Source organism: Agrobacterium sp. 16-2014-1-2a (genome assembly GCF_053522705.1).
Map to the genome: position 1 here is coordinate 452660 of NZ_JBNWBX010000002.1, position 111667 is coordinate 564326.

The 111667-nt window shown below is 59.0% G+C and carries 106 protein-coding genes, 2 other RNA genes and 1 pseudogene (2 of these 109 cut by a window edge); 65 read left to right on the forward strand and 44 right to left on the reverse strand.

Features of this window, described 5'->3' with window-relative positions; genetic code table 11:
• The 6 genes from ACQZ45_RS10990 to ACQZ45_RS11015 form a co-directional block, all read right to left on the reverse strand.
• Nucleotides 1–292 carry the 5' end (the start) of a glycoside hydrolase family 25 protein gene (locus ACQZ45_RS10990; RefSeq protein ID WP_035251825.1) on the reverse strand. Its footprint begins 488 nt before the window's first position, so only the first 292 of its 780 coding nucleotides appear in the window; it begins with the start codon at nucleotides 290–292; its stop codon lies off the left edge, out of view.
• Nucleotides 293–557: 265 nt separating this feature from the next.
• On the reverse strand, nucleotides 558–1274 hold the full coding sequence (locus ACQZ45_RS10995; RefSeq protein WP_003513272.1) for a class I SAM-dependent methyltransferase: 717 nt from the start codon (nucleotides 1272–1274) through the stop codon (nucleotides 558–560).
• The gene (locus tag ACQZ45_RS11000; protein ID WP_113291186.1) at nucleotides 1271–2521 is read right to left on the reverse strand and encodes a BtaA family protein; all 1251 of its coding nucleotides are present in this window, start codon (nucleotides 2519–2521) and stop codon (nucleotides 1271–1273) included. Before ACQZ45_RS11000 ends, ACQZ45_RS10995 begins: the two co-directional genes overlap by 4 nt.
• A 293-nt stretch (nucleotides 2522–2814) precedes the next feature.
• Nucleotides 2815–3894, reverse strand: a complete 1080-nt coding sequence (locus ACQZ45_RS11005) for a lytic transglycosylase domain-containing protein (RefSeq protein WP_003513268.1) — start codon at nucleotides 3892–3894, stop codon at nucleotides 2815–2817.
• Between the two features lie 125 nt (nucleotides 3895–4019).
• Nucleotides 4020–4655 (reverse strand): LysE family translocator, encoded by a 636-nt coding sequence (locus ACQZ45_RS11010; protein WP_113291185.1) that lies wholly within the window; start codon nucleotides 4653–4655, stop codon nucleotides 4020–4022.
• A 51-nt stretch (nucleotides 4656–4706) separates the two neighbouring features.
• Complete coding sequence (locus ACQZ45_RS11015; RefSeq protein WP_113291184.1) at nucleotides 4707–5918, reverse strand: pyrophosphate--fructose-6-phosphate 1-phosphotransferase; 1212 nt, start codon at nucleotides 5916–5918, stop codon at nucleotides 4707–4709.
• Between the two features lie 318 nt (nucleotides 5919–6236).
• Between ACQZ45_RS11015 and ACQZ45_RS11020 the strand changes: the two genes are divergently transcribed.
• The 6 genes from ACQZ45_RS11020 (at nucleotide 6237) to rnpB (ending at nucleotide 11633) form a co-directional block, all read left to right on the forward strand.
• Entirely contained in the window at nucleotides 6237–6977 is a 741-nt protein-coding gene (locus ACQZ45_RS11020) for a J domain-containing protein (RefSeq protein WP_013636520.1), read from the forward strand.
• Nucleotides 6974–7753, forward strand: a complete 780-nt coding sequence (locus tag ACQZ45_RS11025; protein ID WP_113291183.1) for an N-acetylmuramoyl-L-alanine amidase — start codon at nucleotides 6974–6976, stop codon at nucleotides 7751–7753. The genes ACQZ45_RS11020 and ACQZ45_RS11025 overlap by 4 nt, the downstream gene beginning before the upstream one ends.
• Nucleotides 7754–8000: 247 nt before the next feature.
• Nucleotides 8001–8540 carry a lytic transglycosylase domain-containing protein gene (locus ACQZ45_RS11030; protein ID WP_003513258.1) on the forward strand — a complete coding sequence of 180 codons (540 nt, stop codon included), beginning with the start codon at nucleotides 8001–8003 and terminating at the stop codon, nucleotides 8538–8540.
• Nucleotides 8541–8726: 186 nt separating this feature from the next.
• Entirely contained in the window at nucleotides 8727–9914 is a 1188-nt protein-coding gene (locus ACQZ45_RS11035; protein WP_113291182.1) for an FAD-dependent oxidoreductase, read from the forward strand.
• A 66-nt stretch (nucleotides 9915–9980) separates the two neighbouring features.
• Nucleotides 9981–11171, forward strand: coding sequence for an NAD(P)/FAD-dependent oxidoreductase (locus ACQZ45_RS11040; protein ID WP_113291181.1), 1191 nt, complete (start codon nucleotides 9981–9983; stop codon nucleotides 11169–11171).
• A gap of 56 nt (nucleotides 11172–11227) precedes the next feature.
• An RNA gene (gene rnpB / locus ACQZ45_RS11045) (RNase P RNA component class A) lies at nucleotides 11228–11633 on the forward strand.
• Nucleotides 11634–11659: 26 nt separating this feature from the next.
• Here the strand turns inward: rnpB and ACQZ45_RS11050 are convergent.
• Genes ACQZ45_RS11050 through ACQZ45_RS11060 form a run of 3 tightly spaced genes read right to left on the reverse strand, consistent with a single transcriptional unit; the run spans nucleotide 11660 to nucleotide 13826 of the window.
• Complete coding sequence (locus tag ACQZ45_RS11050) at nucleotides 11660–12817, reverse strand: glutathionylspermidine synthase family protein (protein WP_113291180.1); 1158 nt, start codon at nucleotides 12815–12817, stop codon at nucleotides 11660–11662.
• A gap of 1 nt (nucleotide 12818) precedes the next feature.
• The gene (locus tag ACQZ45_RS11055; protein ID WP_003513247.1) at nucleotides 12819–13415 is read right to left on the reverse strand and encodes a DUF1190 domain-containing protein; all 597 of its coding nucleotides are present in this window, start codon (nucleotides 13413–13415) and stop codon (nucleotides 12819–12821) included.
• 9 nt (nucleotides 13416–13424) lie between these two features.
• A complete protein-coding gene (locus ACQZ45_RS11060) occupies nucleotides 13425–13826 on the reverse strand; it encodes a DUF350 domain-containing protein (protein WP_003513245.1) in 402 nt (133 codons plus the stop codon).
• Nucleotides 13827–14447: 621 nt separating this feature from the next.
• Between ACQZ45_RS11060 and mraZ the strand changes: the two genes are divergently transcribed.
• The 13 genes from mraZ to ACQZ45_RS11125 all read left to right on the forward strand — a co-directional run bounded on the left by mraZ (nucleotide 14448) and on the right by ACQZ45_RS11125 (nucleotide 29438).
• Nucleotides 14448–14888 (forward strand): division/cell wall cluster transcriptional repressor MraZ, encoded by a 441-nt coding sequence (mraZ, locus tag ACQZ45_RS11065; RefSeq protein WP_003513235.1) that lies wholly within the window; start codon nucleotides 14448–14450, stop codon nucleotides 14886–14888.
• A gap of 14 nt (nucleotides 14889–14902) precedes the next feature.
• Nucleotides 14903–15928: a 16S rRNA (cytosine(1402)-N(4))-methyltransferase RsmH gene (rsmH, locus tag ACQZ45_RS11070; RefSeq protein ID WP_113291179.1), complete on the forward strand. Its 1026-nt coding sequence runs from the start codon at nucleotides 14903–14905 to the stop codon at nucleotides 15926–15928.
• Nucleotide 15929: 1 nt separating this feature from the next.
• Nucleotides 15930–16490 (forward strand): cell division protein FtsL, encoded by a 561-nt coding sequence (ftsL, locus tag ACQZ45_RS11075; RefSeq protein ID WP_019565277.1) that lies wholly within the window; start codon nucleotides 15930–15932, stop codon nucleotides 16488–16490.
• Nucleotides 16490–18232, forward strand: coding sequence for a peptidoglycan D,D-transpeptidase FtsI family protein (locus ACQZ45_RS11080; protein WP_003513230.1), 1743 nt, complete (start codon nucleotides 16490–16492; stop codon nucleotides 18230–18232). The genes ftsL and ACQZ45_RS11080 overlap by 1 nt, the downstream gene beginning before the upstream one ends.
• A gap of 59 nt (nucleotides 18233–18291) precedes the next feature.
• Entirely contained in the window at nucleotides 18292–19752 is a 1461-nt protein-coding gene (locus tag ACQZ45_RS11085; protein ID WP_013636513.1) for a UDP-N-acetylmuramoyl-L-alanyl-D-glutamate--2,6-diaminopimelate ligase, read from the forward strand.
• Nucleotides 19749–21182, forward strand: a complete 1434-nt coding sequence (locus tag ACQZ45_RS11090; protein ID WP_113291178.1) for a UDP-N-acetylmuramoylalanyl-D-glutamyl-2,6-diaminopimelate--D-alanyl-D-alanine ligase — start codon at nucleotides 19749–19751, stop codon at nucleotides 21180–21182. Before ACQZ45_RS11085 ends, ACQZ45_RS11090 begins: the two co-directional genes overlap by 4 nt.
• Nucleotides 21183–21205: 23 nt before the next feature.
• Nucleotides 21206–22306, forward strand: coding sequence for a phospho-N-acetylmuramoyl-pentapeptide-transferase (gene mraY, locus ACQZ45_RS11095; RefSeq protein ID WP_003513226.1), 1101 nt, complete (start codon nucleotides 21206–21208; stop codon nucleotides 22304–22306).
• 3 nt (nucleotides 22307–22309) lie between these two features.
• Entirely contained in the window at nucleotides 22310–23719 is a 1410-nt protein-coding gene (murD, locus tag ACQZ45_RS11100) for a UDP-N-acetylmuramoyl-L-alanine--D-glutamate ligase (RefSeq protein ID WP_003513225.1), read from the forward strand.
• Nucleotides 23720–23723: 4 nt separating this feature from the next.
• The gene (gene ftsW / locus ACQZ45_RS11105) at nucleotides 23724–24878 is read left to right on the forward strand and encodes a putative lipid II flippase FtsW (protein WP_003513223.1); all 1155 of its coding nucleotides are present in this window, start codon (nucleotides 23724–23726) and stop codon (nucleotides 24876–24878) included.
• A 6-nt stretch (nucleotides 24879–24884) separates the two neighbouring features.
• Entirely contained in the window at nucleotides 24885–26021 is a 1137-nt protein-coding gene (gene murG / locus ACQZ45_RS11110; protein WP_013636510.1) for an undecaprenyldiphospho-muramoylpentapeptide beta-N-acetylglucosaminyltransferase, read from the forward strand.
• Nucleotides 26018–27433: a UDP-N-acetylmuramate--L-alanine ligase gene (gene murC / locus ACQZ45_RS11115; protein WP_003513215.1), complete on the forward strand. Its 1416-nt coding sequence runs from the start codon at nucleotides 26018–26020 to the stop codon at nucleotides 27431–27433. Before murG ends, murC begins: the two co-directional genes overlap by 4 nt.
• Complete coding sequence (murB, locus tag ACQZ45_RS11120; protein WP_003513214.1) at nucleotides 27430–28395, forward strand: UDP-N-acetylmuramate dehydrogenase; 966 nt, start codon at nucleotides 27430–27432, stop codon at nucleotides 28393–28395. The genes murC and murB overlap by 4 nt, the downstream gene beginning before the upstream one ends.
• 200 nt (nucleotides 28396–28595) lie before the next feature.
• Nucleotides 28596–29438: a GGDEF domain-containing protein gene (locus ACQZ45_RS11125; RefSeq protein ID WP_448742245.1), complete on the forward strand. Its 843-nt coding sequence runs from the start codon at nucleotides 28596–28598 to the stop codon at nucleotides 29436–29438.
• A gap of 69 nt (nucleotides 29439–29507) precedes the next feature.
• Here the strand turns inward: ACQZ45_RS11125 and ACQZ45_RS11130 are convergent, their stop codons facing one another.
• Entirely contained in the window at nucleotides 29508–30812 is a 1305-nt protein-coding gene (locus ACQZ45_RS11130; protein ID WP_112154101.1) for an MFS transporter, read from the reverse strand.
• Between the two features lie 542 nt (nucleotides 30813–31354).
• Here ACQZ45_RS11130 and ACQZ45_RS11135 point away from each other — a divergent pair.
• The 7 genes from ACQZ45_RS11135 to recN all read left to right on the forward strand — a co-directional run bounded on the left by ACQZ45_RS11135 (nucleotide 31355) and on the right by recN (nucleotide 40386).
• The gene (locus ACQZ45_RS11135; protein ID WP_003513211.1) at nucleotides 31355–32281 is read left to right on the forward strand and encodes a D-alanine--D-alanine ligase; all 927 of its coding nucleotides are present in this window, start codon (nucleotides 31355–31357) and stop codon (nucleotides 32279–32281) included.
• Complete coding sequence (locus ACQZ45_RS11140; RefSeq protein WP_003513210.1) at nucleotides 32269–33201, forward strand: cell division protein FtsQ/DivIB; 933 nt, start codon at nucleotides 32269–32271, stop codon at nucleotides 33199–33201. The genes ACQZ45_RS11135 and ACQZ45_RS11140 overlap by 13 nt, the downstream gene beginning before the upstream one ends.
• The gene (ftsA, locus tag ACQZ45_RS11145) at nucleotides 33198–34529 is read left to right on the forward strand and encodes a cell division protein FtsA (protein ID WP_003513208.1); all 1332 of its coding nucleotides are present in this window, start codon (nucleotides 33198–33200) and stop codon (nucleotides 34527–34529) included. The genes ACQZ45_RS11140 and ftsA overlap by 4 nt, the downstream gene beginning before the upstream one ends.
• Before the next feature lie 92 nt (nucleotides 34530–34621).
• On the forward strand, nucleotides 34622–36367 hold the full coding sequence (gene ftsZ, locus ACQZ45_RS11150) for a cell division protein FtsZ (protein ID WP_003513206.1): 1746 nt from the start codon (nucleotides 34622–34624) through the stop codon (nucleotides 36365–36367).
• 271 nt (nucleotides 36368–36638) lie between these two features.
• Nucleotides 36639–37595, forward strand: a complete 957-nt coding sequence (gene lpxC / locus ACQZ45_RS11155) for a UDP-3-O-acyl-N-acetylglucosamine deacetylase (protein ID WP_003513204.1) — start codon at nucleotides 36639–36641, stop codon at nucleotides 37593–37595.
• Nucleotides 37596–37830: 235 nt separating this feature from the next.
• A complete protein-coding gene (locus ACQZ45_RS11160) occupies nucleotides 37831–38697 on the forward strand; it encodes an outer membrane protein assembly factor BamD (RefSeq protein ID WP_003513201.1) in 867 nt (288 codons plus the stop codon).
• Between the two features lie 15 nt (nucleotides 38698–38712).
• On the forward strand, nucleotides 38713–40386 hold the full coding sequence (gene recN / locus ACQZ45_RS11165; RefSeq protein ID WP_003513199.1) for a DNA repair protein RecN: 1674 nt from the start codon (nucleotides 38713–38715) through the stop codon (nucleotides 40384–40386).
• Here recN and ACQZ45_RS11170 read toward each other — a convergent pair.
• Nucleotides 40383–40997 (reverse strand): LysE family translocator, encoded by a 615-nt coding sequence (locus tag ACQZ45_RS11170; protein WP_003513197.1) that lies wholly within the window; start codon nucleotides 40995–40997, stop codon nucleotides 40383–40385. The two genes, recN and ACQZ45_RS11170, sit on opposite strands and share 4 nt — an antisense overlap.
• A 130-nt stretch (nucleotides 40998–41127) precedes the next feature.
• Here ACQZ45_RS11170 and ligA point away from each other — a divergent pair, with 130 nt between their 5' ends.
• Nucleotides 41128–43302 carry an NAD-dependent DNA ligase LigA gene (gene ligA / locus ACQZ45_RS11175; RefSeq protein WP_003513196.1) on the forward strand — a complete coding sequence of 725 codons (2175 nt, stop codon included), beginning with the start codon at nucleotides 41128–41130 and terminating at the stop codon, nucleotides 43300–43302.
• Nucleotides 43303–43366: 64 nt separating this feature from the next.
• Nucleotides 43367–44260 carry an aminoglycoside phosphotransferase family protein gene (locus ACQZ45_RS11180; RefSeq protein WP_111800998.1) on the forward strand — a complete coding sequence of 298 codons (894 nt, stop codon included), beginning with the start codon at nucleotides 43367–43369 and terminating at the stop codon, nucleotides 44258–44260.
• A gap of 4 nt (nucleotides 44261–44264) precedes the next feature.
• Here ACQZ45_RS11180 and ACQZ45_RS11185 read toward each other — a convergent pair whose 3' ends face one another.
• Both ACQZ45_RS11185 and ACQZ45_RS11190 read right to left on the reverse strand, forming a co-directional pair.
• Nucleotides 44265–44789 carry a GNAT family N-acetyltransferase gene (locus ACQZ45_RS11185; protein ID WP_113291175.1) on the reverse strand — a complete coding sequence of 175 codons (525 nt, stop codon included), beginning with the start codon at nucleotides 44787–44789 and terminating at the stop codon, nucleotides 44265–44267.
• A 193-nt stretch (nucleotides 44790–44982) separates the two neighbouring features.
• Nucleotides 44983–45915 (reverse strand): DMT family transporter, encoded by a 933-nt coding sequence (locus ACQZ45_RS11190; protein WP_162736129.1) that lies wholly within the window; start codon nucleotides 45913–45915, stop codon nucleotides 44983–44985.
• A gap of 197 nt (nucleotides 45916–46112) precedes the next feature.
• On the opposite strand from ACQZ45_RS11190, the gene gcvA reads away from it, so the two are divergent.
• The 3 genes from gcvA to ACQZ45_RS11205 are packed head-to-tail and all read left to right on the forward strand — an operon-like array spanning nucleotide 46113 to nucleotide 48205.
• Nucleotides 46113–47015, forward strand: a complete 903-nt coding sequence (gene gcvA, locus ACQZ45_RS11195) for a transcriptional regulator GcvA (RefSeq protein WP_003513188.1) — start codon at nucleotides 46113–46115, stop codon at nucleotides 47013–47015.
• A 43-nt stretch (nucleotides 47016–47058) separates the two neighbouring features.
• Entirely contained in the window at nucleotides 47059–47667 is a 609-nt protein-coding gene (locus ACQZ45_RS11200; protein WP_013636498.1) for a 3'-5' exonuclease, read from the forward strand.
• Between the two features lie 46 nt (nucleotides 47668–47713).
• Nucleotides 47714–48205 (forward strand): CreA family protein, encoded by a 492-nt coding sequence (locus ACQZ45_RS11205; protein WP_003513184.1) that lies wholly within the window; start codon nucleotides 47714–47716, stop codon nucleotides 48203–48205.
• A 213-nt stretch (nucleotides 48206–48418) separates the two neighbouring features.
• Here the strand turns inward: ACQZ45_RS11205 and ACQZ45_RS11210 are convergent, their stop codons facing one another.
• The gene (locus tag ACQZ45_RS11210; protein WP_003513183.1) at nucleotides 48419–48886 is read right to left on the reverse strand and encodes a chemotaxis protein CheW; all 468 of its coding nucleotides are present in this window, start codon (nucleotides 48884–48886) and stop codon (nucleotides 48419–48421) included.
• Between the two features lie 85 nt (nucleotides 48887–48971).
• On the opposite strand from ACQZ45_RS11210, the gene ACQZ45_RS11215 reads away from it, so the two are divergent.
• From ACQZ45_RS11215 to ACQZ45_RS11225, 3 genes are all read left to right on the forward strand, one after another.
• Nucleotides 48972–49268, forward strand: a complete 297-nt coding sequence (locus tag ACQZ45_RS11215) for a hypothetical protein (protein ID WP_236742452.1) — start codon at nucleotides 48972–48974, stop codon at nucleotides 49266–49268.
• A 143-nt stretch (nucleotides 49269–49411) separates the two neighbouring features.
• Nucleotides 49412–50011 (forward strand): cytochrome oxidase assembly protein Sco, encoded by a 600-nt coding sequence (gene sco, locus ACQZ45_RS11220; protein WP_003513179.1) that lies wholly within the window; start codon nucleotides 49412–49414, stop codon nucleotides 50009–50011.
• Between the two features lie 95 nt (nucleotides 50012–50106).
• Nucleotides 50107–50985 carry a 50S ribosomal protein L11 methyltransferase gene (locus ACQZ45_RS11225; RefSeq protein WP_025594029.1) on the forward strand — a complete coding sequence of 293 codons (879 nt, stop codon included), beginning with the start codon at nucleotides 50107–50109 and terminating at the stop codon, nucleotides 50983–50985.
• A gap of 150 nt (nucleotides 50986–51135) precedes the next feature.
• Here ACQZ45_RS11225 and ACQZ45_RS11230 read toward each other — a convergent pair whose 3' ends face one another.
• The gene (locus ACQZ45_RS11230) at nucleotides 51136–51309 is read right to left on the reverse strand and encodes a hypothetical protein (protein ID WP_003513176.1); all 174 of its coding nucleotides are present in this window, start codon (nucleotides 51307–51309) and stop codon (nucleotides 51136–51138) included.
• A gap of 338 nt (nucleotides 51310–51647) precedes the next feature.
• Here ACQZ45_RS11230 and ACQZ45_RS11235 point away from each other — a divergent pair, with 338 nt between their 5' ends.
• On the forward strand, nucleotides 51648–53489 hold the full coding sequence (locus tag ACQZ45_RS11235; RefSeq protein ID WP_448742246.1) for an aminopeptidase P family protein: 1842 nt from the start codon (nucleotides 51648–51650) through the stop codon (nucleotides 53487–53489).
• Here ACQZ45_RS11235 and ACQZ45_RS11240 read toward each other — a convergent pair.
• Nucleotides 53486–53800 (reverse strand): AzlD family protein, encoded by a 315-nt coding sequence (locus ACQZ45_RS11240; protein WP_025594027.1) that lies wholly within the window; start codon nucleotides 53798–53800, stop codon nucleotides 53486–53488. The two genes, ACQZ45_RS11235 and ACQZ45_RS11240, sit on opposite strands and share 4 nt — an antisense overlap.
• Nucleotides 53797–54516, reverse strand: a complete 720-nt coding sequence (locus ACQZ45_RS11245) for an AzlC family ABC transporter permease (RefSeq protein ID WP_025594025.1) — start codon at nucleotides 54514–54516, stop codon at nucleotides 53797–53799. The genes ACQZ45_RS11240 and ACQZ45_RS11245 overlap by 4 nt, the downstream gene beginning before the upstream one ends.
• Nucleotides 54517–54697: 181 nt before the next feature.
• Between ACQZ45_RS11245 and ACQZ45_RS11250 the strand changes: the two genes are divergently transcribed.
• Complete coding sequence (locus ACQZ45_RS11250) at nucleotides 54698–54934, forward strand: DUF2164 domain-containing protein (RefSeq protein ID WP_025594024.1); 237 nt, start codon at nucleotides 54698–54700, stop codon at nucleotides 54932–54934.
• A gap of 7 nt (nucleotides 54935–54941) precedes the next feature.
• Here the strand turns inward: ACQZ45_RS11250 and pncA are convergent, their stop codons facing one another.
• A complete protein-coding gene (gene pncA, locus ACQZ45_RS11255; protein WP_013636493.1) occupies nucleotides 54942–55568 on the reverse strand; it encodes a bifunctional nicotinamidase/pyrazinamidase in 627 nt (208 codons plus the stop codon).
• 455 nt (nucleotides 55569–56023) lie between these two features.
• Here pncA and ACQZ45_RS11260 point away from each other — a divergent pair, with 455 nt between their 5' ends.
• Complete coding sequence (locus ACQZ45_RS11260; protein WP_003513165.1) at nucleotides 56024–57310, forward strand: DUF2778 domain-containing protein; 1287 nt, start codon at nucleotides 56024–56026, stop codon at nucleotides 57308–57310.
• Between the two features lie 52 nt (nucleotides 57311–57362).
• Here ACQZ45_RS11260 and ACQZ45_RS11265 read toward each other — a convergent pair whose 3' ends face one another.
• From ACQZ45_RS11265 to choX, 4 genes are all read right to left on the reverse strand, one after another.
• Nucleotides 57363–57788 (reverse strand): DMT family transporter, encoded by a 426-nt coding sequence (locus ACQZ45_RS11265; RefSeq protein WP_003513163.1) that lies wholly within the window; start codon nucleotides 57786–57788, stop codon nucleotides 57363–57365.
• Complete coding sequence (locus ACQZ45_RS11270; RefSeq protein ID WP_003513161.1) at nucleotides 57785–58267, reverse strand: DMT family transporter; 483 nt, start codon at nucleotides 58265–58267, stop codon at nucleotides 57785–57787. Before ACQZ45_RS11270 ends, ACQZ45_RS11265 begins: the two co-directional genes overlap by 4 nt.
• Before the next feature lie 110 nt (nucleotides 58268–58377).
• Nucleotides 58378–59208 carry an alpha/beta fold hydrolase gene (locus tag ACQZ45_RS11275; protein ID WP_038491582.1) on the reverse strand — a complete coding sequence of 277 codons (831 nt, stop codon included), beginning with the start codon at nucleotides 59206–59208 and terminating at the stop codon, nucleotides 58378–58380.
• A complete protein-coding gene (choX, locus tag ACQZ45_RS11280) occupies nucleotides 59205–60143 on the reverse strand; it encodes a choline ABC transporter substrate-binding protein (protein WP_162736128.1) in 939 nt (312 codons plus the stop codon). Before choX ends, ACQZ45_RS11275 begins: the two co-directional genes overlap by 4 nt.
• A 101-nt stretch (nucleotides 60144–60244) precedes the next feature.
• Between choX and betI the strand changes: the two genes are divergently transcribed.
• Nucleotides 60245–60841: a choline-binding transcriptional repressor BetI gene (betI, locus tag ACQZ45_RS11285; RefSeq protein WP_003513156.1), complete on the forward strand. Its 597-nt coding sequence runs from the start codon at nucleotides 60245–60247 to the stop codon at nucleotides 60839–60841.
• A gap of 163 nt (nucleotides 60842–61004) precedes the next feature.
• On the opposite strand, the gene ACQZ45_RS11290 is transcribed toward betI, so the two are convergent.
• From ACQZ45_RS11290 to ACQZ45_RS11300, 3 genes are all read right to left on the reverse strand, one after another.
• A complete protein-coding gene (locus ACQZ45_RS11290; protein ID WP_111790712.1) occupies nucleotides 61005–61817 on the reverse strand; it encodes a glycosyltransferase family 25 protein in 813 nt (270 codons plus the stop codon).
• Between the two features lie 103 nt (nucleotides 61818–61920).
• Complete coding sequence (locus ACQZ45_RS11295; protein WP_025594016.1) at nucleotides 61921–64395, reverse strand: ATP-dependent helicase; 2475 nt, start codon at nucleotides 64393–64395, stop codon at nucleotides 61921–61923.
• 101 nt (nucleotides 64396–64496) lie between these two features.
• Nucleotides 64497–64907: a carboxymuconolactone decarboxylase family protein gene (locus ACQZ45_RS11300; RefSeq protein WP_112682107.1), complete on the reverse strand. Its 411-nt coding sequence runs from the start codon at nucleotides 64905–64907 to the stop codon at nucleotides 64497–64499.
• A gap of 225 nt (nucleotides 64908–65132) precedes the next feature.
• Here ACQZ45_RS11300 and ACQZ45_RS11305 point away from each other — a divergent pair, with 225 nt between their 5' ends.
• A complete protein-coding gene (locus tag ACQZ45_RS11305) occupies nucleotides 65133–66299 on the forward strand; it encodes an efflux RND transporter periplasmic adaptor subunit (RefSeq protein WP_112153275.1) in 1167 nt (388 codons plus the stop codon).
• Nucleotides 66296–69445, forward strand: a complete 3150-nt coding sequence (locus ACQZ45_RS11310; RefSeq protein WP_003513144.1) for an efflux RND transporter permease subunit — start codon at nucleotides 66296–66298, stop codon at nucleotides 69443–69445. The genes ACQZ45_RS11305 and ACQZ45_RS11310 overlap by 4 nt, the downstream gene beginning before the upstream one ends.
• Nucleotides 69446–69499: 54 nt before the next feature.
• Here the strand turns inward: ACQZ45_RS11310 and ACQZ45_RS11315 are convergent, their stop codons facing one another.
• Nucleotides 69500–70402, reverse strand: coding sequence for a hypothetical protein (locus tag ACQZ45_RS11315; RefSeq protein WP_162736127.1), 903 nt, complete (start codon nucleotides 70400–70402; stop codon nucleotides 69500–69502).
• Nucleotides 70403–70697: 295 nt separating this feature from the next.
• Here ACQZ45_RS11315 and ACQZ45_RS11320 point away from each other — a divergent pair, with 295 nt between their 5' ends.
• Together ACQZ45_RS11320 and ACQZ45_RS11325 are read left to right on the forward strand one after the other, a co-directional pair.
• Nucleotides 70698–72110 carry an FAD-linked oxidase C-terminal domain-containing protein gene (locus tag ACQZ45_RS11320; protein ID WP_113291170.1) on the forward strand — a complete coding sequence of 471 codons (1413 nt, stop codon included), beginning with the start codon at nucleotides 70698–70700 and terminating at the stop codon, nucleotides 72108–72110.
• 91 nt (nucleotides 72111–72201) lie between these two features.
• The gene (locus ACQZ45_RS11325; protein ID WP_113291169.1) at nucleotides 72202–75903 is read left to right on the forward strand and encodes an AsmA family protein; all 3702 of its coding nucleotides are present in this window, start codon (nucleotides 72202–72204) and stop codon (nucleotides 75901–75903) included.
• Nucleotides 75904–76022: 119 nt separating this feature from the next.
• Here ACQZ45_RS11325 and ACQZ45_RS11330 read toward each other — a convergent pair whose 3' ends face one another.
• The 5 genes from ACQZ45_RS11330 to ssrA form a co-directional block, all read right to left on the reverse strand.
• Entirely contained in the window at nucleotides 76023–76352 is a 330-nt protein-coding gene (locus ACQZ45_RS11330; RefSeq protein ID WP_113291168.1) for a hypothetical protein, read from the reverse strand.
• Nucleotides 76353–76588: 236 nt separating this feature from the next.
• Complete coding sequence (locus ACQZ45_RS11335) at nucleotides 76589–76798, reverse strand: ribbon-helix-helix domain-containing protein (RefSeq protein ID WP_013636481.1); 210 nt, start codon at nucleotides 76796–76798, stop codon at nucleotides 76589–76591.
• 116 nt (nucleotides 76799–76914) lie between these two features.
• Nucleotides 76915–77118 (reverse strand): DUF4169 family protein, encoded by a 204-nt coding sequence (locus ACQZ45_RS11340; protein WP_113291167.1) that lies wholly within the window; start codon nucleotides 77116–77118, stop codon nucleotides 76915–76917.
• 44 nt (nucleotides 77119–77162) lie between these two features.
• Entirely contained in the window at nucleotides 77163–77675 is a 513-nt protein-coding gene (locus ACQZ45_RS11345; protein WP_448742247.1) for an SspB family protein, read from the reverse strand.
• Nucleotides 77676–77904: 229 nt separating this feature from the next.
• Nucleotides 77905–78277: a transfer-messenger RNA gene (gene ssrA, locus ACQZ45_RS11350) on the reverse strand.
• Nucleotides 78278–78418: 141 nt separating this feature from the next.
• On the opposite strand from ssrA, the gene ACQZ45_RS11355 reads away from it, so the two are divergent.
• From ACQZ45_RS11355 to ACQZ45_RS11385, 7 genes and pseudogenes are all read left to right on the forward strand, one after another.
• The gene (locus tag ACQZ45_RS11355) at nucleotides 78419–78727 is read left to right on the forward strand and encodes a DUF2853 family protein (RefSeq protein WP_003513125.1); all 309 of its coding nucleotides are present in this window, start codon (nucleotides 78419–78421) and stop codon (nucleotides 78725–78727) included.
• 93 nt (nucleotides 78728–78820) lie between these two features.
• Nucleotides 78821–79615, forward strand: a complete 795-nt coding sequence (locus tag ACQZ45_RS11360; protein ID WP_013636479.1) for a thymidylate synthase — start codon at nucleotides 78821–78823, stop codon at nucleotides 79613–79615.
• On the forward strand, nucleotides 79612–80139 hold the full coding sequence (locus ACQZ45_RS11365; protein WP_019565314.1) for a dihydrofolate reductase: 528 nt from the start codon (nucleotides 79612–79614) through the stop codon (nucleotides 80137–80139). The genes ACQZ45_RS11360 and ACQZ45_RS11365 overlap by 4 nt, the downstream gene beginning before the upstream one ends.
• Nucleotides 80140–80282: 143 nt before the next feature.
• The gene (gene hflK, locus ACQZ45_RS11370; RefSeq protein WP_003513120.1) at nucleotides 80283–81404 is read left to right on the forward strand and encodes an FtsH protease activity modulator HflK; all 1122 of its coding nucleotides are present in this window, start codon (nucleotides 80283–80285) and stop codon (nucleotides 81402–81404) included.
• A gap of 1 nt (nucleotide 81405) precedes the next feature.
• Nucleotides 81406–82329 carry a protease modulator HflC gene (hflC, locus tag ACQZ45_RS11375; protein ID WP_003513118.1) on the forward strand — a complete coding sequence of 308 codons (924 nt, stop codon included), beginning with the start codon at nucleotides 81406–81408 and terminating at the stop codon, nucleotides 82327–82329.
• 261 nt (nucleotides 82330–82590) lie between these two features.
• The gene (locus tag ACQZ45_RS11380) at nucleotides 82591–84135 is read left to right on the forward strand and encodes a Do family serine endopeptidase (protein ID WP_003513113.1); all 1545 of its coding nucleotides are present in this window, start codon (nucleotides 82591–82593) and stop codon (nucleotides 84133–84135) included.
• An 89-nt stretch (nucleotides 84136–84224) separates the two neighbouring features.
• Nucleotides 84225–84966 (forward strand): annotated as a pseudogene (locus ACQZ45_RS11385) (SDR family oxidoreductase).
• A 24-nt stretch (nucleotides 84967–84990) separates the two neighbouring features.
• On the opposite strand, the gene ACQZ45_RS11390 reads toward ACQZ45_RS11385, so the two are convergent.
• Both ACQZ45_RS11390 and serB read right to left on the reverse strand, forming a co-directional pair.
• Complete coding sequence (locus ACQZ45_RS11390; protein WP_003513109.1) at nucleotides 84991–85563, reverse strand: GNAT family N-acetyltransferase; 573 nt, start codon at nucleotides 85561–85563, stop codon at nucleotides 84991–84993.
• Nucleotides 85560–86450 (reverse strand): phosphoserine phosphatase SerB, encoded by an 891-nt coding sequence (gene serB, locus ACQZ45_RS11395; protein ID WP_003513107.1) that lies wholly within the window; start codon nucleotides 86448–86450, stop codon nucleotides 85560–85562. The genes ACQZ45_RS11390 and serB overlap by 4 nt, the downstream gene beginning before the upstream one ends.
• Here serB and miaA point away from each other — a divergent pair.
• The gene (miaA, locus tag ACQZ45_RS11400; protein ID WP_113291166.1) at nucleotides 86449–87345 is read left to right on the forward strand and encodes a tRNA (adenosine(37)-N6)-dimethylallyltransferase MiaA; all 897 of its coding nucleotides are present in this window, start codon (nucleotides 86449–86451) and stop codon (nucleotides 87343–87345) included. The genes serB and miaA overlap by 2 nt on opposite strands.
• A gap of 9 nt (nucleotides 87346–87354) precedes the next feature.
• On the opposite strand, the gene ACQZ45_RS11405 is transcribed toward miaA, so the two are convergent.
• On the reverse strand, nucleotides 87355–89361 hold the full coding sequence (locus ACQZ45_RS11405) for an ATP-binding protein (protein WP_080580898.1): 2007 nt from the start codon (nucleotides 89359–89361) through the stop codon (nucleotides 87355–87357).
• A 381-nt stretch (nucleotides 89362–89742) separates the two neighbouring features.
• On the opposite strand from ACQZ45_RS11405, the gene ACQZ45_RS11410 reads away from it, so the two are divergent.
• From ACQZ45_RS11410 to ACQZ45_RS11425, 4 genes are all read left to right on the forward strand, one after another.
• Nucleotides 89743–91536 (forward strand): acetolactate synthase 3 large subunit, encoded by a 1794-nt coding sequence (locus ACQZ45_RS11410; protein WP_113291164.1) that lies wholly within the window; start codon nucleotides 89743–89745, stop codon nucleotides 91534–91536.
• A gap of 19 nt (nucleotides 91537–91555) precedes the next feature.
• Nucleotides 91556–92128, forward strand: coding sequence for an acetolactate synthase small subunit (gene ilvN, locus ACQZ45_RS11415; RefSeq protein ID WP_003513099.1), 573 nt, complete (start codon nucleotides 91556–91558; stop codon nucleotides 92126–92128).
• Nucleotides 92129–92261: 133 nt separating this feature from the next.
• The gene (locus ACQZ45_RS11420) at nucleotides 92262–92630 is read left to right on the forward strand and encodes an ArsR/SmtB family transcription factor (RefSeq protein WP_003513097.1); all 369 of its coding nucleotides are present in this window, start codon (nucleotides 92262–92264) and stop codon (nucleotides 92628–92630) included.
• Nucleotides 92623–93153 carry an SRPBCC family protein gene (locus tag ACQZ45_RS11425; RefSeq protein WP_065659217.1) on the forward strand — a complete coding sequence of 177 codons (531 nt, stop codon included), beginning with the start codon at nucleotides 92623–92625 and terminating at the stop codon, nucleotides 93151–93153. The genes ACQZ45_RS11420 and ACQZ45_RS11425 overlap by 8 nt, the downstream gene beginning before the upstream one ends.
• A gap of 154 nt (nucleotides 93154–93307) precedes the next feature.
• On the opposite strand, the gene ACQZ45_RS11430 is transcribed toward ACQZ45_RS11425, so the two are convergent.
• Nucleotides 93308–94153: an aldo/keto reductase gene (locus tag ACQZ45_RS11430; RefSeq protein ID WP_113291163.1), complete on the reverse strand. Its 846-nt coding sequence runs from the start codon at nucleotides 94151–94153 to the stop codon at nucleotides 93308–93310.
• A gap of 162 nt (nucleotides 94154–94315) precedes the next feature.
• On the opposite strand from ACQZ45_RS11430, the gene ACQZ45_RS11435 reads away from it, so the two are divergent.
• Nucleotides 94316–94909 (forward strand): LysE family translocator, encoded by a 594-nt coding sequence (locus ACQZ45_RS11435; RefSeq protein ID WP_113291162.1) that lies wholly within the window; start codon nucleotides 94316–94318, stop codon nucleotides 94907–94909.
• A gap of 59 nt (nucleotides 94910–94968) precedes the next feature.
• On the opposite strand, the gene ACQZ45_RS11440 is transcribed toward ACQZ45_RS11435, so the two are convergent.
• The 3 genes from ACQZ45_RS11440 to ACQZ45_RS11450 are packed head-to-tail and all read right to left on the reverse strand — an operon-like array spanning nucleotide 94969 to nucleotide 96675.
• Entirely contained in the window at nucleotides 94969–95757 is a 789-nt protein-coding gene (locus ACQZ45_RS11440; protein WP_003513088.1) for an anti-sigma factor family protein, read from the reverse strand.
• The gene (locus tag ACQZ45_RS11445) at nucleotides 95754–96311 is read right to left on the reverse strand and encodes an RNA polymerase sigma factor (protein ID WP_162686695.1); all 558 of its coding nucleotides are present in this window, start codon (nucleotides 96309–96311) and stop codon (nucleotides 95754–95756) included. The genes ACQZ45_RS11440 and ACQZ45_RS11445 overlap by 4 nt, the downstream gene beginning before the upstream one ends.
• The gene (locus ACQZ45_RS11450) at nucleotides 96295–96675 is read right to left on the reverse strand and encodes a COG4315 family predicted lipoprotein (protein ID WP_113291218.1); all 381 of its coding nucleotides are present in this window, start codon (nucleotides 96673–96675) and stop codon (nucleotides 96295–96297) included. Before ACQZ45_RS11450 ends, ACQZ45_RS11445 begins: the two co-directional genes overlap by 17 nt.
• Nucleotides 96676–96808: 133 nt before the next feature.
• Between ACQZ45_RS11450 and ACQZ45_RS11455 the strand changes: the two genes are divergently transcribed.
• Both ACQZ45_RS11455 and ACQZ45_RS11460 read left to right on the forward strand, forming a co-directional pair.
• Complete coding sequence (locus ACQZ45_RS11455) at nucleotides 96809–97168, forward strand: ArsR/SmtB family transcription factor (protein ID WP_013636466.1); 360 nt, start codon at nucleotides 96809–96811, stop codon at nucleotides 97166–97168.
• Nucleotides 97165–97647, forward strand: coding sequence for an SRPBCC family protein (locus ACQZ45_RS11460; RefSeq protein WP_013636465.1), 483 nt, complete (start codon nucleotides 97165–97167; stop codon nucleotides 97645–97647). The genes ACQZ45_RS11455 and ACQZ45_RS11460 overlap by 4 nt, the downstream gene beginning before the upstream one ends.
• A gap of 6 nt (nucleotides 97648–97653) precedes the next feature.
• Here the strand turns inward: ACQZ45_RS11460 and ACQZ45_RS11465 are convergent, their stop codons facing one another.
• Entirely contained in the window at nucleotides 97654–98136 is a 483-nt protein-coding gene (locus ACQZ45_RS11465; RefSeq protein WP_003513079.1) for a DUF2269 family protein, read from the reverse strand.
• Nucleotides 98136–99422 carry an SDR family oxidoreductase gene (locus ACQZ45_RS11470; RefSeq protein ID WP_013636464.1) on the reverse strand — a complete coding sequence of 429 codons (1287 nt, stop codon included), beginning with the start codon at nucleotides 99420–99422 and terminating at the stop codon, nucleotides 98136–98138. Before ACQZ45_RS11470 ends, ACQZ45_RS11465 begins: the two co-directional genes overlap by 1 nt.
• 124 nt (nucleotides 99423–99546) lie before the next feature.
• Between ACQZ45_RS11470 and ACQZ45_RS11475 the strand changes: the two genes are divergently transcribed.
• Entirely contained in the window at nucleotides 99547–100674 is a 1128-nt protein-coding gene (locus ACQZ45_RS11475; protein WP_003513075.1) for an ATP-dependent DNA helicase, read from the forward strand.
• Between the two features lie 107 nt (nucleotides 100675–100781).
• On the opposite strand, the gene ACQZ45_RS11480 is transcribed toward ACQZ45_RS11475, so the two are convergent.
• Entirely contained in the window at nucleotides 100782–101477 is a 696-nt protein-coding gene (locus tag ACQZ45_RS11480; RefSeq protein WP_013636463.1) for a MerR family transcriptional regulator, read from the reverse strand.
• A gap of 233 nt (nucleotides 101478–101710) precedes the next feature.
• Between ACQZ45_RS11480 and ACQZ45_RS11485 the strand changes: the two genes are divergently transcribed.
• Both ACQZ45_RS11485 and ACQZ45_RS11490 read left to right on the forward strand, forming a co-directional pair.
• Entirely contained in the window at nucleotides 101711–102466 is a 756-nt protein-coding gene (locus ACQZ45_RS11485) for a pyridoxine 5'-phosphate synthase (RefSeq protein WP_003513071.1), read from the forward strand.
• 71 nt (nucleotides 102467–102537) lie between these two features.
• Nucleotides 102538–103803 (forward strand): NAD(P)/FAD-dependent oxidoreductase, encoded by a 1266-nt coding sequence (locus ACQZ45_RS11490; RefSeq protein WP_003513069.1) that lies wholly within the window; start codon nucleotides 102538–102540, stop codon nucleotides 103801–103803.
• Nucleotides 103804–103949: 146 nt separating this feature from the next.
• On the opposite strand, the gene ACQZ45_RS11495 is transcribed toward ACQZ45_RS11490, so the two are convergent.
• Nucleotides 103950–104996: an NAD(P)-dependent alcohol dehydrogenase gene (locus ACQZ45_RS11495; RefSeq protein WP_003513067.1), complete on the reverse strand. Its 1047-nt coding sequence runs from the start codon at nucleotides 104994–104996 to the stop codon at nucleotides 103950–103952.
• Nucleotides 104997–105183: 187 nt separating this feature from the next.
• Here ACQZ45_RS11495 and ACQZ45_RS11500 point away from each other — a divergent pair, with 187 nt between their 5' ends.
• The 3 genes from ACQZ45_RS11500 (at nucleotide 105184) to ilvC (ending at nucleotide 107962) form a co-directional block, all read left to right on the forward strand.
• The gene (locus tag ACQZ45_RS11500; protein WP_003513064.1) at nucleotides 105184–106092 is read left to right on the forward strand and encodes an AraC family transcriptional regulator; all 909 of its coding nucleotides are present in this window, start codon (nucleotides 105184–105186) and stop codon (nucleotides 106090–106092) included.
• A gap of 152 nt (nucleotides 106093–106244) precedes the next feature.
• Nucleotides 106245–106898 (forward strand): TetR/AcrR family transcriptional regulator, encoded by a 654-nt coding sequence (locus ACQZ45_RS11505; protein ID WP_003513063.1) that lies wholly within the window; start codon nucleotides 106245–106247, stop codon nucleotides 106896–106898.
• 44 nt (nucleotides 106899–106942) lie between these two features.
• Complete coding sequence (ilvC, locus tag ACQZ45_RS11510) at nucleotides 106943–107962, forward strand: ketol-acid reductoisomerase (protein ID WP_003507583.1); 1020 nt, start codon at nucleotides 106943–106945, stop codon at nucleotides 107960–107962.
• A gap of 73 nt (nucleotides 107963–108035) precedes the next feature.
• Here ilvC and ACQZ45_RS11515 read toward each other — a convergent pair whose 3' ends face one another.
• Complete coding sequence (locus ACQZ45_RS11515) at nucleotides 108036–109067, reverse strand: endonuclease/exonuclease/phosphatase family protein (protein WP_003513062.1); 1032 nt, start codon at nucleotides 109065–109067, stop codon at nucleotides 108036–108038.
• Between the two features lie 108 nt (nucleotides 109068–109175).
• Complete coding sequence (locus ACQZ45_RS11520; protein ID WP_003513061.1) at nucleotides 109176–109628, reverse strand: RbsD/FucU family protein; 453 nt, start codon at nucleotides 109626–109628, stop codon at nucleotides 109176–109178.
• 265 nt (nucleotides 109629–109893) lie between these two features.
• Between ACQZ45_RS11520 and ACQZ45_RS11525 the strand changes: the two genes are divergently transcribed.
• Nucleotides 109894–111138, forward strand: a complete 1245-nt coding sequence (locus ACQZ45_RS11525; RefSeq protein WP_113291160.1) for an aminotransferase-like domain-containing protein — start codon at nucleotides 109894–109896, stop codon at nucleotides 111136–111138.
• 305 nt (nucleotides 111139–111443) lie between these two features.
• Nucleotides 111444–111667 carry the start of an ABC transporter substrate-binding protein gene (locus ACQZ45_RS11530; protein WP_003513059.1) on the forward strand. Its footprint extends 760 nt past the window's final position, so only the first 224 of its 984 coding nucleotides appear in the window; its start codon is at nucleotides 111444–111446; the stop codon falls past the right edge of the window.

Consider the following 111667-nt stretch of genomic DNA (forward strand, 5'->3'; position numbering starts at 1 on the left):
AATGGTCGCTGAATTTCGGATCGATGCGGTCTGAGCCTTCGGTGGCCTTGATGAAGACGAAGGAAACGCCGGATTTGCGAACGGTCCGCCAGTCGACGTCGCCATTCCATTTGGACACGTCGATGCCATGCACCTCGTGGCGATGCGGGTTGTTCGTGCCAAAATCCTGTGGGTCGGTATCGGAGAATTTCGGCTTGGAAACAGAAGCCGTTTCAAGCAGGTCATAGCTCGTGGACGTACAACCGCCGATCAACAACATAGCCGACAAAAGTGCCGATAGACGCAGCCGCATTGGAACCCTGATGAATTATTGTTGCCCATCCACGGCCGCAAAATGGCGCGCCGCATCTCCCGATTTACCCATAACATGGTAAACAAGCCGTTATGGCAAGAGGCAGTGGCCTTTTTTCGGCTCGCAAGTCGCTGGATTCCAAGAGATTTGCGGTCTTTCAGGCGAGCGAAATGCCTGAGCACCTCACTGGCGTATACTTGTAGGACCGTCGGCTGGCAGCGTCTCGCCCGCATTTGCAGAGGCGAGGCGCCGTAACCCTTGAAGATCAGGCGTCTGTCAGAATGCGGCTGACTTTTGGCTGCACTTCGGCGACCGGAAGCGTGATGACGGCCCGCCAGGCGTAACCCCGGGCAATCTCCTCGAATTCGAGATTACCGTCAAAACGGCCTGCCATGTTGGCCAGAACGTAACGGAGATTGGCGCGGGGCGCGACGTGGAAGCGGGTGAGCCATGCCTGCAAAAGTGCGCGGAACCACTTGGGCAATTGTTCCTGCTGGCCGAAATCGACGATGTGCAGCGAGCCGCCGGGCTTGAGAGCTGTCAGCGCCTGTTCGATCGCCTTTTCCCAGTCCGGTATCATCGAAAGCGCATAGGGGATCATGACTCGGTCGAAACCGTCCGGCTGACCGAATTCTGCGGCGCGGAAAGCGGTGGCGTCGGCCACGCGCAGAACGGGGCGTTCCGTCTTTCCGGTAAAATTCTCGGATGCGGTCAGCAGCATTTCGGCGGAGATATCGAGACCGAACAGTCTTGCTTCCGGAAACTTGCGGCTGGCCAGCAGCAGGTTGCGGCCGGTACCGCAGCCGACTTCAAGCAGCGTGCCACCCTTGGGCACGTCGAGGCCGGAAATGGTCCTGTCGCGGCCCAGAAGGTAATATTTGCGGGTAATATCGTAGATATGCCGCTGGTGGCGATACATGCGGTCCATCAGGCTCGCATGAGCCTCATCCGCAAGGCCGACATTCTCGCCGATGGTTTTCATGCCAGAGCCCTCTGATAGATATGGAAGCCGCCATAGATGGCCGAACGGTCCATGGCGTTGAGCTCATTGGAGCGTTCCACGAGATAGATCCACTGGTTGCGGATATCGGACGAGAGACGGCCTTCGATCACGCTCTTTTCGGCAGCGGTGCGGAAGATGACGCGGGCGCCGGGAGCGGCGGTGCGGCTGATCTGCGACCACAATTCGTTGAGCTGCACGTCCGTCATCCAGTCCTGCGCATCGAGCAGAATGTAGCGATCGACGCCGTTTGCCGGTTTTTTGGAAAGCAGCTCGGTATAGGTGGCGTGGTGCACGGCAACGCGGGCAGTGTTGTCGCGGATCGTCTCGTAATATTCCCGCTTGAGATAAGCGGGCAGGGCACCCTCATGCGGCTCGGGATAACGGCGCGCGAAGGCCTGCCAGGCGAAATAATTGTCGCTGAGCGGAAAGTTGCAGGCAAGCTTTTCAAGTCGCTCCTTGAGGACGGAGGCGACCGTGCCGTCGCTGGAAAGGCTTGCCAGCTCGTCATATTGGCGGGGCGGAATGCCAAGGCCGAACAGCGAACTTTTTCGCTTCGTGAGCCAGCGCACCACCGGCTTGTCGAACAGCGGTGCTACCTTGCTGTCGAAGAACCGACGCTGTTCATCCAGCGTGCGGCTATTGGCCATTTCGGTCAGCTTGACGCCGTGCAGGCGCGCCATAAGGTGGCCGGCGCCGATGAAACGGCCGAGCAGACCGGTGCGGTATATGTTCCTGTCGAATACCGAGATGCGGCGACGGCCGGACAGGGTGCGTTTCGACCAGTAGGCCTTGGTCGTGTCGTCGAGATGGTCGGCGATGAATCGGTCGTAGCCGTGACTATTGCTGCGCGTATTGGCGCGGCCGAACTGGCGAACCACATCCTGATGGGCCGGGAGATGGCGGAAGGCGGCAAGCTTCAGTTTGTTGAGGGCGATGTGATGCGGGTTAAGATCCACCACATCGATGCTGGCAGGGTTGCGGGAGAGGTAGGCCAGCATGTTGCAGCCACCCGAGCCGATGGTGACGATGCGGTGGCCTTCAGCAAGCTCCATCGCTTCCATATCGATTTCCGGGTCTTCCCAGATTTGCGGATAAACCAGACCGGAAAAGAGAACCCCGAAGAACCGTTCGGAAAAACCGCTTTTCGAGAGCGCCTTGTGCTGGAGCAATGCGGACTTCAGTTTCGTATTCTTGCTGAAGCCGGTCTTGGGTGCCGCACTCGTCATATGTTCACCTCTCAATAGATTGAGAGGCGTCTACAGTCACGACGCTACAGTTTGATGACAGGGGTTGTGGGCCGACGTAACGAATCGAAAAGGCGGTGTGAAACCAACTCAGGTCTCAAGCTTAGATTTGGATGCGACGTCATCCTCGGGCTTGTACAGAGGATCCAACCACATATCGTAAAATCAAAAGCTTGCAGATCCCAGGGACAAGCCCGAGGAGACGAAAGTGACGTGCTCGACGTTTTTAAGAAAAGCTGCTTTGCTGCATTGCAGTCCCGGCGCTGCTCAAAGGCTTACTTTCGCAGAACGTGCAGCATGCCCTTGCGCTTGGCGTCGTAATAATAACCGCGTGCATAAAGCCTGACAGCATTGTCCCGGTTGTTGTCGGCAACAAGCCAGGCGCCGCTCAGATATTTGACGGCATATTTGAGGTTGGTTTCGGCGTCGAACAGGCCAGAGGCGGGGCCATCAAAGCCCATGGAGCGGGCCGTGGCGTGCTTGATCTGCATCAGGCCGAAGTGGCCGCCATTATAGGCGCCGGGATTGTATCTGCTTTCACGCTGCACCACGCGATGCACCAGATCTTCAGGCACATTATACATGACAGCGTATTTCGAAATAAGCCCGCTCAGCTTTTCACGTCCGGCCGGCGCGGATTTGTACGGCGCCGTCATCGTTTCGTTCTGCCGGATAGCGGCAAGGGCGGCGTTGGTCGGACCGGCCGCATAGGCCAGAACCGTGCTGTCCGGCTTCGGCAGGGGAATGACTTTCCGTTCCGCGGTCAGTTCGGTACCGATCGACGGCGTTCCGGGCGGCGGCGGTGCGGGCGGGAAGCTGCCCTTGACGGCAACCACCTGCGGCAGGTCGGCGGCAGAGTTGTGGGCCGCCGGTTTCGCGGCGGCACTTGCGGTTTCGATCGCTGCGGCTGCCGGCGTTGCGGCGTGCGGTGCAAGAGCCGCAGCCGTCGTCGGCGCGGCTGTCGTTACTGTTGCCTGCGCGACCTCTGTCTGTTGTTGCTGCGGCTGCATCTGGGTTGGGCTTGCCACTGCCGCTGCAATTTCGGCTGCCGGCGGCAGCGCCACGCGGCCACCCTTGACGGCGGCGACGGTTGGAAGCGATTCGGGCTGGGAAGAGGCTGCCACTTCAGTGGCATGTGCTGCCGGTGCGGCGGTATCAGCCGGGGTACCGGCCGTTTCCGACTGTGCGGAGGCTTGTGCCGGTGCGGTCTGGTTGACTGCGGCTATTTTCGGGCCGTTCGGCCCTTCCTTTGCGGCATATTCGACGCTGGTGCATCCGGCCAAAGCCAGTGCAAGGCCCACCGTGGAAGACAGAAGAAGTGCGCTTCTTCCGCGGAATTTTGCCGAATTTCGCATGTTGCCGCCTTCGTTATGCCTGTCTGTCGATACCCCCGCGTCGAGCGAAGCAGGCAGTGTCCCATCGAGCCTTCATTAACCTATTGTAAGGATAGCGGCAAGCCGGGACGTGGCATCGCGGTTTTTCAGGCGGCGATGCGGCGGTATCCGGCGCTGACGGCACGGCCAGAAATGAAGTGAGTGCGGTATTTCGGCCGGATTTTTTTGTTGCCGGACATGCGGCGCACCAGTGCCAGCGTAGAGCCGGCGAAGAGTGCCTGCGCTGCCAGAATGCCAAGTGCCAGCAACAGGATTGCGGCCTGCGCTACGGCCAGCGTTTCGACCGCATTGCCGGAGGTGGAAACGAATTGCGGCAACAGTGCCAGGAAGAACATGAAATAGCGCGGACGCAACGCTGCAATGGCGTAGCAATCACGCAAAATGCCGCTGGATGATTTGCCGGGCAGATTGTCATTGTCTGCATTGGCTGCCTGGGCGGCGGGGGTGGCAAAGGTCCATAACAGGAAAAGAATCAGCCAGCCGATACCAGTCCACTGAACGATTTCCACAAAGGCATGCGGCAGATAGGCAAGGCCAGCCGCTGGAATCGCGGATATCGTCATGGCTGTGACGATGCCAAGCGAGCCGCCAGTGACGGAGGCAAACACCGTTTTTCTGCCGCGGATAGCAGCATAGGAGGCGACAGAGAATACAAGGGGAGAGGGAAGTGCGAACACAACGGCACATGCTGCACAAAAAACCAGCCACGCCTGTCCAGACATTCTCTTCCTCCTTGCCCTCCCTGTCGCCGCTTTCTCCAGCCTATCGTAAAATTAGGCCGCTGTGAACGGTTGACCGACGTGTTCCATCACTTCGGTAAACCATTTTGCAGACAGGTCGAAATGCTTTCCGCCCTTGATACGCGGAAACTCGATGGTCCGCAATTTACCCTTTTGGTCTTCGTCGTGGCCGGTGACGCCCGAGACCTTGTTCAGCGCGCTTTCGACAGCAAGATCGACCATGCCCTGGATGAGGCGCAGATCGTCGCCATTGGCGGGAGCGGAGCGGGCGAAGTAACCGGATTTCTGGACCATGGAGCGTTCGGCGCCGATGAGGCCGGCGAATTGCTTCTGGAACCAGCCGCCGACATTGATGGTGTCGATCTTCACATGGCCGAAGGCATCGCGCTTGACGGCTTCACCGGCGGCTTCGCGTTCGGCAACGATGGAATCGAGCCCCGCACCTTCGGAAACGAACAACGTGACGTAGCCGTGTTTGTCCATGATCGCCTTCAGCCGTTCGGCTTCCGCTTCGATGTCAAACGCCATTTCCGGCAGGTAGATGCCGTCTATGTTCTTCATCTGCGTGTTCATCATCAGTCCTTCGACATATTCATTGCCGGTGGTCTTCTGGATGTAGGCGCGGGCGGTCGCAGCCGTCAGCCAGCCGCAATGGCGGCCCATGACTTCGTGGATGACAAAGGTCTTCGGCGCAGCACTCTGCTCGTTGCTGACATTGTCGAAGAAGGAAGCGCCCACTTCGGCCGCGGTCCATGCGCCGAGCGACTGCCTGATCGGAACCACGTCGTTATCCACGGTCTTCGGCAGCCCGACGACGGTCAGATCGTACCCATTGGCGCCGAGATAGGCGGCAAGGTCGGCGGCCGTCGTGTTGGTGTCGTCGCCGCCGATGGTGTGGAGAATGGTGATGCCGTCGGCAGCCAGCCGTTCGGCGGCAACGCGCAGCGGATTTTCACCCTCTTTCACCAGCCCGCGCTTGGCACAATCGGCAGCGTTGGTGAGCTTTACGCGGCTGTTGCCGATCGGCGATCCGCCATAACGGTGCAGCAGATGCGCCTTTTCGCGCATGTCCTTGTTGATCTCGATCCGGTCGCCCAGAAGCACGCCCTGATAGCCGGAACGATAGGCCACAATGTCAATATCAGGCGCGACGTCGCTATAACGCTCGATCAGGCCGCCAACGGCTGAAGAGAGACAGGGAGCAAGGCCACCCGCGGTCAGCATTGCGACTTTCTGTTTGGCCATTGTGGCTCTCCTTTGCTTGGATAGAAAGATATGTCTGGCAAATGGATGCGACAGCCACGTGTAGGTGTAAAGTGAATTTATCACGAAAAATGCCGATTTCTCGCGGCTTTTCAGCAGCTTGGGCAAAGAAGCCGAATATAATCGTTTCAATCGCCTCCAACCTTGCACCAGGCTTCGCCGTCTGTGGAAAACCGTTGCTCTCCCGTTTGCCGCCCCCTTGCTCCTGAAGAAAAACTGTCGCAAAAATGAATAAAAGTTAATGCCGCAGCGGCGCCGCGCATATTGCATTCACGGCGATATGCCGTCATGCTTGGCGTCATGATGTTCGATTTCGCCTGTTTGCATATTTCATCCCTGTGGGAACGGCTGCTCGGCGCGATCGGTGACGCGGCAGGCAGCACGCTCGGTCGCGTGGTAGAGGCGATCCGCACCCTTTTCGAGGGAGATCCGGAGACCCGCCGCAAGGTTTCTTTTTCCGTGGCCATTATCGCGCTGTCGGCAAAGATGGCAAAGGCCGATGGTGTCGTGAACGATGCCGAAGTGCGCGCCTTCCGGCAGATTTTCGATTTTCCTGAAGAAGAAGCCAGAAACGTTGCCCGCCTTTATAATCTCGCACGCCAGGACGTTGCGGGATACGAGGCCTATGCCGAGCGTCTTGCCGGTCTTTGCGGCTCCGGCCATGACAATTGCGAGATGCTGGAAAGCGTCATCGATGGCCTGTTCCACATCGCCAAGGCAGACGGCTTGATCCACGAGCGGGAACTGGCGTTTCTCGGCCGTATCGCGGAAATCTTCCATATTACCGAAGATCATTTCGAAACGATCATGGCACGGCACGTTCATATGGATGGGCGCGATCCCTATCGCGTGCTTGGCGTTTCGCCCTCGGACGACTTTCTGGATATTCGCAAGCGTTACCGTTCGCTGGTTGCCGAGCACCATCCGGACAAGCTCATCGCGCGCGGTGTGCCGATGGAATTGCACGCTGCCGCGAATGAGCGTATGGCGGCTCTCAATGCCGCCTATGAGGCCATCGAGAAAGAACGCCGCGTCGCATGAGTGAATTTCTGCCGGATTTCAACCCGGATTTCGGGGGCGCAACCATTGCGCCTTCTCCCAACCATGGCGAAAGACAGGGCGTGGCAGGCCCGGATATCATTCTCCTGCACTATACCGGCATGACGACAGCCGATGGCGCCCTTTCGTGGCTCTGCAATCCCGAAAGCCAGGTCTCCAGCCACTATTTCGTTTTTGAAGACGGGCGTGTCATGCAGCTTGTTGCGGAAACTCGCCGCGCCTGGCATGCGGGCAAAAGCAGCTGGGCGGGGGAGGCGGACATCAATTCCCGCTCTATCGGGATTGAAATCGCCAATCAGGGCCATCCGGGCGGCCTGCCGGAATTTCCGGAAAAACAGGTGGCTGCCGTCATCGAATTGTGTCGCGATTGCGGCCAGCGGTGGTCTATCGCCCCTGAAAGGGTGCTTGCGCATTCCGATGTGGCGCCGATCCGCAAGGTTGATCCGGGTGAAAAATTCCCATGGGACATCCTGTCGCGGCACGGTGTCGGTCATTGGGTGGAGCCTGCGCCGATCCGCGGCGGACGTTTTTTTCAGCGCGGCGATCACGGCCAGCCGGTGGAAGCGCTCCAGTCCATGCTATCCATTTACGGATATGGCGTTGAAATAACAGGCGCATATTGCGAAAAAACAGAAGGTGCCGTGGCCGCCTTTCAGCGGCATTTCCGCCCGGCGCTGGTGGATGGTATCGCGGATTTTTCCACGATCGACACGCTGCATCGGCTGATTGCCAGCCTTCCGAAATTTGCGGCCGTTTGAACGCCGTTTCTGGAAAAGCCTTCCCCGTTTCCCGGTCGCGCAAGTCGATTTTTTTGTTGTGCCACAGTTAATCCGCATTGAGGAAGTCTAAGAGCCGCTGTGGACGCGGTGCTGTTCTTCAGGGGAGCTTGCCGTCAATATCAATCAAGGAGACTGGACGGTAGAAGGTCGTAATCGACTTTCCGCGCGCTGGACGTTTTTATCGTTTCATTGTTCCGGTTATCCGATCTGGAGACTATTTCAACAGATGAACAGAGTTTTTGTTGCTGTCGCAGCGGGCGTTGCTATGCTCGTTTCGCAGGCGGGGATTGCTTTTGCCAAAGACGAGGACGTCAAGACCAAAACCGTGACGCTGGGGACCTTCTTCCGTACGCCCGGTTATCCCGTTCCCGAAAAGAGCCTGCCTTCGTCGCTCAAGAACGACTATTCCGATCTGATCGTCAAATATGCCAAGCGTTACGGCGTCCCCACCAATCTGGCCCATGCCGTCGTTTCTGTAGAAAGCAAGTTCAACCCTAGGGCTCGCGGCAGCGCGGGCGAGGTCGGGCTGATGCAGATCAAGCCGGCAACGGCGCGCATGATGGGCTTTCGCGGCACGACCAAGGCTCTCTTCGACCCCGAGACCAATATTCGCTGGGGCATGCAATATCTGGCAACCGCCCACCAGCTTGGCGGCGGTGAGGTTTGCAGCACGATCCTGCGTTACAATGCCGGCCACGGCGCCACCCGCATGAACCCGGTGTCCAAGCGTTATTGCGGCAAGGTCCAGGCGCTTCTGGCCAGCTGAGGTCTTTTGCTGAAGCGTGTCGTGATGTTTCAGATTGTCGATAAGCTTTAAGTTCTTGTTTTATCGCATCTCGTTATTGCAAAACCGCTGCACGCTCTTGCGCGGCATGTTTCGGACGTCACGAAAATCGATTCCGGTTTATGCGTGCATGCTGTAGTCAGGAGCAAACCTGATGCGGAGCATGACATGCCGGATTTCAAATATATCGTGGTCGGTGCCGGAATGATGGGTGCGGCGGCAGCGAGACACCTTTCGGCGCAAACGGATGGCGTGGCGCTGATCGGGCCGGATGAACCCGCCGATCGCAAGACCCATAACGGTGTGTTTTCAAGTCACTATGACGAGGCGCGCATCACCCGTGGTTTCGATGGCGATCCCGTCTGGGCGGAGCTGGCGCAACGCTCCATCCGGCGCTATGCCGAGATCGAAGCAAAAAGCGGCATCCGTTTCTTCACCGAAGCGGGCTGCCTGTTTACGGGAAAGAGCAAGGGGCTTGCCGGAGACTACGTTTCGCGAGCCTTGGTCTCGACTGTCCGTCTTGGTCTTGGCGTGGAAACGATTGGCAGCGATGCGCTGGCTGGCCGGTTCCCGATGTTTTCCCTGCCGTCGGATCACGACGGTTACTTCGAGGCGCAGAATGCCGGCCACGTCAATCCGCGTGCGCTTGTGAGGGCGCAGTCCACTATTGCTACTGCGCAGGGCGCGCGACTGATCCGCGAGACGGCGGTGCATGTTCACGATACCTCCCAAGGTGTGGAAGTTTGCACCAGGGAAGGGGCCGTACACACGGCCGAAAAGGTCATAGTGGCCGCTGGCGGTTTCACCAACATGGCTGATCTTCTGCCTTCCCCGGTCGATATGGCGGCAACGGGCCGCACCATCGTGTTTTTCGAACTCGACGAAGCAAGGCAGGCCCTCTTCGGCTCTATGCCCTCGACCATCGTGCTGGCGGAGACCGAGGACGATATCGTCTATATTCTACCGCCTGTGCGTTACCCCGACGGCAAGGTCTATCTGAAGATCGGCGGTGAGAGCGAAAAGGGCAGGCTGGAAACGCTGGCCGAAGCAGTCGGTTGGTTCCATTCCGACGGCACGCCGGGCGAAGTGGAATTCCTGACGAAGCGGGCGCTATCGCTCATGCCGGAACTTGCGGGCTGCCCCGTGACCTCTGGTTCCTGCGTCGCATCCATTACCCGTAGCGGTTATCCATATATCGGCTATACGCAATCTTCCAATATCGCGGTTCTGACCGGTGGCAATTTCGTTTCCGCCAAGTCTTCCGATGAAATCGGGCGGCTAGGCGCGGTGCTGCTTCTGGATGGCCAGCTGACCGAGAGTGATTTTGCCGCCGAAATGTCGCCCGTTTTTATCTGACATTCAGCAGCGAAGCGGCTACAAAATCGCGGCTGTATTAGAGCGGGTTGAGGCGAAGAGGGCGGCATGTCGGGACATTTCAAATATATCGTTGTCGGTCGTGGCATGATGGGTGCTGCCGCCGCCCGCCATCTGGCGGAAAACACCGAAGGTGTGGCCCTGATCGGCCCCGGTGAACCTGCCGACATCAAGTCACATCCGGGTGTTTTCGCCAGCCATTATGATGAGGCGCGCATTACCCGCACCATTGATGGTGATGCGGACTGGGCACTGCTCGCCAACCGCTCGATCGCGCGCTACACCGACATCGCAGCAAGGAGCGGCGTGGAATTTTACGCTCCCGTCGGCTGTCTGATGGTTGGGCCTGAACGCGGTTGCGACAATCCCTTTGTCGACAACGTCTGTGAGGCAGCGGCGCGTCTGCGGGTTTCCACGGAAATGCTTGACGACGCAGGTCTGAAAAGCGGCTTTCCCTATTTCTCCTTCGAGCCGGGCTGCGAGGGCGTGTTCGAAAAGGACAATGCCGGTTACGTCAATCCGCGCGCGCTGGTGAAGGCGCAGAGCGTTCTGGCAGACAAAGCCGGCGTTACGCTCATAGACGATATAGTCGTCTCGACGCGGGAAGAGGCTGGCCGTGCACGCGTCGAGACGGCCTCGGGTTCGGTTTATACGGCAGACCGGGTGCTGGTCGCTGCGGGTGGCTTCTCGATCACGAAGGATTTGTTGCCGCAGCCCGTCGCTCTCAATGTCTATGCGCGCACCGTCGCCTTCTTCGAGGTAGAGGAGGCGGAGCTGGGACAATATGCGGGCATGCCGTCGTTGATTTACGAGCCGCGCGACACGACGAAACATATCTATCTCCTGCCGCCCGTCCGTTATCCCGATGGCAGGTTCTATCTGAAAATCGGCGGCGATCCCGATGATAAGAAGCTAGATAGCGATCCCGAAATCCGTGCATGGTTCCGTTCCGGCGGGCGCGAAAGCGTTCGCGACCATCTCTCCGCCATCGTCGGGACCTTGGTGCCATCCATCGACCGGTCGCGCATTTCCACGGCCGCCTGCGTGGTGTCCAAAACGCCGGGCGGTTATCCGGCCATCGGCTTTACTACGTCACCGCGCATTGCGGTTCTGACTGGCGGCAACGGTACGGCGGCCAAGAGTTCCGACGAGATCGGGCGGTTAGGCGCCCTGTTGCTGCGGGATGGAAAAATTGGCAACGACGACTATGCAACGGATTTCAAGCCTGCATTTCTTTGATCTTCCGTTACGCTTTTCGGTGGCTTTCGCCAAAGAACATGGGTATTGACGCCATGCCAGTTGGCTGGGCAGCCGCGCTTTACCAATGTCGAAAGACGGTAAGGTGAGGAAAGTCCGGGCTCCACGGAAATACGGTGCCGGATAACGTCCGGCGGGGGCGACCCCAGGGAAAGTGCCACAGAGAGCAAACCGCCATGCCTGGCATGGTAAGGGTGAAAGGGTGGGGTAAGAGCCCACCGCGCCGCTGGTGACAGTGGTGGCAAGGTAAACCCCACCGGGAGCAAGACCGAATAGGGATGACACGGGGCGCGGGCGAAAGCCTTCGTCTACAGCCGGTTTCCGGGCCCGTCATCCGGGTGGGTTGCGAGAGGCGGCATGCAAATGCCGTCCCAGATGAATGGCTGCCACGTTCCGGGTCAAACCGGGGCCATACAGAACCCGGCTTACAGGCCAACTGGCGATTTTCCTGCCGCTTTTTTCGGTGGCGATCAGCCCTCGATGATATGGGGAACGTAGCGGGAGAGATTTGCGGTGATAGGTGACGCGTCCTCGCGAATCCCGAGCCCGCAGGGCCGATCGGCGACGATCCAGCTTCCTAACACGGCGTATCCGAAATCGCTCTTGAACAATGGTGCGTATGCCTGAAAAACATACCCCTCTTGGCCATAATTGCCGGGGGCCGATAAAATTTCGCGTCGGTTTCGGTAAAGGCTGACATTTTCGCCTTCACGCGAGAGAAGCGGCTTCACCACGTAATCCCGTAATTCATATATTTCAGGATCATCTGGGAAGAAACTCGGGAGCAGATTCGGGTGATTGGGATGCTGCTGCCAGAGCAAAGGCAGCAGGCCTTTGTTCGACAGCACGGCTTTCCAGGCCGGCTCGATGAAAATATCGCCTTGTGCAGGCAGATGCGTGGCAAAGGATTCTCGTAACATGTATTCCCAGGGATAAAGCTTGAAGCAGCGTTCGATGACGCGACTTTGAAGGTCAGCATAACGCCCGCACGCATCGATGCCGATGTCTCTGATATCGAGGAATTGGGCACGGTGGCCCGCCTGAATGGCGCAGTCCATGAGATAAATCGTCGTGCCGCAATCCTCGGCGTTGTCGCTCACCGCCGCGAAATGGAAAATCCTGTCTCGCGAGAATTGACCGAAGGCCTCAATCAAAGCTTCCTGAACCGAGTTGAACTGGTCGGTTTGCGGCGGGAGCGTTCCAAGGGCGACCTGATCGGTCAGCCAGTTATATTGGAAATATCCCGTTTCGAATACGGAAGTGGGCGTGTCGGCGTTGTATTCCAGCAGCTTTGCAGGGCCATGCCCGTCATAGGCAAGATCGAAGCGGCCATACAGGTGGCGGTCGCACCGCCGCCAAGAATTTCGAATGACATCATGGTGATCGCGGGGGATGGCAAGACGGGTTAAAGCCTCCTCACTGTGTACGATGTCGGCGACGAGATCCATGCACATGTCGTGCAGGATCTGGCTCGGTTCTTCGATGTCGCGCTCGATTTCAGCCAGTCCAAAGCAATAGGCTGCATCGTCCACCCAGTAAGGCTCGCCATGCATTTCATGGAAGGAGAAACCGACAGCATTGGCTTTCTCGCGCCAATCCGGGCGCGGCGGGACTGTGATGCGGCGCATGTCAGCTTCCTGAAAAGGAGTGGCCGCCGAATCCACCACGGCCCTTGACGTTCGTTTTGGCGTTGGACGTCTTCACGTCATTCGCTAGCGCGCCTCCTCCTGACGTGATTCCCCCGCCGCCTTGGTCCTGTTCACTGGCCGTCACATCCGGTATGACGAGGTCGCCGTTGCGTTTTCGATAGGCCGACATCGCACCGTTGGAACCCGACTCGCTGTTTTTCTGCCTGCGGCGATAGTTGCTGTAGTCTGCAAAGTTTTCGATGGACCGAGGCATAACAAAACCGGCGGGTGAGGGTGTGAAGACACCTATGCCGGTGGGGTTAGTGGAATTGAGATTTTGTTTCAGCTCAAAGCAGTTTCCCGCGCCGTATTCCATTTCACATGCGACCATATTGAGAAATTTAGGTGCAGTGGCGAGGTGATGTTGGCCGGCGTCTTCGGATGCCGCTTGGCAAGCCTTGGGATAGACACCGGAGGCAACGCATTTTTCAACTGAGGTATAAAGAACCTCTTCCTCCGATGAAAAAGCCATAAAAAGGCCTATTGCGGCAATCGTACCGAGGGCGAGACGCGGATGTTCTGTCACGTCCAAATACATGTCTGTTCCTCAATAGGCCATGCAGGCTGCGTTTAAAATCCCGATGACCACAGCGATGCCGCCGCTCCAGAGCCCGGCCGCAACGTTATCCTCGGTGATTTTCAGGTGCAGGTCGGTCATGGAGAGTTTGGCGATGTAGAATGCGAGAACCTGTACCAGCAGGCCGATCACTGCCCAGACGATATAGTCGGGGAGGCTGACGGAATTAGCCGCCGCCGAGGCGAGCGGCAGGCTGAAGCCGATCAGTGCCCCCAAAAAAGCGACGACGGCGGCAAAGTTGCCGGCCTTGATCAACTCCCCCTCGCGGTGGGGAGTAAGGCGGGTGTAAATAGCGGAAAAGGTTGCCAGGCAGAGCAGGCCGATCAGAAAATAACTTAAGAAGGCAGGTAAGCCTGCCACGTAATTCGGCATTATTGTCTCACAATGAAAAACACAACTTCAGAAATCAAAATCAATTGAAAGTTTAAAAAGTCAAGCGTCGCGGCGTTGTTGTTTGTTGAGAGTGACGGTTCTGGCTGAGCGCAACATGCGCATTGCTTCTGCGTCAAATCGAACCTCTGCAACTGGTCTATCGCTAAATCACACAGATAGCCGTAACGCCAACCAAGCTGGCATTCCCACGGCAGCATCAGAGCGCCTTTTGCGATTTAAGTGGCGCGTGTTCGGCGAGGGTCGCCAAGTGTCTGTTTCGCAAACAAAAAAATGGCATATCGACCCAAGTTTTATTTGTTCCCGCTGGCACATGAGTTCGCGCAGTAAACCATTCGTTAAACTTAACGGCTTATGAATTTCCGATGCGGAGTCGGTATCGTGCCGGCTTCTCCCATTGACGCCCATAGTGTCCCATGGTATCCCAAATGCACACCACACTGGGTCGTGTTTTTGACCCGCAATCGCTGAAACGAGTGAGGAGCCTGCAACGGGCTGCTGCAGGGCATGTCGCCCTGACGCTTGGCGATGTGTCGTGCGTACCGGTGTTGTCTGTGGGGCGGATGATTCGCTTTGCGGAATGCGGTTTTGGCGAGTTGAGTAATGGACCGCTTTTTATCGAACGTAACGAACAGGATCGACGCCAAGGGGCGCGTTTCGGTTCCGTCTCCGTTTCGTTCGGTGCTGGCACAGCGTGGGATTCAGGAGCTTTATTGTCTTCAGGATTTCGCGTTTCCGGCAATCAGTGTCGGCGGTCCGGATTTGCTGGAGCGCTACGAGCGGCAGATCGCGTCCATGGATGCCTTCTCGCCGGAGGCGAACGCAATGTCGCTGCTGGTACACGGCGGCGGCGTTTTCATGAAGCTCGATCAGGAAGGTCGGTTGATGGTGACGGATTTCGTCCGGGAATTTACCGGCATATCCACCGATGTCACCTTCGTTGGACGAGCGGATCATTTTCAGCTTTGGCAACCGCAGGCGTTTTTGGCGGCGCAGGCGGCAGCAAGAGCGGGGCGCGGTTTTTCGGCTGCACGCCCCGCATAGGACGGGGACACGGAATGGCGGCGAATTCTGGCGGGCGATCTTCTGATGCCGGTGAGGGACCTCAGCGTCACATCCCGGTCCTGCTTCGCGAAGTGATCGCTGCGCTCGAACCCGCATCCGGCAAGATCATCCTCGACGGCACTTTCGGCGCCGGTGGCTACACCCAGGCAATTCTCGATCAAGGTGCCAATGTCATCGCGCTTGACCGCGATCCTAACGCGATTGCCGGCGGCCAGGCCATGGTTGCTGCAAATGGCGGCAGGCTTACCCTCATTCAATCGCAATTTTCCGATCTTGCAAGGCACGCGCCGGAAGGCGGTCTTGACGGCGTGGTTCTCGATATCGGCGTTTCCTCCATGCAGATAGACGAGGCCGAGCGCGGTTTTTCCTTCCAGAAGAACGGTCCTCTCGACATGCGCATGTCCAGCTCCGGCGTTTCGGCGGCGGATGTCGTCAATCGCGCCAAGGTCGGCGATCTCATCCGCATCTTCGGTTTTCTCGGCGAGGAAAAGCAGCCGGGCCGCATCGCCCGCGCCATTGAAAAGAGGAGGGCGGAAGATCCCTTCCGCACCACGCGTGATCTGGCGGGCCTCATTGAAATCGTTACGCCGCGCAAGGCTAAAGACAAGATCCATCCCGCAACACGGGTGTTTCAGGCGCTGCGCGTTTTCGTCAATGACGAACTCGGAGAATTGGCGCAGGCCCTGTTTGCTGCCGAGCGGGCCTTGAAGCCCGGCGGCCGGCTGGTTGTCGTCACGTTCCATTCGCTCGAAGACCGCATCGTCAAGAAATTCTTCTCCGAACGTTCCGGAAAGGCGGCGGGTTCCCGCCATCTGCCGATGGTGGAGGACAAGCCCGCCATTTTCGAAAATATCGGCAAGCCGATGGTCGCTGCAAGCGACGAGGAGGCGGAGATCAATCCGCGGGCCCGTTCGGCCAAGCTGCGCGCCGGCCTGCGCACGGCGGCACCTGCCCGGGCGGCAGATTTTTCGATTTTCGAACTTCCCGATCTCGCCAGCCTTGAAAAGATGGGAGGCTGATATGCTGCGCACATTCGATGTCGTGTTGATGGGGGTCATGGTCGCTGCGGCGGTGGTGACCTATTCGATCAAGCACAAAACCGATCTCAAGCTGGAACAGGTCCGCAAGCTCGAGACCGAAATCAAGCTCGAAAAAGACACGATCGATCTTTTGCGGGCCGACTGGGCATTGCTGACGCAGCCGAACCGCCTTCATCGTCTCGTGAATGCCTATCAGGACGAGCTTGGCCTTTCGCCGACGCTGCCGACACAATTGGCGCAGCCGCGCGAATTGCCGATGCTGCGCTCGCAATTGCCGCAGCCGCCCGAGCCGGAAGGCATGAGCGTTGCGGATGTCATCGCCGCTGCCGTCAACGGCTCCAAGCCGGGCGCTACGCTTGGCGGAACTGCCAAGAAAAAATCACCGCCCGCCGGCCAGATTGCCGCCAATGGCGCTCCTGTTCCAACACCGCGGGCGCGTGTTTCCCGTCCCACGGCGGCTCCGGCTCCTGCCGTCGCCGCTGTCGCAGGCGATGAAGATGGCGAAATGGATGAAACCATAACTGGATCGGTGGACCGCTGATGTCTTTTCTCTCCCGCGTCATGGTTCTGAAGAGCAAGGCTCACTTTTCCGCCAGCACCACCGGCATTCACACTGACCATGCTGCTTTCGAGGGCGCTCGCAAGAAGAGGGCGGCCCAGGCGAAAAGCCGCGTCGGTCTCATCATTTTCGGCTTCATCGCCTTTTACGGCGTCGTGGGCGGCCGTCTGGTGCAATATGGCCTTGCCGAGCAGGAAACGGTTTCGAGCATTGCCCCTGCCGACCGGCTGATGGCGTCACGTCCCGATCTTCTTGATCGTAACGGCGAGGTTCTGGCGACTGATATCCGCACCGTGTCGCTGTTTGCGGAGCCGCACCGCATCGTCGATATCGACGAAGCCATCGAGAAGCTGCGCACTGTATTGCCAGATCTCGACCAGCGCGGCACCTATCAGAAGCTTTCCTCCAATTCGCGCTTTCAGTGGCTGCGCCGTCAGTTGACGCCGAAGCAGCAGAGCCAGATCCTGGCGCTCGGCATTCCCGGTGTCGGTTTCCGCCCGGAAAAACGCCGCTTCTACCCTGGCGGGCCAACAGCTGCCCATGTTGTCGGTCACGTCAATATCGACAATCGCGGTGTTGCCGGAATGGAACGTTACGTTGACAGCCAGGGACTGGCCGATCTGACGGCGCTCGGCATGACCAGCGATCAGCCGCTGGAGCCGGTGAAGCTTTCCATCGATCTACGCGTCCAGTCCATCGTGCGTGAAGTCGTGACCTCGGCCATTACCAAGTTCCAGGCGATCGGCGCGGGGGCTGTGGTTCTGGATGTGCATACCGGCGAAGTGCTCGCTATGGCCTCCGTGCCGGATTATGATCCGAACAACCCGGCAGAAGGTGCCAAAGAAGGATGGCTCAACCGCATGTCGAACGGCACGTTCGAAATGGGCTCCACCTTTAAATCCTTCACCATTGCCATGGGTCTCGATTCGGGTCGCGTCCGCCTGGGCGATATGTTCGACGCGCGTTATCCGATCCGCATCGGTGGCTTCACCATCAAGGACTTCCACGGCAAGGGCCGCATGCTCTCGGTGCCGGAAATTTTCCAGTATTCGTCGAACATCGGTACGGCAAAAATCGCCGACACCGTGGGGACCGAAGGACACAAGGAATTCTTGACGCGGCTTGGCCTTCTGACGCGCATGCAGACCGAACTGCCTGAAGTGGCGCTGCCTTCGCAGCCCCGCGAATGGAAGAAGATCAACTCGATCACCATTTCATTCGGCCACGGCGTTTCAACAACGCCGTTGCAGACAGCAGTTGCCGGTGCCGCGCTCGTCAATGGTGGGAAGTTGATCGAGCCGACATTCCTGCCGCGCACGCGCGAACAGGCGGATCAGGTCGCAAAACAGGTGCTGAAGCCCGGCGCCAGCAAGGATATGCGCTTCCTTTTCGAATGGAACGGTGTCAACGGTTCTGGCCGTAATGCGCGCGTCGACGGTTTCAATGTCGGCGGCAAGACCGGTACGGCTGACAAGGTCGTCAATGGCCGTTATGTGCATGACAAGAACTTCAATGCCTTCCTTTCGGCCTTCCCGATGGACGACCCGCAATATGTGGTGCTCTCCTTCATCGACGAACCGAAGACGGACAAGGGCAACGGCGCGGCACTTGCAGGCACCTCGGCTGCGCCGATGGTGCACGATATCATCAGCCGCACAGCGGCAGTGCTGGGCGTGAAGCCGAAGTTCGGCAAGGATGGCTCGGCCTTGCTCGTGTCTTATTGATTGTTAGAGCTTATGGTGTTCCGGCGAATCGCGCCGGGGGGACAAGACGGACACAGTCGATGAATTTGCGAGATATATCCGGGACGGCGTTTCCGGAATTGAATGAATTGCTCCTGTCTGAGATAGGGGCAATCGAAATCGGGGGAATTACCGCAGACAGCCGCAAGGCTGCGCCCGGCAGCCTGTTCGTGGCGGTTGCGGGAACCAAGGCGGATGGCGCGGCCTATGTGAAGGACGCGGTCGCCAAGGGTGCGGTCGCCGTCGTTTCCGGGCATGCGGTGGATGCCGATGTGCCGGTCCTCGCTGTCACTGACCCGCGCCTCTACCTTTCGCTCGCCGCTTCCCGTTTTTATGGAAAACAGCCGGAAACCATGGTCGCCGTTACCGGCACCGCGGGAAAGACCTCCGTTGCCTCCTTCGTGCGGCAAATCTGGGCTTTCGCTGGCCATGCCGCCGCCCAGATCGGCACGACGGGTGTCATCGCTCCCGGCCGCGAAGATTATGGCGCGCTTACCACACCGGATCCGGTGACGCTGCATGCGCTTCTCGCCGAGCTTGCTGCCGAAGGTGTGACCCATGCAGCCATGGAAGCTTCGAGCCACGGCCTCGACCAGCGTCGCCTTGACGGCGTGAAGCTCGCTGCGGCCGGTTTCACCAATCTCGGCCGTGATCACATGGATTATCACCCGACCATCGAGGACTACATGGCCGCGAAGATGCGGCTGTTCGACACGCTGATGGAAAAGGGCGCGCCAGCCGTCATTTTTGCCGACGATCCTTGGTCGGATAAGGCCATTCGCGCCGCCGCGGATGCAGGCCTCAATGTGCGCACCGTTGGCCGGAAGGGCGATTATCTAACGCTGAAGCGTGTAGAGCATTTCCGTCACAAGCAGCTGATCGAAGTGCACCATGACGGCGTGATCCACGAGGTCGACATTCCGCTGGCCGGCGATTTTCAGGTAGCCAATGCTCTCGTCGCCGCCGGTCTTGCCATGTCCACCGGCGTTTCCGCCGCAACGGCCATGAAGGCGCTTGAAAAGCTGATCGGTGCCGCCGGTCGCCTGGAACTTGTGGGCCAGACGAAGAACGGCGCGCTTGCCTATGTGGATTATGCCCACAAGCCGGATGCGCTTGAAAATGTTCTGACCTCGGTCAGGCCCTTCACCTCCGGCCGCATCATCACCGTCTTCGGCTGCGGCGGCGACCGTGACAAGGGCAAGCGCCCGATCATGGGCGAAGTGGCGACACGTCTTTCCGACATCGTCATCGTTACCGACGACAATCCGCGCTCGGAAGACGCTGCAACGATCCGTTCCGAAGTCATGGCGGCTGCGCCGGGTGCGTTGGAAATTGGCGACAGGGCAGAGGCGATCCGTCATGCGGTGTCGCTGCTTTCGAACGGCGATACGCTGATCGTCGCGGGCAAGGGGCATGAAGAGGGGCAGATCGTCGGTTCCGTGACGCTGCCGTTTTCCGATCATGAACAGGTGCGTACCGCGCTGGAAGGATTGAAGATTTGAATTGGTTATGGACAGTCGCCGACATGATCGCCATCACGGCAGGGCGTCCCGTCGGGAACCTGCCGACCGGTATCACCGGCATTTCCATCGACAGCCGGACTGTGAAGGCTGGTGAAGCATTTTTCGCCATCAAGGGCGATAGGGTCGACGGCCATGACTATACGAGTTTTGCTGTCGCCAATGGTGCGGGCCTGCTGGTCGTCGCCGAAGGCAAGCTGCCGGCCCTCGGCCGCCTGACCGTGCCCATGATCGTCGTGGAGGATGTCCTCGCGGCGCTTGGCAAGCTCGCCATTGCGGCGCGTGAAAGGACCACGGCGCGGATCATCGCGGTGACCGGTTCTGTAGGCAAGACGACGACGAAGGAAATGTTGCGGCAGGCTCTGGCGCCTTCGGGCCGGGTTCATGCGGCGGTGGCGTCCTTCAACAATCACTGGGGTGTGCCGCTGACGTTGGCGCGCATGCCCGCCGATACTGAATTCGGCGTTTTCGAAATCGGTATGAACCACTCCGGCGAAATCCGTCCGCTGGTCAAGATGGTACGTCCGCATGTCGCGATCCTTACCACCATCGCGCCAGCTCATTTGGGCAATTTCAAGAACATAGAAGAGATCGCGAGCGCCAAGGCGGAGATATTCGAAGGGTTGGAGGAGGGCGGCTTCGTCATCCTCAACCGTGACAACGCCCAGTTCGAGCAACTTGAAGAAGCGGCGCAGGACCAGGGTATCGAGCATATCCTGACCTTCGGGCAGCATGCCAAGGCCGATTTCCGGCTGGCCGATTTCGAAAGCACGTCCACGGGCTCGACCATCTGGGCGATCCTGAACGGCGAAACGAGCGAATTGCACCTGAACATTCCCGGCAGGCATATTGCCGACAACGCCATGGCGGTGCTTGGCGCTGTTGCCGTCACCGGCGCCAATCTCGACCGCGCTTTCGAGGTGCTCGGAACGCTCGAGGCAGTCAAGGGGCGCGGACAGCGCCATCGCCTGACGATTGAAAGTGGCTCCTTCCTGCTGATCGATGAGAGCTACAACGCCAACCCCGCCTCCATGCGGGCGGCGATTGCCGTGCTTGCGGAAACAGAAACGCAGGGTTATGGCCGTCGCGTTGCCGTTCTCGGCGACATGCTGGAGATGGGCGAATTCTCAGCCCAGCTGCACGAGGAACTGGCCGGACCGCTGCTGGCCGGTGGTATCGAACATGTCTGGCTGGCGGGGGAGGCGATGGCCGCCCTTCGCGATGCGCTTCCGGACAGTGTAACTGTCATCTGGTTCCCGACGACAGCTGAACTTGCCGATTTTGCCCTGCAATGGGTGCAACCGGGCGATGCGCTGATGGTAAAATCGTCACTTGGGCTGGGTTTCGGCAAGATTGTCGCGGCACTGCTTGACAAGTATCCGGCATTCCCCGAGACGGAACGCCAAGTCTGAAATAGCCTTTTGAAAGGGCAATTATGCTGATCTGGCTCGTCGAACTGTCGGATAAAATTCAAGTCTTCAACCTCTTCCGGTACATCACCTTCCGGGCGGGTGCGGCGATGTTCACCTCTGCGTTGATCGTCTTCCTTTTCGGACCGGCGATCATCAATTCGCTGCGCGTGCGCCAGGGCAAGGGCCAGCCAATCCGTGCCGACGGGCCGCAGACGCATTTCAAGAAGGCTGGCACGCCGACCATGGGCGGGCTGATGATCCTTGCCGGTATTCTCGGCGGTTCGCTCCTCTGGGGTGACCTGTCGAACGTCTACGTCGTCGCCGTTCTGATGGTGACGCTCGGCTTCGGGGCTATCGGCTTTTATGACGACTATCTCAAGGTGACGAAGCAGAGCGACAAGGGCTTTTCCGGCAAAGCCCGTCTCGGCATCGAATTCCTGATTGCCGCGATTGCCGTGTTCTTCATGATGAAGGTGGCGCTTGCTTCCGCACCGCATGGCGGCACGCTCGGAAGCTCCATCGCCTTTCCGTTCTTCAAGGAACTCGTGATCAATCTCGGCTATTTCTTCGTGCTGTTCGGTGCTTTCGTGATTGTCGGCGCCGGCAATGCGGTTAACCTGACCGACGGTCTCGATGGTCTCGCCATCGTGCCTGTCATGATTGCAGCCGCCACCTTCGGCGTGATTGCTTATCTCGCCGGTAACGCGGTTTTCGCCAATTACCTGCAGATCAACTTCGTGCCCGGAACGGGTGAGCTCGCTGTCATCGTCGGCGCGGTGGTCGGGGCTGGTCTCGGCTTCCTGTGGTTCAACGCGCCGCCCGCCGCCATCTTCATGGGTGACACGGGTTCGCTGGCGCTCGGCGGCCTCATCGGCTCCATCGCTGTCGCCACCAAGCACGAGATCGTCATGGTCATCGTCGGCGGCCTGTTCGTGATGGAAACGCTCTCGGTCATCATCCAGGTTTTCTGGTTCAAGCGCACCGGCAGGCGCGTTTTCCTGATGGCGCCCATCCACCATCATTTCGAGAAAAAAGGCTGGACGGAAAGCCAAGTGGTCATCCGTTTCTGGATCATTTCCGTCGGTCTGGCGCTGCTCGGCCTCGCTACGCTGAAGCTGAGGTGAGCGATGATCCCGGTCTCGTCGTTCAGAGGTAAGAAGGTCGCGCTTTTCGGGCTTGGCGGTTCGGGCCTCGTCACGGCCCGGGCACTGGTTGCCGGCGGCGCGGATGTCGTTGCTTTCGACGATAATCCCGACAGCGTCGCCAAGGCTGAGGCCGAAGGGATAACGACGGCTGATCTTCGAACGATAGACTGGCATTCCTTTTCGTCTTTCGTGCTCGCACCCGGCGTGCCGCTGACGCATCCGAAGCCGCACTGGTCGGTCGATCTTGCCCGGGCGGCGGGCGTCGAGATTATCGGCGATATCGAGCTTTTCATTCGCGAGCGCCGGGCACATGCGCCGGATTGCCCCTTCATCGCCATCACCGGCACGAACGGCAAATCCACGACGACCGCACTGATTGCCCATATCCTCAAGGCTTCGGGCCGCGATACACAACTCGGCGGCAATATCGGCACTGCCGTGCTGAGCCTCGATCCGCCGAAAGCGCAACGTTTCTATGTCGTTGAATGCTCGTCCTACCAGATCGATCTGGCGCCGACGATCAATCCGACGGCCGGTATTCTGCTCAATCTGACGCCCGACCATCTCGACCGGCACGGCACCATGCAGCATTATGCCGATGTCAAGGAACGGCTTGTGGCCGGCAGTGGCACGGCAATTGTCGGCGTTGATGACAGCTATTCCACGCTGATCGCCGACCGCATCGAGCGTGCCGGCGTGAAGGTGGAGCGCATTTCCAAGCGCAATGTCGTTTCCGAAGGTCTTTATGCCGAAGGCAGCCGCATCCTGCGGGCGCATGGGGGCAAGTCCTCGCTGCTGGTCGATCTCGACGGCATCCAGACGCTTCGCGGCAGCCACAATGCCCAGAATGCAGCGGCTGCAATTGCCGCATGCCTTGCCGTCGGCGTTTCCGAAGAGGACGTTCGCGCAGGTCTCAAGTCCTTCCCCGGCCTAAAACATCGCATGCAGCCGGTCGGTCGGCGCGGCAATGTCACTTTCGTCAATGACAGCAAGGCAACCAATGCCGATGCAGCAGCACCGGCCTTGTCGAGCTATGAGCGCATCTATTGGATCGCGGGCGGTCTGCCAAAGGCCGGCGGCATTGCCAGCCTTGCGCCCCTGTTTCCGCGCATCGCCAAGGCCTATCTGATCGGCGAGGCGGCGGCGGAATTTGCAGCGACGCTCGGCGAAGCCGTGCCTTACGAAATATCCGGCACGCTGGACAAGGCGGTGCAGCATGCGGCGGCGGATGCGGAAAAAGATGCGACGGCCGGCAATATCGTGATGTTATCCCCGGCTTGCGCAAGCTTCGACCAATATAAGAACTTTGAAATCAGAGGTGATTCGTTCGTCGCGCAGGTTGCGGCGCTCGATGGCATGACGATGCTCGTTCACTCTGGAAAAGGGGGCTGAGGCCATGGTAAGCCGAGTTGATCGCGGTCCGGTCGCGGAATGGTTCTGGACCATCGACCGTTTCTTTCTGGCTGCGTTCATCGCGCTGATGGGCATCGGCCTGATGCTGTCATTTGCGGCATCGCCGGCGGTCGCCGAACGCATCGGTCTCAACAGCTTCTTCTTCGTGGAACGTCAGGCGATGTTCATGGTGCCTTCGCTGGCAATCATGATCGGTCTTTCCTTCCTGTCGCCGCGTCAGGTCCGGCGCGTGGCGGTGATGATGCTGATCGCGTCGCTGCTGATGATGATTTTCGCGCTGTTCTTCGGTATCGAGGTCAAGGGCGCACGACGCTGGATTTCCATCGGCAGCTTCTCGATCCAGCCATCGGAATTCATGAAGCCCGCCTTCGTCATTGTCTGCGCCTGGCTGTTTGCCGAACGCGCGCGTCACCCCGAAATTCCCGGCAACCTCTTCGCTATCATCACCTTCGGTATCGTGGCGGCACTTCTGATCGCCCAGCCCGACTTTGGCCAGACCATCCTGACATCGGTGGTGTGGGGCGGCATGTTCTTCATGGCCGGTGTTCCGTGGTTCTGGATCATCGTGCTCGGCGGCCTCGGCGTTCTCGGCATCGTCTCCGCCTATCTGCTCCTGCCGCACGTCGCCGGCCGTATCGACCGTTTCTGGACCGGTGAGGGTGATACCTTCCAGGTGGATACGGCGCGCGAGGCGATCATTCGTGGCGACTGGTTCGGTCGCGGCCCGGGTGAGGGCATCGTCAAGCGTATCATTCCCGACAGCCATACCGACTTCATCTTCTCGGTGGCGGCGGAAGAATTCGGCATTGTTTTCTGCATGTTCCTTGTGGCGATCTTCGCCTTCATCGTGTTGCGCGGCCTCTCGCACGCCTTCAGGGAAAAAGACGATTTCTGCCGCTTTGCCGTGGCCGGTCTGGTCCTGCAGATCGGCATGCAGTCGATGATCAATATCGGCGTTAATCTGGAGCTGATGCCCGCCAAGGGCATGACGCTGCCGCTCATTTCCTATGGTGGTTCGTCGATGATGGCGATCTGCGTCACGGCAGGCTTCCTTCTGGCGCTGACACGCCACAGGCCGGAAAAGAGGGCGCAGGAGCGCAGCTTCTTCCGCGTCGGTTCCGGCGTTCCTGCGGAGTAAATGATCATGAGCAAGGGTATTGTTCTGCTCGCCGCCGGGGGTACCGGCGGCCATGTCTTTCCAGCCGAGGCCTTGGCGCACACGCTGAAAGCGCGCGGTTATCAGGTGCATCTGGTCACCGACAGCCGTGCCGAGCGTTATGCGGGAAAGTTTCCGGCGGAAGAAATTCACGTCGTTCCATCCGCCACCATTGGTTCGAAAAACCCGATTTCCGTGGCGCGTTCGCTGTGGAAGCTGTGGACAGGGCTGCGTTCAGCGCGCCGGCTGATCACGAAGCTGAAGCCGGTTGCGGTCGTCGGCTTTGGCGGTTATCCCACCGTGCCGCCGCTGCTTGCCTCGACCGGGCTTGGCGTGCCATCGATCATTCACGAGCAGAATGCGGTGATGGGTCGAGCCAACAAGGCGCTGGCGGCCCGTGTGAAGGCGATTGCCGGCGGTTTTCTGCCGCCCGCCAACGGCCAATATTCCGACAAGACGGTTGCGACCGGCAATCCCGTGCGCCCGGCGGTGCTGGCGGCGTCAGAGATACCCTATACGCCTTCACAGACCGGCGAGACGTTCCAGCTCGTGGTTTTCGGCGGCAGCCAGGGAGCGCAGTTCTTTTCCAGCGCGGTTCCCGCGGCGATCTGCCTGTTGAAGGACGAGCAGCGCAAGCGCATCGTCGTGACCCAGCAGGCGCGCCCCGAAGACAAGGACAGTGTGATCTCCTCGTATCAGAAGCTGGGCGTGAAGGCGGATGTCTCGCCTTTCTTCGGCGATATGGCCTCGCGCATCGGTGAGGCCGATCTGGTCATCAGCCGTTCGGGTGCGTCGACGGTATCGGAGCTTTCGGTCATCGGCCGACCCTCGATCCTTGTGCCTTATCCGCATGCGCTGGATCACGATCAGGCGGCCAATGCGGCAGCGCTTTCGGCAGCCGGCGGTGCAAGCGTTATCAAGCAGTCGGAACTGTCGCCGCAGAAGCTTTCCGGCCTTCTGTCCTCGGCGCTGTCCGAGCCGGATCGGTTGTCCGCAACGGCGGCGGCGGCCAAGGCGACAGGAAAACCGCATGCGGCGGATGTGCTGGCCGATCTGGTCGAGGCGATTGCGAGCGGAAAGTCCGTACAGGAATTCAAGAAGAACATTGAAGGAGTTGAGGCATGAAGATGCCGAAAGCCATAGGCCTTGTCCATTTCATCGGCATAGGCGGGATCGGCATGAGCGGCATTGCCGAAGTGCTTCACAATCTCGGTCATCGCGTACAGGGCTCCGACCAGGCCGACAGCGCCAATGTGCAGCGTCTGCGCGACAAGGGCATCGAGGTCTTCGTCGGCCACACGGCGGATAATCTCGGTGATGCCGAGGTCGTGGTCGTTTCCACCGCGATCAAGAAGAACAATCCGGAGCTGATCGCCGCGCGGGAAAAACACCTGCCGATCGTTCGCCGTGCCGAAATGCTGGCCGAGTTGATGCGTTTCCGCAACGCCATTGCCATCGGTGGCACGCACGGCAAGACCACGACAACTTCGATGGTCGCGACCCTGCTGGAAGCCGGCAATCTCGACCCGACCGTGATCAACGGCGGCATCATCAACGCCTATGGCACCAACGCCCGCATGGGCGAGGGCGAGTGGATGGTGGTGGAGGCCGATGAATCCGATGGCACATTCCTGAAGCTTCCGGCCGATGTGGCCGTGATCACCAATATCGACCCGGAACATCTTGACCACTACGGCAATTTCGACGCCGTGCGCTCTGCTTTCCGGCAATTCGTGGAGAATGTTCCGTTCTACGGCTTCGGCGTCATGTGTCTCGACCATCCCGAGGTGCAGGCTTTGGTTGGGCGTATCGAAGACCGTAAGGTCATCACCTATGGTGAGAACCCACAGGCCGACGTGCGGTTTTCGAATGTGCGCATCGATGGCACGCGGTCTATCTTCGATGTGGAAATTCGCCGGCGCCGCACCGGCAAGATATTCTCCTTCACCGATCTCGTCCTACCGATGCCCGGTCGCCACAATGTTTCGAACGCAACGGCTGCGATTGCCGTCGCCAATCGTCTCGGTATTTCGGAAGCGGACATCAAGAAGGGCCTCGCCTCCTTTGCCGGCGTCAAGCGTCGTTTCACGCTGACGGGCGAAGCCAATGGCGTGCAGGTCTTCGACGATTACGGCCACCATCCGGTTGAGATCAAGGCTGTGCTCGCGGCTGCGCGCGAAGCCTGCAAGGGCCGCATCATCGCCGTGCATCAGCCGCACCGCTACAGCCGCCTTTCCAGCCTGTTCGATGATTTCGCGCATTGTTTTAACGATGCCGATACGATTATTCTTGCTCCGGTCTATGCAGCGGGCGAAGATCCGATCGAGGGCGCAAGCTCGGAAGCGCTGGTCTCCGCAATCAAGGCTGCCGGCCATCGCGATGCCCGTTTTCTCGAAAAACGGGAAGATCTCGCGTCAGTGGTTGCAGGCATTGCGAATCCGGGCGATTTCGTGGTTCTCTTGGGGGCCGGAAATATCACGCAATGGGCGGCAGCGCTGCCTTCGGAATTGAAGAGCATATCAGGAAAGTCTGAATGAGACAGGTCGATGGGGTTAAATTGCTGGGGAGGCTCGGCGACGGGGTAAAGGAATTGCGGGGACGTCTGACACCGGATGCGCCCATGGACCGCGTGACGTGGTTCAGAGCCGGCGGTCTTGCGGAAGTCATGTTCCAGCCGCACGATACCGACGATCTGGTTACATTCCTGAAAATCCTTCCGGAGGACGTGCCGTTGACCGTGGTCGGTGTCGGCTCGAACCTTCTGGTGCGCGATGGCGGCATTCCAGGTGTCGTCGTCCGTCTTTCCGCCAAAGGTTTCGGCTCGGTGGAGCTTTCGGGTGAAAACCGCATCAAGGCAGGTGCGATCTGCCCGGACAAGCATATTGCCGCGATGGCCATGGATAATGGCATTGGCGGTTTCCATTTCTATTACGGTATTCCCGGCTCCATCGGCGGCGCTCTGCGCATGAATGCGGGCGCCAACGGCGGTGAAACGCGTGAGCGTGTCGTGGAGGTTTATGCGGTGGACCGTCAGGGCAACCAGCATGTGCTCTCCAATGCGGATATGGATTACAGCTATCGCCACTCCGGCGCCGATGCTGGTCTGATCTTCACCGGCGCCCTGTTTGAGGGTTATCCGGAAGACCGCGCGAAGATCCGCGCCGATATGGACGCCGTACGTCACCACCGCGAAACCGTGCAGCCGATCCGTGAACAGACCGGTGGATCAACCTTCAAGAACCCCGAAGGTCATTCCGCCTGGGAGCTGATCGACGAAGCGGGCGGTCGCGGTCTGGTCATCGGCGGTGCGCAGATGTCATCGCTGCATTGCAATTTCATGATCAATACCGGCCATGCGACCGGTTACGATCTGGAGTATCTGGGCGAGACCATTCGCAAGCGCGTGTTCGAGAAGTCGGGCATTCGGCTGGAGTGGGAAATCAAACGGCTTGGGCTATTCATGCCGGGTCGTGAAGTGGAGCCCTTCCTCGGCGCCTGAAATTTGCGATGCCTCGCGATTGCCATGAGCAACTGCGTTAGCCGTTTCATATCTCTCCTGGCAGCACCAAGCGGCCAGGAGTTTTTGTTTCATATCATCCTTGGCGAAGGGTAACGGTCGATCAATAGTTTTTATCTATAAGCAGTATTTAGATTACGGGAGAGGCAGCGTTGCGCCACTCTACTGCTTGGGTGATATTTATGAGCATTTACATTGCCGATCGCGTAAGCGGACAGCTGTCACGTTTTTTAAGCGAACTCGTCGCGATAACGACATTCACCGTGGCGACACCGGATGGATGGCGTCGGCTTGACCCGGTACAGTCATCATTTCGATTGGCTTGCCTGATCGCTTCCATAGCCGCCGTTATCTGTGTCGTTGCGATCCTGACGATGGCGCAGTTGGACCTGGTCTCGGACTTGAGCAATGGGCTCACAATCGGCCTGGTCCTTAGTACGACAATCTCTTTCACCGTCGGTTTTTTAATTTGCTGGCTCAATGCGAGGCAGATGCAGTTACTGATCCAGTCACACGAGCGTTTTGCGCAGCTCAGCCAGACTGATGCTCTGACAGGTCTTCACAACCGGCTAGGTCTTTATTCGAATTGCGTTCACCTGAGCACGCCATATTGCGTCGCATTTATCGACATTGATCATTTTAAGTCCGTGAATGACAGCTACGGCCATTTGGCTGGTGACATGGTTATCTCCAGTGTCGCTAAGACAATTCGGGAAGGTTTCGATGAAGCCGCTCATGTGGCGCGGATGGGCGGTGAAGAGTTTGTCGTTGTCCACACCCTTGCCCCGGACCGGTTCCTGGAACAGTGCGAAGGCATCCGTGAGAAGATCGCGACGACAACGGTTCATTTTCAGGATTTGCAGATCAGGACCACCATCTCGATAGGTGTGGCCTTGCGCGGGAACAGGGAGATTTTTGAGAAGGTCATGCACAATGCGGATATGGCGCTCTACGAGGCGAAACGTAGCGGGCGTAATCGCATCTGTTCGTCGGGCGCGAAAGGTGGCCGTCAAATTATCGCTTGAGGATCATCACAGACGAAAAAAGGCCGCGAAAGGTGATTCCGCGGCCTCGATCTTTTAGTGGCCTGTCGCTCAGACTTCATCCTTGCGGGACAAAAGAATGCAGGCGAGCGTGATGAGGGCGGATACGCAGAGGTAATATCCGACATATCCCATGCCGTAATTCACCTGCAGCCATGTGGCGATGTAGGGTGCCAGCGATGCGCCGAAGATGCCGGCCATGTTGAAGGTGATGGACGAGCCGGTGTAGCGCACCCTTGTCGGGAAGGGGGCGGCAAGCGCCGTTCCAATCAGGCCGTAGGTCATGCCCATCAGCGTCATCGCAAGAGCCGCGAAGATGAAGATCGAACCTTCGCCGCCTGTCATCAGGGTAGGCAGCAGGAACGAGAACAGGCCGATCAGCACCGTCGTCAGGATCAGGATTTCGCGACGGCCGAAGCGCTCAGCGAGCTTGCCGGCGATCGGGATGAAGATGCCGAAAACGATGGAGCCCATGATCTGCACTTCGAGTGCGTCGAGGAACGGGATTTTCAGAACCTTGACGTTGTAGGACAGCAGATAGGCGGTACCGATATAGAACAGCACGAAGGTAGCCAGCGCCACGAAAGTGCCGAGCGCGAGGCTGCGCTTGTGGTTGCGGAACAGTTCCACGACCGGCACGGCAACACGTTCTTCCTTTTCGATTGCCTTCTGGAAGGCAGGCGTTTCGGTGATCGACAGACGAACCCACATGCCAACCGCGATCAGGATGATCGAAGCGACGAAGGGAATGCGCCAGCCCCAGCTCAGAAGCGCTTCCTGCGACATGAAGTGCAGCAGGATCCAGAAGACGCCGGAGGAGAGGAACAGACCGACGGGCGCGCCGAGCTGCGGAAACATCCCGTACCAGCTGCGCTTGCCGGGAGGAGCGTTTTCCGTGGCCAGCAGGACCGCGCCACCCCATTCTCCGCCAAGACCGAAGCCCTGACCGAAGCGGCAAAGCGCCAGCAACAGAGGTGCCAGAACACCGGCTGTCTCATAGGACGGCAGAAGGCCGATCACGACCGTCGATACGCCCATGGTCAGCAGAGCGGCGACAAGCGTAGCTTTACGGCCGACGCGGTCACCATAATGGCCGAAAACGACGGCGCCGAGCGGGCGGGCGAAAAAGGCGATGGAGAAGGTGGCGAAGGATGCCAGAAGTGCCGTCATCGGATCATTGTTCGGGAAGAACAATGTCGGAAACACGAGCACTGCGGCCGTGGCGTAAACGTAAAAATCGAAAAACTCGATGGTCGTGCCGACCAGGCTGGCAGTGAGAACTCGTGCAGGCGAATTTGTCTTTACAACGTTCGAATTGCCAGCTGTCGGCGATACCTGAGATATCGCGTCAGTCATGGTTTTGGTCCCATTTTTGGATGATTGCATGTCATGCCTTGGGAGGCATTGACTGCGTTAACGCAATTTTTGTTCTTTTGGAATGCTAAAAAAGAAATAATGCGGACAATGTGATCGGCTGGTGCGACAGGGACCGCAGCGTGTGCGAGGACGTAGCCTCAAGATTGAGAGACTGATTCAGGCGACGGATTTAAAACGCTGAAACGTCAGATAATTTTCGCTGGGGAAAAGCGTCATCTGTTAACGTTTTCGCCTTGTCTTTATCAGGGTTAGAAGTGTGCGGCACCCTCGTTCTATTTCCGATCATTGAAAACCTGCATGTTGCAATCCGTGCAACTCTCTGATTCCAAGGAGGTAATTCGGATCGATGCTGATTCTTTAACGGAACTGGCATGTTGGGCGCGGCGGTTAACGAAAGTAAACGATTCATTAACCTTAATGGCGTTTAACTGATCTCAAGGATCATGTGCCAGAATCACCGTTCGTCAAATTCGGTTGGTTCCGGTGCGGTTCGTAGCGGAGATTTGGTGTCAGAGGTATCGATGGGCGGCAAGCACGTAGCTGTTCTTTTGGGTGGGTTTTCGTCGGAGCGGCCGGTCAGCCTCTCGTCCGGGAACGCTTGCGCGCTCGCCCTTGAGGGCGAGGGGTACAAGGTCACCCGGGTCGATGTGGGGCGCGATATCGCCGCCGTACTCGGCGAGCTGCGCCCGGATGTCGCCTTCAATGCGCTGCATGGCCCCTTCGGTGAAGACGGCACCATTCAGGGCATTCTCGAATATCTCGCCATTCCCTATACCCATTCCGGCGTGCTCGCTTCTGCACTTGCCATGGACAAGGCGCAGGCCAAGAAAGTGGCTGCGGCTGCTGGCATTCCGGTGGCTGACGAACGCGTCATGAACCGGTTCGAATTCACCAGCGAACATCCGCTTGCGCCGCCCTACGTCGTGAAGCCGGTGCGCGAAGGCTCGAGCTTCGGTGTGGTGATCGTCAAGGAAGACCAGTCGCATCCGCCGCAAATCCTTACCTCGTCCGAATGGCGTTACGGCGATCACGTCATGGTCGAGCGTTACATCCATGGTCGCGAACTGACCTGCGGCGTGCTCGACGGCGAGGCGCTAGGTGTGACGGAAGTGGTGCCGCTGGGTCACAATTTCTATGATTATGACGCTAAATACGCAGCCGGTGGCTCAAAGCATGTCATTCCGGCAGAAATTTCACCAAAAATTTACCAAAAAATTCAAACACTGGCGGTTATGGCGCATCGGGCGATCGGGTGCCGTGGCGTAAGCCGTTCAGACTTTCGTTACGACGACCGCTTCTCAGAAGATGGCGAAGTTATCTGGCTTGAAGTGAATACGCAGCCGGGCATGACGCCGACCTCCCTGGTGCCGGAAATGGCGGCCCATGCTGGCCGCTCCTTTGGTAACCTTGTCAGCTGGATGGTGGAGGACGCTTCGTGTTTGCGGTGACCGGCAAAAAGTCGACGGCAAAAAAGCGCGAGCAATTCGTGGCGACGGCAAATGCCGACGATCGCAGGGTGCTGCCGCGTCCGCTGCGTCGTTTCGTGCGTTTCGGTGTCAGCCTTGCGACCGGACGCATCCACATTCCCGCCCATACCGGCACGATTTCGGCTGTTGCCTTTTACGCGGTGATCGGGCTTTACGGCATGTCGCTTGGCGGACATACGAATATCGTCACCCAGACCACGACCTCGGCCGCCGGTTTTGCGGTTGAGGACGTCAAGGTATCCGGCAATTTGCAGACATCGGAAATCGAAGTCTTCCAGCTTCTCGGCCTTGACGGCAGCACCTCCCTGATTGCGCTTGATATCGATGCGGCACGCCGCAAGCTCGTCCAGCTTCCCTGGGTCGAAGATGTTGATATCCGCAAGGTCTACCCGAAGACGGTTGAGGTTCGCCTGAAGGAGCGTGAAGCTTTCGGCATCTGGCAGCATGGCACGGAACTGTCGCTGATCGAAAAAAGCGGCAGCGTGATCGCGCCGCTGCGTGACAATAAATTTGCCGCCCTGCCGCTGTTCGTCGGACGCGACGCGGAAACGGGTGCTGCCGGTTTCGTAGCGCAACTGGCCGATTGGCCGGAAATTCGCAATCGCGTTCGCGCCTATGTTCGCATTGCCGGCCGCCGCTGGGATCTGCATCTCGACAACGGCATCGTCGTCAAGCTGCCGGAAGAGAACCTGCCGCAGGCACTGCAATTGCTGGCACGGCTCGATCTCGAGGAAAAGGTTCTGTCGCGTGATGTCGCTGCCGTCGATCTGCGTCTGACGGACCGCACAACGATCCAGTTGACCGAAGGTGCAGCAGAGCGCCGCCAGACGGCGGTAGATGCACGCACGAAGGCACTCAAGAAAGCGGAGAAGAACACATGAGCTTTTTTGGTTCTTCCCATTTCGGCCTGCCTCGTCTGAAGCCGCTGTCTTCCAAGCGCAGCCACATCGTCTCGGTGCTCGACATCGGCTCGACCAAGGTCGTTTGCATGATCGGACGGCTGACGCCGCGCCAGGAAAGCGAAATCCTGCCGGGTCGCACCCACAAGGTGGAAATCATCGGCATTGGTCACCAGCGCTCGCGCGGTGTGAAATCCGGCGTGATCGCCGATCTTGACGCGCTCGAAGGCGTGATCCGTCTTTCGGTGGATGCGGCCGAGCGCATGGCAGGCCTGACCGTCGACAGCCTGATCGTCAATGTCTCCGCCGGCCGGCTGGCAAGCGACATCTATACCGCGAGCATCGATCTCGGCGGACAGGAAGTCGAAGCAAGCGACCTGCGCAAGGTTCTGGTGGCGGCGAGCCAGCAGTCTATGCGTCAGGACCGGGCGATCCTGCATTCGCTGCCAACAGGCTATTCGCTGGATGGCGAGCGCGGCATTCGTGATCCGCTGTCGATGTATGGCGATCTTCTCGGTGTCGACATGCATGTGGTGACTGTCGAACGCACGGCGCTGAAGAACCTCGAGCTTTGCGTCAATCGCGCGCATCTCTCGGTCGAGGGCATGGTGGCGACGCCCTATGCCAGCGGTCTTGCGGCATTGGTCGATGACGAGGTCGAGCTTGGCTGTGCGGCCATCGACATGGGCGGCGGCACCACGACGATCTCGGTTTTCGCCGAAGGCCGTCTCATTCATACCGACGCGATCGGCCTTGGCGGTCATCACGTTACGACAGATCTTGCACGAGGCCTCTCGACACGAATCGAAGATGCGGAGAGACTGAAGGTGGTGCATGGTTCGGCTTTGCTGAATGGCGCGGATGAGCGCGACATGATTTCGATCCCGCCGATTGGCGAAGATGATCGCGATCAACCATCGCAAGTTTCAAGGGCACTTGTTACCCGCATCGTGCGGGCGCGTATCGAAGAGACGCTGGAATTGATCCGTGATCGTATCCAGAAGTCCGGCTTCAGCCCCATCGTCGGCAAACGTGTTGTCCTGACGGGCGGCGCGAGCCAGCTGACGGGGCTGCCGGAAACGGCACGGCGCATTCTTGCCCGCAACGTTCGTATCGGCCGCCCCATGGGGGTTGCGGGTCTTCCGGTTGCGGCAAAGGGACCGGCATTTTCAACCGCATGCGGACTGATGATCTATCCGCAGGTGGCGGACATCGAAATTCATGCGGCGCAAGGCGGAATGTTCTCGCCGTTTGGTACGGGTAGCGGCCGGATAGCCCGGGTAGGGCAATGGCTGAAAGAGAGTTTCTGAGTGGCCTCGTGGCGTGAGCCTGAGGTTTCCAAGTTGAGTTTTCAAGAATCGGCCAGCGGGGCGATGCGGCCAGAGAAAGAAGGAATGGTAAAATGACGATACAGCTGCAAAAGCCTGATATCACCGAGCTGAAGCCACGCATCACTGTTTTCGGTGTGGGCGGCGGTGGCGGTAACGCTGTCAACAACATGATCACAGCTGGCCTCCAGGGTGTCGATTTCGTCGTCGCCAACACGGATGCGCAGGCTCTGACCATGACGAAGGCAGACCGGGTCATCCAGCTCGGCGTCAATGTCACCGAGGGTCTCGGTGCCGGTTCCCAGCCGGAAGTCGGACGCGCCGCCGCTGAAGAATGCATCGATGAGATCATCGATCACCTGAACGGCACCCACATGTGCTTCGTCACTGCCGGCATGGGTGGTGGTACCGGCACGGGTGCTGCACCTGTCGTCGCACAGGCTGCCCGCAACAAGGGTATCCTGACGGTCGGCGTCGTTACCAAGCCTTTCCATTTCGAAGGCGGTCGCCGCATGCGTCTTGCCGAACAGGGCATCGAGGAACTGCAGAAGTCCGTCGATACGCTGATCGTCATTCCGAACCAGAACCTCTTCCGCATTGCCAACGACAAGACGACCTTTGCCGATGCCTTCGCCATGGCTGACCAGGTTCTCTATTCCGGCGTTGCCTGCATTACCGATCTGATGGTGAAGGAAGGTCTCATCAACCTCGACTTCGCTGACGTTCGCTCGGTCATGCGTGAAATGGGCCGCGCAATGATGGGTACTGGCGAAGCTTCCGGTCCGGGCCGTGCGATGCAGGCTGCGGAAGCGGCAATCGCCAACCCGCTGCTCGACGAAACCTCGATGAAGGGCGCACAGGGCCTCCTGATCTCCATCACCGGCGGTCGCGATCTTACCCTGTTCGAAGTCGACGAAGCGGCTACCCGTATTCGCGAAGAAGTCGATCCGGATGCGAACATCATCCTCGGCGCAACCTTCGACGAGGCACTTGAAGGTCTCATCCGCGTCTCCGTCGTCGCGACCGGCATCGACCGCGTTGCGGGCGTTGGCGAACAGAACGTTGCCGATATGCGCGCCGCAGCCGCCAAGCCGCTTATCCGTCCTTCCGCGGCCGTTGCTCCCGCTCCGGCCGCAGTTCAGCCTGCACAAGCAGTATCGCAGGCACCAAAGACCGTAGACCAGATCGCCCAGACCATCCGTTCGGCGGAAGCCGAAATGGAACGTGAACTTGGTTTCGCAGCACACCAGCAGCCCTCTCAGGATTTCCGTCCGCAGAGCAAGCTGTTTGCATCCGCTCCGGCTGAAGCACCGGCAGCTCTCCGTCCGGCACAGCCGGTTCAGCAGGCTGCTCCGGCACCGGTTGCCCCGGCACCGGTCTATCACGCGCCGGAACAGGTTGCCGCTCCGCGTCTGCAGCAGCCGCAGGCTCCGGTCTATCAGGAGCAGGCTCCTGTTGCCCGCCAGCCCGAGCCTGTCCGCATGCCGAAGGTTGAGGACTTTCCGCCGGTCGTGAAGGCCGAGATGGATCACCGTGCCCACGCAGCTCCTGCAGCCCAGGAAGAGCGTGGTCCGATGGGTCTTCTGAAGCGCATCACCAACTCGCTTGGCCGACGCGAAGAGGAAGAAGTTCCTTCCGAAATGATGGATGCGCCGAGCATGGCGCCGCAGCAGCGCCGCGCACTTTCGCCGGAAGCCAGCCTCTACGCTCCGCGTCGTGGCCAGCTTGACGATCACGGTCGTGCGACGCCTTCTTCGGCAAGCCACCATGACGACGACCAGCTGGAAATTCCGGCGTTCCTGCGTCGCCAGTCCAACTAACAGCGATTCCGTTCGCCTCTCCAAACGCCCGGGTCACACGACCCGGGCGTTTTGTTTTATTGTGCGTTATTAACAGTAAATTAATTCATCTTTTCAATGGCTTGTGCGTGTAACAATCCGAAACGAACAGTGATTTGTCCTGGCACTTTCATGTGCGTATGTATGAGGCTGGGTAAGGGAAAACATTGACCTCGCCGGTTGTTGAAACCGGCTTGAAAAACTTGAACGGCGCTGAATATACGGCGCGGTTTTCAAAACAAGGCATATACGCATGACTATCGGACTGCTCGGATTTCAGACGACTATCGCAAATGCTGTTCAGCTCAAGGGCATTGGCGTGCATTCCGGCAATCCGGCTTCGATGACGTTCCAGCCCGCAGAAGCAGGAACGGGCATCGTGTTTCAGCGCCTTCATGAAAATGGCAGCGTAACCGAGTTGAAGGCGGTGTCTTCCAATGTCGGCAATACCGATCTGTGCACCGTGCTCGGCCGCTCGCTATCCCAGTCAGTGGCAACGGTCGAGCACGTCATGGCTGCCATCTACGCCATGGGCCTCGATAACCTCGTCGTTGAGGTCGACGGTCCGGAAGTGCCGATCATGGACGGCAGCTCTGCGCCATTTATCGATGCGATCGAATCGGCTGGCATCAAGAACCTTGGTGTGAAGCGCCGCTATATCCGCGTCATCAAGCCGGTGCGCATCGATTCGGGTGCGTCCTGGGCGGAGTTCCGCCCTTACGACGGCACACGGTTCGAGGTCGATATCGATTTCGATACGCCGCTAATCGGCAAGCAGTCCTGGAAGGGCGACCTGACGGCGGATACGTTCAAGAACGAGCTTTCGCGCGCCCGCACCTTCGGCTTCATGCGTGACGTTGAGCGCCTGTGGGCTGCCGGTTACGCACTCGGCTCCTCGCTTGAAAACTCTGTTGTCATCTCCGACGACAATAGCGTCATCAACATGGAAGGCCTGCGTTATGCCAAGGACGAATTCGTTCGCCATAAGACGCTGGACGCCGTGGGCGACCTGGCACTTGCCGGTGCGCAGTTCATCGGTTGCTATCGCTCCTATCGCGGCGGCCACAAGGTCAATGCCAACGCGCTGAAGGCTTTGCTGAGCGACCGCTCGGCCTATGAGATCGTGGAGGCTCCGGCCGCCCGCAACCAGGTACGTGCCCGCGAATTCGTTCCGGTCAACATGCCGGAATTTGCACCCTGGTCCGCTTGAGTTTGTTGCAGGCTGTTGATTGATAGGAAAAGCCGCTCCGTTTCGGGGCGGCTTTTTCACGATGAGGGGCGGGATGTTTTGTCATACCGTCTGATATTCATGCGATTGCATGGGCCGATGCCATAAAAATGCGTTAATGCATCATCATTGCGTTGCCCTGCAGATGCTTTTATGGCTAGAAACGCCAGTGCAAAGCCGATGCTTATGTATTTGCGCGGGAAGTGGGAACTGTCGAATGAAGCATGTAGGGTCTGGTGCAATGAAGGGTACGATGCGGGGGATCGCCGTTTCGTTGATGTTGGTCGGTGCGAGTGTTGCCGTCACGGCCTGCCAGTCCGATCCGGATATCGACATTACCAAGCTCGGCGTCGAGACCGATCCGCCAGACGTTCTGTACAAGCAGGGGCTTGCCAACATGAACGCCGGCAACATGACGGAAGCCTCACGCAAGTTCGAGGCGATCGACAAGCAATATCCCTTCACTGAATGGGGCCAGAAGGCGCTTGTGATGCAGACCTTCATCGCCACGCGCACCAACAAGAACGACGTGGCCATCGCGTCCGGCAGCCGATTCCTGCGCCAATATCCGCGCTCCAAGGATGCCGCTTACGTTCAGTACATGATCGGTCTTGCCTATTCTAAGCAGATTTCCGACGTGACTCAGGACCAGCGCGCCGCGCAGCGCACGGTCGAGGCGATGAGCAAGGTGGTCAACGACTACCCTGATTCGGAGTATGTCGCCGACGCGCAGGCCAAGATCCGTTTCGCCCGCGACCAGCTCGCCGGCCGCGAAATGCAGGTCGGCCGTTATTACCTTGAGCGCAAGGAATATCTCGCCGCCGTTTCGCGTTTCCGTATCGTCGTCGAGCAATACCAGAACACCAACCAGATCGAGGAAGCGCTGGCCCGTCTGACGGAATCCTATTATGCGATGGGTCTTTCCGACGAGGCGCAGACTGCCGCCGCCGTTCTCGGCAACAATTATCCCGACAGCCAATGGTATGCGGATTCCTACAAGCTGCTGAAGGGCGGTGGGTTGGAGCCGCGTGAAAACAAGGGGTCCTGGATTTCGCGCGCCGGCAAGAAGCTTATCGGCGCCTGAGACAGGGCATAGGCCATGCTGGTCCAGCTCTCGATTCGTGACATCGTTCTGATTGAAAGGCTCGACCTCGGCTTTGAGGCGGGCCTTTCCGTGTTGACGGGTGAGACGGGCGCGGGCAAATCCATTCTGCTTGACAGCCTGTCGCTAGCCCTCGGCGGCCGCGGCGATGGCGGTCTGGTGCGCCACGGGGAAGAGAAGGGGCAGGTCACTGCCACTTTCGAAGTTCCGAACAGCCACCCCACACGGCATCTCCTGCGCGAAAACGGTCTGGATGACGATGGCGACCTGATTTTCCGCCGCGTGCAATCCGCAGACGGACGCACCAAGGCCTATATCAACGATCAGGCCATCAGCGTGCAGATGATGCGTCAGCTGGGGCAGCTACTGGTCGAAATTCACGGCCAGCACGACGACCGCGCTCTTGTCGATACCGATGCCCACCGCACGCTGCTGGATGCTTTTGCCGGGCTGAGCGACGATGCCCGTGCCGTTCAGGGTTTCTACCGCACATGGAAAGACGCCGAGCGGGCGTTGAAAACCCATCGTGCCAAGGTTGAGGCTGCTGCCCGAGAGGCGGACTATCTGCGTTCCTCCGTCGAGGAGCTTGAGGTGCTCTCGCCGCGCGACGGCGAGGAGGAGGAGCTTGCCGAACGTCGGGCGGTGATGCAGAAATCCGAACGTATTGCCGGTGATATCGCCGAAGCGAGCGAGTTCCTGAACGGCAACGCCTCGCCAGTGCCCATGATCGCATCCATGATGCGGCGCCTGGAACGCAAGAGCCACGAGGCGCCGGGATTGCTGGAAGACACCGTGCAATTGCTGGATGCCGCGCTCGACAGCCTTTCCAACGCGCAGATGGAAGTGGAGGCCGCACTTCGCCGCACCGAGTTCGATCCACGCGAGCTGGAGCGGGTGGAGGAACGGCTGTTTGCGCTACGCGCCGCCGGACGCAAATATAATGTCGCGGTGCCTGATCTACCGGCGCTCGCGGAAAAAATGGTCGCGGATCTCGCCGACCTCGATGCGGGCGAAGAAAAGCTCGGCAAACTTGAAGCCAACCTCGGCGTTGTGAAAGCCGATTTCGACCACGCGGCCAAATCGCTTTCCGAAAAACGCCACAATGCGGCGAATGCGCTTTCCGAAGCTGTCATGGCGGAGCTTCCGGCGCTCAAGCTGGAGCGGGCACGTTTTACCGTCGAAGTCAGCTCCGACCCGGAGCAAGCGACGGCTGACGGTATCGACATCGTGGAATTCCACGTTCAGACCAATCCTGGAACGCGGCCCGGCCCGATCATGAAAGTCGCTTCTGGCGGCGAATTGTCCCGTTTCCTGCTGGCGCTTAAAGTCGCGCTGGCTGATCGTGGTTCGGCACCGACACTGGTGTTCGACGAAATCGACACGGGCGTTGGCGGCGCTGTGGCAGATGCCATTGGCCAGAGGCTGCGTCGTCTGTCGAAAACCGTGCAGGTTCTGTCCGTCACCCACGCGCCCCAGGTGGCCGCGCGGGCGGCCACACATCTTCTCATTTCCAAAGGCCCCTCCGGCGACGGCACCGAGCGCATCGCCACGCGTGTCGCTACCATGGAGCCGAAACATCGCACCGAAGAAATCGCCCGCATGCTTGCCGGTGCCTCGGTGACAGATGAGGCGAGGGCTGCCGCCGCCCGCCTGCTTGCCGCCAAGGATTAACGGCTGACGGCCACCGCCACGCCGGAGCCGATCATGACGCCGCCCGCCGCCCGGTTCACCCTGCGGACGATTCTTGGCTCACGCAGCAGCTTTCTTGCCCGCACAGCCAGAACCACATGAGCGCCGATCACAACCCCCTCCACCACGACGATGACGGATGCCAGCGCCAGAAGGTGATCGACCGTCAGCGAGGCGCCGACAACGTTCGGTAGCAACGCCACGTAAAAGAGCGGCATTTTCGGATTTCCGAGATTGAGCGCGGTTCCCGTGGCGAATATCGAAAGAAGGCTATGGCGGCCATTCATGGGTTGCAGATCGGGAACCACAGGTTCCGCTGTCCAGAGTTTGAAGCCCATCCAGATGAGATAGGCCGCGCCGCCATAGCGCAGCACCGCCATCACTGTTCCCATTTCGGCTGCGAGGATCGACAGGCCGAAGGCTGCAAGCGTGAGGAATATCAATATTCCTGCCACGGTTCCGGCCCCATAGGCGAGGCCGGAGGCGGCACCATGGGTGATGGTGCGGGCGACGATCGTCATATTGTCCGGGCCGGGGCTGGCCGCGAACACGAAGAAGGCTGCTGCAAAGGCAATGAGGGTGGTGAGTTCCATGGGGGCTCCGGCTTCCGTTTCATCCGGATGCTCAGAATAGCGGATTCCCGCCTGTTGAAAAGCGAGGATAGTTTTGCGTTTGCCAATAATTCGCTAAAAGCATTGCAGATTCATCCGTGAGGCTTCTTCCATGTCGAAAGACCAGATTCCCGTCGAAAACCTGACCGAGCTTGAGGCCTCTTCCGAGCTGGCATTTCTGGCAGCCGAGCTTGCCCGCCACGATGCGCTTTATCATGGCAAGGACGCGCCGGAAATTTCGGACGCGGACTACGATGCGCTGAAGCGGCGCAACGATGCCATAGAGGCGGCTTTCCCGGCGCTGGTGCGGGCCGACAGCCCTTCGAAGAAAGTCGGCTTCACGCCGCTTCCCACCTTCGCGCCCATCGTGCATGCGCGGCCGATGCTGTCACTCGACAATACGTTTTCTGAAGGTGATCTGCGCGATTTCGTCAGTTCGGTTTACCGCTTCCTCGGGCACCTGCCGGATGATTCGATTGCCTTTACCGCCGAACCGAAGATCGACGGACTTTCCATGTCCATCCGCTACGAGAGCGGCAGGCTGAAGACGGCGGCAACACGTGGCGACGGCACGACGGGCGAGAACGTCACCGCCAATATCAAGACCATCAAGGAAATTCCGAACCAGCTGCCTGCCGATGTACCCGATGTGGTGGAGGTGCGCGGCGAGGTCTATATGGCCAAGAGCGACTTCATGGCGCTCAATGCCCAGATGGAGGCCGATGGCAAGCAGACCTATGTGAACCCGCGCAACACGGCCTCCGGTTCGCTGCGCCAGCTTGACGCCAATGTGACGGCGAAACGCAAGCTGCGGTTCTTTGCCTATGCGCTTGGCGAGGTCTCGAATGGCGGCCAGCCGACGCGGATTGCCGACACGCAATATGGTATCGTCGAGAAATTCCGGGAATGGGGTTTCCCGGTCAATCCGCTGATGAAGCGATTCACGTCTGCCGAACAATTGCTTGAACATTATAATGAAATCGGCGTCGCGCGACCCGATCTCGATTACGATATCGACGGCGTGGTCTACAAGGTCGACCGGCTTGACCTTCAGGAACGGCTGGGTTTCCGTTCGCGCAGCCCGCGCTGGGCCACCGCACACAAGTTTCCGGCCGAGCAGGCCTTCACCACGGTCGAGAACATTGAAATCCAGGTAGGGCGCACCGGCGCGCTGACACCGGTTGCGCGTCTTACCCCGATTACCGTCGGCGGCGTCGTCGTCACCAATGCGACGCTACACAATGCCGATTACATCGAGGGTATCGGCAATAGCGGCGAGCGCATTCGGCCCGAGGATCATGATATCCGCATTGGCGATACTGTCATCGTGCAGCGTGCAGGCGATGTCATTCCGCAGGTGCTGGATGTGCTTCTGGAAAAGCGCCCGGCTGAGGCGGTGAAATATGCGTTTCCGGAGAAATGTCCTGTGTGCGGCAGCCATGCGGTGCGGGAGCGCAATGAAAAGACCGGCAAGCTCGATTCGGTCACGCGATGCACCGGCGGTTTCGTCTGCCGGGCGCAGGCGGTCGAGCATCTGAAACATTTCGTTTCGCGCAATGCCTTCGATATCGAGGGATTGGGTAGCAAGCAGATCGATTTCTTCTTCGAAAGCGAGGATCCGGCCCTCTCCATCAAGACCGCGCCTGATATTTTCACGCTGAAGGCGCGGCAGGAGGCATCGCATCTTACCAAGCTCGAAAACATAGATGGCTTCGGCAAGGTCAGCGTCAAGAAACTGTTCGATGCCATCGATGCTCGCCGCGAGATCGATCTGCATCGGCTTATCTTCGCTCTCGGCATTCGTCATGTCGGTGAAACCACGGCGAAGCTTCTGGCGCGTTCCTATGGCACCTATGAGCATTTCGAGGAAGCCATGAAGGCGGCAGCCGACCCGGCGAGCGATGCCTGGGCCGAACTCAACAGTATCGATGGCATCGGCGAGGTCGTGGCGCGCGCCATCATCGAATTCTACAAGGAACCGCGCAATCTCGATGTCATCGACCGGCTGATACGGGAGCTGCGGCCGAAGGAGGCCGAGAAGCCCTCGACCGAAGGCAGCCCGGTAGCGGGCAAGACGGTGGTCTTTACCGGGTCTCTGGAAAAATTCACGCGCGACGAGGCCAAGGCCCGTGCGGAAAGTCTGGGCGCCAAGGTGGCCGGTTCCGTATCGAAGAAGACGGATATTCTGGTGGCCGGGCCGGGGGCAGGTTCCAAGCTTGCCAAGGCGGCGGAGCTGGGCGTTCAGACCATGGACGAGGACGAGTGGCTGGCGCTGATCGGTGGCTGAAGCACCGTCATCGCCTCGCTGTTTTGCGCCGCTATGGGTCTCATCCTGAAACAGGGAACGGGACATGGATGACCGCATCGTCATCTCTACGAAGCACGTTCGAGCGCTGATCGCAAGCCAGTTTCCGCAATGGGCGGGGCTTGATGTCAGGCCGGTGGAACTGAGCGGCTGGGATAATCGCAGCTTCCGCCTTGGTGATGATATGCTCGTTCGCCTGCCGAGCGCTGGCCGCTATGTGGCACAGGTGGAGAAGGAGCATCGCTGGCTGCCGAAGCTTGCGCCTCTTTTGCCTCTTCCGATCCCAAAGCCATTGGCGATTGGTGCGCCGGGACAAGATTATCCGTTTCCATGGTCCGTTTATGGCTGGCTTGATGGCGAGCCTCTCGCCCGGCATCTTGGGCATATAAATCTCGCAACAATAGCCGTCGACGTAGCAGCGTTTTTGAAATCCCTGCAGGGCATCGATGCGACGGATGGTCCGCTTGCGGGCGAGCACAATTTCCACCGCGGTGGGTCGCTTGCAGTCTATGACGGCGAGGCGAGGGCGGCGGCGTTGCGCCGTGCCGATGAGGTCGATCAGAGGCTGGCCACGGAAATATGGCAGCTTGCTCTTTCGAGCAGCTGGCAGGGCCAGGGCGTTTGGGTGCATGGCGATATTGCCGAAGGCAATCTGCTGGTGAGAGATGGCCGCCTCTCAGCCGTCATAGACTTCGGCAGTTCCGGGGTCGGAGACCCGTCTTCCGATCTCATTCTGGCATGGAACGTGCTCGACGCCGAAAGCCGGAACGTCTTTCGCCTGGCGATGGATCTCGACAATGCCACATGGCAGCGCGGGCGCGGCTGGGCGCTGTGGAAGGCGTTGATCACGCTTGAGGCTCAACGTGGACGTGATGAGAAACTGGCCGAATGGTCACGTCGGACCATTCGGGAAGTGATTGCCGATCATTTGTCCGCCTGAAACATCAGCGCAGACGTGCCATGACGTAGGCATCCACATATTTGCCGTCGCGATAGGCATCGTTGCGCAAGGTGCCCTCGCGTTCGAAACCGAGTTTCTCATAGAGCCGGAGGGCGGCGAGATTGTCGGTGAAGACATTCAGTTCGATGCGACGGATATCATGCCAGTTATCGGCCGCGTCGATGAGTGCCGTCAGAAGCCTTGAACCGACGCCCTTTCCGGCGAAATCGTCGTGAACGGACATCGCAAGATCGGCGACATGGTACTGTCTGCCCGCTCTGCGATATAATCCGGCGTTACCAACGAGCTTTCCGTGCCACTCCGCGACGATGACGATGTCGGTAGGGGCTCTGTTTTCTATCGATTTTCTCGTCTTTTCAATCGTCTGGAAAGGCTGCCGAAGGGTGCCGTGCCGGACGCCGGGAAGGTTGAGCATTTCCGTCAAGGCTTCGACGTCTTCAAGCCGGGTCGCACGCAGGACAACGTCCTTTAGATCAAATGGCTTGTTTGTAATATCCGCTGGTTTCATGTTCAGGCCTGTCTCCTTGTGGCGCGTTCGGAGCAGGCGTGACACCCCTGCTCTTATCGGCAGGGGTGGATGTTGATCGCTCAGTGCGCGGACATGCCTTTCCCTGCCGGTTGACCGGTCATCGTCATATGGCGGGTGGTCGTCGTTTTGATAGCGATCATGATGGCGAGAATGCTTTTACGAACTGTCACTGTCAAGCGGGTGCCTTGCGCAGGAAATCTCTTAGTTTTGCCGGCAGCCTGCCGTCAATCGCGGCAAGGCCGGCGGCAATCATCGCCATTCCAGCGAAGTGCTTGATTTCCAGCTGTTCTCCGAGAATGAGCGAACCTAGAAGGATGGCGCTGACGGGAATGAGGAAGGTGACGAGCGCGAGATTGGTGGCGCCGGCAGTTGCAAGGATGCGAAAGAAGATGAGGTAGGCCAAGGCCGTGGACAAGAGCGCGATACCGATGAGTGCGCCCCAGGTGCCGAGGCTCGGCATGGCAAGCGTCCAAGGCTTGTCAATGAGGAGCGCGGCGGGGATCAGCATCAGTGTCGAGGACGATATCTGGCCGGTGGCGGTCATCAGTGGCGGCACGCCCATGGCCTTGAAGCGGCGGCCGAATATGCCCGCGAAAGAATAGGAGATAGCTGCGCCGAGAATGGCAATCTGACCCCAGAGGCCGGAGATCGCACCGCCAAAGGCTGCCGGGCCGATCATCGTCGCCACGCCGGCGAAACCGATGAGAACACCCGCCAGCTTGTTGCCCGTCATCTTCTCGTCGGCTGTGAGGAAATGGGCGACGATGACGGTAAAGAGTGGCGTCGTCGCATTGAGGATCGAGGCCAACCCGCTGGCAATATGGGTCTGGCCCCAAACGATCAGGCAGAAGGGAATGATGTTGTTGAGCAGGCCCATGCCGAAAAAGGCGCGCCATACGGACCATTGCCGTGGCAGATGAAGACCCATGATGCGGCAGACGATCAGCAGTGCCGTGGCAGCGAGGCTGACACGCAGCGTGACGATGGTGACGGGTGGCAGTTCCTTGACGGCAATGCCGATGAAGAAGAACGATCCGCCCCACAGCAGCGAGAGCGCCACAAGCATCCCCCATTCGCTGGCATCCATCTGTTTTTGTATTGCCACCTTCGTCTCTCCCACCGCTGGAAAATTGAAATAGTCACAGAGAACGCCACGTTCAGCCACCCGATATCGGTTGAGTTTACCTCAATCAGTCGTCTGGCAATCTTGGTTCCGTCCGTGCCCGTTGCATCTATTTACTCCTCATATTATGCTGTTTTCAAACGATAGTTTCTCGTCGGATAATTGAGCTCAGCTAAACCATGGTTGCAGAACTCCCTTCCTTGAAAGGATTGCAGGCCTTTGAGGCTGCGGCGCGCTACCGCAGTGTCACGCTTGCCTCCAACGAGTTGAACGTCACCCCCGGCGCGGTCAGCCTGCAAATCCGGGAGCTGGAAGCCCGCCTTGGCGTGCAGCTGTTTGTCCGCAAGCCGCGCAGCATCCAGCTGACGAGGGAAGGGGAGCGGTATTACGGTTCCCTTCGCACCGCATTCCGAATGATGCGCGAGGCGACGGCGGAACTGACGGCGCGATCAGAGATTACGGTCTTGACGTTAAGCTGCACGCCAACTTTTGCGGTGCAATGGCTGATGCCGAGATTGCCCGGCTTTCAGCAACAACATCCGCAAGTGGATGTTCGTATCAGCGTGACGAACCGGCTGGTGGATTTCTCAAGGGACGATGTCGATCTGGCCGTGCGTCACGGTTTTGGTCGCTATGAAGGGCTGGAAAGCATCCGATTCATAGACGACAGCACCTTGCCGGTCTGCTCACCACAACTTTTTGAAAAATATGGCCCGCTTCGGGTGGCCGGTGATCTGAAATGCGTGCCGCTTCTGCACGATGAAAACCGCAACGAGTGGCGGCGCTGGCTGGAAACGGCGGGCGCTACAGAGGTCGATGCTTCCGGGGGCACCGTGTTCATCGACAGCAACGGCGCGCTGGACGCGGCCAAGGCCGGGCATGGTGTTGCGCTGACGCGGCGATCGCTTGTTTCCCGCGAACTTGCCGAGGGAGCGCTGATAGCTCCCTTCGGCACGGACATTGCAAGCACGCTTGCCTATTTCCTGGTTTATCCGCGGCGCATGCTTGATAATCCCGATCTTGTGAGGTTGCTTGACTGGATGCTTGCGGAAGCGGGATCTACCGAAGCCGGTTCTCTTTGACGCCAATCCGGTCTATGCCGGAATGAAACAACGGGAATCACTCTTGAAAACCATCGCCATCGATTTCGAGACCGCCAATGAGGAACGGGGTAGCGCCTGCTCCATCGGGCTTGCGTGGATAGAAGACGGTGAGATCGTTCGCGTCGAGGAACGGCTCATCCGGCCGAAGGACATGCGGTTCTCGCCCTTCAATATTGCCGTGCACGGTATTCGCCCTGCCGATGTAGAGGATGCGCCGGAATTCCCTGATGTGATGGAAGAATTTATCGACGATTTCCACGGCGCCACGATGATTGCCCACAATGCCGCCTTCGATTTCAGCGTCATGCGGGCATCCTTCGACAAATACCGGCAGTCCTATCCTGATCTTTCCTATCTGTGCAGCGTCAAGATTGCCCGCCATGTCTGGCCGCAGCTGGCGTCGCACAAGCTGAATGTGATTGCCCATCACCTCCAGCTGCGTTTCGTGCACCATAACGCCGCCGAAGATGCCGTCGTCTGCGCTGCGGCATCGATTGCGGCGGCCAGGGCGTTGCGCGTTGACCATATCCGCGACCTGCCGGAAAAGATCGGCATGGTTGCCGGCCGTCTCACTTCCACGGGCTATCAGCCTTGCAGCATGAAAAAACGTGTTGTCTCGCGGGTTGCGTAACCGTTCCCCACACCTATGTCTGAAGTAGCATAACGGAGAACATGCGATGACGATGAAAACGCTCTCGGGTTTGTTTGCAGGCTTTCTGGTGTTGTTTCCGGTGACGGTTGCGCATTCGGAGGTCGTCGGTAAGGTCGGTGTCGATTGGATCGGCAACGATATCGTCATCGAGGCTATTGCCGATCCCAAGATCAAGGGCGTGACCTGCCATGTCACTTATTTCGATCGTGGCGTCATCGACCGGCTGAAGAATGGCAATTGGTTTGAGGACCCTTCCAACAACGCCATTTCGTGCAGCCAGACGGGACCGGTCGAAATCGGCGACATCGATCTGTCGAAGGGCGGCGAAGAGGTGTTCCGGCAGGGCATGTCGCTGGTGTGGAAGAAGCTGGTCGTCAGTCGCGTTTACGACAAGGCGAATGACACGCTGATCTATCTGGTCCATGCGCGCGAGCTGAAGGATGGCTCGGCCAAGATGGCGATTTCGACGGTGCCTCTCTATAACCAGCAGGTGACGTGGGAAAAGGGCAAGCCTTGAGGCTTTGCCCTTGGCACTGCTGACACCGTAATTCACCCGCGACGTCATCCTCGGACCTGTCCCGAGGATACAATCACGTATCTCAAAATCGATAGGTTGTAGATGCTCGGAACAGGCCCGAGCATGACGGAGGAGAGGTTTCCGACCCTGCCGTGCCCCTCAGGGCAAGCTGTGGAACCTGCGCGTTATATTATCAAAACCTCACCGGCTCTATTAAGCCGCTTCGCGCGCCAGCTCGTCGGCAATCACGGTGTCGAGGTTGAGGAAGCACACCATGCTCTTTTCCAGCGCCACGATGCCGCGGCAGAAGTTGCGCTGTTCTTCGGGAATGATGTCGGGCGCGGGCTGCAGGTCTTCGGAGCGGATGGTCATCATGTCGGAAACCTGTTCCACCAGAAGTCCGACCAGCTTGCCGCCGATATCGGTGACGATGATGGCGGAGCGCTCGGAGGGTTCGGTCATTTTCATGCCGAGGCGGCCTGCCATGTCGATGACGGGGATGACGGCGCCGCGCAGGTTGATGAGGCCGAGAACATAAGGCGGCGTGTGCGGCATCGGGGTAACCGGCGCCCAGCCGCGGATTTCGCGGATCGCCATGATGTCGATGCAGAATTCCTGACCGCCGAGATGGAAGGAAACGATTTCGAGATATGCGCCGGATTGCTTGATGGCGTTGGACATGACGGCAGGTTTCCTCTGGCGGCTCTTAGGCAGGCCCATGCATGATTGAGCTTTATGCGGTGGCCGGAGTGGACCGGGAGACATCATGTCGGAACTTAAAAACCGCTATGGCCATATTGCACAGCAAGATTTTAAACTTTCCCTAACAATTGGCGGTGCCGCGCTCGCAAAACCCAGTATTTTGGCGGTTTTCGTGCTGGTGCAAACAGGTTATAACAGACGCATGAACGCAATCGTTGCCAATCCGCTGAAGTTTATTCTTGCAAGCCTTGCGGTAGCGGCCTCGCTTGCCGTCGTGCTTCTCGCCTTCGATGGCTGGGTGCGACACGGCACGGATATTTTCCTCTCCGCCGTGCAAAGCGGCATCGCCTGGTGTCTGTAATCTGCCGTCCCGTCCCGGCTTTGTGACAAATCAGCGCGGTTTACGCAAATACGCCCAGTTGATTTGCCGTCGCCACCGCTGTTCGTTATCAGACGGTGGAGGCCCACGTCATGCGGCCGGCCTTCGGGGGTAGGATTAGGACAATGAGAAATATTCGCATCGTATTGTGGGCCGTGGTGGTCGTTCTTGTCGGTGTCGTCAGCTGGTTGACGCTCGAAATGACGAAGACCCGTGAGGAAATGGTGGAAACGGCCTATGGCGTGCCGTTCGAACTCACGGCGCAGAACGGTCAGCCGATCACCGAAAAGGCGTTTCAGGGCAAGCCCACAGCGCTCTTTTTCGGTTTCACCCATTGCCCGGAAGTCTGCCCAACGACGTTGTTCGAGCTGAACGGCTGGATGGAGAAGGTAGACCCGGCCGGCGACAAGCTGCAGGCTTATTTCGTGTCCGTAGACCCCGAGCGCGATACGCCTGAGCTCATGCAGCAATATGTCTCCAACGTCTCGAAGCGGATCACCGGAATCACCGGTCCGGCCGACAAGATTGCCGAAACGCTGAAAGGCTATCGCATCTATGCCAAGAAGGTGCCGGTCGATGACAAGGATCCGAATGGTGACTACACCATGGATCACACGGCTTCCGTCATCCTGCTTGACGCCAATGGTCGTTTTTCCGGCACCATCGCCTATGGCGAGAACCCCGATGTTGCCGAGCAGAAGCTCCAGAATCTGCTGAAGGGTTGAACGAGACGGCATAATTGTGCCTGGCTTATTGGACTGGCGGAGGTTTTGTGGCAAATGCAAGCCTTAAGAACCTTAGCTAGAGAAAGCAGCCTGCCGTGAGCGAAATCCGACTTTACGTCACCACGACCGAAATCAAGGCCGGTGAAATCCTCGATCTCATGTCGGACTATTTCGGCGAGGAGGATGTCGCGATCGCCACCACCGAGGTGGATGAGAAACGCGACATCTGGGAAGCTTCGGTTTACCTGATGGCCGAGCAGGAAGACGAATTCCGCGAGCGCATCGACACCTTGCTGGCACCGGCCTTTCCTGGCCTCGCCATCGAAAAGGAGATCGTTCCCGACATCGACTGGATCGCCAAGTCGCTCGAGGGGCTGAAACCGGTACGGGCAGGGCGCTTCATCGTTCACGGCGCGCATGATCGCGATAAGATCAAGCCCAACGATCTGGCCATCGAGATCGAGGCTGGTCAGGCTTTCGGCACTGGCCATCATGGCACGACAGCGGGCTGCCTTGAGGTGATCGAGGATGTTCTGCGGGCGCGGACCGTGCGCAATGCGCTCGATCTCGGCACCGGCAGCGGTGTATTGGCAATTGCCGTGCGCAAGATGCGCCATATTCCGGTACTCGCAACGGACATTGATCCCATCGCGGTGCGCGTTGCCAGGGAGAATGTGCGGCTGAACGGCATCGTCTCCGGGCTGGCGCTTGAAACCGCTCCGGGTTTCCACTCCGACGCTTTCCGCAAATACGGCCCGTTCGATCTCATCATCGCCAATATTCTGGCGCGGCCGCTCATCAAGATGGCGCCGCAGCTTGTCACGCATCTGGCGCCCGGCGGCACCGTCATCCTGTCGGGAATTCTCGCATCGCAGCGCTGGAAGGTGCTTGCGGCCTATAATGGCGCGCGGCTCTCCCACGTCCGCACCATCTGGCGCAATGGCTGGGTCACGCTGCATCTACGCAAGGACTGACGCTTCAGCAGCATCCGTTTCCGGACAAAGAAAAGGCGGCGCTTTCGCGCCGCCTGAAAACCCGCGAGCATATTGGAGGAGAATCGCTCAAGCGGGTCGACGTATTCCTGTTCCTGCGCGGTGGAGGGAGGATCGCCGCGCCCGAAGTGATCAGAATACGTAGCTGGACTTTGCGGTGCGGCGAAGTTCGGCGCGGTTCATGCCGAGCGCTTCGAGCGACTTGTCGTCGAGGTTGAGCAGGGCTGCGTTGACATGACGGCTGACCTGACGCTCGCGTGCTTCAATGACGCGATCGAAAGCGGTGCGGAGGAAAGATTTTGCCATTGCTTCAAATCCTTGTTTGCCAGGAGAGTGTGTCTCTCGCTGTGTTGGCTTGAAGATAAGCGATGTGTTTTTGTTTGGTTAGGGGTCCTGCCTCAAGGTAGGTATGCGTTTTTCACATGTCTGCGGCTTTTCAATATTACTTATTTAGGGAAAATTGCTCAATTTAGCGGCGTCTTTTCTCGGCCTTTGGGGTAAATGGCAGCGCACGTGCCTGTCGTAATGGTTGATGGCACATATGGCTTGAAACCGGGTTTGCCGGCATGGCATTGTCGTTGCGCGCCAATGATTTGACGGCGTTATCGACCAGCTTTCCTCATGACAGTTCCCGAAAGATGCCCATGTTCCAGACCTTCGAAAACAAATCCGCGCCGCAATTCGGCAAGGCCCGCGTCGAGGCGCTGCGTGCCAGTTTCGACGCCCTTGGTATCGATGGTTTCCTGGTGCCGCGTGCCGATGAATATCAGGGCGAATATGTACCTGAATCATCTGAGCGTCTGTCATGGCTGACCGGATTTACCGGCTCTGCGGGCATTGCGCTGGTAACGCGCGCAGAGGCGGTGGTGTTTGTCGATGGTCGCTATACCACGCAGTTGAAGTCGCAGGTCGATCAATCGGTGTTCAGCGGTGGTGATCTGGTCGGTGCCCCGCCTTCCGTCTGGTTGTCGGGGCACGGGGCTGCGGGCTTTCGGCTCGGGATCGATCCATGGCTGCATACCGGCGCTGAATTGAAGCGGTTGGAAAAGGCGCTTGCGGGGAAGGGCGGTTCCGTCGTCCTGCTCGAAAACAACCCACTCGATGCCCTGTGGCACGACCGCCCGTCCGAACCGCTGGAGCCTGTCGTCATTCAGCCGGAAGCCTTCACCGGCAAGCTGGCGAAGGAAAAGATCGCCTCGCTGGCGGAGACGGTGTCTACCAAGGGAGCCGATGCCCTGCTGGTGACAGATCCGTCTTCCATTGCCTGGATTTTCAATATTCGCGGCAACGATGTGCCGCACACGCCGCATCCGCTTGCCCGCGCCATCATCTATGCGGATGGCAAGGCTGATATTTTTCTCGACAAACGCAAGACCGGTATCGAGGCCGAGGCCTATCTGGCACAGCTGGCGACGCAATTGCCGCCATCGAATATCGCCGATCGTCTGCACGCCATTGCCAGCGCCAAGGGCCGCGTCATGGTGGACGCCGATCTGACGCCTGTGGCGCTGACAGGGGCGATTACAGCGGCGGGTGGCACCTTGATCGAGGAGGCCGATCCCGTCCGCTTGCCGCGCGCGTGCAAGAACGCGGCGGAGCTTGCCGGCTCGGCAGCGGCACATGTGCAGGACGGCGCGGCTATGGTTGAATATCTGTGCTGGCTGGATCGTCAGCAACCGGGCAGCGTTACCGAAATCGCGGCCGTGAAGGCGCTGGAGGCTGCGCGCGCCAAGGTGGGGCAGTCTCTCCAGAATCCTCTAAAGGACGTGTCTTTCGATACGATTTCAGGCGCTGGCGAACATGCCGCCATCATCCATTATCGCGTCACCACCGATACGGACCGGACACTTGGCGATGGTGAGATGTTCCTCGTCGATTCCGGCGCGCAATATGTCAACGGCACCACTGACATCACCCGCACCGTGGCAATCGGCAATGTGCCGGAAGATCAGCGGCGTTTCTTCACGCTGGTGCTGAAGGGCGTGATCGCCATCAGCGACGCACGGTTTCCCAAGGGAACGCGCGGTTGCGATCTCGATCCCCTGGCGCGTATCGCGTTGTGGAAGGCCGGTGCAGATTATGCTCATGGCACCGGCCACGGCGTCGGCTCCTATCTTTCGGTGCATGAGGGGCCGCAGCGTATTTCTCGGCTTTCGACGCAGGAACTTCTGCCGGGCATGATTCTGTCGAATGAGCCCGGTTATTACCGCCCCGGCGCTTTTGGCATCCGCATCGAAAACCTGATCTATGTGCGCGAGGCGGCGGAAGTCGCGGGCGGCGATCAGCCGATGTTGTCCTTTGAGACCCTGACCTGGTGCCCTATCGATCGCAGGCTGGTCGTCACGGCACTTTTGACCGACGACGAACTGGACTGGCTGAATGCCTATCACGCCGGCGTTCTGGAAAAGCTCTCGCCTTTGATCGCGGATGAAGAGGTGAAGGCGTGGCTTGTTGCGGCCACGCAGCCTCTGGCGCGGAACGCTTAAAGGATAGAAAAGTGCCTGATGGCGATAACGATCGCCCAGCCAATGGTCAGCATCGTCAGGCCGGGGAAACGCAGGCAGACCAGAAGAGCGGCCACCATCGCGATCTTCACCTCGTATCCGCCTTCAAAAAAGGCGGGTGCGACAAGGGTCGTCAAAACCGCTACGGGAACGGCGTTCAATCCCGCCTCCATGCGCGGCGGGATTGATTTCATCCGCGTCATCAGAACATAACCGCCGATGCGGGTAAGATAGGTGGCGACGGTGGCGAGCGCGATCAGGATCAGCGTGTCGGCGTGCAGCAGATCGCTCATGGCGTTTCCACCTTGCTTTCAGAATTGGCCTCGCCGGTTGGTTTCGGCGGATAGACGACTGCGACGAGAATGCCGGCAAGCGCGCCGAGGCTGACATGCCAGGGCGAGCCGACGATGTGATAGGCAACGGTTGCGCCAAGAGCGCTTGCCAGCATCACCGGGTAAAAATTCTCCCGCTGGCGGAAGCTCAAAACCATGCCCATGAAATAGATCGGCAAAAGGACATCAAGGCCGATGGCTTTCGGGTCGCCGACGAGATTGCCGAGCGATGCGCCGACAATGGTCATCACCAGCCACAGAATATAGATCGGCGTGGCGAAGCCCATGTACCAGGCGAAACCGACCACGCCGGTGTTTTCGTATTTCCTGACCGACTCGGCGAATTGTGGATCCACCAGCACGAAGAACCCGATGGCCTTTTGCAGGAAAGTCCAGTTGGTGATCATTCTGGCAATGGCGGCCGAATAGAGAATATGGCGAAAATTGACGGCAAACACCGATAGAACGATCAGCCAGGGGGCTACTTTCTGGCCGAATAATTCGATGCCGACCAGCTGGCTGGCACCGGCATAGACGGTGCCGCTCATGATCGTCGCTTCGGCGACGCTCAGCCCGTTATCGACCGCGACCGCGCCGAACAGCGCGCCAAAGGGAGCGGCGGAAAGGGCTATCGGAAAGCCGCTTTTGAGGCCTTCGCGGAAATCTGCATTAGACATTGTTCAGGAACTCCTTGCCCGCCGCTCTATCGCCGTCCCGGCCGGCTGGCAAACAAATTGCATGAATGGATCGATTGATTCCCTTGAAGCTTCCGTTACGGTAACGCCGATACGCGACGTCGGACGGAAGGCCTCACCCGGTTTTTGCTCCCCGCCCAAACGATTGAATAATGGAGGATCAATGCTGGAGAAGCAGGAAAGGGCAGTGCTGGCCGCGCGTGTTCGGGAGTATCTGGCCCGGGAGACCGAAACCGAGATCGGCTTGCTGCAGGCGGAAATCTTCGTCGACTTTCTGGCCGAAGAAGTCGGATATGTCTTTTACAATCAGGGGCTCAAGGATGCGCACGCCGCGATCCTGCGGCGTCTGGAGGATGCGGCAGGCGATATCGACGTGCTGGAGAAGCCGAGGCTGCGATGACCGGCCCTCAGTCGCGTAAAATGTCGCGGCTTTTGAGGATGGTGGCGCCTTTTTCCCGCATGGCCGCAATCGACGCCTGTATACCTTGGGGATCGATGCCGCGGCTGGCATCCTCGATGAAACGAACCTTGACGCCAGGCAGCATGTCGAGGGCATCGAGCACCGAGAAACTGACGCAATAATCGGTGGCGAGCCCGCATATGTCGAGCTGGGTTACGCCTTGGCGTGTCAGATAATCGGCAAGACCTGTCGTTGCCCCCTGATCATTGTCGCGAAAGGCGGAATAGCTGTCGACGGCGGGATTTTCGCCTTTCTGCTGGATATAGTCGAAAGCCTCCGTCTTGAGGTCGGGATGGAATTCCGCATCCGGCGTGCCCTGCACGCAATGGTCGGGCCACATCATCTGCGGTTTGCCGGAGAGTTCACCCATATCGAACGGCTTCTTGCCGACATGCTGCGAGGCAAAGCTACCGTGATTTTCCGGGTGCCAATCCTGCGAGGCGACGATCAGATCGTAACCGCCATTGTCGATCAGGGCATTGGCGACGGGCACGATCCGGTCGCCATCGGCGACAGCCAGATTACCGCCCGGACAAAAGCCGTTCTGGATATCGATGAGCAGCAGCGCCTTCATGATTTGCCTCCCTTATTTCCGGCAGGATGCCAAGCCGGCAGCAACGGATCAAGTGCCCTTACCAGCTTTGTGTGTGCTTGACGGCTGATGGCATAGATTTGCTCCGTCGCAGTCCTGCCGCATTTACAGCAAATTTCCGGCAAAGTCGGAATTTACCTGACGATGCGGCGACGTAAACTTTAAAGGCCGATGACGCCCTGCGGGGCATTTTCCGGGAAAAGGCGATGCAGATGCATGCCCAGCCCGCGCAAGTCATTGTTTTGCCTTCGCCCGATAATGCGCAGACCTTAACGAATTATTTTTGCAGGGACTCGTAAACACTTTGGTTACCATAATTCGTCATGCTTCGAACCAGTCAGTTCCGAAATCGGCCGGGTGTCCACCCGCTGTTCGGATGCCCCAAAATCCCTCCGGCTTTGCCCGGGTGTGCGTGAACGGTTCGAGTAACGAGTATCATGGCGTATTCTGCTGCGGCTTATAATGGCGCCGGTCTTGCCGGTTCGTCTTGCCTCAAGAGAGGCAAATCCTTTTCTCTTGGCCGAATGTCCGCTCTGCTTGGCGGTGGTGCCTTTGCCGGTCTGTTCGCCTTCGCTGCCTTCGCCTCGCTTCACACGATGGCGGCCGCATCGCATGGTGTCGGGCAGTTTGAGAAGACGCTGGTGGCGAGGCTGGAGTCTGGCGAGGCTGCGATTTCCGGCGCAGCCGCACGCGATATTCACGTCCGCAAATTTTCCCGTCTGAGCGACCACAGCCATGGCCCGCAGAAGGCGGTTCGCCTTGCCGGCATCATGCCCGAAATCGGCGAGAAGGAGTTCCGTGAGCGTTTTGGCGCGGCTGCGAACGCGAAGGGGCAGGCGACAGTCAAGGAACTTGCAGCGCTGCGGCCCTCCGCCATCGTCGATTCGGCGCTTGGACGCACCGCAGAGGTCGCCTATCAGAGCGCCGCATCGCAACATCCGGCATTTGAAGTGGCATTAGGGCGCCCGCAGATCGAGGAAGAGGCGAGCAGCCTGCTTCCGGACGACGTCCCTTTGCCAAGCTTCCGGCCCGAGGTTGCGGCTGCCGAAACGGTGGAGCCATCACCCCGCCCCGCCGTTCTAGCGAAGACCGATGAACACCCGGCAGCCGTTGCTTCCGCACCTGCTTTCGATGCGCCGGTGCCTGCGCGTGCACCCCAGCAGCCGCGGCAGGGCACGGCCGGCATGCTCGCCTTTGCAAAACCTAATAATCCGGTGCGCGAGCCGAGCAAGATGGATGCGGTTCCGTGGCCGGATCGCGGCAACGGCACGGCGATCTACGATATTTCCTCCGGCCTGGTTCATATGCCGAACGGCGAAAAGCTCGAGGCACATTCGGGCATCGGCAAGATGCGCGACAACCCGGACTATGTTCATGTGAGAATGCGCGGCTCGACGCCGCCCTCCAGCTATCGTCTGACGATGCGCGAGGCGCGGTTCCATGGCGTCGAAGCAATCCGTCTGACGCCGGAAAATGGCGTCAATCCGCATGGCCGCGACGGTCTTCTCGCCCACACCTACATGCTGGCGAAACGTGGTGAATCGAATGGCTGCGTTGTGTTTCGGGATTACTCCCGGTTCCTTGCGGCCTTCAAACGTGGCGAAGTCAAACGCATGGTCGTGGTGCCGAAGCTGAATGGTGGTCGCCCGACGCTCGCAAGCAGCGGTGGCAAGAGTGGCGGCAAGACCCTGCTGAGCATGTTCTCACGCGATAGCGATACCTGATTTACGCTTTCCCGGACGTAAAACCGCTGCACATTTTTACTGGAGAAATGCCCTAGCGGCCGCGTCGCTGGGTCAGCACCATGCCGGCGAGAATCAGCAGAATGCCGAGTGCGCTCGCCCAGAGTTTCGGCGGCTGATCGCTGAAAAAGTCGAGCACGACGCTTGAGACCATCTGGCCGCTGATGACGAGAAGTGCGGTATTGACCGCGCCGATGCGGGGGATGAGCCAGCTTCCCGAAGCGATGAAGACAACACCGATGGGGCCACCGATGAAGGCAAGCCACGGCGCGTCGGCCGCGCCCGGCGGAATGAGGCCGCCGACGATGAGGCCGATGACGGTCAATACCCCGAAACCGACGATATGGTTCCAGAACGAGGCAATCAGCGGTGAGTTCGACAGGCTGAGGCGGCCGTTGACCTGACGGCTCAGTGCCACGAAGACGCCGCCGGTAAACGCCATGGCTATCCAGACGATCATGCCGTTCTCCCGACAAGGATAATAAGTGCGCTGCCACAGAGAATCAGCGCCACCGCCGCCATGTCACGCAAATCCGGCCGCCGTTTGGGCAGGCCAAACAGGCCGAAGAAATCGGCCAGAAGGCTGAAGATCACCTGTCCGCCCAACCCGAGCGCGATGGTGCCGGAGAGGGCAAGCGGCGAATTGACGGCGGTGGAGGTGAGGATGACGATGGCCGCACCAATCACCCCACCGCAATAGGCCCAGAGCGGCGCCTTCGGTTTGGCCAGCGCACCCGCCTCCGTCTTCGGGCGCATGATCGCGAGATAGATCAGCGCCGCCACCGTGCCGGTGCCGTGTGCAGTCCAGGAGGAGAAAAGTGCGTTTCCGTAATGCGCAAGCTGGCCGTTGAAATGCACCATCAATGTCAGAAGACAGCCGCTTGCGAAGGCGGCGGCAAGGTGCAACGGGTTCAGGCGGGGATGGGTCGTTTCTGTCATGGCCAGCCAAAATATGATTATTCAGCGAAGCGTTACAACATCGGCACCTGAATCGAAATCGATTTGTCAGTTGTTTCCAGAAACATGTGCAACCAGCGCACTCCATCTTCTCACTTAGCGCAGTCTGACATAACATCCGCGAAAAAATCGGCGATCAGCGTGGATACGCCCTTCGGGTTTTCCCAATGCGGATTGTGGCCATGCCCATCGAGCGTAACGGTTTGAGCCTCGGGAAAGGCGGCGGCCAATTTTCGACGATGCGACGCGCCGAAAAGGGGGTCTTCGAAACCGGCGAGGCATAGTACCGGTTTTTTTATTCTGGACGCGCTGTGATGCAGGTTTGTATCCGCAAAGCGCTCAACGACGCCATGCCAGATGGCGGCCGGCATGTTGGCGGCATCCTGTTTCATTTTCGACAAAAAATCATCGTCGACTGGCTGACTGCACGAATACCAGCCGCGCAGAAAGCCGCTATTGGGTCCGATCGGGTCCCGAAGTGCGAGAATATCTCTGGTCAACTGGCTTTCCGCGCCAAAATCCGGCTCAAGCGTTGCCGAGATGAGGGCAAGAGCCCGGATCGTGTCGCCTCGCCGGGCGGCAAGTTCGATAGTGGTCATCGCACCCATGGAGTGGCCGAGCAGAAACAGCCGTGAAATACCCAGGAGCGTTAGAAACCGATCGACCGTTTCGGCGAAATCAGCGACATGCAGGCTCTGTCCTGCCGAGGAAACACCGTGTCCGGGCAGGTCAGGGACGATGAGCCTGTATTCGCTGAAAAAAGGCTCAAGCATGGAGAAGCTGCGGCTGGTGTCCGAAAAACCATGCAGCATCAGCAGGACTGGGCCCGGACCGCCGGTGTCGATGAAAGCCAGCTGGCGACCGCGGGGCAATTCTACATATTGCTTCCGCTTCTCCCAATCATCCTGCAATATTGCTGTCACAGGCCGATCCCCGCCTTTACGGCAGTGAGACCATCCTGCTCGTCGAACGTCGATACGCCCTTCAGCCAGGCGTCCAGTCTTTGCGGCTCATCCTTGATCGCCTGCCTTGCCGCGTCTTCCGGGGACATTCCACCGTTCATGATATAGTCCATGCCCTTGTTCTCGTACTCCACGTCGAATGCGAGATTGTCGAGCAGCTTCGCCACATTCGGGCATTCCTGCAGGTAGCCTTTGCGTACCTGCGTATCGACTGTTGCAGCGCCGAAGTCGGGCCCGTAAAATTTATCGCCGCCCGTCAGGTACTTGATGTCGAATTTGCTGTTCATCGGGTGCGGCGCCCACCCCTGGAAAACAATGAAGGACTTGTTGCGGGCGAAACGGGTTACCTGCGAAAGCATGCCCTGTTCGCTGGACTCGACCACTTCCCAATTGTGCAGTCCCAGTGCCGGATCGTTGACGGCATCCAGCATCAACTGGTTGGAGCCCGGTTCGATGCCGTAGAGCTTGCTGTCGAACTTGTCCGCGAATTTTTGCAGGTCGGAGAAATCCCTGACACCGGCATCCCAGACATAGGTCGGAACCGCGAAAGTGTATTTGGCGCCTACAAGATTGGTTCGGACTTTTTCGACCGATCCGTCTTCCTTGTAAGGCTTGTAGTAGTTCACCATTGCCGGGTTCCAATAGCCCAGAAAGACGTCGAGATCCTTGCTCTTCAGGCTCGTGTAGATGACGTCGATCCCGAGTAGCTGGCTTTGCGGCTCATATCCCAGTGATTTCAACAGCGACATGGCGATGCCGGTGGTGAAAGCAAGATCGTTCCAGCCCGGCTCGGCCAGTCGCACAACCTTGCAAGTTTCAGCATCCGATGCGAGCGCGGAATTGCCGACGGTCGTCAAAACCATCGCGGCCGAAAAAACACCTGCCCATTTTTTCATTGTTCCACCTTTTTTGTCTATTGGGTCATTATACTGACCGGTGGGACAATAATTGATCTTCACGGAAAATTTGTCAATATTGCTCACGCAAGGAGACAAAGATGCGACTGACCAAGATAAGCGATATTCGCCGGGCGGAGCTGAGGCGGGCTGCATTCGAAGTTCTTCAGCGTGAGGGAATGGCGGGTGCCACGCTTGAAAGGGTGGCGGCGCAGGCAGGCGCCTCAAAAGGCATCGTGCTGCATTATTTCGCCAACAAGCAGGAACTGTTCGAGCACGCGATGCGTGAAGCCAATGTGAAGCTGAAGGAGGCCGTGGTGGCGCGCCTCAATCGGGCGGTCAGTCCGCGTGAACGGCTCGATGCGATTATCGAGGCGAATTTCGACGAGAGCTTCTTTCAGCCCTCGATCTGCCACGCCTGGCTGTCGCTTTGCGCCGAGGTTCCGCGCGAGCCGCAGCTCGCCAGGATTCAGAAGGTGATCCATGCGCGGATGCGCTCCAATCTTTTGTCGGCTTTGGCGCATCTCGTGCCGAGGCAAGACTGCGCAACTGTCGCGCTCGGGATCACTTCGCTTATCGACGGCCTCTGGTTGCGCTCAGGATTGCAGTCCGGTGGTTTGACGCGCGAGGAGGCAATGGAGCAAATGCGGGATTACCTGTCTCACAGGTTACCGCACGCAAAAGCTGGCAATCCGTAGGGAACCAGTACGCGCGCTTCGCATTATTCCACCATGAAGAAAACGACGCGCAAACCCTTGAACCGGATGACGATTTTCGTCATTTCGATTTTCACTCTCGCAGCTGTGATCGCCGCGGTCTATCTGGTTGGGTTCACGCCCGGCGAAGTGTAGGCCAGCGCAGTCAATTGCCGGTGGGAACGGTCTTGCCCTTGCCGCGCTCCAGCGCAACGGTCAGCTTGGCAACGCCAAAGCGGAGGCTGCGCATGAGGAAACGGCTGGTTTCCAGAAAAGTGCGGTAGGGCAGTACGGTGAAGTAGCGCCAGCGGGGCAGACGGTATATCCGCAGATTGTTCTGGATCTGGCTTTCCCCGTCCGCATCCTGCGTGGCGCAGAGTGGGTAGATGAAGGCTGCCTTCAGGCCAGCGAGGTATTCCAGGTCGAAGGCAATATCGTAGGCAAGCCGCATGGGGATCAGCTTCGAGATCCATTTGCCGGCGCGGCGGTTGACGAGATATGCGCCCGAACCCTTTTCCCGCGTCAACGCAATTGCGAGTGAGCGTCCGCCAACGAGCTTGCGGAACGGAAACTTGCGACCGTTGCTGACCGTGGTCAGCCGAAGCAGATCCCAGTCGCTCCCGTTCACTATCGCCTCGTCGATTGCTTCCAGGAAATCCTTTTCGAAGACGACATCGTCTTCAAGAATGAGCGCGATATCGGCATCGCTGCCCATGAACCTGTTGGCACAGGCGACATGGCTGAGATAGCAGCCGATTTCCGGCGGCGAGGTGCGGCGGCCATGCATGAGCATATAGGAAAGCTCGCTGAATTCCGGGATAGGATAATTCAGTTCACGGCCATTGACGCCTGGGACCCGCTCTGCCTTCAGCCCGATGGCGTCGAGGCGTGCGTTCATGTCCTCGAGGCGCTTGGTGGCGCTGTCCATATTGATCAGGAAAACGGCAAGCTTGCGCCCGCTTTTCGGTAAAATATGCAAAGCAGTCCTCGCCCGGTTTCTGCACCCTGTTGCAACTCCTTTATTGCAACGGCGTGACGCGGGCTACGGAAAAAGCTGCGTTCGTGCACTCATAGTTGCCGAATCAAACCTTTTCCACAAATCCATCCAGCACACGCTTTTGTCCGGCGCGGTCAAAATCGATGGTCAGTTTGTTACCCTCGATGGCGGAGATGTTGCCATTGCCGAATTTGATATGGAAAACGCGGTCTCCGACCACGAATTTCGACGGTGTGTCGGCAACCGATTTGGCCACCAGTTCGCCGTCGATCGTGCGGGCGCGGGGCCCGCTTTCGCCATAACCAATCCTCTCGACCGCATGGCCGGAGCGTGTGCCCCAGTTATCGCGGGTCGCGTCGGACTTGTTGGCCTGGGCACGTTTCCAGCCGGGGGTGGAGTAGTTGTTGGCGAAGGGCTCCGCCTTGTCGAAACGGGACTGGCCATAACCGCCGCGTCCGCCGTAACCACCGTAATTGCTGTCGGATGCCGCGACATCCACGTGCGCTGGCGGCAGTTCATCGAGAAAACGCGAGGGCAGGGTGGATTGCCACAGACCATGGATACGCCGGTTCGATACGAACCAGATATGGCATAGCTTCTTGGCGCGGGTGATGCCGACGTAGGCGAGACGACGTTCTTCCTCCAGACCGGAGCGGCCGCCTTCGTCCAGCGCCCGCTGGTGCGGGAACAGACCTTCTTCCCAACCGGGAAGGAAGACGGTGTCGAATTCCAGCCCCTTGGCGGAATGCAGCGTCATGATGGAGACGGCATCGAGATTTTCGTTCTGCTCGGCATCCATGACGAGCGCGACATGCTCGAGGAAACCGCGCAGGCTCTCGAAGGCCTCCATCGAGCGGATGAGTTCCTTCAGGTTTTCCAGTCGGCCGGGCGCTTCCGCCGTCTTGTCGGCCTGCCACATGGCAGTATAGCCGCTTTCGTCCAGGATCTGCTCGGCAAGCGTGGTGTGTTCGGTGTTTTCCAGAAGCCCCTGCCAGCGGCGGAAATCCTGCACCACGTCGAACAGCGCCTTGCGCGCTTTCGGTTTCAGCTCGTCGGTCTCGATGATGTCGGTCGCTGCCGCCAGCATCGGAATGTCGCGGGCGCGGGCGTAATCATGCAGATTGCGGATGGTCGTGTCGCCCAAGCCGCGCTTGGGGGTGTTGACGATGCGCTCGAAGGCCAGATCGTCGGCCGGCTGGCAGACAAGGCGAAAATAGGCCATGGCATCGCGGATTTCGAGACGCTCGTAGAAGCGCGGACCGCCGATCACGCGGTAATTGAGGCCAAGCGTGACGAAACGGTCTTCGAACTCGCGCATCTGGAAGGAGGCGCGAACGAGAATGGCCATGTCGTTCAGCTTGTGGTTCTTGCGCTGAAGCTGCTCGATTTCTTCACCGACGGCGCGGGCTTCCTCTTCGGAATCCCAGGCCGCATGCACCACGACCTTCTCATCGTCGGGGCTGCTGCGCTCGGTGAACAGGGTCTTGCCGAGACGCCCTTCATTATGGGCGATCAGATGGCCGGCGGTGCCCAGAATATGCTCGGTGGAGCGATAGTTACGCTCCAGCTTGATGACCTTGGCGCCGGGAAAATCCTTGTCGAAGCGCAGGATGTTGTCCACTTCGGCGCCGCGCCAGCCATAGATCGACTGGTCGTCGTCGCCGACGCAGCAGACGTTTTGCGGCTCGCCTTTGGGGCGCTGGGCAAGAAGCCTGAGCCACATATATTGCGCCGTATTGGTGTCCTGATACTCGTCCACCAGAATGTAGCGGAATTTCTGGTGGTACTCCTTCAGAATATCGGGATTGCGGCGGAAGATGCTGATGGGGTGCAGCAGAAGATCGCCGAAATCGCAGGCGTTCAGCGTTTTCAGCCGGTTCTGATAGGCCGTGTAAAGTTCGCGGCCCTTGCCATTGGCAAAGGCGCGGGAATCGCCCTCGGGAATATCCGGCGGTGTCAGTCCCTTGTTCTTCCAGCCGTCAATCATGCCGGCGAATTGTTTGGCCGGCCAGCGCTTGTCATCAAGACCTTCGGCCTGGATAAGCTGTTTGATCAGCCGCACCACATCGTCGGTGTCGAGAATGGTGAAATCAGACTTCAGGCCGATGAGTTCGGCATGGCGACGCAGGAGCTTGACACCGATGGAGTGGAAAGTGCCGAGCCAGGGCATGCCCTCAACCGCGCCGCCGACCAGAACGCCAATACGTTCCTTCATCTCGCGGGCGGCCTTGTTGGTGAAGGTCACGGCCAGAATCTGGCTGGGATAGGCGCGTCCGGTCGCCAGAATATGGGCGATGCGGGTGGTGAGAACGCGGGTCTTGCCGGTGCCGGCGCCCGCAAGCACCAGAACCGCGCCGTCCAGTGTCTCCACGGCTTCGCGCTGTTCCGGGTTGAGACCGGACAGATAGTCGGGCGTGGGCCGGGCCTGATCGCGTGCCGCCATGGCGCGCGCGGCAATGCCAAGCCCGCCGGCGTTGCCTGCATCGGCATTGTTCGTCGCCTTGCGCGGCGCCTCAGGTTCTTCGTCGAAGAACGGCATATCGTCAAAACTGTTGCTCATGCGGCCCAATGTAGTGATTCGGGATATAAAGGCTAGAACCGTGTTCTGCTTTTATTCCGGTATCATCCGTCAAAACGCCTATTCCAAGACGTTTTTTCGTCTCAGGCCCGCCTGTCGGCATCAAAAGCCGTGTCCACCGGCAATTGCAGCGCCACGGCCAGTTGGTTGGTCTTGGCGGCAAGGGCGATGACGCGCATGAGATCGGCATGCTGTTCGCCCGTCATGCCCTTGGCTTTTGCAGCTGCGGTATGGGAGTGGGCGCAGTAGGAGCAGCCATTGGTGACGGAAACGGCGATATAAAGCATTTCCTTCACCAGCGGATCGAGCGCTGAAGGTGTGGCCATCACCGCCTTGACCTCGGCCCAGGTCTTTTCCAGAAGATCGGGGTCGAAGGCGAGGTAGAGCCACATATTGTTGATGAAATCCGATTTCCGCGTTGTGCGGATATCGTCGAACACAGCCTTGACGCGCGGGTTGGCTTCGGCATTTTCGGCTTTCGTTACGGTGCTCATGCATTCCTCCGGTCATGGCTATTTCAGCTGCAGATTACCGTATTGGCGAATGTTTGCGACAGAAATGGCCGTCAGTGCGCTTTCGACGACAATTCATCACAAATTACAATTATGTAAGGAACGGATTTGTGCGTTGCCTTCGTTAGGGCATGCGGGAATACTTCTACCGTTCCGAAAAGCTCTTTTCGGGGCGGGTTTATGCTGTGCGGATAATCGGAGAATTGTATGCGGGTGTGGAAACAGGTGGGTGTCTGTCTTGCTGTAGCGGGAGCAGGACTCTGTCTTTGGGGGTTTTATTCACCCGAAGCGCGGAATCTGCTCGCGGGTATCGGCATCGGCAAAACACCTGTTGGCGCGGTCGAGGTTGCCGCATCCGGTGCCAGAACACCCGGTTCGTCATCCGGCCAAAATGCCGGCGCCGCACGCCGCGATGGCAATGCGACCCTGGTGGCGATGGCCCCGGTCAAGAAGGGCACGGTCAATGACAGGCTGAACGCCATCGGCAGTGGCGAGGCCATCCAGTCGGTCGTCGTCATGCCGCAGACATCAGGCACGCTTTCGGAAATCCGCATTTCATCCGGCGCCCGCGTCGTAAAGGGGCAGGTGCTCGCGCGGCTCGATGACGAGGAGCAGGTGATCGAGCGGGACAAGGCGCAGGTTGCGCTACGCAGCGCCGTCGAAAAATCGAGTTCCTACAGTAACCTGAAATCCGTATCCCGCCTTGATGTGCTGGACGCGCAGATTGCCGAGGAAGCCGCCAAGCTTGCACTGAGCACCGCCGAGCTGAACCTCAGGCGCCGCGACATCGTCGCACCGATTGAGGGTGTTGTCGGGATCGTGGCCGCCAATATCGGCGACAATGTCACCACGCAATCAACAATCGTCGGCATTGATGACCGTTCTCAAATTCTGGTCAATTTCTGGGCGCCGGAACGGTTCGTAACTGCAATTACCGTCGGAATGCCTGTAGAGGCCACCTCGATTTCACGCCCCGGCGAGACGTTCAAAGGTGAGGTCGAGGCCGTCGACAACCGTGTCGACGCCGCAAGCCGTACCATCCGCATCCGGGCACGGTTTGCTAACGACAAGGATGAGCTTCGGGCCGGTATGTCCTTCGGCGTCACCATGCGTTTTGCCGGAGAGACCTATGCCTCCGTCGATCCGCTGGCCGTGCAGTGGGATGCCGAAGGTTCCTATGTCTGGCGCGTGACCGACAATAAATCGGCCAAGGTGCGGGTGCAGATCGTGCAGCGTAACCCCGATGCCGTTCTCGTGAAAGCGGAACTGGCGGAAGGCGATCAGGTCGTGACCGAAGGATTGCAGCGGGTGCGGGAGGGTGGTGCCGTCCGTGTCGCAAGCCAGCCGAAGCCCGAGGAGGTTGCCAGCCAATGACGACTCAGTCGCCTTCGGGTCAGGATTCCAAGCTCGCCTTCACCGCACTGTTCGTTCGCCGGCCCATTCTGGCAGCGGTTCTCAATACGTTGCTTGTGGTTGCCGGCCTTGCCGCGCTGGTTGGCGTTGAGGTGCGCGAGTTGCCGGATGTGGACCGGCCGTCCATCAGCGTCAGGACGACCTATGAAGGTGCGGCGCCCGAAACCATCGATCAGGAAGTGACGCAGACCATTGAGGGGGCTGTTGCGCGCGTCAGTGGCGTCAAGTCCATCTCCTCCAATTCGCAATTCGGCACCAGCCGCGTAACGATGGAATTCGGCGACAATGTCGATATGGCCGTTGCCGCAAACGATGTGCGCGATGCCATTGGCCGCGTAACCAACCAGTTGCCTGATGATGCTGACGAGCCGCAGATCATCAAGGCGGATTCCGACAGCCAGCCGATCATGCGTCTTGCCGTCACTTCGTCCACGCTCAGCATGGAAGATCTGACCAAGCTGGTGGATGACGAAGTCATCGACCGCCTTGCCGCCGTCGATGGCGTGGCGGATGTGGAGCTTTACGGCGATCAGGAAAAAGTCTTCCGCGTCGATCTCAATCAGGCCGCACTTGCCAGCCGTGGTCTGACGGTGACGGATATTTCCACCGCGCTGGCCAGTGCCGCGCTTGATGTGCCGGCGGGATCGCTGAAAAGTTCGACGCAGGACATCGTCGTGCGCGCGACCGCGAGCCTCACGAAGCCTGAGGATTTTTCCAACCTTCTGATCAAGGACAATATCCGCCTGCGCGATGTGGCAACCGTGATGCTGGGTGCGGATGACGAATCCACCTCGCTGCGGTCCAATGGTGTGCAGGGCGTGGGTCTCGGCGTCATCCGGCAGGCGCAGTCCAATACGCTCAATATCTCCACCGGCGTGAAGGCTGCCGTCGAGGCCATGTCGGCCAACCTGCCGCAGGGTACGCGCATCGTGGTGACCAGTGACGACGCCGTCTTCATCGAAGGCGCGTTGCACGAGGTGGAACTGGCGCTTGGTCTTTCCGCGCTGATCGTGGTTGTGGTGCTCTACCTGTTCCTGCGTGACTGGCGGGCAACACTCATTCCGGCGATCACCATGCCGGTGGCTTTGATCGGCACGATCATCGCCATCTACATGGTCGGATTCTCGATTAACATCCTTACGCTGCTCGCCATCGTTCTGGCGACGGGTCTGGTGGTCGATGATGCGATCGTGGTGCTGGAAAATATCGTGCGCCGCCGTGCCGAGGGCATGGGGCCGCGCGCTGCCGCTGTTCTCGGCACGCAGGAAGTGTTCTTCGCGGTGATTGCGACGACGGCGACCCTTGCCGCAGTGTTCATTCCGCTCTCCTTCCTGCCGGGCCAGCTGGGTGGCCTTTTCCGTGAATTCGGTTTCGTTCTCGCCTTCGCTGTCGGTCTTTCCTCCATCGTGGCCCTGACGCTTTGTCCGATGCTCGCTTCGCGGATGCTGAAAGACGGATTGAAGGAACCCACGGGACCGCTGGCGTGGTTCGGCAATGTCTTTGCCTCCACCTACAAGAAGACGCTTTCCGCCTGCCTCAACAACCCGCTCATCGTCATCATCGTTGCGCTCGTCTTTTCGGGCCTGTCTTGGATTGCCTTCGGCATGATCCAGAACGAACTGACGCCGCGCGAGGACCGCGCCTCGGTGATGATGCGTGTGACAGCGCCGCAGGGTGTCAGCCTCGACTATACGCGCGACCAGTTGCAGCGGATCGAGGAAAATCTCCAGCCACTGCGCGATAGCGGTGAAATCCGCAATATTTACTCTATCACCGGTATGAACGGTTCCTCCAACACCGGTTTTCTGGTGCTGACGCTGGCGCCGTGGGCTGATCGCGACCGCACGCAGAACCAGATTGCCGCCGATGTTACCGCTGCCGCCAACAAGGTGCCGGCGCTGCGCGGCAACGCCATGCAGCCGAACAGCCTGCGCATTCGCGGTGCGGGCAACGGCCTGCAGATGGCAATGGTCGGCAGCAATTATCAGGCACTGACAGCTGCGACGCAGAAACTACTGCTTTCCATGGAGGAAAGCGGCCTGTTCGAAACGCCGCGTTTGGACAACGAGCCCAACCAGGCGCAGCTATCCGTCTCCATCGACCGTGAGCGCGCCTCCGATCTAGGCATTGATATCACCGGCCTGTCACGCGCCATGCAATCGCTGCTGGAAGGACGTTCGGTTGTCGACGTCTTCGTGGATGGGGATGCAATCCCGGTCCGGCTGCTGTCCTCCACCCGGCCGATCAATGACCCGACCGATCTGGAAAACGTCTTCCTGAAAACGGGTGACGGCAAGATCGTGCCGATGTCGGTCATTGCCACCCTGAAGGAAAATGCGGTGGCGCCGCAGCTGAACCGCGAGCAGCAGCTTCCCTCCGTCGGCTTTACCGCCAATCTCAAGGACGGCGTTTCGCTCGGTCAGGCTTTGGAAAAGGTGAACGAGCTCTCACAATCCCTCCTGCCGCCCGGCGCCCGCCTTCTGCCGCTCGGCGAGGCGGCGACGCTTGAGGAGAATTCGAGCGGCATGCTGCTGACCTTCGGTTTTGCCATCGCCATCATCTTCCTCGTCCTGGCCGCGCAGTTCGAAAGTGTCCTGAGTTCGATCATCATCATGTCGACGGTGCCGCTCGGTCTTGCCTGCGCCGTCATCGCGCTGCTCGTCACCGGATCGAGCCTCAACGTTTATAGCCAGATTGGGCTTGTGCTTCTGGTGGGCGTGATGGCGAAGAACGGCATTCTCATCGTGGAATTCGCCAACCATCTGCGTGACCAGGGCGCCACCGTGCGCGAGGCCATCGAAAAAGCCACCAGCATTCGCCTGCGCCCGGTGATGATGACAATGATCGCGACCATTTTGGGCGGCGTGCCGCTGGTGCTGGCGCAGGGAGCAGGGGCGGAAGCACGCATCGCGCTCGGCTGGGTTATCGTTGGCGGTCTGGGTTTTGCCACGCTGGTGACACTTTACATCACCCCGGTCTCCTACCTGCTGATTGCCCGTTTCGCCAAACCGCAAGCCGATGAGGAAATCCGCCTCCACCGCGAACTGGAACTTGCCGCGCGTCGGAAGGCGCTGGAGGAGGACAAGCAGCTGCTTGCGGCGGAATAAAAATTTATGGGCAAGCCCGAGAGCGCGACGTGCTGAGCAGATTGTGGCAGCTGATTAACTCCTGTTCGGGCGATAAATCTGGACGCCTTTATACGATAGTTCAAAGGTTCCAACGCTTACCCTGCCGTTCGCGTCCGTCTCAATCAGGTTTCCTGTTCTGTCATAACTATTGAACAGGCTGGAAATCGTCTGGTCGAGTTGATCTTTGGCTCGCTTTTTCCAGTAGTTATTGGTGTCTTCGAACATTTTAAGAACTACCCGCTGTTTCTCGGTCAGGGTTTTCGGATCGACTCCTTTGGCTTCGATTTTGTGTGTGCTGTTATAAAAATCGATCGCATTCTGTAAGGACTGTATGCTTCCCGGAATGCCCATGGCGGCATAGCCGGGGCTATCAAAATTAGCCCAGTAGGTATTATAGTCGATACCAGCGAGTGCCCAACTCTCTCTCTGTTCTCGCACGGAAGCATTGTGGTATGCTTTACTTAGCTCAGCCTGATATGCCTCTGGCGTTAGATCATGCACGCTTTCTTTCGTCATGCCCTCGGGAACGAAATTGCGAACAATGTCTTCAGGCCGCACACCTGGGGTATGCATGGCGCGGTTGAAGCGTAATTCCTCTCCCCACACATCCCGTTTGCTTGAGGCCGGGGAAAGATTGAGGCTGGTGGTTCGGATAATCTCTTCCATCCAGTCTCTATCCGCCACTGGAGCCGCATTGTTCTTTGCTTCTCCAGCATCGTTACTATCTCTCTTCGGCCTCCCGTCGATCCTGCCTCTCATGTCGTAGGTAAGGTCGCCCGTTTCGTTGTCCGCGCTGGAGGCAAGCAGTGCGGTCAGAGGGTCAACACCATTCGTGGCGCCGGAAGGGCTACTTGCCCGGTTTTTTTCAGGAATGTTTTCGGTCAGCAGTCGAAAATAATTCGATCCTGCAAAGGGCTGACTTATAATTGTAGTCATGTTGAAACCCTGATGTTTGAATACGGACACGTTTCTAGCCCGGCTCCGCATTCCGGTTGTAATTTATATTCATTTATGAGCATCAATGAAGAAATTCACGTATAAGATGTATACGAGCTGGAGCTTGCTCAGGGCTGGCAGTATGTGCATGCGGAAGGCCGTATGAGAGGAGGTTGTTCCTACCGTTCGGGCGGCTGACCGGCTGGACAAAGCCTTAACCTTATCCCATACCACCCAACGGAATTTCGTAACGGATCGAGTCCGTTACGGCGGTATCTTGCGGTGGAGATGGACGATGGCGCTGAAAGATGTGGTCGCGGGAAAACGCAACGAGGAAGGCATCGCGTCGGTGCTTGCAGCGCTGAAGCAGCAGCTGGGTGACAAGCTCCAGACTGGGCAGGCGTTTCGCGAGCAGCATGGCCATACCACCACCTATCTGACCTTGCAGGCGCCCGACGGTGTCGTTTTTGCCGAGAGCGCCGATGACGTGAAGGCCGTGGTGAAAGCCTGCGCGCTCTATAAGGTGCCGGTCATTCCCTTCGGAACTGGCTCTTCACTGGAAGGACAGGTCAATGCGCCTGATGGCGGAATATGTATCGATTTCAGCCGGATGAATCGCATCATTGAGGTAAACGCCGAAGATCTTGACGTGACGGTGGAGCCGGGTGTGACGCGCGAGGACCTTAACGTCTATCTGCGTGATACCGGCCTGTTCTTTCCGATCGATCCGGGTGCCAATGCCTCTATCGGCGGCATGGCCTCCACGCGAGCCTCCGGCACCAATGCCGTGCGTTACGGCACGATGAAGGACAATGTGCTGGCCGTTACCGCCGTTGTTGCCAATGGTGAGGAAATCCGCACTGCTCGCCGTGCCCGCAAGTCGTCGGCCGGTTACGATCTGACGCGGCTTTTCGTCGGTGCCGAGGGCACGCTTGGGGTTCTGACCTCGGTTACGCTGCGGTTGCAGGGCATCCCGGAAAAGATCGCCGGTGGCGTCTGCACCTTCGACAGTATTCAGGCGGCCTGTGACGCCGTTATCATGACGATCCAGATGGGTATTCCGGTTGCGCGCATCGAACTGCTTGATGAAGTACAGGTGCGGGCCTGCAATGCCTATTCCGGCCTGAACTACGCGGAAAAACCGACGCTGTTTGTGGAGTTCCACGGCACCGAAGAGACGGCAGTCCTGCAATCGCAGCAATTTGCAGAGATCGCGGCGGAATGCGGCAGCGTCGATTTCCGCTGGACCAGCGATGCGGCCGAGCGCAACAAGCTGTGGAAGGCCCGACATGACGCTTATTGGGCCTCGCGGGCGCTCGCGCCGCATCTCGACGGTTTGTCCACCGATGTCTGCGTGCCGATTTCGCGGCTGGCGGACTGCGTGGTGGAAACGCAACGGGATATCAAGGAAAACGGCTTTCTGGCGCCGATCGTCGGTCATGCCGGCGACGGCAATTTCCATGTACTCATCCTGTTCGATGGCAAGGATGCCGAAAGTGTCGCCAAAACCGAAGCTTTCGTTGCGCGTCTCAATCGCCGGGCCATCGCCATGGACGGCACCTGCACCGGAGAACACGGCATCGGCCAGGGCAAGATGAGTTTTCTGGCCGAAGAGGCGGGAAATGCGCTGGATGTGATGCGCGCCATCAAAACGTCGCTCGACCCCGATAATATCTTCAATCCAGGCAAACTGTTCCGTCTTGTCTGATCATTCTCACAATTGATTGGTACAAAAGGCTGCTTGCCGTTAAGGCAAATAAGAATAGGTTTGCAGCGTTCGCGAAGGGAGAAGCAGTTCAGTGCTCGGGCGTATTCTGGTTTTTCTGGGCGGACTGCTGGCCGTGGTGCTGTTTTCAGCGCTGCTCATTCCCTATTTCGTTGACTGGACGGATTTCCGCCGCGATTTCGAAGATCAGGCAAGCCGCATTCTGGGCAAGAAGGTGGTGGTGCACGGTCGCGTCGAAGCCCGGCTCCTGCCTTTCCCTTCGGTGACGCTGCATGACGTGCGCGCCGGAACGGATGCGGACGGATCGCCGCTCATTCAGGTGGCGCGTTTTTCCATGGATGCCGAGCTGGCGCCTTTCCTTTCCGGTGAAGCGCGTATCTTCGACATGCGCATCGAGGAACCCAAGGCCAAGATCCGGCTTTTGAAAGACGGCACTCTGGACTGGATGCGCGGCAGCCGGGCGGAAATTCCAGCCCGCACCGTGGTTCTGGAAAGTGTGCAGATCGAAGGCGGGCAGATCGAATTCATCGACGAGCAATCCGGCCGCAACCGTGTTGTGACGGGTCTTAACGCCGACATGTCCGCCAATTCGCTGGCCGGACCATGGAAGGCGGAAGGGCGCGCTGCCGTTGACGGGCATCCAGGCTCGTTCTCGCTGTCGAGCAGCGAGCCGGATTACGCCAATGGGCGCATGGGCCTGCGGATTCGTGTGGTGCCGGATGAACATCCGGTTGAGGTCGATCTGGACGGTGCGATTGCCGCGACTGCGGGAAAGCCCGCCTATAGCGGTTCCTTCGCCTTCAGTTTCCGTGAAGACCAAAAACAGAAGCAGCAGGGCGGGCAATCGCTGTTCTCGTCGCCACGTACCCGCGGCAGCTTCGAACTGACGAATGAAAGCGTGCGCATACCGAGCTACCGCATGGAGCTCGGTGGCAACGAAAATCCTTACGTTGTGACCGGCGAGGCAACGCTGGATACCGGGGCCAAGCCGGAATTCCTGCTGACGGCGGATGGCCAGCAGATTGACGTCAATCGTTTCGCACCGCCCGTCGTGCAGACCGGCAAGACCTCGCGCCAGCCCACCGCCTCCGTGCGCCAGCGCATCGAGGCATTTGCCGCCATGGTCGCCCGCATTCCGGTTCCGCCGGTGCCGGGCAAGGCCAGCATCAGCCTACCGGCGCTGGTTTCCGACGACACGACAATTCGTGACATCCGGCTGGACGTGCGCCCTGATGGCAGCGGCTGGCAGGTGGTTAACGCCGTGGCAACGCTGCCCGGCAGGACGCAGCTGGAAGCCAAAGGTTCCCTGACGCTGCTGGATGGTCCCGCTTTCAACGGCAATCTGCTCGTTGCCTCCAACCAGCCATCCGGGCTGGCAAACTGGCTTTCCGGTTCTGTCGATCCGGCGATCCGCCAGCTCAATGCAGCCGGTTTTTCCGCCGACGTCTCGCTGACGACGCTGAACCAGCGTTTCGACAATCTCGAGCTTGCCATTGGCGACGCCTCTCTGAAGGGGAAGCTGGAACGGCGCTCTGACGGCAAGGCCTCCAATCTTTCGATCGATCTTGCCGGTAACGAGATCGATCTCGACGCCCTGAAGGCGCTTGGCAGCCTGGCGCTCGGCGATCAGGTCGGAAGTTCTGTTCTCGACCATCGCATCGACGCCAAGTTCAAGGCCGACCGGTTCAACATGGCCGGTGTGACTGCAAATCATGTGGAAACCGCCTTCACCATGGCGGGCGGCGTTCTCTCGCTTGAAAAGATGACGGCTGGCGATATCGCCGGTGCCGAAGTCAAGGCGAAAGGGCAGTTGCAGGGGTCGTTGCTGAAATATGCGGGCAAGGGCACGGTGAACCTGCATGCGACGGACATGCAGCCGTTCTTCGCCATGCTGCAGCAGAAATTGCCTGGTCATCCGTTCCTCAGCCGTCTGGCGGCGAGTTCTCCGTGGTACGCCAATTCCGACCTTGCCATGGATGTTTCGGTCAACAGCGAAAATGGCGGCGCCAATGTCGCCGTTTCCGGCACAGTCAACGGCAGCCGTCTTTCGGCCGTGGCCAAGATGCCGGATTTCCTGTCCATCACCGATGATACGGCGATGTCGCTGGAAGGGGTTTTGAAAAACCAGTCGACGGCGATCCTGTTCGGGCAGGCAGGGCTTGATCCCCTGCCGTTCGATGCCGACGGGGAAGGGCTGCTTTCCGTCAAGCTCAACGGCACGCTCGGTTCTCCCGTCCAGACCGATATCCGTTTCTCGACGGAGCGCACGCATTTCTCGATGATCGGATCCTTTGCCGTTGCCGCCGCCAATTTCGGCGAGGGTAGTGCGGATCTGGCGCTCGAAAGCGCTGATATAGAGCCCTATCTCATCATGAACGCGGTTGGCCTGCCGCAGCTTGGTGGTGGCATGGCGCTGAAGGCGAACGGAAAAATGGCGGTGGATGCGCAGAAGATTGCGTTTTCCGCCCTCGGCGGGCAGGCGGGCGGCAACCCCTTCTCGGGCAGTCTGGCGTTCCAGCGCGCGGCCCCCCATTCCGTCACCGGTGATCTTGCCCTTCGGACCGTCGATCTTGCCTGGCTCGGAGATGCGATCTACGGACCGGTGATCGACCCGGAGACGGGCACGCTCAACGCCAAGCCGCTGGCCATGCCGGCTTTCCCGCAACTCAAGGCCTCGCTGTCGCTGAAAGCGGAAAGTTTCGAGGCCGGTCCCTTCGGCACGGTCACGGGTCTGTCGACCAAGATCACGCATGATGATGGCAATCTCGCGCTTGATGATATCGCCGGCACCTTCATGGGCGGAAAGCTGACCGGGCGGCTTGCCATGTCCACAGGCGAGGGAGCGGGCATTTTCCGCACCAAGATTGCGGTGAACGACGCCAATCCCGAGTCGATATTGTGGGCGAATGCCAACGGCCCGGTCGCGACGGGCCGGGTGGCTATCGATCTGACCGCCGAATCGACGGGCAAAAGCGTTGGTGAAATTTTGAAATCGGCAGGTGGCTCGGGGGAAGTGCGCGCCAGCGGGCTTGTGCTCAAAGGGCTTAATCCCGGCGCCTTTCCGCCGATCCTGCAGGCGGCGGAAGGCTTACAGCAGCCGATCGACGCGCCAAAGGTTCGGCCGCTGGTGGATCAGAGCCTGTGGCAGGGCGAAATACCGCTCGGCAACGTAGCCCTGCCATTCACCCTGAATGGCGGCGCGCTGCATTTCCAGAATTTGCGCGCCGGGATCGATCCAGTGACGCTTACCGGAGATGCGACGGTCGATATTGCGGCATCGACCGTGAATGGCGATCTCGATCTTATCTTCAATCCCGGCGCCGAAGTGGTTGCTGGCGCCGAACCGTCGCTGCGTCTCAACTATAACGGTCCGCTCGCCGCACCGGCTTTGACGACCGATGTTTCGGCGCTCGGCAATTATCTGTCACTCCGGGCTTTCGAAAAGGAACGCCGTCGCGTCGAGGCCATGCAGGCCAGCGTTCTCGAGAAGCAGCGCCTGCGTCGTGAAACGGCGCTTTATCGTTCTCAGGCGGCTGAACGTCAGGCTGAAAAGGAACGGGTGGAGGCGGAAGCCAAGGCCAAGGCCGAAGAGGAGGCGCGCCTTAAAGCGGCGGCAGAGGAGCGTCTGCGGCAGGAAAAGGAACAGCAGGAGCGGTTGCAGCAACAGCAGCAGCAACCTGTTCCCGAGCGGCAATCAACGCCGGCCCTGACGGTGCCTCCAACGGAAGATGCGATCAGGCAACTGGCGCCCGAAAACGCTCCGGCCAATCCGTAAGTTTGCTGCGACGACGGCGCGTTTTGATGAGAGGTTAGAGCCCGTGTCTCAGGGCGAATTTTGACGCGGTCCGGACAGCTGCCGCTTCGACCACTTTGCCAAAATTATCCGTTAGCCTGTTAAATCCAGGCTTCACGCTCGCCGAAGGGCGTGTCGGCATCAAAATTCTTGGTACCGATCCTGCTGCTTTCCCCCGACAGGCTGGGCTTGTCCGCGCTGTTGCTTAAGGAAGCCGATTTGTCGGAGCTGTTTTCGAGTGCCTCGAGCTGCGCTTGCAGCGATGCAATAGTACTCTTCAGTTCTTCCTGTGCTTTCGCTTCGGAGGTCTGGGCGAGTTCTGACTGCTTTTCGGCAATCTGCGATTTCAGTTCGGCAACGCTTGAAGACGAGGTGGATGAAGAGGAGAGGACGGAAACAGCGATGCTCGTTCCCGAATCGGCGGAAACCATGGGTCGCCTCGTGGCGTGCGGATGAAAAGGAAAAGCTTGAAAAACAAATCTGGAAGCAAGGCTACGCAGTACTGAAGCGCCTTGCAGTACAAATTAGCGCGCTAATGTTTAATGAATGCTTTCACGACATTATGAGTTTTCGGCAAGAATGTTTGTAGTCGGAGAATGGCTGGATATGAGCCGGCGCATGTGCGCGCCGCTGCAGTGTCATCTTTCGATGCCACCTTGCAGTAAGCTCACTTGCTCTTCAGCCAATTCAGAACATGGACCCGAAGGGATGAGGACAGATTGCTGTCGGCTGGCCGGTTGTCGTCTATTTCCGCAAGCAGGGCGGCGAAACTGATCTTGCGCTTTTCGGCGATGATTTTCAGCTCGTCCCAGAAGGCATCCTCGAGTGAAATGCTGGTGCGGTGGCCGTGCAATGTCGTGGAGTGCTTGCGGATCATCAGATCAATCTCTCCGGCTGGTCCGGTTGGGAATCTGAATCATGTCGCGCCTGCAAGCCTCTGTTTAGCGGTGTTTTTTCCGGTCTTCCGAAAGTTTGCCCGGGCAGGCCGGCTCTTCAATCCCTGTCGGTCCTGTCATCGTCCTTTTCAAGCCGCCCCTGATCGAGCGCCTTTGCGGCTTTTTCGTTAAGGGCCGATGTGAGGTTTTTTTCCGACTTGGTGCGACCGAAAAACAGGCGGTTCTGATCCGCCTGTTTTTCTTTTTCGCTACGGGCTTTCTGCTTCCGGAACTGACGCAGATTGACGATATCGGCGGCCATGCGGATATGTCTCCTTGAGCTTCGCGCGATCGGGCAAAAAGCCGTTATTGCTTCTTGCGGAAGGCATCCAGAGAAACGACGGAGCCTTCCTTCTTTTCCTCGCCGGACTTGGGCGTCTCGGACGTTGTAGCCGGCTTTGCCTCATTGGAAACGGGATAGGCGGTGATTTCGGCCTCTTCCAGCTCTTCCTCGTCTGCCAGGGGCACATCGAACTCAAGCTCGAAATTGACGGAAGGATCGTAGAAACCTCTGATGGCGTTATAGGGAACAACCAGCTTTTCCGGCGTATCCGAGAAGGACAGGCCGATTTCAAAGCCGATCTCCGTCACTTTCAGGTCCCAGAACTGATGCTGGATGACGATGGTCATCTGCTCGGCATATTTGGACTTGAGATGCTGCGAAATCCGCACACCGGGCGCGCCGGTCAGAAATGTTATGAAGAAATGGTGGTCGCCGGGCAGGCGGCCGGTTGCGGCCACTTCACCCAAAACTTTGCGAATAACGCCGCGAAGGGCATCCTGTGCGAGAATGTCGTAACGGATATGATCCTGCCCCATGCGGTCCTGTCTTTCCCTTATTCGAACGTCTTTTAAAGCGCTGCGCACCAAGTGCGCCAAGGACGCTGTAACACTTTGAATCTTTGCGTAATCCGCAAGCCGGGATCAATTTCGATCCTGGCGGCTACGCATTACCCAAGTATACGCAATGTCCTGAACGGCAGCAACGGAAAAGCCGATGCTGTGTGCAAGTCAGCTATCATATAACCAATTCAGGCAAAATGGAGAAGGTGGAGGTTTCTGTTGCCAGGTACCTCCGAACCCCGCCTCACGGGGCTAACCGTGAGGACTTTAGAGCGGAATTCCCGCACCGCCATTAGGCAGCGAGAGCGTATTCCTTAGCGTTGTTGTCATTTGCAACTACACTTGTGACCCGATAACGGCGGTATCATGCCGAGCAAAAGTTCGATCTTTACGCCCTTGTCGATCCTATTTCGCCCCCATCAAAAGCCGGCCTTCATCTTCAAAAGCCGCCGGTTTTTGGTGGAGGCGCCGGGTACCGCCCCCGGGTCCAATAGGTTTATTACACCGACCGTTTATCGCCATAGCCGGGTTGCCCCGGCAAGTTTCATATAGGCGTTTCCCTTGGCCGAGAAAAGGGGCCGATGACAATTCCATGAAAAGATTTCGTGTTTGCCGCCCACAATTTAGACAATTCTTGACGACGAGGGATTGCTGACACATTCTCCCTACAACCGGTCACCACAAGCAACACCGGGCCGGGGACACACGAAGGAGTGGACATGACTGACTATCTCGCAGATGTGAAGAAATACGACGCAGCAGCCGACGAAGCGATTGTCGGCAAGATCGTCAAACATCTCGGCATTGCCCTGCGCAACCGGGATTCATCGCTGGTGTCCGCTTCCGATCCGGAAGAGCTTGCGCGTGTGAAGGCGAACTGGTGCGGCAAGAAGCTTGGCGTGACCGATGACAGCGCCGACAAGGCGATCGATGCAACCGCCAAGGCCATGGCCGCAGACCGCTCCAAGTCGCGTGTGACGTTTTATTATCTGGTGGCCAAGGAACTGGGCAAACTCCAGTCGCTCTGATTTTTTCGCGGGGATAAGCGACCCGCTGGTGATTGGTTCTGTCGCCCTGTGTTATTATATTCCCTTGATATCAGGGAATCGGCGGCAGAACACATGAAACAATATCTCGATCTTCTCCGGCATGTGATGGACACCGGCTCCGACCGCGGAGATCGCACCGGCACGGGTACGCGTTCGGTCTTCGGTTACCAGATGCGTTTCGATCTTGCGGAAGGTTTTCCGGTTCTCACCACCAAAAAGCTGCATCTGCGCTCGATCATCCATGAACTCCTGTGGTTCCTGAAGGGCGACACCAATATCGCCTATCTCAAGGAAAACGGCGTTTCCATATGGGACGAATGGGCCGATGAAAATGGTGATCTGGGTCCGGTTTACGGAGCACAGTGGCGTTCCTGGCCGGCGCCCGACGGCCGCCACATCGACCAGATCGCGCTTTTGATCGAGGCCCTCAAAACCAATCCCAATTCCCGCCGCCACATCGTTTCGGCCTGGAACCCGGCGCTGGTGGACGAGATGGCGCTGCCGCCCTGCCATTGCCTGTTCCAGTTCTATGTTTCGGATGGAAAGCTGTCCTGCCAGCTTTACCAGCGCTCGGCCGATATTTTCCTCGGCGTGCCTTTCAATATTGCTTCCTACGCACTTCTGACGCTGATGGTGGCGCAGGTCACGGGGCTGAAGCCCGGCGATTTCGTCCATACGCTTGGTGACGCGCATATCTACGCCAACCATTTCGAGCAGGCGAAATTGCAGATGACGCGGACCCCCAAGGCCCTGCCGACGATGCGCCTCAACCCGGATGTGCGAGACCTCTTCTCCTTTAAGTTCGAAGACTTTACGCTGGAGAACTACGAGGCGGATTCAACCATCAAGGCACCGATCGCGGTATGAGCGAGCCGCGCATCACCATCATCGTCGCGGTGTCGGAAAACGGCGTTATCGGCCGCGACCTCGATATGCCTTGGAAGCTTTCCACTGACCTCAAGCGCTTCAAGGCGATGACGATGGGCAAACCGCTCATCATGGGGAGGAAGACATTTCTCTCGGTGGGCGAGCGTCCTTTGCCGGGCCGGCCGCACATAATCGTCAGCCGCAATGCCGATTACAGGCCTGATGGCGTGGATGTCGTGTCGTCGCTTGAAGACGCCCTCGCGCTTGGCAAAAGCAAGGCTGCGGAACTGGGTGTGGACGAGGTTTTCGTGGCCGGTGGCGGGGAAATCTACCGTCAGGCCATGCCGTTTGCCGATCAACTTTCCGTCACCCATGTGGCCGTAAAGCTTGATGGCGACACTTTTTTTCCGGAAATCGATCCCGCCGTGTTTGAAAAAATCGAGGAAAATGCCGTTCCCGCCGGGGAAAAGGACAATTATCCGGTTCTGTTCACCACTTATTTGCGCAGAGCCGCGTCAAAGTGAACTATTTACCCTGATTGGGTATTTAGTTACCACCTCTGCGTTGAAACGCGCGCTTCTCCTTCTTATAACGGGTCCATATTCCCGCCGCACGCGAGCAATCGCTTTCGAACGGGATCGGGAGAGGCTTTTATAAAGAGGTATTGATGCCCTGGAGCAATCAGAATGGCGGCGGCGGCCCTTGGGGCGGCGGCGGTGGTGGCGGAAACAACCAGGGCGGCGGTGGCGGCCCATGGGGGCAAGGACCTAACCGGCCTCGCGGCGGTGGCGGCGGCAATGGCGGCCCGCCCGATCTGGAAGAGATCATCCGGCGCAGCCAGGACCGCTTCAAGAATGTCCTGCCGGGCGGGTTCAATGGCGGCGCGATTGCGATCGTCGCTCTCGTCGTTCTGGTTTTCCTCGGCATTCAGTCCATCTACACCGTCCAGCCGGACGAGCGCGGCGTGGAGCTGCGTTTCGGGCGTCCGAAGGATGAGATTTCGATGCCCGGCCTGCATTTCCATCTGTGGCCGATCGAGACGGTTGAAATCGTCAAGGTGACCGAACAGCAGCAGAATATCGGTTCGCGCGCTTCGTCTTCCTCCGCGAACGGCGTGATGCTGACCGGTGACCAGAACATCGTCAACGTGCAGTTCTCGGTGCTCTATACGGTTTCCGATCCGAAATCCTACCTGTTTAACGTCGACAGCCCGGCTGAGACCTTGCAGCAGGTTTCCGAAAGCGCGATGCGCGAAATCGTCGGCCGTCGTCCCGCACAGGACATTTTCCGTGATAACCGTCAGGCGATCGCGGCGGATGTGCGCACCATCATCCAGTCCACCATGGACGGATACGGGGCCGGCATCTCCATCAATGCTGTCGCCATCGAAGACGCGGCGCCGCCGCGCGAAGTGGCCGACGCCTTCGACGAAGTGCAGCGTGCCGAGCAGGACGAGGACCGCTTCGTGCAGGAAGCCAACCAGTACGCCAACCAGAAGCTGGGTGCCGCACGTGGTCAGGCAGCACAGATCATCGAAGAAGCGAACGCCTACAAATCTCGTGTCGTCAACGAGGCAGAGGGTGAGGCACAGCGCTTCATTTCTATCTACGATCAATATCGCACGGCACCTGACGTGACCCGCCAGCGTATGTTCCTGGAAACGATGGAACAGGTCCTGAAGGGTTCCAACAAGGTCATCATCGACGAAAAACAGGGTGTGGTGCCTTATCTGCCTCTGAACGAGATCATGCGCGGCAATCCGGGCGCGGCACAGCAGGGAGGCAACTGATATGAGCAACCGTCTTACGGCCGTTCTTGTCGGTCTCGCCGCCGTGCTTTTCCTGGCCTATTCGTCGATCTTCGTCGTCACCGAGCGCCAGCAGGCCATCGTTGTACGCTTCGGTCAGATCCAGGACGTAAAAACGGCGCCGGGCCTCTATTTCAAGCTGCCCTTCGCCTTCATGGATGCCGATCGGGTGCAATATATCGAGAACCGGGCGCTGCGCTTCGATCACGACAACATCCGTGTTCAGGTTTCCGGCGGCAAGTTCTACGAGGTCGATGCCTTCGTGGTCTATCGCATCACGGATGCCCGCCGCTTCCGGCAGACGGTCTCCGGTGACCAGATGTCGGCGGAATCGCGTCTACGCACTCGTCTCGACGCGTCGTTGCGCCGGGTCTACGGTCTTCGCGGCTTCGAATCGGCGCTTTCGGATGCGCGTGCATCGATGATGCAGGAAGTACGTGACGATCTGCGCCCCGATGCGGAATCGCTTGGCGTCAGCATCGTGGATGTCCGTATCCGCCGCACCGATCTCACGCAGGAAGTCTCGCAGCAGACCTTCGAGCGTATGAAGTCGGAACGTCTGGCCGAAGCCGAGCTGATCCGCGCCCGCGGTAACGAGGCGGCACAGCGTCGTCGCGCTATTGCCGACCGTCAGGTCGTGGAATTCGAATCCGATGCCCAGCGTCAGTCCGAAGTCCTGCGCGGTGAAGGCGATGCGGAGCGTAACCGGGTTTTCGGCGAAGCTTTCCAGCGCGACCCGAGCTTCTTCGAGTTCTATCGTTCCATGGCGGCCTATTCCAGCGCGCTGTCTGGAACCGGCACGACGCTGGTCCTGTCTCCCGACTCGACCTTCTTCCGTTATTTCAACGACATCAACGGTGCTCCATCCACGGCTCCGGCCGCACCTGCCGCACCGCCGGCAAATTGATAACGGATCGAATGATTTTGGAGGGGCCGGTTTTAACCGGCCCTTTCTTTTTGAGCGAATGGCTGGGTGGCAGCAAAGCGGAAAGGGGCAAAATCCTGTTGTCTCGCGCCCGGAAAGGGATATCCGTTTTCGCGCCGATGCTGTAGGCAGTGAGCAAGGCAGCCGGTGCTGTTCACGAAAAGGTATTTTTACACTTCATCATTCCGCCTTATGCTTTGACGATATATGCAGGGAATGACGATTTGAAACGCGAGGACGCTTATGGCCGTGACCCTTCTTTCGCCTTTTCGCAGCAGCATTGCCGCAGTCGCGGGCTTCGCACTTGTGGCGGGTAGCCTTTCGGCACCGGTTGCGGCATGGGCGCAGAGCCATGGGCCGGCATCGGTCGCCGATCTTGCCGCACCCCTTCTTGATGCGGTGGTGAATATTTCGACGTCGCAGAACGTCAAGACTGAGGGCAAAGGGCCTGTGCCGCCGAAACTGCCGGAAGGTTCGCCTTTCCAGGAGTTCTTCAAGGATTATTTCGACAACCAGAAACCGGAAGGCGGCGACAAGGTCAGTTCGCTGGGATCCGGCTTCGTTATCGATCCGGCTGGCTACATCGTCACCAACAATCACGTCATTGAGGGCGCAGACGCCATCGAGGTGATTTTCCCGAATGGTTCGAAGCTGAAGGCAACGCTGGTCGGCACTGATACCAAGACCGATCTTTCCGTTTTGAAGGTTGAGCCGAAGGCTCCGCTGAAGGCAGTCAAGTTCGGCGATTCGCGCAGCATGCGCATCGGTGACTGGGTCATGGCCGTTGGCAATCCCTTCGGCCTCGGTGGATCGCTGACTGTCGGCGTCGTTTCCGCGCGCGGGCGCAACATCAATGCCGGTCCCTATGACAACTTCATCCAGACGGATGCTGCAATCAACAAGGGTAATTCCGGCGGTCCGCTCTTCAACATGAAGGGTGAGGTGATCGGCATCAATACGGCGATCATTTCGCCGAGCGGCGGTTCGATCGGCATCGGTTTCGCGGTTCCGACGGAACTCGCCCAGAATATCGTCGAGCAGCTCATCCAATTCGGCGAAACCCGCCGTGGCTGGCTCGGCGTGCGCGTCCAGCCGGTTACCGACGACGTGGCCGCAAGCCTTGGCATGGAAGCGGCAAAGGGTGCCTTGATTTCCGGCGTGGCCAAGGGTGGCCCGGTGGAAAACGGCCCGATCCAGGCCGGCGATATCGTGCTGAAATTCGACGGCAAGGATATTCACGAGATGCGTGACCTCTTGAGGATCGTGGCGGAAAGCCCGGTCGGCAAGGAAGTCGATGTCGTGGTCTTCCGTGACGGAAAGGAAGAGACCGTCAAGGTAAAGCTTGGCCAGTTGCAGGATGCGCCCGATGAAAAGGCCGCAACCGACGATCCGCAGGCCGAGGACGGTGACGGCGGCATGGTCGTGCCTGATGACAAGGGCGGTTCCGACGATCAGGCGCAGGACCAGACGCCGGAGGTGCGCGAAGCGCCGCAGCGCGTGCTCGGCATGAACCTCGTAGTGCTGAGCAACGAGTTGCGGACGGAGAAGGGCATTGCCGAAAGCGTCGAAGGCGTGCTTGTCGCCAGCGTCGATCAGGGTTCGCCGGCCGAACAGAAGGGCATGAAGGCGGGTGATGTCATCGTCGAGGTTGGACAGGACTTCATGGAGGTTCCGGGCGACGTGCTTGTGCGTGTCAACGGCCTGAAATCCGAGGGTCGCAAGAATGCGCATATGATGGTTGCCGATGCCCAGGGCAATCTGCGCGTCGTGGCGCTGCCGCTGGAGTAAAGCTTCTTTCGCCCGGTTCGGCAGGAATCGGGTGGCTGTGGTTCGGCTTGCTCTCTATTCCTCGGTCTCCGCCAAAGGAGGCCAAGGATATGAAATTATTAGAAAACAAGGTTGCGATCATCACTGGCGCGTCATCCGGCATCGGCCGGGCGACGGCAAGGCTGTTTGCCGAACAGGGCGCGGCCGTCATTATCAACGCGCGTGGTGCCGAGGCACTCGAGGACGTGACTTCCGCCATTCGCCAGGCCGGCGGTCGTGTTCACCCCGTGGTGGGTGACGTCACAGTTGCGGAAACCCATGCCCGTCTGACGGATGCGGCCATGACCGTCTTTGGCGGTCTCGATATCGCCGTCAACAATGCCGGTGCCGTTGGCGCAACAAAACCGCTTGCGGAGATTTCGGTAGAGGAATGGGATCACTGCCAATCTCACTTCCGCATTTCTCAGCGTGCGCAGCCAGATCCCTGCGATGTTGAAGCGGGGAGGAGGTTCGGTCGTCTTCATCTCCAGCTTCGTCGGCACCAGCGCCGGCATACCCGGCATGGCAGCCTATGGCACCTCCAAGGCGGCGCTGATGGGGCTGGTGAAGGGCATTACTGCCGACTACGCCTTCAAGGGAATTCGCGCCAATGCGCTGCTTCCCGGCGGAGTCGATACGCCGATGGCGGGAGATGCGGCCCAGAAGGAGTGGGCTGCAGGGCTGCATGCGATGAAGCGCATTGCGGAACCGGAGGAACTGGCGCAGGCCGCCCTTTTCCTCTCCAGCCCGATGTCGAGCTTCGTTGCCGGATCGGCCCTGTTTGCCGACGGCGGAAATGCGGCTGTGAAATAATTGCCGAACTGGCGGGCGAGGGCGCTACTGTGCCCGTCGTTCCCGCCACTCCGCGAGCGTCAGCGCATAGGTCACATGCGGGCGCAGATGCGGATGGGTGTCTTCCGGGACGCGCGGGTGGTCGAAGTCTCGTGACGGGTCACGCTTGAGGCCGATACGTTCCATCACCCGCGTCGAACGCTGGTTGTCATGGACGGCAAAGGAGACGATTTCCGGCGTTTCCTTTTCGTCAAAAGCCATGACGAGCAGCGATTGCGCGGCCTCGGTGACATAGCCGTGACCCCAGAAACGGGTGGCGAGCCGCCAGCCGATTTCCATGGTTCCGAGCGGAAAGGGCGGATCGAGGTTCATGACCGGCGATATGCCGCAAAATCCCATAACCTCACCGGTTTCGCGCAGTTCCATGGCGTAGAAGCCGTAACCGCTGCCGCGGATCATGCCATTGATGGTTTCGAGAACCGCATCCGCTTCCGCATGGCTGCGGCGGAAGGGAAAAAATTCCATGACCTTTTCGTCGGCGTTGATTTCGCGGAACAGATTGCGGTCGCTCTCCTTCCACTCGCGCAGAATGAGCCTTGATGTTTCGCGGATGATCATGGAACGACAAAATCCGTCTTGCGGTAACCCTGAATATAAAGGAGTGCGGTCAGGTCGCCATGGTCGATGCGCATCTGCGCCTCGGCGGCGACGGCGGGCTTGGCGTGCAGGGCAACGCCCGCGCCGGCCAGATGCAGCATGCCGAGATCGTTGGCGCCATCGCCGACCGCCATTGCCTCGTCCGGCGAGATGCCGAGCTTTGCGGCGATATCGTTCAGCGCATCCACCTTGGCCTGTTTGCCGAGGATCGGTTCGGCAACGGTGCCATCCAACTGGCCATCGGCCTCGCCGAGAAGATTGGCGCGGTTCTCATCAAACCCCAGCATCGCCGCCACCCGGCCGGTGAAGACCGTGAAACCGCCGGAAACGAGGGCGGTATAGTAGCCTTTCGCCTTCATGGTGGCGATCAGCTCCTTGCCGCCTGATGTCAGCGTGATGCGCTTTTCGATGACGTCATCGATGACGGAGACCGGCAGGCCCTTCAGCAGCGCCACGCGCTCGCGGAGCGCCGGCTCAAAAGCGATTTCGCCATTCATGGCGCGAGCGGTAATCGTGGAAACCTTGTCCTTCAATCCCACTTCGGCGGCCAGCTCGTCGATGCATTCCTGACCGATCATGGTCGAATCCATATCGGCGATCAGAAGCTTCTTGCGGCGCTTGTCCTGTTCCTGAACGACGATATCGATCGGCTGGCCCGAAAGCACATCGGCAATCGCGTCACGTGCCTGTTCGGCATCGGTGCCAGAGGGCAGGGCAATATCGCAGGCGATGCCATCGGCCAGCCAGTAGAGACCGGATGCGTTTACGGCATTGGCGGCCGCTTCGCCGAGGGCCGGTGTCAGAACAGGATTTGACGGATTGGCGATAAGCGTGGCAACGAAAGCCATGATGAAAAACCTTGATGAGAATTTTGATGCGATCCTGATAGCCGGCCCGACGGCAAGCGGCAAGTCCGCGCTTGCGCTTCGTATGGCGCGGGAGCGGAACGGTGTCGTGATCAATGCCGACAGCATGCAGGTTTATGACACGCTGCGGGTGCTGACCGCCCGGCCATCCGAGGAAGAAATGGCAGGCGTGCCACATCTGCTATACGGCCATGTGCCGGCAAGCAGTTCCTATTCAACGGGTGAATGGCTGCGGGACATTTCCGCCCTGCTTGTGGATTTGTGCAGGCAGCAGCGTTTTCCGGTCATCGTTGGCGGTACGGGGCTTTATTTCAAGGCGCTGACGGGCGGCTTGTCCGATATGCCCGCCATTCCTGACGACATACGCGAGAGGCTGCGCGCCCGGCTGATCGAAGAGGGGTCAACGGTCCTGCACGCGGAGCTGTCGCAGTGCGATCCCTTGATGGCGCAGGGGCTTCAGCCGGGGGACGGCCAGCGGATCGTCCGGGCGCTGGAGGTCATGGAGGCGACCGGAAAGTCGATCATGGAGTTCCAAAAAGCCAGTGGTCCGATGATAGTTGATCCGGACAGAGCGGAGAAATTCGTGGTCCTGCCGGAACGGCCCGTGCTGCACGACCGCATCAATCGGCGGTTCGAAACCATGATGGAGAGTGGTGCTGTGGAAGAGGTGAAAGCTCTTCTCGCCCTGAACCTTGCGCCTGATGCCACAGCGATGAAGGCGATCGGCGTTTCCCAGATCGCCGATATGCTGGCTGGCGGTATGAGTGAGGCAGAGGTCATCGAAAAATCGGCGGCCGCGACCCGCCAATATGCCAAGCGGCAGATGACCTGGTTCCGCAACCAGATGGGGCCGGACTGGGCACGTATCCAGCCGTAGGGGCCGCGCTCAGTCCTTGCGGTAAAGGCTGCCTAGCGGCTTTTTCATCAGGCTCTCCCGCAGCGAAGGGCGTGTCTCTGAAGGAGGCGGGCCACTCTGTGCCTGCATCTGGAAGCCGACCTTACGCAATTCGTTGACAGCGCTGGTATCCGTTGCCGTTGCGGGCGACTGCGGCGCTAAGGTTGTGCGTCCGGGCAGCATGTCGGGGCGGTAGGGTTCGTATCCCTCTGTCGCCGCCGTCCCCAGTTCGCGTTTCCAGCGATCGACGTCGTCCGCTTCCCTGGGAGCTGACATCGGTTCCTGCATATCGGAGAAGGCCGCTTCGACGCTTTGCTGGAAGCCGGTGATGACCGGCTTGGCTACCGCGCGCATGCGGCTGACGATGGTGTTCAGATCGACTGTATCGGGCGTTTCGTGGGGCGTATGGCTGACTGCGCCGTTTGCCTTCGGCAATTTTGCCGTGGAGACGCGGTCGAAGCGCATGCGCATCGGTACGCCCACCGCCTCGCCAAAGGCGATTGCCTCGCCATTGCCGATGGACGAGAGGAAACTGGTGGTCGAGGTTGAGGCGTTCGGTACGGCGGACAGAATGATCTTCTGGTCGATCTCGTTCGTCAGCCGCATGGCAAAAACGGTCGAGCACTGCGACAGGATGGTCTGGTCCAGCTCACTCGGACGCTGGCTGATGACGCCAAGCGAAATACCGTATTTGCGGCCTTCCTTGGCGATCTGCGCGATCGCCTGCCGGGTCGGGAAAAATCCGCGCTCAGGGTCGGCGGGAACATAACGGTGCGCTTCTTCGCAGACGACAAGCATATGCAGCGAGCCGCGCGCCAGCACCGCGAGTTCGAAGGACATGCGGCAAAGGACGGAGACGACCGAGTTCACCACTTCCGAGGGGATGCCGGACAGCTGGAAAACCGAAATTGGCTTGCCTTCTCCTGGAATACGGAAGATATGCGCCACCGTTTCCAGAATGGTGTCGCTGATCGTATTGCTGGAGAACATGAAGTTATAGCGCGTATCGTTGATGGCCGAGAGAATGCGGCCCTTGAGGGAGCGCAGGGTCGGCTTTTCGCCGCGCCCTTCCAGCCGCCCGATGCGCTCGTCGATGAGGGCGAGAATATCGGCCATGCGGTAAGGTACCGGCGTATCCGGCGTGATCGCGCTCTTGTCGGACGTGCGGCGAACGGCGGAGCCATCTGTGCCGCGAAATGCCTTTTTCGCTTCCGGAATGATGTCGCGAAGGACATCCATCTCTTCCGGTACGGGCTTGCGTCCGCGGAAAATCACTTCCGCGAATTCTTCAAGGCGCATCAGCCAGAAGGGAAGGTCGAGCGTGTCGGTGTCGATGACGACAGAGTGATCGGGAAAGGCGGCCGCAAATTCATTGTGCGGATCGAGAATGAGGACACGCAGCTTCGGGTCCGTCTCGATCGCCTTGTTCAGAAGAAGGGAGACGGCGGTGGTTTTGCCCACGCCCGTCGAGCCGACGACGGCGAAATGTTTCGCCAGCATCTGCTGGATGTTGATGGCCGCGCCAATCGTGTCGTCCTGCGTCAGCTTACCAATGACGCATGTGTCTCGCTTGCCGCTGTCATAGATCTTGGAAAGGTCTCCCGTGCGGATGCGATGCGCGACCGCGCCCAGGTAGGGGTAACGGGAAATGCCGGTGGAAAAACGTTCGCTGCCATCTTCGGTGCGGTAGACTTCGCCAACGAGTTCCACGTCGATCAGCAGCCGGTTCGGCTTGTCCGACGACCAGTGTTCTTCGCCCGTGCGCATGGCATATACCAGTGCGGCGACACGGCTCGTTCCCATTTCGATCGAGATCAGGCGTCCGACGGACCAGAGCTGCGCGACATCGGTTGAACCGATTTCCGTTTCTGCGGCGATTGTCGCATGGGCGCCATCACAGGCGATGACGCGGCCGAGCATGCGGTTAGCCGGCTGCTGGCCGGATCGCCGTTCGTTTTCGTCCATGCGGGACGCTCTATGAAACTCGTCACTATTCACGTCTTATCCCGGTACATGCGGATGATCGCGGTGGTTCGGGCATTATCTGCATCTTTGATTGTAAAAGATTATATTTAACAACCTGTGTATCTGTTGCGTTCGAAAATTTCGTCCATGACGCCTTACGGGTAATAAAAGAAGCCGACTCCGATTTTTTCCGCAATATGCGTTGACGACTGGCGCTTTTCTGGCTAACACTCCGGCCCATGAAAAATCTTAACGTACTTATCGTGGTGGGACGGCGCATGGGCAGGATGGTGTAACCATCCGGCGAAAGCACCCATGCGCTGAACGAGGCTCCTCTAGGGGCCTTTTTTTATGTCTTCAAACAGGCCCTCGGGCTCCTCGATATCCAAAGCCAAAGCGGGATGGAAACAGGCAATGACGGATAAGGATAATACGGAAAACAGCAATAGCATGACAGGTGCGGAGATTGTTCTGAAGGCGCTGAAGGACAACGGCGTCGAGCACATCTTCGGTTATCCTGGTGGTGCCGTGCTTCCGATCTACGACGAGATTTTCCAGCAGGAAGACATTCAGCATATCCTCGTACGTCACGAGCAGGGTGCCGGCCATGCTGCCGAAGGTTATGCCCGCTCCACCGGCAAGGTCGGTGTCATGCTCGTTACCTCCGGCCCCGGCGCCACCAATGCGGTCACCCCGCTGCAGGATGCGCTGATGGATTCCATTCCGCTCGTCTGCCTTTCCGGCCAGGTTCCGACATCGCTGATCGGCTCCGACGCATTTCAGGAATGCGATACCGTCGGCATTACGCGCCCCTGCACCAAGCACAACTGGCTGGTAAAGGACGTCAACGAACTGGCGGGCATTATCCATGAGGCCTTCCGCATCGCACAGACTGGTCGTCCCGGCCCCGTCGTCGTAGATATTCCGAAGGACATCCAGTTCGCCACCGGCACCTATACGCCGCCTTCCGCTGCCATTCAGCAGAAGAGCTACAAGCCGAAGGTTCAGGGCGATCTCAACGCCATTCACGCGGCCATCGAATTGATGTCTAAGGCAAAGAAGCCGGTTTTCTACACCGGTGGTGGCGTCATCAACTCCGGCCCGGAAGCGACACGGCTGCTGCGCGAACTGGTAGAGCTGACCGGTTTCCCGATCACCTCGACGCTGATGGGTCTCGGCGCCTATCCGGCTTCCGGCAAGAACTGGCTCGGCATGTTGGGCATGCACGGTTCATACGAAGCCAATATGACAATGCATGATTGCGACGTGCTGGTCTGCATCGGCGCACGTTTCGACGACCGTATTACCGGGCGCCTGAATGCGTTTTCGCCGAACTCCAAGAAGATTCACGTCGATATCGATCCGTCCTCGATCAACAAGACCGTGCGCGTCGACGTTCCGATCATTGGCGACGTCAGCCATGTTCTGGAAGATATGGTTCGCCTGTGGCGCGCTTTGCCGAAGAAGCCGGAAAAAGCGCAGACCGCGGACTGGTGGCTGCAGATCGAGCGCTGGCGCGCCCGCAACTCCTTTGCCTACAAGAATTCCAATGATGTCATCATGCCGCAATATGCATTGCAGCGTCTTTACGAGGCATCGAAGGGGCGGGAGACTTTCATCACCACCGAAGTTGGTCAGCACCAGATGTGGGCGGCGCAGTTCTTCGGCTTCGAGGAGCCGAACCACTGGATGACTTCGGGCGGTCTCGGTACCATGGGATACGGCCTGCCGGCAGCTATCGGCGTTCAGGTCGCGCATCCGGAAGCGCTGGTTATCGACATTGCCGGTGATGCCTCGATCCAGATGTGCATTCAGGAAATGTCCTGCGCCATCCAGTACGGTCTGCCCGTGAAGATTTTCATCCTCAACAACCAGTATATGGGCATGGTGCGGCAGTGGCAGCAGTTGCTGCACGGCAACCGCCTGTCCAACTCCTATACCGAAGCCATGCCTGACTTCGTCAAACTGGCGGAAGCCTATGGCGCGGTTGGCATGTATTGCGACGATCCGAAGCAGCTGGACGACAAGATCGCCGAGATGATTGCGGTCAACAGGCCGGTCATCTTCGATTGCCGCGTTGCCAATCTCGCCAATTGCTTCCCGATGATCCCATCTGGTAAAGCCCATAACGAGATGCTGTTGCCGGACGAGGCGACGGATGAAGCTGTTGCCAACGCCATCGATGCCAAGGGCCGTCAGCTAGTCTGAGCCGGGAGAGGAAAAGGACATGAACGCACACCTACAACCCACCGGCTCCGCCTATTTCATCCAGAAGGAAACGGCTGCCGTCGAAAATCACACGCTGTCGGTTCTCGTCAGCAACGAGCCGGGCGTTCTCGCCCGGGTCATCGGCCTGTTTTCCGGCCGGGGTTACAACATCGAAAGCCTGACGGTTTCGGAAACCGAGCATGAGGCGCATCTGTCGCGCATCACGATCGTGACGCGCGGCACGCCGATCGTGCTGGAGCAGATCAAGGCGCAGCTGGAACGCATCGTTCCTGTGCACCGGGTGCTCGATCTTACCGTTCGCGCCCGCGAACTCGGTCAGGAACGGCCGATCGAGCGTGAAGTAGCGCTGATCAAGGTCGCCGGTTCGGGTGAAGCCCGCGCCGAGACGCTTCGTCTTGCGGATGCGTTTCAGGCCAAGGTGGTGGACGCGACAGTCGAGCATTTCATCTTCGAAATCACCGGCAAGTCGTCCAAGATCGACCAGTTCGTGGCCATCATCAAACCGCTCGGCCTGATCGAGATCTGCCGCACGGGTATCGCAGCCATGAACCGCGGTTCGCAGGGGATGTGATCCTCCGACTTTCGAATATCCTTGTAATACCAAGCCCGCGGTTCGCCGCGGGTTTTTTTATGGGCTTTGCTCCGGTGAATTGATATTCAACCATATGGTTGACTTTCTAGTCTGGCGGCCTATATTCAACAACATGGTTGAATTATCTGTTCCACATCTCGACACTGTCTTTCATGCCCTTGGCGATGCGACGCGGCGCACGATGCTGCGCGATCTATCCCGTGGCGAGCGAACGGTGAGCCAGTTGGCCGAGCCGTTCGACATATCGCTGGCTGCGGCATCCAAGCACATCAAGGCGCTGGAAAACGCCGGGCTTATCCGCCGTGAGGTAAGGGGGCGCACCCATGTCTGCCGCCTTGCGCCGGAACGGTTGGCAGAGGCGCATGAATGGCTGGATTTCTACCGGCAGTTCTGGAACAGCCGCCTCGATATTCTTGAGCAGATGCTCAGGGAGGATGATCAGGGAAAATCCCCTGCAGATGGAGGAAATGACAATGGCTGATATTGCAATGCCTGACGCCTATGGCCGGCTCGTCGAGCCGACAACCCTGAAGATAGAACGGCTCCTGCCGGGACCAATCGAGCGGGTCTGGGCCTATCTGACACAGAGCGAACTTCGCCGCCGGTGGCTGGCGTCCGGCGAGATGCGGCTCGCGCCCGACGCACCATTTGAACTCGTCTGGCGCAACGACGAGCTTTCCGACCCGCCGGGCAGCCGCCCGGAAGGTTTTTCCGAAGAGAACAGGATGACCTCACGCATCATCACTGTCGTTGCGCCGCACCGCCTCGTCTTCACCTGGGGTGAGAGCGCAGAGGTGTCTATCGAGCTTCAGGCTCTGGGTAAGGAAGTGCTTCTGACACTGGTTCACCGCCGGCTTGCGGATCGCACGACCAAGCTCAATGTCAGCGCTGGCTGGCATGCGCATCTCGACATTCTCGCCGCCCGTCTTCAGGAAAAGGAACCGGGGCCTTTCTGGGATAGCTGGCTGGGGCTGAAAGAGGAATATGAGCGCCGCATACCATAACTCGGTGTAGCTTGTCTGGTAGACTGACGGCGCGGTTCGCTGCGCCGTTATTGAATTGAAATGTTGCAGCCCAAAGCATCAGTTCGCGGGGCTCACACTTCGATTCAATTGCTTGAGTGCCTGATTCCGAAAAACATCTTAATGCTTTGTTAAATCACAGCATTTCCAACGCCGTCTTGCGTGTCGGTGGAGGGAAGGCGGCATCCAGTGCGGCCCAGTCCTCATCGGTGATTTCGAGATCGGTGGCACCTCGGTTCTCCTCCACGCGTGCGGCGCTGGCGGATTTTGGAATGGCGATGACGCCTTCTCTTTCCAGAAGAAAGGCCAGTGCCAGTTGCGCAGGCGTAGCCTGATAGGCCTTGGCGATGCGGATGAGTTCGTGGTTGTTGAGGATGCGCCCCTGTTCGATTGGTGAATAGGCCATCAGCGGCACGCTGTGCCACTGACACCAGGGCAGAAGCGAAAATTCCGGTCCACGCCGGGAGAGATTGTAGAGCACCTGATTGGCGGCGCAATTCTTACCGTCGGGAACAGCGAAAAGCTCCTCCATGTCGTCGGTGTCGAAATTCGAGACGCCCCAGTCGCCGATCTTGCCGGCTTTTTTCAGCTTTTCGAAAGCGGCCACCGTTTCTTCCAGCGGGTGATCACCACGCCAATGCAGCAGATAGAGATCGAGCCGGTCGGTGCCGAGCCTTGCGAGGCTGCGCTCGCAGGCCTCAATCGTGCCTCGGGCGCTGGCGTTCCAGGGATAGACCTTGCTGACCAGAAACACCTCGTCGCGCCGGCCGGCAATCGCCGTGCCCACCACCTCTTCGGATCGGCCGTCTGCATACATTTCGGCCGTGTCGATCAGCGTCATGCCGAGATCGATCGCCTTGCGAATGCTCTCGACTTCCTGCGGAACCGATGATCTCATCTCGCCCATGTTCCAGGTGCCGAGGCCAAGGGCTGGTATCTCTTTTCCGGATGGCAGGGTGACGGAAGGAATGTCGTCATACATCGGTTCGCTCCAGCGGTTGTTGACGGAGAATAGCCCTTTGTTCCGACTTCTCAAACCCGGCATGAAAAGGATCGATCCATCAAAAAATTTGACTACGCCTATCGGTTGATCGGACTGGTTTGATGGTGGTTCGGCGGATAGGGTCTTTTCACAGGAGAGATCATGACTGTCGAAACCCTCGTTGCGCTGGTGCTGTTTGCCTTCACAACCTCCATTACGCCCGGCCCGAACAATATGATGCTTTTTGCCTCCGGCGTGAATTTCGGGTTCCGCCGCACGATCCCGCATATGCTGGGCATCGGGGCGGGGTTCCTGTCATTGCTGATCGGCGTCGGATTTGGGCTTGGCGCGCTGCTGCACTCCGTGCCCTTGCTCTATACCGTGCTGAAATTCGCGGGCGGACTTTATCTCGTCTGGATCGCGTGGAAGATCGGCACGTCCCGCAGCCTGAACGAGGGTGCTGCCGCATCGGCGCCGATGAGCTTTCTTGCCGCCGCAGCCTTTCAGTGGGTCAATCCCAAGGCTTGGGTAATGGCCGTGACGGCGATGGCGACCTATACGGATGAGGGGCAATATCTCGTCACCGTTTTGATCGTCGGCGTGGTTTTCGCCGCAGTCAATCTTCCCAGCGTTTCGACCTGGGCGGGCTTCGGCTCGGCCCTGCGCGACTGGCTTTCCGTTCCCGTGCGGCTCAAATGGTTCAACATCACCATGGCCGTCCTTCTCGTCGTCAGCCTCTGGCCGATGTTGAAATAGGTGTTCTCCCTTCATCCCTGTGCCTGGCGCATGGATGTGGGGTGGGGGTATAGGTTATTCTACGCAGGGAACTGGCGGTAACATTCCTCGGCGATCTTCTGCACCTCGGCGCGCGTCAGTTCGGCAGAAACCGCATAGCCGAGTTCGTTGTCGATCCAGTAAAAGGTCTCGACGCCATCGGCGCTCGCCATGCGGAAGCTGGTGGTGCGGTTTTCCTCGTTGTGGCCGACCAGCACCGTTACCCGACGGCCGGTCTTGTCCTGATACATCAGCATCGCCCCTGGCTTGCCGCTGACGGGGATCAGGCGCCCGCCGACGAGATCATATCCGATCTTGGAAAGATCGGGGATGGCGAAGGGATAACCGAGCCTTTTGCCGAGCCATGTTGCAAGGTGCTGCTGCTGTTCGGCTCCAACTTCAACGGGGTGGCGCACCTCGCTTGCATAGATGAGATAGGCCGATTTCGCCTGCGCGGGAATGTCAGTTGTCAGCGATGCCAGAACCACGTCCTGCGGCGTGGCGAGCGGCGACGGCACAAGCCTGCCGGCTGCCGCACCCGCCGCGAAGATCAGCAACACAGCTGCCGTTCGCAGAAGAACCGGTTTCAGCCGCCACGCGGGCGCCTGTTTTCTTTCGGCAAGCATCGCGGTGTCGTGCGGATGTTCGGCGGCATAGGCGGCGAATGCGGCTCGCAGGGTTTCAGCCTGTTTTTTCCAGTCTTCCACACGCTCCCGCTCCTGCGGCCTTTCGGTCAACCAGGCCTCGACAGCCGCGCGGTCGTCGTCGGACAAAAGCCCATCGACATAAGCGTGCAGATCGTCTTCGGTAATGGCATCGGGCCTTTTCATCGTGGTCTCCGCAGGGGAATGATATTGTCCACCGCCAGGTGCTGGCGCAGGGTTTCGCGGGCGCGGGAAAGTCTGGACATGACGGTACCCACCGGGATCGACAATGTCTCGGCTGCCTCCTGATAGCTGTAGCCTTCCACCGTCACCAGCATCAGCACCGCCCGCATCTCTGGCGAAAGCAGCCCGAGCGCGACGTGCAGCCTATCGTTTTCCAGCGTGTCGCCGAGTGTGTCGGCAACGGCCAGGCTCTCATGGCCGTCGAGACTTTCGGACGGGTGACGTTTCGCGGCGCGGTGGCGGTTGCGATAAAGATTCGTCATTATCGCGTAAGCCCATGATTTCAAAGCCGTTCCGTGCCATTGCCTCTTGTTGGTCAGCGCCTTTTCCACGCAGTCCTGCAAAAGGTCCTCGCCATCGGCGTCGGAGCGGGAAAGGCTGCGGGAATAACGCCGCAGCATGGGTATCAGCGCCAGCATCTCCGCCTCGAAGGAGCCGGCTGCGGGGGAGAGGCTCCCCCGCGTCTTGCCATTCATGCCATCATGGTTTTGCGGCATCCCATACACCGTTCATACCGTCGCCGGTTGCATCGCCTTTTTTCATGTCCTTGGCCCAGTAGTAGAGCGGCATGCCGTCCTTTGCCCACTGCATCTTGCCGTCCTTGCGCGTCACGACGGAATAGGCGCCTTCGGCCTTGTCGCCAGTAGCCGCGAAGAACGGCGGCCAGTTGGTGGCGCACTTGTCATAACAATTGGATACGCCCTTCTTGTCGTTCTTGAAAGTGTAGAGCGTCATGCCTTTTTCGCCCGCAAGCACATTGCCTTTGGCGGTCTTGACCGTTTCGACTGCGGGTGCCGCATAGGCCGTTCCGGCAAATGCCAGAGCGAGGGCGGGAACGATAAAGCGGATTTTCATGGACATATCCTCCTTGGTTCGGGCGGCTTCTGCCGCCAGCACATCAAAAGACACCGCAGGTCACTGCTTTATTCCCTCCGCCGGTGCGATTTTTAAACTTATCCGTTGAGCTAAGTGTTTCGTCGTGATAGTTAGTCTTATGGATAACTATTCAGCCCCACTTGACGATATCTTCCAGTCCCTTGCCGATCCGACACGACGGGCCGTGCTTTTGCGGTTGGGCAGCGGGGATGCGAGCGTCGGCACGCTTTCCGAACCTTTCGCCATGGCCCTGCCGTCGTTCATGAAACACATCCGCCAGCTGGAAGGAGCGGGGTTGATCGTGACGCGCAAGCAGGGCCGGGTGCGGTTCTGCTCGCTGGAGAAACAACGGTTTTCGATGATCGAGGGCTGGCTTTCGCAACAGCATGCCATCTGGGAAGGCCGGACGGACCGGCTTGAACAGTTCGTCATGGCGCAGCAGGACAGAACCTCCGATAAAGGGGAGAATGACAAATGACCGACACTTTCAATCCCGATCTCGATCTGAAGATTTCAAGGATCATCAGGGCGCCGCGCCAGCTGGTCTGGAACGCCTGGGTCGACAAAAATAGCCTCGAACAGTGGTGGGTGCCGCATCCCGGCCAATGCCGTGTCGAGAAAATGGAGCTTTTCCCCGGCGGCGCTTTCGAGACCCGCTACAGCGAAGACGGGAAGGCATTTGGCGATCACATAAGCGGATGTTTCCTGGCGGTGGATCATGAGGAGCGTCTGGTCTTCACCGATGCGCTGACTTCAGGCTTTCGCCCGTCCGCGCGCCCATTCCTCACCGCGGTGATGAGTTTTCGCGATCATCCTGAAGGAATGGAATATGTGGCCTATGCCATGCACAGAAATCCTGGGGATCGCGACAAGCACGCGGAGATGGGCTTTTTCGACGGCTGGAACACGGTTGCCGAACAACTGGCGCAGCTTGTCGAAAGACAGGCGATCAATTGAGGCGCATCAACCGAACAGGGCAATATCCGGCTTGGTCAGCATCAGCCAGATGATGCCGAGAACCGCGAAGAAAGCCGGAAAACCGCAGGCAAACCAGATGCGGTAGAGACGGAACCATTGCGGCGGCAGGGCCTCGTCCGCAGCGACACAATCGCGGGCGATATCGCGTAGCTTGATCTGGATCCACACCACCGGCAGCCAGAAAATGCCGGTGAAGACATAAAGGCAGAGCGAAAGGGCGATCCAGCCTTCGCTCAGCGGCCAGCCGATGATGCGCGCCAGAAAATAACCGGTGACCGGCTGGATGATCGCCGCCGTGGCGGTGAAGATGGTGTCGGCGATGACGACCGTGCCCGAAACATGGGCGATCAGCGCCGGGTTTGCCGTCCGCCGCGCCATCACCATGAAAAACGCTATGCCAGCCCCGGTGCCGAACAGCACGGTTGCGCCGATGACATGGGCGAGCCGCAGAAGGTCTTCAGGTGTCATCAGCGTTCATCCAATGTGGCAAGGGCGACAAGTGTCAGGGCGATGGAGGGCAGGACCTTGACGAGGGGGCCGAGCGGATCGAGCCACAGACCCGGCTCCAGCAGACTGCCACCAGTCAGATAGGCGGCGGTGACCAGGAGCATGGCGATGAGCGCTTTTCTGGCAAGTGGTCTTATCAGGACGGTGACGCCCAGGGCGATATCGATGAGGCAGGTGGCGAGTGTGAGGGTGACGGCTGGCACTTGCGGCATGAAGGGCAGGAAATGCGCGGCCGAGCTGTCGATATCAAGCAGCGGTACGAGGCCGGACAATAGCCAGAACAGCGACAGGCAGAGAATGAGGACGGGTTTGAGCAGATATGATCTGGCAAACCACAGGTCCTGCACGCCGGAAGGGTGAGCTGCCAGCGTGTCCCTCAAGCTCTTGAGCGACGTCGTCGCTTTTGGCGCGCTGTTCTCCGTCACGATACCTTCCGACATCACCCTCATGGCGGTTGAGCGCAACGGCGACCGCCAGCCGAGCTTTCCCGCAATATCCGCCGTGAGGGCGACGGGGCGCATGAAGGCAGTCGGAAGATTTAGCGCGGGAGCAGGGGCGAGGCCGAGCCATTGCCGGTGCGCAGCGACTACGCCTTGCAATGTCAGCGTTTCGTTTGCTGCCAACTCGATATCGCTGCCTGACGGGATTTCGCCATCTATTGCCGCGCTGACTGCCAACGCGACATCTTCGACTGCGACGGTCTGTACAGGCATCTTGCCGTTTACGAGCGGCACAGCGAAGGGGAAGCTTGCAAGCGCGCGCACGAGTGCTGTGCCGCCATGGGCGTTGCGGCCGACAACCAGTGCGGGGCGGAGAATGACAAAGCGCAGACCGCTTGCGGCAAGTGCCACATCGGCGCGGCGTTTGGTGGCGAGGAAGGGCAGTTGGGAAGCGGCTCCGGAAGTGCGGGCCGATATCTGGATCACAAGCTTGCCGCCCGCATTTACCGCTGCCCGGTAGAGCGCCAGCATCGCTTTTTCCTGCGTCGCGGCAAGATCATCCGACAGGCCGTCCTGAAGCGCACCTGCGCAATTGACGATGGCGTCATGGTCGCTAACGAGTGCCGCCCAGTCGGCAGCGCTGGTCATACGCGAGAGATCGGCCGGAACCCAGCTGGCGAAAGGCCATTTATCTTTCGCGCGCGCAATGGTGCGAGCCAGCCCAGTAACGGTGTGACCTTTGCCGTGAAGGCTGCGGATCACTTCGGAACCGATGAAACCCGTTGCGCCCAGAATCAATATCTTCATGGGCGGCATGATACCCGCCATGGTTTAAAAACCAGCCGTGTTTTATTGCCGCATTCTGATGGTGTGATTCATCTTTCGTTCTTTTTCTGTTGCGCACGGTGCTCGAATCCTGCGATGAGGGCGCATGTTATTTTCACCGCAACAGGACGAAGCGCTCAAGGCTGTTTCCCGCTGGCTGAAGGAAGGCCGGACGCCGGTTTTTCGGTTGTTCGGTTATGCCGGAACCGGAAAGACAACGCTTGCCAAACATTTCGCGGAAAATGTCGATGGCGAAGTGCTGTTTGCGGCCTTCACCGGCAAGGCGGCGCAGGTGCTGCGCTCGCGCGGGGCGACCAATGCCCGCACCATCCATTCGCTGATCTACCGCCCGCGCGGCGAAGAGACCGTGGAAGACGAGGAGACGGGCAAGACCTCGGTCGCGCCAATGTTTTCCATCAACCGCCAGAGCCCGCTCGCCAAGGCGGCACTCATCATCATCGATGAATGTTCGATGGTGGATGAGCAGCTCGGCAAGGATCTGATGAGCTTCGGCACGCCGATTCTCGTGCTCGGCGATCCCGGACAGTTGCCGCCGGTTTCAGGCGGTGGCTTCTTCACGGAGCAGGAGCCTGATTACCTGCTCTCCGAAATCCATCGGCAGGCCAAGGACAATCCCATCATCCACCTTGCCATGGATGTGCGGGAAGGCCGCGAGATCATGCGTGGCGATTACGGTGCCGCGCAGGTGATTTCCAAGTCCGAGGTGACACAGTCGCTCGTGCTCGATGCCGATCAGGTGCTCGTCGGCACAAATCGCACGCGCCGTCGTTATAACCAGCGGCTTCGCGAGCTGAAGGGATTTACGGCCGATTATCCGCAATCCGGCGACAAGCTGGTTTGCTTGAGGAACGATCCGGCCAAGGGCCTGCTGAACGGCTCTCTCTGGCAGGTCATGAGTTCGTCGCGCGAGACGGTGAAACCCGGCATCAACCTCATGATCCGGCCTGAAGACGACGATATGGATCGCGGCGCGGCCAAGATCAAATTGCTGAAGGCGGCTTTCGAGGATGTGGAAACGGAAATTCCGTGGACCACCCGCAAGCGTTATGACGAGTTCGATTTCGGCTATGCTCTGACCGTGCATAAGGCGCAGGGTTCGCAGTGGAACAATGTGGTTCTCTTTGACGAGAGCTATGCCTTCCGCGATTCGCGCGAGCGGTGGCTTTACACCGCCATCACCCGCGCCGCAGAAACACTCACAATCGTTCGCTGAGATAGAGCATTTCCGGTGAATAGCGGGACACCTTCAATGCTCCATTTCTTTTGTCTGCGCATTGTCCGGACGGAAAACCGCTGTGTAGTTTTCGTGGAAATGCTTTGTTAGGCGCGGATGACACCGAGCAGAACCGCTTTGGCGACCGCCTGAAAGCGGTTGCTGGCACTGAACTTGCCGATGATCTTCGCCTCCAGTTCGTTGAGGTCGTTACCTGAAAGGCCGAGAGCGCGCGCGAGCCTTACCGGGGCGTACCCCTCCGCCATCAGTTCCAGGCATTTTCGCTCGTTGTCTGTCAGCGCGATATCCTTGCCCGGTGCCCGCTCAGCCGCGTCGAGGCCATCAGCATCGTTATCGGTGGCGAGCAGTTCCTCGATCTGCTGGGCCTGGCGCTGAAGCGTGGAGCGTTCCGCGGTCAGTTCTCTTTTTCGCTGCCGCAGCGCGGAGTGGAATATCTCGTCCGCTTCTTCCTGCGAGAGAGAGCGGGCAAGTTTTTCCATGATGTCTGTAATGGCTGCGACGGAAATGCCGACTTCGCGACAGACATTTATCACCGCCATGCGTTGCACGTTGCGATGGGAATAAACCCGCATCTGGCCGATGCGTTTTGAGGTCAGCAGCGCCTTTTCTTCGTAAAAATGCAGGGTCCGGTGCGTTACGCCGAAAATGTTGGCCATGTCGGCGATGGGAACCGGTTCGGCGGGCAGGGAGGAGGGCAGGCTTATATCCGGTAAAAAGCTGCTGATCCTTAGATTGGGTTTGTCCTCGTCGCCGTGTTCAAACGGCATCCTGCCATTCTGCATCGTTTCCCCCTTCGCGCGTTTTGACAGTGTGCCTGCTTTTTATGGCATTCGTTACTTGTTCCCCACCGCAGATCTGTCTTCTGATCAAGACATTTTGCCGATGCTGCATGAGAACCGTAACCTGTATTGCCTGCTTTCGTTCCCGTATCCTTAAAAAATTTTATCGGCCTCCTTGCGGTCGGCGTCAACCTGCGTGAAACAGGATGTCAATTCCGAACCGGAGCCTCGATGTCATGCCCGCAAAACTTTCCGTCAATCTGAACGCAATTGCCATGCTGCGCAACCGTCGCGATCTCCCATGGCCGGATGTCGCGCATTTCGGGCATATTGCACTTGCTGCGGGTGCTAGCGGGCTGACTGTACACCCTCGGCCGGACCAGCGCCATATCCGCTTTTCGGACCTGCCGGTGCTGCGTGCGCTCATCGATGACAGTTTCCCAAGCGCGGAATTCAACATCGAAGGTTATCCGACCGAGGATTTTCTCGTTCTGTGCGAACAGACACAGCCTGAGCAGGTGACGCTGGTGCCCGACGATCCGTCGCAGGCGACATCAGACCATGGCTGGGATTTCCGCAAGCACGCGGTTTTCCTGAGAGAAGCCGTTGGGCGCCTCAAGGCCGGCGGTATGCGGGTTTCGCTTTTTGCCGATGGTGACGGCGAGCGCGAAGCGGTGGAGCTGGCGGCTGAGACGGGTGCTGCCCGCATCGAGCTCTATACCGGTCCCTATGGCGGCTGTTTTGACGATCCGCAAAAGGGTGACGCGCTTCTGGAAAAACTCGGACAGACGGCGGATTACGCCGCAGCGCTCGGGCTTGCCGTCAATGCCGGGCACGACCTGACTGTAGCAAACCTGCCCAAGCTTATGAAACGCATACCTTATCTTGCAGAGGTCTCCATCGGTCACGGGTTGACGGCGGATGCGCTGGAATATGGCATGGCTGAAACAGTCCGGCGTTTTTGTCGCGCCTGCGGTCAGGCTATTTCATAACCAAAGTCAATTTTTTTGCCTATAATCTGCTTGCGCATGCTCCGTGCGCGAGCTTTTAAAGGCAGAGACACATGCAAGAACATCACGTTGTCGTCGTGGGTGGAGGCTTCGGCGGCTTACAAATGGTACACGGGCTGGAGGGGGCCCCTGTCCGCATCACATTGATTGACCGCCGCAACCATCATCTATTTCAGCCATTGCTTTATCAGGTTGCGACGACGGCTCTTGCGACATCCGAAATCGCCTGGCCGATCCGCCATCTTTACCGCGACCGCAAGGAAGTGACGACGCTGCTTGCGGAAGTGAACGGCGTAGACCGTGACGCGCGCACCGTGCATCTGAGTTCCGGTCAGGTCATCGGCTTCGATACGCTGGTGCTGGCCACCGGCGCCCGTCATGCCTATTTCGGCCGTGACGAATGGGAGCGTGCCGCTCCCGGCCTCAAGACGCTCGAGGATGCAACGACGATCCGCCGCCGCCTGCTTCTGGCTTTCGAGCGCGCGGAACTTGCCACCAGCGAAGAGGAACGGCAGGCGCAGCTGACCTTCGTCATCATCGGGGCAGGCCCGACGGGTGTGGAAATGGCGGGCATGATCGCCGAGCTTGCCCACAAGGCGCTGCCGCCGGAATTCCGCAATGTGGATACCAGAAAGAGCCGCGTGCTGCTTGTCGAGGCAGGTCCGCGCGTTCTGCCGGTTTTTACGGACGATCTTTCGGCCTATGCCAAGCAGGCGCTTGAAAAGCTCGGCGTCGAGGTTCTGCTCGGCACACCGGTGACGGCCTGCACCGATGAGGGTGTGACGGTGGGTGAGACCTTTTATCCGTGCCGCACGGTGGTCTGGGCCGCCGGCGTGCAGGCGTCTCCCGCTGCAAAGTGGCTGAATGCTGCTGCCGACAGGGCGGGACGCGCTATCGTCGGGCCGCATCTCAATCTGGAAGACGACCCCAATATCTTCGTCATCGGCGATACGGCCGCCGTCAATCAGGAAAACGGCAAACCGGTGCCGGGCATTGCACCTGCAGCCAAGCAGCAGGGCGCCCATGTGGCAAAGGTCATCAAGGCGCGGCTATCCGGAGAGCCGGAGCCCGCGCCGTTCCGCTACAGCCATCAGGGTAATCTGGCGACCATCGGCAAACGCGCGGCGGTGATCGATTTCGGCAGGTTCAAGCTCAAGGGCGTGCTTGCTTGGTGGATCTGGGGGCTTGCCCACATCTACTTCCTGATCGGAACGCGCTCGCGGCTGGCCGTGGCGTGGAGCTGGCTGTGGATTTACCTCAGCGGCCAGCACAGCGCGCGGCTTATCACCCAGAAAGAGACGTTGAAGGACGAGGCCTGAGGGCAGGGCGGGTAAAGGAAAGCGCGGGAAGCATTGGCTTCCCGCGCTCGCATTTACGGTCAGTGCGCCAAACCATTCCTCCGTCACGCCGTATTAAGTCCGGGGTGACGGAGTGCGGATGTGGCGAGCTTGTGCCAATCCAAGGCTCAAGCGTCGAGCGATGCCATGTCGATGACGAAGCGGTAGCGAACGTCGCTCTTCAGCACGCGCTCATAGGCTTCGTTGACATCCTGGATGTTGATCGTTTCGATCTCCGAGACGATGTCATGCTCACCGCAGAAATCCAGCATTTCCTGGGTTTCCTTGATCGAGCCGATCATCGAGCCGGAGAGGCTCTTCGCACCGATGATGAGCGAGAAGGCGTGGACCGGGATCGCATGTTCCGGTGCGCCGACCACGACCATGCTGCCCTTGGGCTTCAGGAGGCCGAGATAGGCGTTCCAGTCGATTGCGACACCTGCCGTGCAGATGATCAGGTCGAAGGTGCCGGCCAGCTTTTCGAAGGTCGAGGCGTCGCTGGTGGCGTAATATTCCTTCGCGCCGAGCTTCAGTCCGTCTTCCTTCTTCGACAGGGTCTGGGAAAGAACTGTGACATCCGCGCCCATGGCAGCGCCGAGCTTGACGCCCATGTGGCCAAGACCACCCATGCCGACGATTGCGACCTTCTGACCGGGACCGGCGTTCCAGCGGCGCAGCGGCGAGTAGAGCGTGATGCCTGCGCATAGAAGCGGCGCGGAAGCGTCGAGCGGCAGGTTGTCCGGGATCGACAGGACATAACCTTCCTTGACGACGATCGAGTCGGAATAACCGCCATGGGTGGCTGTCTTCGTATTCGGATCGACATCGTTATAGGTCTGGACGAGGCCGGGCATGTAGTGTTCGTTGTCGAGGTCGCGGGTGGCGCAACCGACGCAGGAATCGACGAAGCAGCCAACGCCGACATGATCGCCGACCTTGAATTTCGTGACCTTGGAGCCAACGGCTTTCACGACACCGGCAATCTCATGGCCGGGAACGATCGGGAAGACGGCATTCTTCCATTCGTTGCGGACGGTGTGGATGTCCGAGTGGCAGATGCCGGCATATTTGATATCGATGACAACGTCGTCATCGTTAGGCTCGCGGCGTTCGAAGGTGAACGGGGTAAGCGGCTTCGACGCATCGGTCGCAGCATAACCTCTTGCAATGGCCATCTGAATATCCTTTCGGGAGTTGGGGACGGCGGAATATGCAATGGAAGCGTGCCGGGGCGTTAGAGCGATCCTCCGAGCTTTTTGCACGATCCTGCAAAAAATTGCGGTGGGCTATTTGCGGAAACTGGCCCGGCTTTCTAGATAATGCAAACAGACACGCTGCTTCCTTCCCTAAAGGGTTTCCCACATGACCATGCCGTTCAATCTCTATCAGGAGATCGCCTCCATCGCCGCACGGCATGCCACCCGGGATGGCGAGGTCCAGACGGCAATCGAAACCCTCGGCATCAGCCGCCGGTCTACACCCAGCGCGCCGTGCCACGGCAGCTATCGTCCCTGTTTGGCAATGGTGATCCAGGGGTCGAAAAGCGTGCAGCTGGGAACGGATACGATCAATTACGGGGCCGGCGACTATCTTCTGACCTCGCTCGACCTGCCGGTTGCCTGGCGTGTAGTGGAAGCGAGCGAGGAAGTACCGCATTTTTGCATCGGGCTTGCGATCGACAGCGAAAAGCTGCTCGACCTTATGAGCCGCATGCCGATCGAGCGCCCTCAGGAGCCGGTAAGCGGCCAGCGCGGCATCGTGGTGAACGCCGCCACACCGGAGCTGCTTGATGCGGCCATCCGGCTGATGCGCCTGCTTGACCGCCCGGCGGATATTGCGGCCATGGCGCCGCTGATCGAGCAGGAAATCCTTTATCGAATCCTGACGGGACCAGCGGGTGGGCAGCTGATGAACATCGTCGCTGCCGGAAGCCACGGCAATCGGATCGCCCGCGCCATCTCCTGGCTGCGCGAGAATTTCGCGCGACAGCTGCGTATCGAGGAACTTGCGGAGCATATCGGCATGAGCGTGTCGTCTTTCCATCACCATTTCAAGACGATCACGGCCATGACCCCCATTCAGTACCAGAAGCAGTTGCGGCTGCATGAGGCGCGCCGGCTGATGCTGCTGGAGCGCCTGGATGCAGGCACGGCCGGCCATCGTGTCGGTTACCAGAGCCCTTCGCAGTTCAGCCGAGAATACAGCCGCTTTTACGGGATGTCGCCCTCACGCGACGTCGACGCCTCGCGTGAGATAAGCGCGGCCGGATAAAGCGGCATTATGGTGCGGCGCATCCTGCTGCCGCATCGCGTCAATTCGTACATCACCGTGAAGAAAGCGCTTGACGGGCAAGCTGCCTCCGCTTAAATGGCGCTCGAACCGTACCGTACGGTACATTAATCGAGCCTCTGGAGTGGAAATAAGTGGCCTCCGACCCGATCACAGCGCAGGAATTTTCGCCGCGCCAGAACGCCGTTCTGGATCAGGCATTGCGTCTTCTGGTCGAGGGTGGCGAGAAAGCGCTGACGACCTCTGGTCTTGCGCGTGCTGCCAACTGTTCCAAGGAAAGCCTCTACAAATGGTTTGGCGACCGGGACGGCCTGCTGGCTGCGATGATCACCTTCCAGCAGAGCAAGGTTCGCACCTTCGAGAAGGCGGGCGATCGCGTGTCTGCGCCGCAGCTTGCCGATCATCTCGAGGTTTTCGCACATGATCTGCTTGATGTGCTGGCGGGCGATGTGTCGCTGGCGCTCAACCGTCTGGCGATAGGGCAGGCGAGCCGTGATGGTTCCAAGCTTGGCGATCTTCTTCTGGAACGTGGCCGTCGCCAGATCGACCGCCGCGCCCGCGGGTTGATCGAGGCGGGTCGCCGTTCGGGTTACCTGCGTTTCGATGACGCCGAAGAGGCGTATCGCAGTTTTTACGGCCTCATCGTTTCGGATCTGCATGTGCGCATGCTGCTGGGCGAGGCGCCTGACAAGGATTTTTCCGCCCGGGCAAAGAAGGCGGTGGTCGCCTTTCTAACACTCTACGGCACGGAAAAGGTACATTCGGAACTGGGCGGCAAGGTCGCCTGAGGTTCCGGTTCACACAGAGACAAGCATTAGGGAAGGACCATAAAATGCGCGTTTATTATGATCGTGATGCGGATCTCAATCTCATCAAGTCCAAGAATGTCGTCATCGTCGGCTACGGTTCCCAGGGCCGCGCCCATGCGCTGAACCTCAAGGATTCCGGCGCCAAGAACGTCGTCATTGCTCTGAAGGCCGGTTCACCGACCGTCAAGAAGGCGGAAGCCGACGGCTTCAAGGTCATGACCGTCGCCGAAGCCGCCAAGTGGGGCGACCTTTTGATGATGGCGACGCCTGACGAATTGCAGGCCGACATCTACAAGGCCGACATTGCCGGCAACATCCGTGACGGTGCGGCGATTGCTTTCGCACACGGCCTCAACGTTCACTTCGGCCTCATCGAGCCGAAGGCTTCGCTCGACGTCGTCATGATCGCACCGAAGGGCCCCGGCCACACGGTTCGCGGCGAATACCAGAAGGGCGGCGGCGTTCCCTGCCTCGTTGCCGTTCACCAGAACGCTTCCGGCAACGCACTTGAACTCGCTCTCTCCTACGCCTGCGGCGTTGGCGGCGGCCGTTCTGGCATCATCGAAACCAACTTCAAGGAAGAGTGCGAAACCGACCTCTTCGGCGAACAGGTCGTTCTGTGCGGCGGTCTCGTAGAACTCATCCGCGCCGGTTTCGAAACCCTGGTCGAAGCCGGTTACGCACCGGAAATGGCCTATTTCGAATGCCTGCACGAAGTGAAGCTGATCGTTGACCTGATCTATGAAGGCGGCATCGCCAACATGAACTACTCGATCTCCAACACGGCCGAGTGGGGCGAATACGTCACCGGTCCTCGCATCATCACCGCTGACACCAAGGCTGAAATGAAGCGCGTTCTTCACGACATCCAGACCGGCAAGTTCACCACTGAGTGGATGCAGGAATGGAAGGCCGGCGGCGCACGCTTCAAGGGTATCCGTCGCAACAACGACGCCCACCAGATCGAAGAAGTCGGCGCAAAGCTGCGCGGCATGATGCCCTGGATCGGCAAGAACAAGCTGGTTGACAAGGCCGTCAACTAAGCTTCATTGCTTGACAGAATATTGGAAGGCCGGGGCGAGAGCTCCGGCCTTTCTGCATTGCGCCTGGCTAGGATCACACGATGGCGTCGGCTTCCTCGATAATGACCGATACGGGAAAGTGATCGGAGAAACCACCGAGATTGACGTTTTTGACTGCATCGCCTTTCGACAGGCCGAAGCGGATCGGCCCCTCATTCTTGCTGTGGCTGACCATGGCGGCAATGGCTTCAATTTTCGCGGTTTCCTCGCGCACCGCGAAGCCGCTGCTCCCGGTCAGAAGCGATCTTGAGACGAGGATCTGGTCGAAGATATTGGCGTCGCCGTTGAAATAGAGCGTGCCATAGATCGTTCTTGCCGTACCGACTGAATCCACCACCTGCTGGCGCAGGTAGTTCCAGGTGAGGTTGTAGAACATTGCCGATTGCGAGCTTTCGACATCGTCGCGCTCGCGGGTGGAATTGGCGTGATAGCGCAGCGATGCATCGGAAGGGTCGTCGTTGAAATCGCCGAAGGCGACGACGGCGATGTCGTTTCCTTTTTCTTCCCTGATCCGCTGGTGCCAGTAGCCAAGCGTCTCACCGGCGGTCATGCGAAAACCGGCGCTTTCCACCGCGCCGCCGGAGCGCGACGGCCAGTGATTGGAAAGGGCGATAAGCTGGCGTCCGCCCTTGGTGATGAAGGTGCATTGGGTAATGTCGCGGGTACCGGTGCGGCGCATCACGAAATGGCTGAAAATCTCGTTTTCGTTGATCAGTAGCTTCTTGCTGTCATAGATGAAGGCCGTATCGATGCCGCGCTGGTCCTTGCTGGAATCTGCATGCACCACACGGTAGGCGCGCTCGGGCATGAGGTCGTTCAGATGTTCCGCAAGCGTCTCCAGAACGAAACGGTTCTCGACTTCGCACACGCCGAGCAGATCCGGCCCGGCGCCGCCGATCTGTCTTATGATCAAACCGAGTTGCCTGAGCTTGGTCTTGAACAGATCTTCGGTCCAGCCTTTGAGATCGTTCTTCAGCCGCTCGGCAATCCAAGGTTCGCGCGCTGGATAACCCTCCGGCGCAAACAGGTTTTCGACATTCCAGAACGCCAGGACATATTGGGTCATGATACCTCACACCTCCGGTTATTTTACAAAACCTAGTGGAAGTTTTTGCCACAACAACTTGAAATTGTCATGACGGGTTTAGCACACGACCAATTTTGCCGTTCGATCTTACTTGCCCGGAGGGATGACGCCCTTCGTCAGCAGGAAGCAGCCGTAAAAACGGGTCTCGCCTGTTGTGATGACGCAATATGCTTTTTTAGCCTGTTCATAGAAGGCGAAGCGTTCGATACCGTACATGGGGGCGGATTTTCCCTCCGCCGCGTCTATTTCCTTCTGCACTTCGACCTGTACGGGTTCCAGCTGGTCCGGCGCGCCCATCACTTCCATGCGTCCGACCGAAGGCTGCAGCGGCGTGTCGAGTGGCAGCACCGAGAGAATCGCCTGCATGGCGCGGGCGGCGGAAATGTTGTCCATGCGCAGCACCTTGCCGACCGTTGTCTGGCGAGCCACCGAATCGGAAGGGAAGTTGGTGTCGGAAATCACCAGCGTATCGCCGTGACCCATGGCGCGTAGGGCGTGAAGGACATCGGCATTCAGCGCCGGGTCGATATTTTTCAGCATGTCGTCAAACTCCCATGATGCTTTCGCCGTGTCGCGGCGCGTGGCCGCAATCCAGCCGGAAAACCTTGCCGCGTCAATCGCAAACGGAAGATTGTGAAGCTTTGCGCAAGGGTGTATTTGGCTTTGTCCGCCAAAGGCGGGCCCAAATGCGGGTAACGTGCAGGGAGGCAGAAATAATTCGAAAAACTGATAAGTCAGTATTGCTGACGTATCGACATTTCTGTAAAGATGCACGCATAAAAACGACACAAGAGGAAACGTACCCATGCTTGATTGGGAACAAATTTTCGCCACGCGCTCTTCGCGCATGAAAGCGTCTGAAATCCGCGAGCTGCTGAAGCTGCTCGAGCAGCCCGATATCATCTCCTTTGCCGGCGGTATTCCGGACCCGGCTCTTTTCCCCGCAGAGGAGTTCCAGCAGGCTTATGCGGAAATTTTTTCGAGTTCGCAGGTTAACTCGGCGCTGCAATATTCGGTGAGCGAAGGTTACAAGCCGCTGCGCGAATGGCTGGCGGGCGAAATGGCCGAGATCGGCATCGAATGCACTGCCGACAACGTCTTCATCGTTTCCGGTTCGCAGCAGGGTCTCGACTACCTCGGCAAGCTGTTCCTGTCGCCGAAGGATACCGCGCTGGTAACCTGGCCGACCTATCTCGGCGCACTTTCCGCCTTCAACGCCTATGAGCCGAATTACGATCAGCTCAATCCCGGCGGCAACCGCACGCCGGAAGCTTACCGCGAAACTGCGGCCAAGCTCGGCGGCGCCGTGAAGTTCGCTTATCTCTCTGCTGATTTCTCGAATCCGACCGGGGAAACCGTTGATCTTGCCGGCCGCGAAAAGGTTCTGGTGCTGGCCGACGAGCTGGATATCGCCGTCATCGAAGACGCCGCCTATCAGTCGCTGCGTTACGACGGCGAGGCGGTTCCGCCGATCATGGCGCTGGACATTGCCCGCTCGGGCGGCATCGAGAACACCCGCACCATCTATTGCGGCAGCTTCTCCAAGACGCTCGCACCCGGCCTTCGCGTCGGTTACATCGTTGCGTCCGCGCCTGTTATCCGCAAGCTGGTGCTGATGAAGCAGGCCGCAGACCTGCATTCCTCGACGATCAACCAGATCGCCATCGAACGTGTCGCTTCGCGCGGCTTCGACAAGCAGGTCGCCAAGATCAAGGCTGCCTACAGCGCCCGCCGCGATGCGATGCTGGCTGCGCTCGACAGATACATGCCGAAGGGCACGCGCTGGACGAAGCCGGAAGGCGGCATGTTCATCTGGGTCACCCTGCCGGAAGGCATGGATGGTGCCGCACTGCTGGCAAAATCCATCGCAACGGAAAAGGTCGCCTTCGTTCCGGGTCGCGCCTTCTTTGCCGATGGCTCGGGCACGAACACGCTGCGCATCAGCTTCTCCTGCGCCAATGAGGCGATGATCGAGGAAGGCATGAAGCGGCTTGGCCGGTTGATCGCGACGGCGCAGGCGGAGACGACCGAAGTGGTTCCGGCGATTTGAGGGTTGCGAGGTTTTCGGCAGCGACGGGGGTGCGGCTTACCACCTCTGTCCTGCCGGACATCTCCCCACAGGTGGGGAGATCGACCCGTGGTGAGGTTTCGCCCATCTCAACGTTTGAAAATTAAGTGACGAAAGAGCGTCTTGCCGATCTCCCTCCTTCTGGGGGAGATGCCCGGCAGGGCAGAGGGGGGTAGGCCCCGGTCTCCACCTTGGCTACCGAGATCACACCCCTAAAATCCTGCCTGTCACATACATGTTATGCAATCATGTTTTAGCGGTCCCATGAAACAACAGGGACTGGACCTATGAAAACGCTGCTTTCCGCTTTTACCGCCATCGTATCGCTCGGCTTCATCGCCACCGCTGCCAATGCTGCCGATCTGGTGCTTTATACCAGCCAGCCGAACGAGGACGCGCAGGCGACCGTTGATGGTTTCAAGGCCGCCAATCCCGGTATCGAAGTCGAATGGGTGCGTGATGGAACGCCGAAGATCATGGCCAAGCTGATGGCTGAGATCAGCGCCGGCAA

What these genes read in the sequence shown, in the direction of transcription:
- ACQZ45_RS11485 (WP_003513071.1), top strand. Translation starts at nt 101,711, where the DNA reads ATGCCCGCAAAACTTTCCGTCAATCTGAACGCAATTGCCATGCTGCGC.
- murD (WP_003513225.1), top strand. Translation starts at nt 22,310, where the DNA reads ATGATCCCGGTCTCGTCGTTCAGAGGTAAGAAGGTCGCGCTTTTCGGG.
- hflC (WP_003513118.1), top strand. Translation starts at nt 81,406, where the DNA reads ATGAGCAACCGTCTTACGGCCGTTCTTGTCGGTCTCGCCGCCGTGCTT.
- ACQZ45_RS11185 (WP_113291175.1), bottom strand. Translation starts at nt 44,789, where the DNA reads ATGAAACCAGCGGATATTACAAACAAGCCATTTGATCTAAAGGACGTT.
- ACQZ45_RS11125 (WP_448742245.1), top strand. Translation starts at nt 28,596, where the DNA reads ATGAGCATTTACATTGCCGATCGCGTAAGCGGACAGCTGTCACGTTTT.
- choX (WP_162736128.1), bottom strand. Translation starts at nt 60,143, where the DNA reads ATGAAAAAATGGGCAGGTGTTTTTTCGGCCGCGATGGTTTTGACGACC.
- ACQZ45_RS11015 (WP_113291184.1), bottom strand. Translation starts at nt 5,918, where the DNA reads ATGGCCAAACAGAAAGTCGCAATGCTGACCGCGGGTGGCCTTGCTCCC.
- ACQZ45_RS11170 (WP_003513197.1), bottom strand. Translation starts at nt 40,997, where the DNA reads ATGGAACTCACCACCCTCATTGCCTTTGCAGCAGCCTTCTTCGTGTTC.
- ACQZ45_RS11500 (WP_003513064.1), top strand. Translation starts at nt 105,184, where the DNA reads ATGACCATGCCGTTCAATCTCTATCAGGAGATCGCCTCCATCGCCGCA.
- ACQZ45_RS11135 (WP_003513211.1), top strand. Translation starts at nt 31,355, where the DNA reads ATGGGCGGCAAGCACGTAGCTGTTCTTTTGGGTGGGTTTTCGTCGGAG.
- ACQZ45_RS11425 (WP_065659217.1), top strand. Translation starts at nt 92,623, where the DNA reads ATGGCTGATATTGCAATGCCTGACGCCTATGGCCGGCTCGTCGAGCCG.
- ACQZ45_RS11040 (WP_113291181.1), top strand. Translation starts at nt 9,981, where the DNA reads ATGTCGGGACATTTCAAATATATCGTTGTCGGTCGTGGCATGATGGGT.
- murG (WP_013636510.1), top strand. Translation starts at nt 24,885, where the DNA reads ATGAGCAAGGGTATTGTTCTGCTCGCCGCCGGGGGTACCGGCGGCCAT.
- ACQZ45_RS11525 (WP_113291160.1), top strand. Translation starts at nt 109,894, where the DNA reads ATGCTTGATTGGGAACAAATTTTCGCCACGCGCTCTTCGCGCATGAAA.
- ACQZ45_RS11265 (WP_003513163.1), bottom strand. Translation starts at nt 57,788, where the DNA reads ATGATCGTCTGGATAGCCATGGCGTTTACCGGCGGCGTCTTCGTGGCA.
- ACQZ45_RS11420 (WP_003513097.1), top strand. Translation starts at nt 92,262, where the DNA reads ATGGTTGAATTATCTGTTCCACATCTCGACACTGTCTTTCATGCCCTT.
- mraY (WP_003513226.1), top strand. Translation starts at nt 21,206, where the DNA reads ATGCTGATCTGGCTCGTCGAACTGTCGGATAAAATTCAAGTCTTCAAC.
- ACQZ45_RS11360 (WP_013636479.1), top strand. Translation starts at nt 78,821, where the DNA reads ATGAAACAATATCTCGATCTTCTCCGGCATGTGATGGACACCGGCTCC.
- ACQZ45_RS11445 (WP_162686695.1), bottom strand. Translation starts at nt 96,311, where the DNA reads ATGCCGCAAAACCATGATGGCATGAATGGCAAGACGCGGGGGAGCCTC.
- ACQZ45_RS11215 (WP_236742452.1), top strand. Translation starts at nt 48,972, where the DNA reads ATGTCGGAACTTAAAAACCGCTATGGCCATATTGCACAGCAAGATTTT.
- ACQZ45_RS11330 (WP_113291168.1), bottom strand. Translation starts at nt 76,352, where the DNA reads ATGGTTTCCGCCGATTCGGGAACGAGCATCGCTGTTTCCGTCCTCTCC.
- ACQZ45_RS10995 (WP_003513272.1), bottom strand. Translation starts at nt 1,274, where the DNA reads ATGAAAACCATCGGCGAGAATGTCGGCCTTGCGGATGAGGCTCATGCG.
- sco (WP_003513179.1), top strand. Translation starts at nt 49,412, where the DNA reads ATGAGAAATATTCGCATCGTATTGTGGGCCGTGGTGGTCGTTCTTGTC.
- ACQZ45_RS11205 (WP_003513184.1), top strand. Translation starts at nt 47,714, where the DNA reads ATGACGATGAAAACGCTCTCGGGTTTGTTTGCAGGCTTTCTGGTGTTG.
- ACQZ45_RS11380 (WP_003513113.1), top strand. Translation starts at nt 82,591, where the DNA reads ATGGCCGTGACCCTTCTTTCGCCTTTTCGCAGCAGCATTGCCGCAGTC.
- ACQZ45_RS11340 (WP_113291167.1), bottom strand. Translation starts at nt 77,118, where the DNA reads ATGGCCGCCGATATCGTCAATCTGCGTCAGTTCCGGAAGCAGAAAGCC.
- ACQZ45_RS11210 (WP_003513183.1), bottom strand. Translation starts at nt 48,886, where the DNA reads ATGTCCAACGCCATCAAGCAATCCGGCGCATATCTCGAAATCGTTTCC.
- ACQZ45_RS11240 (WP_025594027.1), bottom strand. Translation starts at nt 53,800, where the DNA reads ATGAGCGATCTGCTGCACGCCGACACGCTGATCCTGATCGCGCTCGCC.
- ACQZ45_RS11130 (WP_112154101.1), bottom strand. Translation starts at nt 30,812, where the DNA reads ATGACTGACGCGATATCTCAGGTATCGCCGACAGCTGGCAATTCGAAC.
- ACQZ45_RS11440 (WP_003513088.1), bottom strand. Translation starts at nt 95,757, where the DNA reads ATGAAAAGGCCCGATGCCATTACCGAAGACGATCTGCACGCTTATGTC.
- ftsA (WP_003513208.1), top strand. Translation starts at nt 33,198, where the DNA reads ATGAGCTTTTTTGGTTCTTCCCATTTCGGCCTGCCTCGTCTGAAGCCG.
- ilvC (WP_003507583.1), top strand. Translation starts at nt 106,943, where the DNA reads ATGCGCGTTTATTATGATCGTGATGCGGATCTCAATCTCATCAAGTCC.
- ACQZ45_RS11455 (WP_013636466.1), top strand. Translation starts at nt 96,809, where the DNA reads ATGGATAACTATTCAGCCCCACTTGACGATATCTTCCAGTCCCTTGCC.
- ACQZ45_RS11495 (WP_003513067.1), bottom strand. Translation starts at nt 104,996, where the DNA reads ATGGCCATTGCAAGAGGTTATGCTGCGACCGATGCGTCGAAGCCGCTT.
- recN (WP_003513199.1), top strand. Translation starts at nt 38,713, where the DNA reads ATGCTGGTCCAGCTCTCGATTCGTGACATCGTTCTGATTGAAAGGCTC.
- ACQZ45_RS11345 (WP_448742247.1), bottom strand. Translation starts at nt 77,675, where the DNA reads ATGGGGCAGGATCATATCCGTTACGACATTCTCGCACAGGATGCCCTT.
- hflK (WP_003513120.1), top strand. Translation starts at nt 80,283, where the DNA reads ATGCCCTGGAGCAATCAGAATGGCGGCGGCGGCCCTTGGGGCGGCGGC.
- gcvA (WP_003513188.1), top strand. Translation starts at nt 46,113, where the DNA reads ATGGTTGCAGAACTCCCTTCCTTGAAAGGATTGCAGGCCTTTGAGGCT.
- ACQZ45_RS11435 (WP_113291162.1), top strand. Translation starts at nt 94,316, where the DNA reads ATGACTGTCGAAACCCTCGTTGCGCTGGTGCTGTTTGCCTTCACAACC.
- ACQZ45_RS11490 (WP_003513069.1), top strand. Translation starts at nt 102,538, where the DNA reads ATGCAAGAACATCACGTTGTCGTCGTGGGTGGAGGCTTCGGCGGCTTA.
- ACQZ45_RS11080 (WP_003513230.1), top strand. Translation starts at nt 16,490, where the DNA reads ATGTCTTTTCTCTCCCGCGTCATGGTTCTGAAGAGCAAGGCTCACTTT.
- ftsZ (WP_003513206.1), top strand. Translation starts at nt 34,622, where the DNA reads ATGACGATACAGCTGCAAAAGCCTGATATCACCGAGCTGAAGCCACGC.
- ACQZ45_RS11300 (WP_112682107.1), bottom strand. Translation starts at nt 64,907, where the DNA reads ATGAGCACCGTAACGAAAGCCGAAAATGCCGAAGCCAACCCGCGCGTC.
- ACQZ45_RS11020 (WP_013636520.1), top strand. Translation starts at nt 6,237, where the DNA reads ATGATGTTCGATTTCGCCTGTTTGCATATTTCATCCCTGTGGGAACGG.
- ACQZ45_RS11270 (WP_003513161.1), bottom strand. Translation starts at nt 58,267, where the DNA reads ATGACAGAAACGACCCATCCCCGCCTGAACCCGTTGCACCTTGCCGCC.
- ACQZ45_RS11035 (WP_113291182.1), top strand. Translation starts at nt 8,727, where the DNA reads ATGCCGGATTTCAAATATATCGTGGTCGGTGCCGGAATGATGGGTGCG.
- ACQZ45_RS11235 (WP_448742246.1), top strand. Translation starts at nt 51,648, where the DNA reads ATGTTCCAGACCTTCGAAAACAAATCCGCGCCGCAATTCGGCAAGGCC.
- lpxC (WP_003513204.1), top strand. Translation starts at nt 36,639, where the DNA reads ATGACTATCGGACTGCTCGGATTTCAGACGACTATCGCAAATGCTGTT.
- ACQZ45_RS11310 (WP_003513144.1), top strand. Translation starts at nt 66,296, where the DNA reads ATGACGACTCAGTCGCCTTCGGGTCAGGATTCCAAGCTCGCCTTCACC.
- ACQZ45_RS11055 (WP_003513247.1), bottom strand. Translation starts at nt 13,415, where the DNA reads ATGTATTTGGACGTGACAGAACATCCGCGTCTCGCCCTCGGTACGATT.
- ACQZ45_RS11520 (WP_003513061.1), bottom strand. Translation starts at nt 109,628, where the DNA reads ATGCTGAAAAATATCGACCCGGCGCTGAATGCCGATGTCCTTCACGCC.
- miaA (WP_113291166.1), top strand. Translation starts at nt 86,449, where the DNA reads ATGATGAAAAACCTTGATGAGAATTTTGATGCGATCCTGATAGCCGGC.
- betI (WP_003513156.1), top strand. Translation starts at nt 60,245, where the DNA reads ATGCGACTGACCAAGATAAGCGATATTCGCCGGGCGGAGCTGAGGCGG.
- ACQZ45_RS11160 (WP_003513201.1), top strand. Translation starts at nt 37,831, where the DNA reads ATGAAGCATGTAGGGTCTGGTGCAATGAAGGGTACGATGCGGGGGATC.
- ACQZ45_RS11465 (WP_003513079.1), bottom strand. Translation starts at nt 98,136, where the DNA reads ATGACACCTGAAGACCTTCTGCGGCTCGCCCATGTCATCGGCGCAACC.
- ACQZ45_RS11030 (WP_003513258.1), top strand. Translation starts at nt 8,001, where the DNA reads ATGAACAGAGTTTTTGTTGCTGTCGCAGCGGGCGTTGCTATGCTCGTT.
- ACQZ45_RS11180 (WP_111800998.1), top strand. Translation starts at nt 43,367, where the DNA reads ATGGATGACCGCATCGTCATCTCTACGAAGCACGTTCGAGCGCTGATC.
- murC (WP_003513215.1), top strand. Translation starts at nt 26,018, where the DNA reads ATGAAGATGCCGAAAGCCATAGGCCTTGTCCATTTCATCGGCATAGGC.
- ACQZ45_RS11230 (WP_003513176.1), bottom strand. Translation starts at nt 51,309, where the DNA reads ATGGCAAAATCTTTCCTCCGCACCGCTTTCGATCGCGTCATTGAAGCA.
- mraZ (WP_003513235.1), top strand. Translation starts at nt 14,448, where the DNA reads ATGGACCGCTTTTTATCGAACGTAACGAACAGGATCGACGCCAAGGGG.
- ACQZ45_RS11260 (WP_003513165.1), top strand. Translation starts at nt 56,024, where the DNA reads ATGGCGTATTCTGCTGCGGCTTATAATGGCGCCGGTCTTGCCGGTTCG.
- ACQZ45_RS11365 (WP_019565314.1), top strand. Translation starts at nt 79,612, where the DNA reads ATGAGCGAGCCGCGCATCACCATCATCGTCGCGGTGTCGGAAAACGGC.
- ACQZ45_RS11010 (WP_113291185.1), bottom strand. Translation starts at nt 4,655, where the DNA reads ATGTCTGGACAGGCGTGGCTGGTTTTTTGTGCAGCATGTGCCGTTGTG.
- ilvN (WP_003513099.1), top strand. Translation starts at nt 91,556, where the DNA reads ATGAACGCACACCTACAACCCACCGGCTCCGCCTATTTCATCCAGAAG.
- ACQZ45_RS11315 (WP_162736127.1), bottom strand. Translation starts at nt 70,402, where the DNA reads ATGACTACAATTATAAGTCAGCCCTTTGCAGGATCGAATTATTTTCGA.
- ligA (WP_003513196.1), top strand. Translation starts at nt 41,128, where the DNA reads ATGTCGAAAGACCAGATTCCCGTCGAAAACCTGACCGAGCTTGAGGCC.
- ACQZ45_RS11335 (WP_013636481.1), bottom strand. Translation starts at nt 76,798, where the DNA reads ATGATCCGCAAGCACTCCACGACATTGCACGGCCACCGCACCAGCATT.
- ACQZ45_RS11515 (WP_003513062.1), bottom strand. Translation starts at nt 109,067, where the DNA reads ATGACCCAATATGTCCTGGCGTTCTGGAATGTCGAAAACCTGTTTGCG.
- ACQZ45_RS11430 (WP_113291163.1), bottom strand. Translation starts at nt 94,153, where the DNA reads ATGTATGACGACATTCCTTCCGTCACCCTGCCATCCGGAAAAGAGATA.
- ACQZ45_RS11390 (WP_003513109.1), bottom strand. Translation starts at nt 85,563, where the DNA reads ATGATCATCCGCGAAACATCAAGGCTCATTCTGCGCGAGTGGAAGGAG.
- ACQZ45_RS11060 (WP_003513245.1), bottom strand. Translation starts at nt 13,826, where the DNA reads ATGCCGAATTACGTGGCAGGCTTACCTGCCTTCTTAAGTTATTTTCTG.
- ACQZ45_RS11480 (WP_013636463.1), bottom strand. Translation starts at nt 101,477, where the DNA reads ATGCAGAATGGCAGGATGCCGTTTGAACACGGCGACGAGGACAAACCC.
- ACQZ45_RS11460 (WP_013636465.1), top strand. Translation starts at nt 97,165, where the DNA reads ATGACCGACACTTTCAATCCCGATCTCGATCTGAAGATTTCAAGGATC.
- ACQZ45_RS11305 (WP_112153275.1), top strand. Translation starts at nt 65,133, where the DNA reads ATGCGGGTGTGGAAACAGGTGGGTGTCTGTCTTGCTGTAGCGGGAGCA.
- serB (WP_003513107.1), bottom strand. Translation starts at nt 86,450, where the DNA reads ATGGCTTTCGTTGCCACGCTTATCGCCAATCCGTCAAATCCTGTTCTG.
- pncA (WP_013636493.1), bottom strand. Translation starts at nt 55,568, where the DNA reads ATGAAGGCGCTGCTGCTCATCGATATCCAGAACGGCTTTTGTCCGGGC.
- ACQZ45_RS11450 (WP_113291218.1), bottom strand. Translation starts at nt 96,675, where the DNA reads ATGTCCATGAAAATCCGCTTTATCGTTCCCGCCCTCGCTCTGGCATTT.
- ACQZ45_RS11295 (WP_025594016.1), bottom strand. Translation starts at nt 64,395, where the DNA reads ATGAGCAACAGTTTTGACGATATGCCGTTCTTCGACGAAGAACCTGAG.
- ACQZ45_RS11410 (WP_113291164.1), top strand. Translation starts at nt 89,743, where the DNA reads ATGACGGATAAGGATAATACGGAAAACAGCAATAGCATGACAGGTGCG.
- ACQZ45_RS11025 (WP_113291183.1), top strand. Translation starts at nt 6,974, where the DNA reads ATGAGTGAATTTCTGCCGGATTTCAACCCGGATTTCGGGGGCGCAACC.
- ACQZ45_RS11005 (WP_003513268.1), bottom strand. Translation starts at nt 3,894, where the DNA reads ATGCGAAATTCGGCAAAATTCCGCGGAAGAAGCGCACTTCTTCTGTCT.
- ACQZ45_RS11355 (WP_003513125.1), top strand. Translation starts at nt 78,419, where the DNA reads ATGACTGACTATCTCGCAGATGTGAAGAAATACGACGCAGCAGCCGAC.
- ftsL (WP_019565277.1), top strand. Translation starts at nt 15,930, where the DNA reads ATGCTGCGCACATTCGATGTCGTGTTGATGGGGGTCATGGTCGCTGCG.
- ACQZ45_RS11050 (WP_113291180.1), bottom strand. Translation starts at nt 12,817, where the DNA reads ATGCGCCGCATCACAGTCCCGCCGCGCCCGGATTGGCGCGAGAAAGCC.
- ftsW (WP_003513223.1), top strand. Translation starts at nt 23,724, where the DNA reads ATGGTAAGCCGAGTTGATCGCGGTCCGGTCGCGGAATGGTTCTGGACC.
- ACQZ45_RS11000 (WP_113291186.1), bottom strand. Translation starts at nt 2,521, where the DNA reads ATGACGAGTGCGGCACCCAAGACCGGCTTCAGCAAGAATACGAAACTG.
- ACQZ45_RS11250 (WP_025594024.1), top strand. Translation starts at nt 54,698, where the DNA reads ATGCTGGAGAAGCAGGAAAGGGCAGTGCTGGCCGCGCGTGTTCGGGAG.
- murB (WP_003513214.1), top strand. Translation starts at nt 27,430, where the DNA reads ATGAGACAGGTCGATGGGGTTAAATTGCTGGGGAGGCTCGGCGACGGG.
- rsmH (WP_113291179.1), top strand. Translation starts at nt 14,903, where the DNA reads ATGGCGGCGAATTCTGGCGGGCGATCTTCTGATGCCGGTGAGGGACCT.
- ACQZ45_RS11085 (WP_013636513.1), top strand. Translation starts at nt 18,292, where the DNA reads ATGAATTTGCGAGATATATCCGGGACGGCGTTTCCGGAATTGAATGAA.
- ACQZ45_RS11320 (WP_113291170.1), top strand. Translation starts at nt 70,698, where the DNA reads ATGGCGCTGAAAGATGTGGTCGCGGGAAAACGCAACGAGGAAGGCATC.
- ACQZ45_RS11475 (WP_003513075.1), top strand. Translation starts at nt 99,547, where the DNA reads ATGTTATTTTCACCGCAACAGGACGAAGCGCTCAAGGCTGTTTCCCGC.
- ACQZ45_RS11470 (WP_013636464.1), bottom strand. Translation starts at nt 99,422, where the DNA reads ATGAAGATATTGATTCTGGGCGCAACGGGTTTCATCGGTTCCGAAGTG.
- ACQZ45_RS11245 (WP_025594025.1), bottom strand. Translation starts at nt 54,516, where the DNA reads ATGTCTAATGCAGATTTCCGCGAAGGCCTCAAAAGCGGCTTTCCGATA.